This window comes from Halorubrum sp. CBA1229 (genome assembly GCF_003721435.2).
In the GTDB taxonomy this organism is placed as follows: Archaea; Halobacteriota; Halobacteria; order Halobacteriales; family Haloferacaceae; genus Halorubrum.
Window position 1 is genome coordinate 1,390,411 of sequence record NZ_CP054585.1, and the last position, 111,838, is coordinate 1,502,248.

General features: G+C 70.2%; 108 protein-coding genes and 1 tRNA gene (2 of these 109 running past the window's edge). 48 read left to right on the plus strand and 61 right to left on the minus strand.

Features of this window, described 5'->3' with window-relative positions; all coding sequences use genetic code 11:
- Positions 1-152, plus strand: partial view of a magnesium transporter gene (locus Hrr1229_RS06960; RefSeq protein WP_123113574.1) — the 3' end only. 421 nt of this gene lie to the left of the window's left edge; 152 of the gene's 573 nt are visible here — the last part of the coding sequence; its start codon lies beyond the left edge, outside the window; its stop codon occupies positions 150-152.
- 77 nt (positions 153-229) lie between these two features.
- Positions 230-784: a magnesium transporter gene (locus Hrr1229_RS06965; RefSeq protein WP_123114896.1), complete on the plus strand. Its 555-nt coding sequence runs from the start codon at positions 230-232 to the stop codon at positions 782-784.
- Positions 785-812: 28 nt separating this feature from the next.
- On the opposite strand, the gene Hrr1229_RS06970 is transcribed toward Hrr1229_RS06965, so the two are convergent.
- Positions 813-1,256 carry a DUF2391 domain-containing protein gene (locus Hrr1229_RS06970; protein ID WP_123113573.1) on the minus strand — a complete coding sequence of 148 codons (444 nt, stop codon included), beginning with the start codon at positions 1,254-1,256 and terminating at the stop codon, positions 813-815.
- Positions 1,257-1,371: 115 nt separating this feature from the next.
- Between Hrr1229_RS06970 and Hrr1229_RS06975 the strand changes: the two genes are divergently transcribed.
- On the plus strand, positions 1,372-2,049 hold the full coding sequence (locus Hrr1229_RS06975) for a class I SAM-dependent methyltransferase (RefSeq protein WP_123113572.1): 678 nt from the start codon (positions 1,372-1,374) through the stop codon (positions 2,047-2,049).
- Between the two features lie 491 nt (positions 2,050-2,540).
- Complete coding sequence (locus tag Hrr1229_RS06980; protein WP_123113571.1) at positions 2,541-3,428, plus strand: YkgJ family cysteine cluster protein; 888 nt, start codon at positions 2,541-2,543, stop codon at positions 3,426-3,428.
- A 54-nt stretch (positions 3,429-3,482) separates the two neighbouring features.
- Here Hrr1229_RS06980 and Hrr1229_RS06985 read toward each other — a convergent pair whose 3' ends face one another.
- From Hrr1229_RS06985 to serB, 5 genes are all read right to left on the minus strand, one after another.
- Entirely contained in the window at positions 3,483-3,767 is a 285-nt protein-coding gene (locus tag Hrr1229_RS06985; RefSeq protein WP_123113570.1) for a hypothetical protein, read from the minus strand.
- On the minus strand, positions 3,764-4,420 hold the full coding sequence (locus Hrr1229_RS06990; RefSeq protein ID WP_123113569.1) for an N-acetyltransferase: 657 nt from the start codon (positions 4,418-4,420) through the stop codon (positions 3,764-3,766). Before Hrr1229_RS06990 ends, Hrr1229_RS06985 begins: the two co-directional genes overlap by 4 nt.
- 72 nt (positions 4,421-4,492) lie before the next feature.
- The gene (locus Hrr1229_RS06995; RefSeq protein WP_123113568.1) at positions 4,493-5,584 is read right to left on the minus strand and encodes a Brp/Blh family beta-carotene 15,15'-dioxygenase; all 1,092 of its coding nucleotides are present in this window, start codon (positions 5,582-5,584) and stop codon (positions 4,493-4,495) included.
- Positions 5,577-6,407 carry a lycopene cyclase domain-containing protein gene (locus Hrr1229_RS07000; protein ID WP_123113567.1) on the minus strand — a complete coding sequence of 277 codons (831 nt, stop codon included), beginning with the start codon at positions 6,405-6,407 and terminating at the stop codon, positions 5,577-5,579. Before Hrr1229_RS07000 ends, Hrr1229_RS06995 begins: the two co-directional genes overlap by 8 nt.
- 127 nt (positions 6,408-6,534) lie before the next feature.
- A complete protein-coding gene (gene serB, locus Hrr1229_RS07005) occupies positions 6,535-7,182 on the minus strand; it encodes a phosphoserine phosphatase SerB (RefSeq protein ID WP_123113566.1) in 648 nt (215 codons plus the stop codon).
- 97 nt (positions 7,183-7,279) lie between these two features.
- On the opposite strand from serB, the gene Hrr1229_RS07010 reads away from it, so the two are divergent.
- Together Hrr1229_RS07010 and Hrr1229_RS07015 are read left to right on the plus strand one after the other, a co-directional pair.
- A complete protein-coding gene (locus Hrr1229_RS07010; protein ID WP_123113565.1) occupies positions 7,280-7,483 on the plus strand; it encodes a hypothetical protein in 204 nt (67 codons plus the stop codon).
- Between the two features lie 3 nt (positions 7,484-7,486).
- Entirely contained in the window at positions 7,487-8,071 is a 585-nt protein-coding gene (locus Hrr1229_RS07015; protein ID WP_123113564.1) for a 2'-5' RNA ligase family protein, read from the plus strand.
- Between the two features lie 439 nt (positions 8,072-8,510).
- On the opposite strand, the gene Hrr1229_RS07020 is transcribed toward Hrr1229_RS07015, so the two are convergent.
- The 3 genes from Hrr1229_RS07020 to Hrr1229_RS07030 form a co-directional block, all read right to left on the minus strand.
- Positions 8,511-8,723, minus strand: a complete 213-nt coding sequence (locus tag Hrr1229_RS07020) for a hypothetical protein (RefSeq protein ID WP_123113563.1) — start codon at positions 8,721-8,723, stop codon at positions 8,511-8,513.
- Between the two features lie 3 nt (positions 8,724-8,726).
- Positions 8,727-10,154 (minus strand): cytochrome P450, encoded by a 1,428-nt coding sequence (locus Hrr1229_RS07025; RefSeq protein WP_123113562.1) that lies wholly within the window; start codon positions 10,152-10,154, stop codon positions 8,727-8,729.
- 96 nt (positions 10,155-10,250) lie between these two features.
- Entirely contained in the window at positions 10,251-11,870 is a 1,620-nt protein-coding gene (locus tag Hrr1229_RS07030; RefSeq protein ID WP_123113561.1) for a methyl-accepting chemotaxis protein, read from the minus strand.
- Between the two features lie 147 nt (positions 11,871-12,017).
- On the opposite strand from Hrr1229_RS07030, the gene Hrr1229_RS07035 reads away from it, so the two are divergent.
- From Hrr1229_RS07035 to Hrr1229_RS07045, 3 genes are all read left to right on the plus strand, one after another.
- Positions 12,018-13,793 carry an excinuclease ABC subunit C gene (locus Hrr1229_RS07035; protein ID WP_123113560.1) on the plus strand — a complete coding sequence of 592 codons (1,776 nt, stop codon included), beginning with the start codon at positions 12,018-12,020 and terminating at the stop codon, positions 13,791-13,793.
- A gap of 408 nt (positions 13,794-14,201) precedes the next feature.
- Positions 14,202-14,777 carry an RNA 2',3'-cyclic phosphodiesterase gene (thpR, locus tag Hrr1229_RS07040; RefSeq protein WP_123113559.1) on the plus strand — a complete coding sequence of 192 codons (576 nt, stop codon included), beginning with the start codon at positions 14,202-14,204 and terminating at the stop codon, positions 14,775-14,777.
- Positions 14,778-14,939: 162 nt separating this feature from the next.
- Positions 14,940-16,244, plus strand: a complete 1,305-nt coding sequence (locus Hrr1229_RS07045) for a HEAT repeat domain-containing protein (RefSeq protein WP_123113558.1) — start codon at positions 14,940-14,942, stop codon at positions 16,242-16,244.
- Positions 16,245-16,289: 45 nt separating this feature from the next.
- On the opposite strand, the gene Hrr1229_RS07050 is transcribed toward Hrr1229_RS07045, so the two are convergent.
- Both Hrr1229_RS07050 and Hrr1229_RS07055 read right to left on the minus strand, forming a co-directional pair.
- Positions 16,290-17,120, minus strand: coding sequence for a hypothetical protein (locus Hrr1229_RS07050; protein ID WP_123113557.1), 831 nt, complete (start codon positions 17,118-17,120; stop codon positions 16,290-16,292).
- Positions 17,121-17,169: 49 nt separating this feature from the next.
- Complete coding sequence (locus Hrr1229_RS07055) at positions 17,170-18,453, minus strand: hemolysin family protein (protein ID WP_123113556.1); 1,284 nt, start codon at positions 18,451-18,453, stop codon at positions 17,170-17,172.
- A gap of 273 nt (positions 18,454-18,726) precedes the next feature.
- On the opposite strand from Hrr1229_RS07055, the gene serA reads away from it, so the two are divergent.
- Positions 18,727-20,331 carry a phosphoglycerate dehydrogenase gene (gene serA / locus Hrr1229_RS07060; RefSeq protein ID WP_123113555.1) on the plus strand — a complete coding sequence of 535 codons (1,605 nt, stop codon included), beginning with the start codon at positions 18,727-18,729 and terminating at the stop codon, positions 20,329-20,331.
- Between the two features lie 49 nt (positions 20,332-20,380).
- Here the strand turns inward: serA and thrC are convergent, their stop codons facing one another.
- From thrC to Hrr1229_RS07080, 4 genes are all read right to left on the minus strand, one after another.
- Positions 20,381-21,664, minus strand: a complete 1,284-nt coding sequence (thrC, locus tag Hrr1229_RS07065; RefSeq protein WP_123113554.1) for a threonine synthase — start codon at positions 21,662-21,664, stop codon at positions 20,381-20,383.
- Positions 21,665-21,803: 139 nt separating this feature from the next.
- Positions 21,804-22,019 carry a hypothetical protein gene (locus Hrr1229_RS07070; protein ID WP_123113553.1) on the minus strand — a complete coding sequence of 72 codons (216 nt, stop codon included), beginning with the start codon at positions 22,017-22,019 and terminating at the stop codon, positions 21,804-21,806.
- Between the two features lie 101 nt (positions 22,020-22,120).
- Positions 22,121-22,795: a uracil phosphoribosyltransferase gene (gene upp / locus Hrr1229_RS07075; RefSeq protein ID WP_123113552.1), complete on the minus strand. Its 675-nt coding sequence runs from the start codon at positions 22,793-22,795 to the stop codon at positions 22,121-22,123.
- Positions 22,796-22,872: 77 nt separating this feature from the next.
- Positions 22,873-23,088 (minus strand): hypothetical protein, encoded by a 216-nt coding sequence (locus Hrr1229_RS07080; RefSeq protein ID WP_123113551.1) that lies wholly within the window; start codon positions 23,086-23,088, stop codon positions 22,873-22,875.
- A gap of 58 nt (positions 23,089-23,146) precedes the next feature.
- Between Hrr1229_RS07080 and Hrr1229_RS07085 the strand changes: the two genes are divergently transcribed.
- Positions 23,147-23,473, plus strand: a complete 327-nt coding sequence (locus Hrr1229_RS07085; RefSeq protein WP_123113550.1) for a hypothetical protein — start codon at positions 23,147-23,149, stop codon at positions 23,471-23,473.
- Positions 23,474-23,566: 93 nt separating this feature from the next.
- Complete coding sequence (locus Hrr1229_RS07090; protein ID WP_123113549.1) at positions 23,567-23,806, plus strand: hypothetical protein; 240 nt, start codon at positions 23,567-23,569, stop codon at positions 23,804-23,806.
- 37 nt (positions 23,807-23,843) lie between these two features.
- Here Hrr1229_RS07090 and Hrr1229_RS07095 read toward each other — a convergent pair whose 3' ends face one another.
- Positions 23,844-25,094: a GTP-binding protein gene (locus tag Hrr1229_RS07095; protein WP_123113548.1), complete on the minus strand. Its 1,251-nt coding sequence runs from the start codon at positions 25,092-25,094 to the stop codon at positions 23,844-23,846.
- A 272-nt stretch (positions 25,095-25,366) separates the two neighbouring features.
- Here Hrr1229_RS07095 and Hrr1229_RS07100 point away from each other — a divergent pair, with 272 nt between their 5' ends.
- The 4 genes from Hrr1229_RS07100 (at position 25,367) to Hrr1229_RS07115 (ending at position 28,992) form a co-directional block, all read left to right on the plus strand.
- Positions 25,367-25,582, plus strand: coding sequence for a hypothetical protein (locus Hrr1229_RS07100; RefSeq protein ID WP_123113547.1), 216 nt, complete (start codon positions 25,367-25,369; stop codon positions 25,580-25,582).
- A 98-nt stretch (positions 25,583-25,680) separates the two neighbouring features.
- Positions 25,681-25,977: a hypothetical protein gene (locus Hrr1229_RS07105; protein WP_123113546.1), complete on the plus strand. Its 297-nt coding sequence runs from the start codon at positions 25,681-25,683 to the stop codon at positions 25,975-25,977.
- Positions 25,977-26,954, plus strand: a complete 978-nt coding sequence (locus tag Hrr1229_RS07110) for a TRC40/GET3/ArsA family transport-energizing ATPase (RefSeq protein ID WP_123113545.1) — start codon at positions 25,977-25,979, stop codon at positions 26,952-26,954. The genes Hrr1229_RS07105 and Hrr1229_RS07110 overlap by 1 nt, the downstream gene beginning before the upstream one ends.
- 184 nt (positions 26,955-27,138) lie before the next feature.
- Entirely contained in the window at positions 27,139-28,992 is a 1,854-nt protein-coding gene (locus Hrr1229_RS07115) for a carbon starvation CstA family protein (protein ID WP_123113544.1), read from the plus strand.
- 56 nt (positions 28,993-29,048) lie between these two features.
- Here the strand turns inward: Hrr1229_RS07115 and Hrr1229_RS07120 are convergent, their stop codons facing one another.
- Positions 29,049-29,678, minus strand: coding sequence for a hypothetical protein (locus Hrr1229_RS07120; RefSeq protein ID WP_123113543.1), 630 nt, complete (start codon positions 29,676-29,678; stop codon positions 29,049-29,051).
- Complete coding sequence (locus Hrr1229_RS07125) at positions 29,671-30,051, minus strand: cupin domain-containing protein (RefSeq protein WP_123113542.1); 381 nt, start codon at positions 30,049-30,051, stop codon at positions 29,671-29,673. Before Hrr1229_RS07125 ends, Hrr1229_RS07120 begins: the two co-directional genes overlap by 8 nt.
- A gap of 180 nt (positions 30,052-30,231) precedes the next feature.
- Between Hrr1229_RS07125 and Hrr1229_RS07130 the strand changes: the two genes are divergently transcribed.
- From Hrr1229_RS07130 to Hrr1229_RS07145, 4 genes are all read left to right on the plus strand, one after another.
- Positions 30,232-30,465, plus strand: coding sequence for a hypothetical protein (locus Hrr1229_RS07130; protein ID WP_123113541.1), 234 nt, complete (start codon positions 30,232-30,234; stop codon positions 30,463-30,465).
- Between the two features lie 90 nt (positions 30,466-30,555).
- Positions 30,556-31,242, plus strand: coding sequence for a DUF5828 family protein (locus tag Hrr1229_RS07135; protein ID WP_123113540.1), 687 nt, complete (start codon positions 30,556-30,558; stop codon positions 31,240-31,242).
- Positions 31,243-31,292: 50 nt separating this feature from the next.
- Entirely contained in the window at positions 31,293-31,535 is a 243-nt protein-coding gene (locus tag Hrr1229_RS07140; protein ID WP_123113539.1) for a hypothetical protein, read from the plus strand.
- 71 nt (positions 31,536-31,606) lie between these two features.
- Positions 31,607-31,990, plus strand: coding sequence for a helix-turn-helix domain-containing protein (locus Hrr1229_RS07145; protein ID WP_123113538.1), 384 nt, complete (start codon positions 31,607-31,609; stop codon positions 31,988-31,990).
- On the opposite strand, the gene Hrr1229_RS07150 is transcribed toward Hrr1229_RS07145, so the two are convergent.
- The 7 genes from Hrr1229_RS07150 to Hrr1229_RS07180 form a co-directional block, all read right to left on the minus strand.
- On the minus strand, positions 31,987-34,119 hold the full coding sequence (locus Hrr1229_RS07150) for a S9 family peptidase (RefSeq protein WP_123113537.1): 2,133 nt from the start codon (positions 34,117-34,119) through the stop codon (positions 31,987-31,989). The genes Hrr1229_RS07145 and Hrr1229_RS07150 overlap by 4 nt on opposite strands.
- A 91-nt stretch (positions 34,120-34,210) precedes the next feature.
- On the minus strand, positions 34,211-34,819 hold the full coding sequence (locus tag Hrr1229_RS07155; RefSeq protein WP_123113536.1) for an IMP cyclohydrolase: 609 nt from the start codon (positions 34,817-34,819) through the stop codon (positions 34,211-34,213).
- A 472-nt stretch (positions 34,820-35,291) separates the two neighbouring features.
- The gene (gene cgi121, locus Hrr1229_RS07160) at positions 35,292-35,810 is read right to left on the minus strand and encodes a KEOPS complex subunit Cgi121 (RefSeq protein ID WP_255212583.1); all 519 of its coding nucleotides are present in this window, start codon (positions 35,808-35,810) and stop codon (positions 35,292-35,294) included.
- Positions 35,811-35,884: 74 nt separating this feature from the next.
- Complete coding sequence (locus Hrr1229_RS07165; RefSeq protein WP_123113534.1) at positions 35,885-38,377, minus strand: ATP-dependent DNA helicase; 2,493 nt, start codon at positions 38,375-38,377, stop codon at positions 35,885-35,887.
- 94 nt (positions 38,378-38,471) lie between these two features.
- Entirely contained in the window at positions 38,472-39,068 is a 597-nt protein-coding gene (gene hisB / locus Hrr1229_RS07170; protein ID WP_123113533.1) for an imidazoleglycerol-phosphate dehydratase HisB, read from the minus strand.
- Positions 39,069-39,688: 620 nt separating this feature from the next.
- Entirely contained in the window at positions 39,689-40,429 is a 741-nt protein-coding gene (gene hisA / locus Hrr1229_RS07175; protein ID WP_123113532.1) for a 1-(5-phosphoribosyl)-5-[(5-phosphoribosylamino)methylideneamino]imidazole-4-carboxamide isomerase, read from the minus strand.
- 93 nt (positions 40,430-40,522) lie between these two features.
- Positions 40,523-41,344, minus strand: a complete 822-nt coding sequence (locus Hrr1229_RS07180; RefSeq protein WP_123113531.1) for a hypothetical protein — start codon at positions 41,342-41,344, stop codon at positions 40,523-40,525.
- Between the two features lie 145 nt (positions 41,345-41,489).
- Here Hrr1229_RS07180 and Hrr1229_RS07185 point away from each other — a divergent pair, with 145 nt between their 5' ends.
- From Hrr1229_RS07185 to Hrr1229_RS07210, 6 genes are all read left to right on the plus strand, one after another.
- Positions 41,490-42,794 carry a thiamine ABC transporter substrate-binding protein gene (locus Hrr1229_RS07185; protein ID WP_123113530.1) on the plus strand — a complete coding sequence of 435 codons (1,305 nt, stop codon included), beginning with the start codon at positions 41,490-41,492 and terminating at the stop codon, positions 42,792-42,794.
- A 10-nt stretch (positions 42,795-42,804) separates the two neighbouring features.
- A complete protein-coding gene (locus Hrr1229_RS07190; RefSeq protein WP_123113529.1) occupies positions 42,805-44,622 on the plus strand; it encodes an iron ABC transporter permease in 1,818 nt (605 codons plus the stop codon).
- Entirely contained in the window at positions 44,612-45,739 is a 1,128-nt protein-coding gene (locus Hrr1229_RS07195) for an ABC transporter ATP-binding protein (RefSeq protein WP_123113528.1), read from the plus strand. The genes Hrr1229_RS07190 and Hrr1229_RS07195 overlap by 11 nt, the downstream gene beginning before the upstream one ends.
- A 590-nt stretch (positions 45,740-46,329) precedes the next feature.
- Complete coding sequence (locus Hrr1229_RS07200) at positions 46,330-47,223, plus strand: tetratricopeptide repeat protein (RefSeq protein WP_123113526.1); 894 nt, start codon at positions 46,330-46,332, stop codon at positions 47,221-47,223.
- A gap of 21 nt (positions 47,224-47,244) precedes the next feature.
- On the plus strand, positions 47,245-47,544 hold the full coding sequence (locus Hrr1229_RS07205) for a DUF424 domain-containing protein (protein WP_123114895.1): 300 nt from the start codon (positions 47,245-47,247) through the stop codon (positions 47,542-47,544).
- 10 nt (positions 47,545-47,554) lie between these two features.
- Positions 47,555-47,881: a hypothetical protein gene (locus tag Hrr1229_RS07210; RefSeq protein WP_123113525.1), complete on the plus strand. Its 327-nt coding sequence runs from the start codon at positions 47,555-47,557 to the stop codon at positions 47,879-47,881.
- A 22-nt stretch (positions 47,882-47,903) separates the two neighbouring features.
- Here the strand turns inward: Hrr1229_RS07210 and Hrr1229_RS07215 are convergent, their stop codons facing one another.
- Both Hrr1229_RS07215 and Hrr1229_RS07220 read right to left on the minus strand, forming a co-directional pair.
- Entirely contained in the window at positions 47,904-49,013 is a 1,110-nt protein-coding gene (locus Hrr1229_RS07215) for an alanine--glyoxylate aminotransferase family protein (RefSeq protein WP_123114894.1), read from the minus strand.
- A gap of 96 nt (positions 49,014-49,109) precedes the next feature.
- Positions 49,110-49,367, minus strand: a complete 258-nt coding sequence (locus tag Hrr1229_RS07220) for a hypothetical protein (RefSeq protein ID WP_123113524.1) — start codon at positions 49,365-49,367, stop codon at positions 49,110-49,112.
- 551 nt (positions 49,368-49,918) lie between these two features.
- Between Hrr1229_RS07220 and Hrr1229_RS07225 the strand changes: the two genes are divergently transcribed.
- Entirely contained in the window at positions 49,919-50,587 is a 669-nt protein-coding gene (locus tag Hrr1229_RS07225) for a hypothetical protein (RefSeq protein ID WP_123113523.1), read from the plus strand.
- Here the strand turns inward: Hrr1229_RS07225 and Hrr1229_RS07230 are convergent.
- Entirely contained in the window at positions 50,560-51,903 is a 1,344-nt protein-coding gene (locus Hrr1229_RS07230) for a M20/M25/M40 family metallo-hydrolase (protein ID WP_123113522.1), read from the minus strand. The genes Hrr1229_RS07225 and Hrr1229_RS07230 overlap by 28 nt on opposite strands.
- 111 nt (positions 51,904-52,014) lie before the next feature.
- Between Hrr1229_RS07230 and Hrr1229_RS07235 the strand changes: the two genes are divergently transcribed.
- Positions 52,015-52,088 (plus strand) — tRNA-Lys (locus tag Hrr1229_RS07235).
- A gap of 209 nt (positions 52,089-52,297) precedes the next feature.
- On the opposite strand, the gene Hrr1229_RS07240 is transcribed toward Hrr1229_RS07235, so the two are convergent.
- The 7 genes from Hrr1229_RS07240 to Hrr1229_RS07270 form a co-directional block, all read right to left on the minus strand.
- The gene (locus tag Hrr1229_RS07240) at positions 52,298-52,954 is read right to left on the minus strand and encodes a lactate utilization protein (RefSeq protein ID WP_123114893.1); all 657 of its coding nucleotides are present in this window, start codon (positions 52,952-52,954) and stop codon (positions 52,298-52,300) included.
- 362 nt (positions 52,955-53,316) lie between these two features.
- Positions 53,317-54,969, minus strand: coding sequence for a thermosome subunit alpha (gene thsA, locus Hrr1229_RS07245; protein WP_123114892.1), 1,653 nt, complete (start codon positions 54,967-54,969; stop codon positions 53,317-53,319).
- A gap of 392 nt (positions 54,970-55,361) precedes the next feature.
- Positions 55,362-55,904 carry a KH domain-containing protein gene (locus Hrr1229_RS07250; RefSeq protein ID WP_123113521.1) on the minus strand — a complete coding sequence of 181 codons (543 nt, stop codon included), beginning with the start codon at positions 55,902-55,904 and terminating at the stop codon, positions 55,362-55,364.
- 102 nt (positions 55,905-56,006) lie between these two features.
- Positions 56,007-56,939, minus strand: coding sequence for a serine/threonine-protein kinase Rio1 (gene rio1 / locus Hrr1229_RS07255; protein WP_123113520.1), 933 nt, complete (start codon positions 56,937-56,939; stop codon positions 56,007-56,009).
- A 40-nt stretch (positions 56,940-56,979) separates the two neighbouring features.
- On the minus strand, positions 56,980-57,519 hold the full coding sequence (gene hjc, locus Hrr1229_RS07260) for a Holliday junction resolvase Hjc (RefSeq protein ID WP_123113519.1): 540 nt from the start codon (positions 57,517-57,519) through the stop codon (positions 56,980-56,982).
- 88 nt (positions 57,520-57,607) lie between these two features.
- Entirely contained in the window at positions 57,608-57,979 is a 372-nt protein-coding gene (locus tag Hrr1229_RS07265; RefSeq protein ID WP_123113518.1) for a rhodanese-like domain-containing protein, read from the minus strand.
- 105 nt (positions 57,980-58,084) lie between these two features.
- Positions 58,085-58,615 carry an NADPH-dependent FMN reductase gene (locus Hrr1229_RS07270; RefSeq protein WP_123113517.1) on the minus strand — a complete coding sequence of 177 codons (531 nt, stop codon included), beginning with the start codon at positions 58,613-58,615 and terminating at the stop codon, positions 58,085-58,087.
- A gap of 513 nt (positions 58,616-59,128) precedes the next feature.
- Between Hrr1229_RS07270 and Hrr1229_RS07275 the strand changes: the two genes are divergently transcribed.
- From Hrr1229_RS07275 to Hrr1229_RS07285, 3 genes are all read left to right on the plus strand, one after another.
- Entirely contained in the window at positions 59,129-60,508 is a 1,380-nt protein-coding gene (locus Hrr1229_RS07275; RefSeq protein ID WP_123113516.1) for a phosphoglucomutase/phosphomannomutase family protein, read from the plus strand.
- 145 nt (positions 60,509-60,653) lie between these two features.
- Complete coding sequence (locus Hrr1229_RS07280; RefSeq protein WP_123113515.1) at positions 60,654-61,010, plus strand: hypothetical protein; 357 nt, start codon at positions 60,654-60,656, stop codon at positions 61,008-61,010.
- Positions 61,011-61,071: 61 nt separating this feature from the next.
- Positions 61,072-61,815 carry a DNA polymerase sliding clamp gene (locus Hrr1229_RS07285; RefSeq protein WP_123113514.1) on the plus strand — a complete coding sequence of 248 codons (744 nt, stop codon included), beginning with the start codon at positions 61,072-61,074 and terminating at the stop codon, positions 61,813-61,815.
- A 49-nt stretch (positions 61,816-61,864) separates the two neighbouring features.
- On the opposite strand, the gene Hrr1229_RS07290 is transcribed toward Hrr1229_RS07285, so the two are convergent.
- The 3 genes from Hrr1229_RS07290 to Hrr1229_RS07300 all read right to left on the minus strand — a co-directional run bounded on the left by Hrr1229_RS07290 (position 61,865) and on the right by Hrr1229_RS07300 (position 65,810).
- Positions 61,865-63,661, minus strand: coding sequence for a histidine kinase N-terminal 7TM domain-containing protein (locus Hrr1229_RS07290; RefSeq protein ID WP_123113513.1), 1,797 nt, complete (start codon positions 63,659-63,661; stop codon positions 61,865-61,867).
- A 76-nt stretch (positions 63,662-63,737) separates the two neighbouring features.
- Positions 63,738-65,144: an MFS transporter gene (locus tag Hrr1229_RS07295; RefSeq protein ID WP_123113512.1), complete on the minus strand. Its 1,407-nt coding sequence runs from the start codon at positions 65,142-65,144 to the stop codon at positions 63,738-63,740.
- A gap of 72 nt (positions 65,145-65,216) precedes the next feature.
- On the minus strand, positions 65,217-65,810 hold the full coding sequence (locus Hrr1229_RS07300; RefSeq protein WP_123113511.1) for a hypothetical protein: 594 nt from the start codon (positions 65,808-65,810) through the stop codon (positions 65,217-65,219).
- A gap of 151 nt (positions 65,811-65,961) precedes the next feature.
- On the opposite strand from Hrr1229_RS07300, the gene mdh reads away from it, so the two are divergent.
- Positions 65,962-66,876, plus strand: coding sequence for a malate dehydrogenase (gene mdh / locus Hrr1229_RS07305; protein ID WP_123113510.1), 915 nt, complete (start codon positions 65,962-65,964; stop codon positions 66,874-66,876).
- Positions 66,877-67,349: 473 nt separating this feature from the next.
- On the opposite strand, the gene Hrr1229_RS07310 is transcribed toward mdh, so the two are convergent.
- A complete protein-coding gene (locus Hrr1229_RS07310; RefSeq protein ID WP_123113509.1) occupies positions 67,350-67,553 on the minus strand; it encodes a hypothetical protein in 204 nt (67 codons plus the stop codon).
- A gap of 118 nt (positions 67,554-67,671) precedes the next feature.
- Positions 67,672-68,622 (minus strand): ATP-dependent sacrificial sulfur transferase LarE, encoded by a 951-nt coding sequence (gene larE, locus Hrr1229_RS07315; protein WP_123113508.1) that lies wholly within the window; start codon positions 68,620-68,622, stop codon positions 67,672-67,674.
- A gap of 127 nt (positions 68,623-68,749) precedes the next feature.
- Between larE and Hrr1229_RS07320 the strand changes: the two genes are divergently transcribed.
- Entirely contained in the window at positions 68,750-70,759 is a 2,010-nt protein-coding gene (locus Hrr1229_RS07320) for a helix-hairpin-helix domain-containing protein (RefSeq protein ID WP_123113507.1), read from the plus strand.
- 46 nt (positions 70,760-70,805) lie between these two features.
- Here Hrr1229_RS07320 and Hrr1229_RS07325 read toward each other — a convergent pair whose 3' ends face one another.
- The 3 genes from Hrr1229_RS07325 to Hrr1229_RS07335 form a co-directional block, all read right to left on the minus strand.
- Entirely contained in the window at positions 70,806-71,186 is a 381-nt protein-coding gene (locus tag Hrr1229_RS07325; protein ID WP_123113506.1) for a Rid family detoxifying hydrolase, read from the minus strand.
- A 105-nt stretch (positions 71,187-71,291) separates the two neighbouring features.
- The gene (uvrA, locus tag Hrr1229_RS07330) at positions 71,292-74,243 is read right to left on the minus strand and encodes an excinuclease ABC subunit UvrA (protein WP_123113505.1); all 2,952 of its coding nucleotides are present in this window, start codon (positions 74,241-74,243) and stop codon (positions 71,292-71,294) included.
- 110 nt (positions 74,244-74,353) lie between these two features.
- Positions 74,354-76,585 (minus strand): twin-arginine translocase subunit TatC, encoded by a 2,232-nt coding sequence (locus Hrr1229_RS07335; RefSeq protein ID WP_123113504.1) that lies wholly within the window; start codon positions 76,583-76,585, stop codon positions 74,354-74,356.
- A gap of 122 nt (positions 76,586-76,707) precedes the next feature.
- Here Hrr1229_RS07335 and Hrr1229_RS07340 point away from each other — a divergent pair, with 122 nt between their 5' ends.
- Complete coding sequence (locus tag Hrr1229_RS07340) at positions 76,708-77,844, plus strand: twin-arginine translocase subunit TatC (protein ID WP_123113503.1); 1,137 nt, start codon at positions 76,708-76,710, stop codon at positions 77,842-77,844.
- A gap of 464 nt (positions 77,845-78,308) precedes the next feature.
- On the plus strand, positions 78,309-78,464 hold the full coding sequence (locus tag Hrr1229_RS07345) for a hypothetical protein (protein WP_176329375.1): 156 nt from the start codon (positions 78,309-78,311) through the stop codon (positions 78,462-78,464).
- 39 nt (positions 78,465-78,503) lie between these two features.
- On the opposite strand, the gene argF is transcribed toward Hrr1229_RS07345, so the two are convergent.
- The 14 genes from argF to Hrr1229_RS07415 all read right to left on the minus strand — a co-directional run bounded on the left by argF (position 78,504) and on the right by Hrr1229_RS07415 (position 94,283).
- The gene (argF, locus tag Hrr1229_RS07350; protein ID WP_123113501.1) at positions 78,504-79,403 is read right to left on the minus strand and encodes an ornithine carbamoyltransferase; all 900 of its coding nucleotides are present in this window, start codon (positions 79,401-79,403) and stop codon (positions 78,504-78,506) included.
- Positions 79,404-79,479: 76 nt separating this feature from the next.
- A complete protein-coding gene (locus Hrr1229_RS07355) occupies positions 79,480-80,667 on the minus strand; it encodes a [LysW]-lysine hydrolase (RefSeq protein WP_123113500.1) in 1,188 nt (395 codons plus the stop codon).
- A complete protein-coding gene (locus Hrr1229_RS07360) occupies positions 80,667-81,794 on the minus strand; it encodes an aspartate aminotransferase family protein (RefSeq protein WP_123113499.1) in 1,128 nt (375 codons plus the stop codon). Before Hrr1229_RS07360 ends, Hrr1229_RS07355 begins: the two co-directional genes overlap by 1 nt.
- Positions 81,791-82,681: an acetylglutamate/acetylaminoadipate kinase gene (locus Hrr1229_RS07365; RefSeq protein ID WP_123113498.1), complete on the minus strand. Its 891-nt coding sequence runs from the start codon at positions 82,679-82,681 to the stop codon at positions 81,791-81,793. Before Hrr1229_RS07365 ends, Hrr1229_RS07360 begins: the two co-directional genes overlap by 4 nt.
- Positions 82,678-83,757, minus strand: a complete 1,080-nt coding sequence (gene argC / locus Hrr1229_RS07370) for an N-acetyl-gamma-glutamyl-phosphate reductase (RefSeq protein ID WP_123113497.1) — start codon at positions 83,755-83,757, stop codon at positions 82,678-82,680. Before argC ends, Hrr1229_RS07365 begins: the two co-directional genes overlap by 4 nt.
- On the minus strand, positions 83,754-84,641 hold the full coding sequence (gene lysX / locus Hrr1229_RS07375) for a lysine biosynthesis protein LysX (protein ID WP_123114891.1): 888 nt from the start codon (positions 84,639-84,641) through the stop codon (positions 83,754-83,756). Before lysX ends, argC begins: the two co-directional genes overlap by 4 nt.
- A gap of 41 nt (positions 84,642-84,682) precedes the next feature.
- Positions 84,683-84,871, minus strand: coding sequence for a lysine biosynthesis protein LysW (lysW, locus tag Hrr1229_RS07380; protein WP_123113496.1), 189 nt, complete (start codon positions 84,869-84,871; stop codon positions 84,683-84,685).
- A gap of 265 nt (positions 84,872-85,136) precedes the next feature.
- A complete protein-coding gene (argH, locus tag Hrr1229_RS07385) occupies positions 85,137-86,660 on the minus strand; it encodes an argininosuccinate lyase (RefSeq protein WP_176329376.1) in 1,524 nt (507 codons plus the stop codon).
- On the minus strand, positions 86,661-87,896 hold the full coding sequence (locus tag Hrr1229_RS07390) for an argininosuccinate synthase (RefSeq protein WP_123113495.1): 1,236 nt from the start codon (positions 87,894-87,896) through the stop codon (positions 86,661-86,663).
- 377 nt (positions 87,897-88,273) lie between these two features.
- Positions 88,274-89,611 carry a glutamate-1-semialdehyde 2,1-aminomutase gene (locus tag Hrr1229_RS07395; RefSeq protein ID WP_123113494.1) on the minus strand — a complete coding sequence of 446 codons (1,338 nt, stop codon included), beginning with the start codon at positions 89,609-89,611 and terminating at the stop codon, positions 88,274-88,276.
- Positions 89,612-89,803: 192 nt separating this feature from the next.
- The gene (locus tag Hrr1229_RS07400; RefSeq protein WP_176329377.1) at positions 89,804-91,522 is read right to left on the minus strand and encodes an ammonium transporter; all 1,719 of its coding nucleotides are present in this window, start codon (positions 91,520-91,522) and stop codon (positions 89,804-89,806) included.
- Between the two features lie 507 nt (positions 91,523-92,029).
- Complete coding sequence (gene radA / locus Hrr1229_RS07405) at positions 92,030-93,061, minus strand: DNA repair and recombination protein RadA (protein WP_123113493.1); 1,032 nt, start codon at positions 93,059-93,061, stop codon at positions 92,030-92,032.
- A 152-nt stretch (positions 93,062-93,213) separates the two neighbouring features.
- Complete coding sequence (locus tag Hrr1229_RS07410; protein WP_123113492.1) at positions 93,214-93,714, minus strand: ACT domain-containing protein; 501 nt, start codon at positions 93,712-93,714, stop codon at positions 93,214-93,216.
- Positions 93,715-93,803: 89 nt separating this feature from the next.
- A complete protein-coding gene (locus Hrr1229_RS07415; RefSeq protein WP_123113491.1) occupies positions 93,804-94,283 on the minus strand; it encodes a histidine kinase in 480 nt (159 codons plus the stop codon).
- 189 nt (positions 94,284-94,472) lie between these two features.
- Here Hrr1229_RS07415 and Hrr1229_RS07420 point away from each other — a divergent pair, with 189 nt between their 5' ends.
- A complete protein-coding gene (locus tag Hrr1229_RS07420) occupies positions 94,473-96,704 on the plus strand; it encodes an ATP-dependent DNA helicase (RefSeq protein ID WP_123113490.1) in 2,232 nt (743 codons plus the stop codon).
- A gap of 74 nt (positions 96,705-96,778) precedes the next feature.
- Here Hrr1229_RS07420 and Hrr1229_RS07425 read toward each other — a convergent pair whose 3' ends face one another.
- Both Hrr1229_RS07425 and Hrr1229_RS07430 read right to left on the minus strand, forming a co-directional pair.
- Positions 96,779-97,138: a hypothetical protein gene (locus Hrr1229_RS07425; protein ID WP_123113489.1), complete on the minus strand. Its 360-nt coding sequence runs from the start codon at positions 97,136-97,138 to the stop codon at positions 96,779-96,781.
- Positions 97,139-97,234: 96 nt separating this feature from the next.
- A complete protein-coding gene (locus Hrr1229_RS07430) occupies positions 97,235-97,792 on the minus strand; it encodes a TATA-box-binding protein (protein WP_123113488.1) in 558 nt (185 codons plus the stop codon).
- A gap of 87 nt (positions 97,793-97,879) precedes the next feature.
- Here Hrr1229_RS07430 and Hrr1229_RS07435 point away from each other — a divergent pair, with 87 nt between their 5' ends.
- The 3 genes from Hrr1229_RS07435 (at position 97,880) to rpiA (ending at position 101,075) form a co-directional block, all read left to right on the plus strand.
- Positions 97,880-98,974, plus strand: coding sequence for a THUMP domain-containing protein (locus Hrr1229_RS07435; protein ID WP_123113487.1), 1,095 nt, complete (start codon positions 97,880-97,882; stop codon positions 98,972-98,974).
- A gap of 168 nt (positions 98,975-99,142) precedes the next feature.
- On the plus strand, positions 99,143-100,270 hold the full coding sequence (locus Hrr1229_RS07440; RefSeq protein ID WP_123113486.1) for an ORC1-type DNA replication protein: 1,128 nt from the start codon (positions 99,143-99,145) through the stop codon (positions 100,268-100,270).
- A 79-nt stretch (positions 100,271-100,349) separates the two neighbouring features.
- Positions 100,350-101,075, plus strand: coding sequence for a ribose-5-phosphate isomerase RpiA (rpiA, locus tag Hrr1229_RS07445; protein WP_123113485.1), 726 nt, complete (start codon positions 100,350-100,352; stop codon positions 101,073-101,075).
- A 106-nt stretch (positions 101,076-101,181) separates the two neighbouring features.
- Here the strand turns inward: rpiA and Hrr1229_RS07450 are convergent, their stop codons facing one another.
- On the minus strand, positions 101,182-101,349 hold the full coding sequence (locus Hrr1229_RS07450; RefSeq protein WP_004047560.1) for a DUF1931 family protein: 168 nt from the start codon (positions 101,347-101,349) through the stop codon (positions 101,182-101,184).
- Between the two features lie 294 nt (positions 101,350-101,643).
- Between Hrr1229_RS07450 and larB the strand changes: the two genes are divergently transcribed.
- The 3 genes from larB to Hrr1229_RS07465 all read left to right on the plus strand — a co-directional run bounded on the left by larB (position 101,644) and on the right by Hrr1229_RS07465 (position 103,080).
- Positions 101,644-102,429 (plus strand): nickel pincer cofactor biosynthesis protein LarB, encoded by a 786-nt coding sequence (gene larB / locus Hrr1229_RS07455; protein WP_123113484.1) that lies wholly within the window; start codon positions 101,644-101,646, stop codon positions 102,427-102,429.
- Positions 102,430-102,583: 154 nt separating this feature from the next.
- On the plus strand, positions 102,584-102,736 hold the full coding sequence (locus Hrr1229_RS07460) for a hypothetical protein (protein WP_176329378.1): 153 nt from the start codon (positions 102,584-102,586) through the stop codon (positions 102,734-102,736).
- Positions 102,737-102,807: 71 nt separating this feature from the next.
- Positions 102,808-103,080 (plus strand): GIY-YIG nuclease family protein, encoded by a 273-nt coding sequence (locus Hrr1229_RS07465; protein WP_123113483.1) that lies wholly within the window; start codon positions 102,808-102,810, stop codon positions 103,078-103,080.
- A 22-nt stretch (positions 103,081-103,102) separates the two neighbouring features.
- Here the strand turns inward: Hrr1229_RS07465 and hisG are convergent, their stop codons facing one another.
- Positions 103,103-103,993 carry an ATP phosphoribosyltransferase gene (gene hisG / locus Hrr1229_RS07470; protein WP_123113482.1) on the minus strand — a complete coding sequence of 297 codons (891 nt, stop codon included), beginning with the start codon at positions 103,991-103,993 and terminating at the stop codon, positions 103,103-103,105.
- 160 nt (positions 103,994-104,153) lie between these two features.
- On the opposite strand from hisG, the gene Hrr1229_RS07475 reads away from it, so the two are divergent.
- The 6 genes from Hrr1229_RS07475 to Hrr1229_RS07500 form a co-directional block, all read left to right on the plus strand.
- Positions 104,154-106,130, plus strand: a complete 1,977-nt coding sequence (locus Hrr1229_RS07475; RefSeq protein WP_217920704.1) for a hypothetical protein — start codon at positions 104,154-104,156, stop codon at positions 106,128-106,130.
- Between the two features lie 238 nt (positions 106,131-106,368).
- The gene (uvrB, locus tag Hrr1229_RS07480; RefSeq protein WP_123113481.1) at positions 106,369-108,423 is read left to right on the plus strand and encodes an excinuclease ABC subunit UvrB; all 2,055 of its coding nucleotides are present in this window, start codon (positions 106,369-106,371) and stop codon (positions 108,421-108,423) included.
- 192 nt (positions 108,424-108,615) lie between these two features.
- Positions 108,616-109,146, plus strand: coding sequence for a hypothetical protein (locus Hrr1229_RS07485; RefSeq protein WP_123113480.1), 531 nt, complete (start codon positions 108,616-108,618; stop codon positions 109,144-109,146).
- A 65-nt stretch (positions 109,147-109,211) separates the two neighbouring features.
- Positions 109,212-109,811, plus strand: a complete 600-nt coding sequence (locus Hrr1229_RS07490) for a hypothetical protein (protein ID WP_123113479.1) — start codon at positions 109,212-109,214, stop codon at positions 109,809-109,811.
- A 547-nt stretch (positions 109,812-110,358) separates the two neighbouring features.
- Positions 110,359-111,387: a ribonucleotide-diphosphate reductase subunit beta gene (locus Hrr1229_RS07495; protein WP_123113478.1), complete on the plus strand. Its 1,029-nt coding sequence runs from the start codon at positions 110,359-110,361 to the stop codon at positions 111,385-111,387.
- A 2-nt stretch (positions 111,388-111,389) separates the two neighbouring features.
- A protein-coding gene (locus Hrr1229_RS07500; protein ID WP_123113477.1) for a ribonucleoside-diphosphate reductase subunit alpha crosses the window boundary here: on the plus strand, positions 111,390-111,838 show its beginning. 1,240 nt of this gene lie beyond the right edge of the window; 449 of the gene's 1,689 nt are visible here — the first part of the coding sequence; the start codon lies at positions 111,390-111,392; its stop codon lies off the right edge, out of view.

The window sequence follows — 111,838 nt, forward strand, 5'->3', positions numbered from 1 at the left end:
TGATCTCGGTGCTGATCGCCGTCATCTTCGTCGGCTACCGCCGGGGGCTCGACCCCGACAACGTGATCGGGCCGGTCGTGACGACGCTCGGCGACGTGTTCGGAGTCCTCTTCCTCCTCGTTGGGATCTACATCGTGGGGGTCGTGCTGTGAGCGGTTCCGCCAGCGCGGGAGGCGACGGGAGCGCTTCCGACCTCGGGGGCCGCTCGGCGTCCGCCTCGGAGACGACGATGACCGACGAGTGGTCGATCCGCCGGATCGTCCGGACGATGATCCCGCTCCTCGCCGCGCTGTCGGTGCTCCAGCTCGTCTCGGGGACCGTCCTCGAGACGTACGAGGCGGTGCTCGTCAGCAACCCGGCGCTGCTCGTGTTGGTGCCGGTCCAGATCGGCACGGCCGGGAACCTCGCCTCGATCACCTGTTCCCGGCTCACCACCCAGCTCTACCTCGGGACCTACGAGCTGGACCCGTCGAACCCCGACCTCAGGGCGAACGCCGGCGCCGTGTTCGCGCTGGCGGGGACCGTCTTCGGCGTCGTCGGCGTCGCCGCGTGGGCCATCGGCGTCGCGCTCGGCGGCACGCTCGGACTCGGGCGGGTGCTCCTCGTCTCGCTGGTCTCCGGGATGCTCCTCGCCGTCCTCGTCGTCGTCACCAGCGTCGCCGCCGTGGAGATCTCCTACCGGATGGGGTTCAACCCCGACGACACCACAATCCCCGTCGTCACCAACGTCTGCGACATCGCCGGCGTCCTGATCCTCTTCGCGGTCGTCTCCGTGGTCGTGTGAGCTCGGAAGGCGCTGTCATCGTGGGAGTTCAGAACACGCTGTCGGCGGTCGCGGCGCCGACGACGCTGAACACCGCGCTGACGGAGACGGCCTTGGCCGTGGTCACCAACAATTCGGTCCCCGTCACGCCCTGCTGGATGAGGAAGGTGTCCGGCGCGTCGAACAGCACCGCGAGGACGGTCACGGAGCCGAACGCGACGATCATCAGCGAGACGAACCGGGCTGGGATCCCGGCGATCTCCTTTTCTACCTCGGGGTCGCGGCCGGTGTCGGCCCGGTAGAGCGCGGCGTACCCGATCAGCGCGACGAGCCCGGCGGTCAACGCCCCTTGGATCGCGTTCATCCCCGCGGCCAGGTCCCACACCTCTCCGGTGACGACGAACGGGCCCGCGAGGAGGAAGCCGCCGACCGCCTGCTGCGCGGAGTCCGCGATCCGGAACTTCGGCCGACGGAGGCTCTGCGGGCGTTTCATACACTCCAAAGGGACGGCGGCCGATAAAACGGCGACGCTTTGCCGCCGCGCGTCGCGGCGACCGGGAGCCGTTCCCCTCCGAACCGGTTTTCACCCGTCCGCCCGTCGTCCCGCCATGAGCGTTCGCGAGGAGTTCGACCAGTGGGCGACGTCGGGGAAGGACCGCGGGATGGAGGACCGGCACTGGCACACCGCGAAACACGTGCTCGCCCGGATGCCGGTCGAGGCGGGCGACGCCGTCCTCGATTTAGGCACCGGGTCCGGCTACGCGCTCCGCGCGCTTCGCGAGCGGGGCATCGGCCGCGGGTACGGGCTCGACGGCGCGCCGGAGATGGCCCGCAACGCCCGGAGCTACACGGACGACGACGCCGTCGGCTTCCTCGTCGGCGACTTCGACGCGCTCCCCTTCGCCGACGACTCGCTCGACCACGTCTTCTCGATGGAGGCGTTCTACTACGCGGCCGACCCGCGGAACACGCTCCGGGAGATCCGGCGCGTGCTGAAGCCCGGCGGCACCTTCTACTGCGCCGTCAACTACTTCGCGGAGAGCGAATCGACCCACGCGTGGCAGGAGAACATCGCCGTGGAGATGACTCTCTGGAGCCGCGAGGAGTACCGCGAAGCGTTCCGGGACGCCGGGCTGTACGTCGCCGGTCAGGACAACGTCCCCGACCGCGAGATCGAGATCCCGGACGCGGACGCGTTCCCCACCGACGACTGGGACTCCCGCGAGGCGATGGTCGACCGCTACCGGACGTGGGGGACGCTGTTGACGGTCGGCGTCGCACCTTGATCTCGCAGATCGGTTATAAATCACTGCCGTCGACAACTCTGCGATGAACACCGCCAAAGCCCCAGCCGGGAGGCGGGCGCACGCTCGCTGCGGTCCTCGGTCACTCGCTTCGCTCGTTCCCTGTGGTCCTTACGTCGTCATCAGAACGCTCCGCGTTCTGATTGGCTCACGAGAGCTTTGCTCTCGTGAACGCCTGCGCCCGCCTCTCGACTGCCCCTTTGAGTCCCACCCGACCGCACAGCACCGCACCTCACGCCTCCCCAGCCTCGTCGCTGGCACCCTCCGCTTCGCTTCGGGAGCCAGCGACTCCAGCGAGGGACCTTCGGTCCCTCTGGCAGCCGGCGCGTAGCGCCGGCGACCTCGCACGCGCTCCTCGCGCCCGGTGGGCGCTCGGAGGCGCGCGCCACCGCACCACCGTCTATTTATAAGTAAAGACTCGTGATCCGCCGATACCTTTTAATCATGCGAACCGTTCGCACAGTTGATACCATATGGAACTCCGCTGCGAGGGCTGCGCCGGCTGCTGCGTCGACTGGCGGCCGCTCGACCCGGACGCCGCCGGCTCCGACCGCGCCGGCGACCGCCCGCCGCTCGACGACACCTACGACCTCGCCCCGCTCACCCGCGACGAGGTCGCCGGCTTCCTCGACGACGGGCTCGGCGACGCGCTCGTCCCGCGGCTGTTCGAGCCCGCCGAGTCCGACGCGTGCGTCTCCGTCGACGGCGTCGACGTCGCCGCCGCCGGCGACCGCCCCGTGTTCATGATCGGCCTCCGGAAACCGCCCAAGCCGGTCGCGCCGATCGGCACCGAGGGGCCTCGCTGGCTCGACGCCTGCGTCTTCCTCGACCCGACGACGCTCCAGTGCCGGATCCACGGGGCGGAGCGGTACCCCCGGACCTGCGCGACGTACCCGGGACACAACCTCGAACTCGACGCCGAGACCGAGTGCGAGCGCGTCGAGGCCGCGGGCGGGGGCGACCGCCTCCTCGACGACGAGCCGCCTGACGACCTCCCCGCGCCCGCGTTCGGCCCGCAGGCGCTCGGGACGACGATCTTCGCCTACCCCGATCCGGACGACCTCGACGGCGTCCTCGACCGGATCGTGAACGACTCGCTCACCGCCGACGACCGCGCCCGGTTCGCGGGCGCCGCGGTCGGCTCGCGGCCGGGGTCGCTGTCGGTCGATCGCGACCGCATGGCCGAGGCCCGGGCCCGCGCCCGCGAGGCCGACTCGTGGGCGGGGCGCGCCGTTCGCGAGTGGACCGACCGCGCGGGCGGCGACGGGGAGGCCGTCGACCGCGACGCGGCCGCCGTCGATCGACTAGTCAGCGATCTGGAGGACGACGCCGGCGCCCCCGGGACGCCGGGGTGGGACTGACCGGGCGAACGGATCCGGTGCCGTCCCGGCGGTCGCGCTCCCTCTCGCCCGCGCTCACCCGCCTCGCTTGCGATACCACGCGCGCTCGCCGACCGGCGACTCGCCGTCCTCGACGGGGAGCCGCCCCACGAACAGGTCTCTGACGGCGAGCGTGATCACGAGTTCGACGGGGGCGTCGCCGTCGTCTCCGGCTCCACCCCCCTCCTCGCCCTCCGACGCGACCGGGCGGACCGTCACGACGGCGTGCCCGTCGCGTTCGTCGATCGACTCGATCACTCCGACCGACCACCGGTCGACGTGGTGCGACGGCTCCCGGGCGTGGACGCGGTCGTGGTTCACTGCGCTCCCTCCTCGACGCGGCGCACCGCGAGCGCCGCCTCGCAGGTGCACTCGACCTCGCACTTCGGGCACTCCGCGGCGGGTCGGTCGATCGGCTCGCGGTGGACCGTCTCGTAGCCGTGGCGGTCGAACAGCTTCTCCGGGGAGTCGGCGCCGCGGTGATACCACGAGTCCGCGACGAGCACGTCGACCCCGCGTTCGGCGCCGATCCCGTGCAGGCGTCCGAGGAGCCGGCTCCCGATCCCGCGCCCCGTGGCTCCGTCCCGGACGTACCCCATCTCGAGGTGACCGTACCGGTCGGCGGCGGGGATCAGGTCGGAGTCGTCGAAGAAGTACATCTCGTCGGCGACGGCGCCCGAGTCCGCGAACTCGCGGAGCGCCATCACCCCGAGGATCGAGTCGTCGACATCTCCGCCCGCGTCCGGTCCTGCGCCGCCCGCGTCCGGTCCTGCGCCGCCCGCGTCCGGCCCTGCGCCGCCCACGTCCGGTTCCGCCCCGCCCTCGCCCTCCACCGCAACCAGCACGTGGTACGTCGGGTCGCCGATCCCGAGGTCGACGCCGTAGGAGCTCCCTTCGCTGAAGTGCTCGGTGATGAGCGCCTCCAGTTCGTCGGCGTCGCCCGGCCGCGGGTCTCGGATCGCGATCTCGTCCATCCTCCGAAGGTACGCTCTCGGCCGACAAGAGCGGCGCGGTGGGTCGGCGTCTCCGAGGCCAACCGCCGCGGCCTATCCGGCCGCTCCCGGCCGCCAGACGCCCTGTTTCCGGTCGAGCCACGCGACAACGACCACGTGGGGAAGCGTCATGGCCGCGATGGCGACGAGCGACACGCCGAGCAGGTCGCCGGGGGCGGCGACGCCGGCGGGGACCGAGAGCCCGACCGCGCCGACGATGAGGAACCCCCCGAGGGTGAGCGGCGCGGCGTCGCGCGCGAACTGCCGGAGGGCGCCGGGCACGTCGCCGTCGCGGATCGCGGTCGCCGCCCGCTCGTCGACGAGCACGAGCCGGCCGACGTGCCGGAGCGCGTGCCAGAGCGCGAAGTACACGCCCACCGCGAACACGGGCGCGGCGAGCAGGAACCACGCCCACAGCGCCGCGACCTCGCCGACGTCGCGGAGCCACCCGCGTTGCGAGGCCCCGGATCGGACCCGCCAGTACCCCAGCCCGACCGACAGCGCCGTCGCGGCGACCATGAACGCGCCGACGGCCAGCCGGGTTTCCGGGACGAACACGGGGTCGACCGCGGCGGCCGAGTCGACGACGAACAGGCCGACGATCCACTCGGCGACCAGCCGGTACTCGTCCGGGTGCGCGAGCAGCGGGACCCCCATCGGGAGCCCCCCGCGGACGACGAGGCTCAGCCAGCGCTCGGCCGAGGTCGGGAGGTGGTCGACGCCGGCCACGACGAGCGCCGCCACGTCGCCCTGGCCCCAGTGGAGCCACGTGAGCGCGATGAACCCGACGAACGCGGCCACGGGCGCGAGGAAGAACGCCGCGACGACCGCCCCGCCGAGGACCGCGTAGGCGACGGAGACGACCGCGATCGACCGCCGGAGCGACACGTCGGTCGCCGCTCGGAGGGGGACGAGGTGGTCGACCGCGCCGTGGGCCATGCCGACGACGAGGGTCCCGAGCGCGAACGTCGCGACGCCGACCTCGACCGGAAACAGGGGGGTCACGGCGCCGACCGGCAGCAGCGCCGCGAGCGCCAGTGCGGGGTACAGCGCGAACCACCGGTCGACCCCCGACCGGGCGCGGTCGCCGCGGTCGATCGCTCCGGTCTCGCGTCTCGCCGCCGAGCGCGTCGCGGCCTCAGTCATCGACGGGGTCCAGCGACTCCGGCTCCGGTTCGGGCGAGTCGGGCTCCGGCTCCCGTCCGAACGCCCCGGTCGACGACTCGGTCGGCCGCCCGCGGCGGTCGTTCCAGTCGAGCACCCACTCGAACAGGACGAGCCCGTTCACGGTCATCACGCCGGCCGAGGCGAAGAAGAGCATCTCCTCGATCGGGAGCCCGAGGACGGCGATCCCGCTCGTGAGCTCGGGGGAAAGCCGCCACGTCCCCATCGCGATCGCGATCCGGTCGGCCACCCAGAAGTACGCGGCCGGGATCAGCGTCGCGGCGAGCCACATCCGCGGCGTCCGGATCAGGTAGCCGCCCCCGACCGCCCACTGGAGCGCGAAGACGGGGCCGACCCACGCGATCAGCCCGCCGAGGTAGAGGTACGAGGGGTCGAGCGTCACGAGCCAGAGCCCGCCGACAACCATCGCGACGCCGGCGACGACGCCGGCGACCCGGGGCGCTCGGTCGAAGTCGCCCTCGCGGAACGTCGGGTCGAACCCGATCAGGTGGAGCGCGAACCCGGTGACGACGGTCTGAATGGCGAAGAAGAGGTACTCGCCGAGCGGGATCGACAGCGCCCGGACGAGCACCGCGCCGTCGGCGTACGACCACGCCCCCCGCCGGATCATGTAGCTGATCCACGGCGTCGTGTACACGTACGCGATGGCGACGAGGATCGCGATCCCGACCGTCGCGCGTCGCCGGCGGACGGCGCCGTACCGCGGCGCGAGGTACCACAGCGCCGCGACCACGGGGAGGCTGAAGACGAGGTGGAACTGGAGATACGTCAGCGTCGGTAGCATCCGATCACCCCACCGGCGGCGTTCATGGGTTCATGTTCGCTCTCTCGCTTATTAAGGGCCAGTCCAAACAGTGTGGTCGTCCCCGAGGGTCGGCGGGATCGCATCCGGGGATCGGCGGCCGACGAGTCTACTCCTCGCGCGACAGCACGCCGTGACCCTCCAGCACCTTCCCGAGCCGGAACATGGAGGCGACGACGGCGTCGCAGACCGGGCGGACCGCGTCCTTCGGCACGAATCCGACCGCGAGCCCGGCGACCTCCAGCATCGGGAGGTCGTTCGCGCCGTCGCCGACCGCGACCGTCTCGGCCATCGGGTAGCCGAGGTCGTCGGCCAGATCGGCCAGCGCGTCGTCTTTGGTCCCCTCGATGAGCGGCCCCTCGGCGTCGCCGGTGAGCTTCCCCCCCGCCATCGGGAGGCGGTTGGCGACGATCGTGTCGGCCTCGACGCCTTGCTTCGCGAGCGCGCGCTCGACGCCGCGCTCGAACCCGCCCGTGAGCACCGCGACGTGGTGGCCGTCGGCCTGCAGGCGCTCGATCAGTTCGCCGGCGCCCGGCCGGAGCGCCACCTCGTCGAACGCGGCCGCGACGTCGTCCTCGCCGAGCCCGCCGAGCAGCTCCGCCCGCCGGTAGAGGCTCTCGGCGTAGCTGAGCTCGTCGTTCATCGCCCGCTCCGTGATCGCAGCCACCTCGTCGGCGACGCCCGCCCGCTCGGCGAGCAGGACCGTCATCTCGGAGTCGGAGAGCGTGCCGTCGAAGTCGAACGCGATGAGGCTCATGGACTCCGTTCGGCCCGGAGCCGTTTTTAAACACCCGATCGCGCAACGATGACGCGCCCCCGGTGGTCTTTTTGCCCGTCGCGGTCGTCGTCTCCGCATGGACAGACCCGACGCGGACCGCGCCGACGTCGACGTCGACGACCTCCTGAAGCTGATCTTGGGACTCGCTGTCGTGTGGCTTCTCGTGGAGATCCTCGGCGCGGTGCTGGACCTCACGTTCGCGATCGTAGACGCGATTTCCCCGCTGATCGTCATCGTGATCGTCGTCCTGATCGCCTTACGGCTCACCGACCGGATCTGAGACGTGTTCAGCCTGAACGTCCCGCTCCCGCCCGCGGTCGGCGATCTTGCGGCCGATCTCCACCCGAAACTCTCGGGGTTCGACCGCGTGCGCGACCGACACACCCTCGTCTGTAAGCGCCTCGGGGTCGAGGACGTCCCGGACCGCGTCGCTGGCGGCGCTCGCTCCGGCCGCGCGGACCCCGATCCCGGCGGTGAACCGACGCCGCCCAAGCCCGAGGCGCTCGCGGCGCTGCGCGAGGACCTCCGCCCCCTCCTTTCGGGGACCGACCCGTTCGACGTCGCCGTGACCGGGATCGACGTCTTCGACTCGCCCGCCTCCGGCTCGCGGCCGGTGGTGTACCTCGCCGTCGAGAGCGACGTTCTCGTGCGGCTCCATCAGCGCTTGTGTGCGGCCTACGGCGCGATCGAGGGGATCGAGGGCGAGGAGTTCGTTCCGCACGTCACCCTGGCTCGCGGCGGCAATCCGTCGCCGGGCGTCGTCGCCGACCTCGTGGGTGCGGAGATCGACCCGATACGGTGGCGCGTCCACGCGCTCGACCTCTACGACCCCGAGTTCCGCGAGGTCGCCGCGACTATCGATCTATAACTGTCTGTCGGCGGATCGGCGGTGAACGCTTCCAAAGCCTCAGCTGCTCGCTTATAAATAATTGATTGCGGATCGTCGGCGAACAGCTTCAAAGCCCCAGCCGGGAGGCGATACGCGAATGTCTCCGATTAAACGGTGAACACATCCAAAGCCCCAGCCGGCGAGGCGGGCGCACACTCGCTGCGCGCTTCGGTCGTTCGCTTCGCTCACTCCCTCCAGTGCTTGCGTCGTCTGCGCCCGCCTCGCCGGCTGCCCCTTTGAGTCCCGCCCCGCACAGCAACCGCACCTCACGCCTCCCCAGCCTCGTCGCTGGCACCCTCCGCTTCGCTTCGGGCGCCAGCGACTCCCTCGCACGGGCTCCTCGCGGCCGCCGAGGGCGGCCGCTCGGAGGCGTGCGCCACCGCTGATCTACTTATAAATAGCACGTCGCCGTCGGCGGTCACTCCCGCTCGCTGCCGCCATCGCTACCGCCAGTCTCGTTGCTCTCGCTCGGTTCGTCGACCGCGTGGTGCGGCCCGACGGGGCCGTGCGTCGGACAGACGCCGGCGATGGGGGTCGCGTTGAGACAGCAGGCGCGCTGTTGGCTGGCGATGACGCCCCGCGAGAGGGGTTCGCCGCAGCGGCGACAGTACGACCGCTCGTCGGTCGCCATCCCTCACCGCTCGCGGATCCGCATCGGCACCGGGTGGTTCGGGTGCATCGTCAGCGACCCGCGCAGCGAGAGCTCGGGCCCCTCGTAGTCGAGCTCGTACTGCGAGCAGACCTTCGCGAGGATCAGCTTGGCTTCGAGCAGCGAGAACGCCTTCCCGATGCAGTGGCGCGGGCCGCCCCCGAACGGGAAGTACGCGAACCGGGGGCGTTGGCTCCGGCGCTCCGGTTTCCACCGGCTCGGGTCGAACGTCTCCGGGTCGTCGTACCAGCGCGGGGATCGGTGGACTACCCACTGCGAGAGCATGAGGGCGGAGCCCTCCGGGATCCGGTACCCCCCCAGTTTCACGTCGAGCTTCGGCTCGCGAAACAGGGTGTAGACGGGGGGATAGAGGCGCATCGACTCGTTGAGCACGCGCTCGGTGAAGTCCATGTCGCGCACGTCGGCCGCGGTCGGGGCGCCGTCGGCGGCGGTCGCGTCGGCCGCTGCGCGACCACCACCGGTCGCGGCTTCCGCCTCCGCCTCAACGCGCCCCCGCGCCTCGGGGTGGTTCGAGAGCAGGTAGAAGGTGTACGTCAGCGCGAGCGCGGTCGTGTCGTGGCCCGCGAGCAGCATCGTCACCAGCTCGTCGCGGAGGTTCTCGTCGGTCTGCTCGCCGCGGTCGCGGGCGCGGAGCAGGACGGAGAGCAGGTCCATCGGCAGATCGCCGTCGCCGTCCCCGGCGGGGCCGCGCACGGCGACGCCCTCGGGGCCGGCCGGGTCGACGCTCGGGTCGCGCTCGGTCCCCCGCCGGCGCTCGACGATCCCGTCGATCACCGATTCGAGGGTGTCGACGGCGGCGTCGAACTCGCGGTTCTCGCGGGTCGGCACCCAGTTCGGGATCAGGAAGCGGCGGGGGTCGGGCTCGAACCGGGCGCCGAGCGGCTCCAGCTTCTCCTGGACCGTCTTCACCTCCTCGTCGGTGATGTCGGCGCCGAACATCGCCGAGACGATGATCTTGACGGTGAGACGCGCGACCTCCAGCTGGATGTCGACGACGTCGCCGTCGCTCCAGTCGGCGAGCTGCGACTCGGTGTGGTCGACCATCGTCCCCGCAAGCGCCCCGATCCGCCGGTTGTGGAACGAGGGGTTCGCCAGCCTGCGCTGGCGCTGCCACGTCTCCCCCTCGCTCATGAGGAGGCCGTTCCCCAGCAGGGTGTCCATGGCGTCGTCGCCGAACTGCGGCTTCCGGTAGCGGTCGGCGTCGGAGACGAGGACGCGCTCGATGTCGGCGGGGTTCGTCAGGAGGTAGGTCTCGCGCGGGCCGAGGTCGAAGCGAACGACGTCGCCGTAGCTGTCGGCGCAGGCGCGCATGAACGAGAACGGGTCGTCGGCGTACTGGCGACCGTTGCCGAAGACGGGGTCGCCGATGGGTCCGGGCGGCGTGACGGACATACGAGAAACAGGGTCTCGGCGAGGTTAAACGTTCGGCAGCGGGGAGAACGCGCGCCTCGGTTGGCGCCTTGCGGCCACCTACTGCGTCGCGGCCACCTACTGTCTCGCGTCCAGCCGCTTGACGCGCGCGATCAGCTCGTCGACGGCGACCTCCTGGTCGTCGGTCGCCTCGACGATGCGGTCGGTCGCCTCCTCGGTGCGGTCGGAGCGCTCCCGGACCGCTTCCAGCGACGACGTGAGCTCCTCGACGGTCGCGGCCTGGTCGTCCGTCGTCCGGGCGACCTCGGCGACCCCCGCCGCCGCCTCGTCGACCGCGTCGGCGATCTCCGCTAAGGAGTCCAGCACCGTCTCGATCTCGGCCCCGGCGTCCTCGATGCGGTCGTGCGAGCGCTCGACGGCGGTGCTCGTCTCGTCCGACTGCGCCTGGAGCTCGGCCAGGCTCTGCGTGATCTCCTCGGTGTAGCCGCGGGTCTCGTCGGCGAGCTTCTTCACCTCCTCGGCGACGACGGCGAACCCGTCTCCGCCCTCGCCGGCGCGGGCGGCCTCGATGTTGGCGTTCAGCGCGAGCAGGTTCGTCTGCTCGGCGACGTCGGAGATCACCTCGATCACCTCCTCGATGTCGTCCATGCGCTCCGAGAGCGCGCCGACGCTCTCGACGAGCTCGTCGCCGATCTCGACGACGTCCTCGGTCGCCTCGCGGGCGTCCTCGCTGGCGTCGAGCCCCTGATCGGCCGCCTCGCTGGCCGCGACCGCCGCGGAGTCGACCTGATCGGCCGTGGCGGCGACCTCCTCCATGCCGGCCGAGAAGGACTGCATCTCGGAGACGCTCTCCTCTAACAGCTCGTTTTGCTCGTCGACGTTCTCGGCGATGTCGGCGGCGGCCCCGCTCGCCTCCTGGACCGTCTCGTCGATCTGCCGCGCCTGCTCGTGGACGCTCTCCGAGAGGTCCTGGAGGTTCTCGGCCATTCCGTTGACGACGTCGATGGCGGCCAGCAGCTCCTCGTCTAAGATCTCGCACTCCTCGTGGCGGACGGCGCGGGCGTCGAGGTTCCCCTCGCCGATCTCCTCGGCCGTGCCGCGGATCTCCGCGACCAGCTCCCGCGTCGCGTCGCGCTCGTTGACGTTCTCCGTGCGGTCGACGACGACCTCGGTGACGCCGATGACCTCGTCGCCGTCGTACAGCGGCGTCGCCGTGAACTCGATGTGCTTCTCGTCGCCGTGCCGGTCGACCATCGTGCTGGTGTCGCGGTAGCGGTTCCGGGCCGAGCCGCAGCGCTCGACGCCGTACACCTCGTCGGCGTCCTCGGGCGCGTCGAGCACCTTGTCGGCGAGGGTGTCCGCCCGGCGGCCGTCGGGGTAGAACAGCTCCGAGACGTGGTCGTGGCCGATCGCGTCCTCGCGCTCGCTCCCGGTGAGCGCGACGATCGACTCGTTCCACTCGGCGACGTTACCGTCCGCGTCGAGGATGAACGTCGGAACGCTCGTCGCGTCGAACGCCTGTCGGAACCCCGCCGCGGCCAGCGTCTCGGCGCGGGCGACGCCGTCCTCGTCGGTCACCTTGTGCGCTTCGCCCTCCGCTCCGACCGCCGGCCCCGGCGCGCCGGCCGCGCCCGAACCGGCGTCTGATTCGTCGACGACGACGCCCCCGTCAGGGACCGACCGCGAGTTCCGATCCCGTCCGAGCACGCCCCGGAGCAGCCCTCGAAGTCCCGTCATGTCTACGTCGCTCTCTCCAAAGCACCCGAATAAACTGTTCCCTCTGTTATTCAACTATGATAATCAACGGGTTCGACGACTGACAGGACCGGCTCCGCGATCCCCGGCCCGCAGCGTTCAAACGCGTTCGGCGGCTACCTCGATCCGATGGACGCCGACGCCGTGCGCGAGCGGGCCGCGGACCTCCCGACCGAGCCCGGCGTCTACCAGTTCCGGGCGGGGGAGACCACGCTGTACGTCGGCAAGGCGGTCGACCTCCGGGACCGGGTCCGGTCGTACGCCGACCCGCGCTCGGGGCGTATCCGGGGGATGGTCGCGCGCGCCGACCGGATCGAGTTCGCGGTCACCGACACCGAGACGCAGGCTTTGCTCTTGGAGGCGAACCTGATCAAGCGGCTCCAGCCCAGATTCAACGTGCGGCTGAAGGACGACAAGTCGTACCCGCTGATCGCCTTGACCGACCACCCGATCCCGCGGATCGAGGTGACCCGCGACCCGGAGGAGGGCGCGGTGGCGTACGGCCCGTTCACCGACAAGGGCCGCGTCGAGACGGTGGTGAAGGCGATCCGCGACGAGTACCGGCTCCGCGGCTGCTCGGACCACAAGTACGCGAACCGCGACCGGCCCTGCCTCGACTACGAGATGGGGATCTGCTCGGCCCCTTGCACCGGCGAGATCGACCCGGAGAGTTACGCCGAGGACGTGGCCTCTGTCCACCGGTTCCTGGAGGGCGAGACGGGCGTCCTCGCCGACCCGCTGCGCCGCCGAATGGAGGCCGCCGCCGAGGCCGCGGAGTTCGAGCGCGCCGCCAACCTCCGGGACCGGCTCGAAGCGGTCGAGGCGTTCCACGGCGAGGGCGGCGAGGCCGTCAGCGACCGCTCGGACGACCGCACCGTCGACGTGCTCGCGGCCGCCGTCGAGGGCGACGTCGCCCGCGTCGCCCGGCTCCACAGCGAGCGCGGCCAGCTTGTCGATCGGAGCCGTCACCGGCTGGACGCGGCGGCGGTAGGCGATGAATCGTCTGACGGCGACGAGGGTACCGACCCCGACGCCAACACCCCCGCCGCGGTGCTGTCGGCGTTCCTCACGCAGTACTACGCCGAGCGCGAGTTCCCGGACGCGGTCCTCCTGGCCGAGCGCCCCGCCGACCCAGACGTAGTCGACTGGCTGGAGGCCGAAGGCGTCGCGGTGCGGGTGCCCGGCGCGGGCCGCGAGGCGAAGCTCGTCGAGCTCGCGCTGAAGAACGCCCGCAAGCGCGGCGGCCGCGACGACCCCGTCGGCGCGCTCGGCGAGCGGCTCGGGATCGACCGTCCCGCCCGCATCGAGGGGTTCGACGTGAGCCACGCGCAGGGGACCGCGGTGGTCGGCTCCGACGTCTGCTTCGTCGACGGGAGCGCGGAGACGGCCGACTACCGCCGGAAGAAGCTCACCGACCGCAACGACGACTACGCCAACATGCGGGAGCTGATCCGGTGGCGCGCCGAGCGCGCGGTCGCGGGCCGGGACGACCGCCCCGACCCCGACCTCCTGCTCATCGACGGGGGCGAGGGCCAGCTCGGTGCCGCCCGCGACGCGCTCGCCGAGACCGGGTGGGACGTGCCCGTCGTCGCCCTGGCGAAGGCCGAGGAGCTGGTCGTCACCCCGACCGGAACTCGCCGGTGGGACGACGACGCCCCCGAGCTCCACCTGCTCCAGCGCGTGCGCGACGAGGCGCACCGCTTCGCCGTCTCCTACCACCAGACCGTCCGCGACGAGGTCGCGACGGTCCTCGACGACGTGCCCGGGGTCGGCCCCGAGACCCGGCGCCGCCTCCTGCGCCGCTTCGGGTCGGTCGAGAACGTCCGGGACGCCTCCCGCGAGGATCTCACTGACGTCGACGGCGTCGGCGACGCGACCGCCGAGACGCTCCGCGAGCGTTTATAAATAGCCTGGATAGCCAAGTGATTAGTTATATACAACTGGTGCGGTGGCGCGCTGCCAGAGGCGCTTCGCGCCTCGCTGCCGCGAGGGCGAAGCACGCTGCAGCAAGCACCACAGGGAGCGAACGAAGTGAGCGACCGAGGAGCGTGGTTCGAGAGAGCTTCGCTCTCTCGTCATCACGAGACGCCGAAGGCGTCTCGAACGACAGCAAAGCGCGCGAGTCCTCGCGGCTGGGGCTTTGGAGGTTACCACTGTCGATCCAGCAGCAACCATTTATAAGCGAGCGGCTGGGGCTTTGGAGGTCTCTATCGATCCTGCGTCAACCCTTCATAAACGAGCGACTGGCACTTCGCGGATACCCTTCACATCATCAACGATTTATAAGCGCTCTCCACCAAATTCCCCTTCGTCATGCGAGCGTTCTTCGCCGTCGACCTCCCGGACGATCTCGCGAACCCGATCGCGGACGCTCAGGCCGCGTTCGAGGGCGCCGAGGGCCTCCGCTTCGTCGATCCCGAGCAGGCGCACGTGACGCTGAAGTTCCTCGGCGAGGTCGACGAATCGGACACCGACGACTCCGCGCCCTCCCTCGACGACGTGATCGCGGCCGGCGAGCTCGCGGTCGCGGACGCCGACGTCGACCCCTTCGAGTGCGCGATCGCGGGGTTCGGCGTCTTTCCGAGCCTCGACTACGTCTCGGTCGTCTGGGCCGGAATCGACGAGGGGAGCGCCGGACTCACCGCGCTCCACGAAGCCATCGAGACCGAGACGACCGCGCTCGGCGTCGACCCGGAGGAGCACGCGTTCACCCCGCACGTCACGCTCGCCCGGATGAACGACGCCCGCGGGAAGGGATTGGTGCGGGACGTCGTCCAAAACCGCGATCCCGAGATCGGCCGGTTCGAGGCCGAGGAGGTCCGCCTCGTCTCGTCGACGCTGACGGACGACGGCCCGGTGTACGAGACCGTCGCGTCGATCGAGCTCTGAGAAACCGGTGGGCGTAGGAGACGCTCGATCGCGGTGGAGGGCGAGACGAGCTCCGGTGCCGATATCGACGAGTCGAGGGACCGGAACGCTGTCTCGCCGATATTCTCGTCGCTGATACTTACGGGAGTACGTTTAATCGCGGCGCCGACAAGTCGGGGACAGATGGAGCACGACTCGCGTTCGAACCGGGCCGACGATACGCGTCCCCGGGCGTTCGCGCTACTCGACGAGGGCAACGACGCGGCGACCCGCCTGGAGGGCGTCGAGGCGCTCGGGACCCCGTCGAGTTCGATGGTCGCTGACGAGCGTCAGATCGCCGACCGGCTGTTGCGGGTCGTACTCACCGACGAGGACGCCGCCGTTCGTGCGGAAGCCATCGACGCGCTGTACTTCCACGGCGACCGATACGTCGACGAGCTCGTCTCTCGGGTCGCGGCCGCGGTCCGACGGCGCGACGCCGCCGCCGGTCCAGAGACCGTGTTCGCCCGATGGCTGACGAGCGACCACGCCGCCTATCGGATGGTCGGGGCGACCGGGCTGGGCGCGACGGGCTCGCCGGACGCGACGGATCGGCTCCGCGAAGCGTTCGGCGACGGCGACGCCCGGGTGCGGGCCCGGTCGGTACGTGCGTACGCCGAGCTCGGCGGTGACGCGGTCGCTCCGATCAGATCGCTGCTGGGAACGCGGAACGCGCTCGTGTGTCGCGCCGCGGTCGACGCGCTGGTGACGATCGGCACGTCGGAGGCGGTGACGCTCCTCTCGACCGCCGCGGACGCGGGGAGCGAACGGCTCCGCCGGACCGTCGTCACGCGGCTGTACGGGCTGGACCGCCCCGAGTCGGCAGCGGTGCTCCTCCGGGCGACGGCCGACGCGTCTCCCGAAGTCCGGTACGCGGCGACCGTGTCGCTGGTCAGGCTCCTCGCGGAGGGGGAGTCGGTCCGGGGACGCGACGTCCGCGAGCGGGTCGTCTCCGACCGGCCGTCAGGGGACGAAAGGGAGGAGACGACCGGAGCCGACGGGACGCGCGGCCCGCACGACGGGACCGGCGGCGCGGACGACCCCGAGGACCGACCGATCGGTCGACTGCTCCACAGAGTCGTCTCCGGCGACCGCGGGGGCCACGCCACCGACGAGGCGCGGTGTCACGCGGCGTGGCTGCTCGGCGAGCTCGGGACGGCGACCGGCGACCCGGCCGTCATCGAGTGGCTGCTGGACGCGCTCGGTCACGCCGACGACCTCGTCGCCGACCTCGCCGCCGCGTATCTCCGGCGCGTCGAGTCCCCGGATCTCGAACGGCAGCTGAGGGCGCTGGCGGAGGACCCGGGAACGGGCGAGGACGCGAGCGAGCGAGCGCGGCGGGTGCTCCGCCGTCGTAAGCGCCGGACGGCCGACCGCGTGACCGACCGGGCTCTGGAGTACGTCTACGTCAGGTGGCCGGCGGACTACACGGAGAAACACCGGGAGTGACTCGGTACGACGGGACGCGGACTCCCGGACGAACGAGACGCCGGGCTACGTCGTCCGGACGAACCGCTCGTCTTCGGCCGCCAGACGCAGGTCCATCTCGTCGTCGAGGAAGTTCAGCACGGTCGAGACGTTCGCGTCCGCGTCGGCGTCGGAGTACAGCTGGAGGGCGCCGCCGGTGTCGTCCAATCGGGCGGAGAGCATCCTGATGAACGAGCAGGCCGTCTGCACGTCGAACGACCGAACGATCTCACGGAACACGCTCACCTCGACCGAGAGCGTGTCGCCGGCGGCGTGGTTGGCGTCGATGATGCGCGACACCGTCTCACCGAGCTCCTCCGCGCCGAGTCGAGGATCGATCTCGACGATCTCGACGGACCCGTCGTCGGGACCGTCGGGCGCGTCGGTCTCGAACGAGTACGGTTCGCTGCTGACGACGACGGTCCGACCGGGCCAAGCGCCGAGTTCCGCGTCGAGCAGGCGAACGAATCGGTCCGGGTCGGCGGTGACCGCGATCACCAAGTCCGCGTGGTCGTGGAAATGCACTCGGAGCGCGTCGGCGCCCGGACCGTCGACCGGCGCGGCGACGTGGACGGTGCCGTCCCACGAGAAGCGGTCCGCGACGTGGACGCCGTCGACGACCCCGTCCGCGGCGTGCTCGTAGAGGTGGGTCTTGAACCCCTCCACGACGCTGTCACCGTCGTAGCCCGTCTTCTCGGTCGAGCAGTACGGACAGTCCCAGCTCGTCCGGAAGTCCGACCGGGAGACGGCGTCCGGCGCGTGCGCGAGGAGGTGCGAACCGACGACGTCGCGCATCTCGGAGCGGTCCGCGGTCCACGCGACGAACCCGCACCGACCGCACCCCCATCGAGTCATCATTATCGGAAGCGTGTGTATCACCTGCCTATCGGGGGATATGTATGTTGTGTTACAGGCGACCGTCGCTGTCAGTCGACCCGTCGTCGGGACCGGGATGCTCGACCCGGACCCGCGTCACCCGCGTCGGGGTCGCGCCCGTGACGGTGAGCGTCACCTCGCCGATCTCGACTCGGTCGCCCTCGGCCGCGATCCGCCCGACGCGCCGGGTGATCAGCCCCGCCACCGTCTCGACGCCCCCGTCGATCGGGAGCTCCAGCCCGAGCGTCTCGTTGAGGTGCGCGACGGTGGTCCACCCGCGGACGACCGCGGCGTCGGGCGCCACCACGTCGACGTGGTCGGTCTCCCACCGCCCCACCAGCTCGCCGACGACCTCCTCGACGACGTCCTCCAGCGTGACGATCCCGACGACCGCGCCGAACTCGTCGACGACGACCGACAGTCGTTGCCCGCTCGACCGCAGCTCGTCGAACAGCTCGTCGACGGGCTGGGTCTCCGGCACGAACGTCGGCTCGTGGAGGGCGCTCGCCAGGGGCTCGCCCCGCTCGTGGGCGCCGATGGCGTCGCGCACGTCGACGGTCCCGATGATATCGTCGCGGTTCTCGCCGTAGACGGGCATCCGCGTGACGCCCTCGCGCCCGGCGGTCGAGAGGACGTCGGCCGGGGTCGCGGTGTCTGGGACCGCCACCATGTCGGTCCGGGGAACCATCACCGCGGAGACGCGGGTCGACCCGAAGTCGAGCACGCCGCGGATCATCGCCCCCTCGTCGGCGTCGATCGCGCCCGCGGCCTCTCCCGAGAGCACGAGCGTCGCGATCTCCTCGCGGGTGAGGTACGACTCGATGGCGGACTCGCCGCCCGTGAAGCGGTTGACGACGCCGGAGAGCGCCTCGAAGACGTACAGCACCGGGCGGATGACGCGCTGGATCCCGACGACCGGCCGCGAGACGCGGAGCGCGTGCCTCTCGGCGTTCGCAACCGCGTACGACTTCGGCGCGATCTCGCCGAAGACGATGACGAAGACCGAGGTGACGATCGTCGACCCGGTCGCGGCCTGGCCCCCGGAGAAGCCGAACCGGACGAACACCGCGGTCGCGACCGAGGCGGCCGCGATGTTGGCGACGTTGTTGCTCACGAGCGCCGTGACGAGGAAGCGGTGCGAGTCCTCTCGAAGCGCCGAGAGCGCCCGCGCGCCGGGGACGTCGGCCGCGAGCAGCGAGTCGATCCGGTGCGTCGGGACCGAGAAGACCGCCAGCTCCGAGCTGGAAAAGAAGGCGCTGATCCCCGTCAACACGAGGATGGCGGCCACGCCGACGAACGCGATCGTGATGTCCATGTGGGCACGTGCGCCCCGATATAAAAGGCAGTACCGCCGCGGGCCGAGCGCGCTCGGGGCCGCTGGACGAGCACTCTCGGCGCCCGGACGACCAGCGGCCGGCGCCCCGAGGCGAGCGGAGGGGGGCGCTCCGCGACCGCGATCCGGGTAGACACGAACGAGGTGTTTCCACCGGAAACGAAGGGGGTGCATACGCACGATCAAGGATCATATCGCCCGGCAAAACGGCGCGATTCGGAAAGCGTTAACCTCGCCCCGCCGGAGGATACGGGTATGAAGGTACTCGTGACCGACCCCATCGCGGACGCGGGGTTGGACCGACTCCGAGACGCCGGCCACGAGGTCGAAACGGACTACGACGTCGAGGGGGAGGCCCTCCTCGACGCCGTGAGCGACGCCAACGCGCTCATCGTCCGCTCCGGGACGGAGGTCACCGAGGCCGTCTTCGAGGCCGCCCCCGAGCTCGTCATCGTCGGTCGCGCCGGTATCGGCGTCGACAACATCGACATCGAGGCCGCGACTGACAACGGGGTCATCGTCGCCAACGCGCCCGAGGGGAACGTCCGGGCCGCCGCCGAGCACACGGTCGCGATGACGTTCGCCGTCGCCCGCTCGATCCCGCAGGCGCACGGCCGCCTCATCGGCGGCGAGTGGGCCAAAGGCGAGTTCCTCGGCACCGAGGTGAACAACAAGACGCTCACCATCGTCGGGCTCGGCCGCGTCGGGCAGGAGGTCGCCAAGCGGCTCGACTCGCTCGGGATGGACCTGGTCGTCTACGACCCGTACATCTCCGAGGAGCGCGCCGACCGGCTCGGCGCCGAACTCGTGGAGGACCTCCACGAGGCGCTCGCGCGCGGCGACTTCGCGACGGTCCACACCCCGCTCCTCCCCGAGACCGAGGGGATGATCGGCGAGGACGAGCTGGCCCAGCTGGAGGGAGGCTACCTCATCAACTGCGCCCGCGGCGGCATCGTCGACGAGGCCGCGCTCGCCGAGGCGGTCGACGACGGCGTCCTCGCGGGCGCCGCGCTCGACTCCTTCGCCGAGGAGCCGCTCCCCGAGGACTCGCCGCTGCTCGACGTCGAGGAGATCGTCTTAACGCCGCACCTCGGCGCCTCGACCGAGGCGGCACAGGAGAACGTCGCGGTCGACACCGCGGAGGCCGTGCTCTCGGCGTTCGACGACGAGCCCGTTCTGACGGCGCTCAACGCGCCCTCGGTCGACGAGACCGCGTTCCCGCGGATCAAGCCGTACATCGCCGTCGCGGAGACCGCCGGGAAGGTCGCCGCGCAGCTGCTCGACGGGCGGATCACGAGCGTGGAGACGGCCTACGAGGGCGACATCGCCGACGAGGACGTCGAGCTCGTCACCGCGAGCGCGCTGAAGGGCGTCTTCGAGCCGCTCGAGTGGCAGGTGAACGCGGTGAACGCGCCGCGGCTCGCCGAGGAGCGCGGCATCGACGTGACCGAGTCGAAGACCCGCCAGACGGAGGACTTCCAGAGCCTCGTGCGCGTCACCGTCCATAACGGCGAGGACTCCATCGCCGTCGAGGGGACCCTGTTCGCCGGCGAGGACCCGCGCATCGTCCGGATCGACGGCTTCCGCGTCGACGCGGTCCCGTACGGCAACATGCTGGTCGCGCGCAACACGGACGAACCCGGCGTCATCGGGCTCATCGGCACCGTGCTCGGCGACCACGACGTCAACATCGCCGGGATGTACAACGCCCGCGAGACGCAGGGCGGCGAGGCGCTCACCGTCTACAACCTCGACCACGACGTCCCCGACGCCGCGATCGAGGCGCTGCTCGACGACGACCGGATCGTCGAGGTCACCGAGATCACGCTCGACGAGGCCGACGAGCGACAGGCGGAGTAGCGGCTCGGTTCGACTTCTTTTCAAACCCAAAAATCGGTTTCGCGGCGTTCTACCCGTGCAGGTGGTCGAGCACCGCGTCCACGTCGTTCGGCACGGGCTCGGGGTCGCCGCCGGCCTCGTAAGCGGCCTCGGGGTCCTTCAGGAGGTGCCCCGTCGTCAGACAGACCACGCGCTCGTCGTCGTCGACGACGCCGGAGCGCCGGAGCTTCTTGAGCCCCGCGAGGCTCGCCGCGGAGGCGGGCTCGACGCCGACGCCCTCGGCGGCGAGGTGGCGCTGCGCGGCGGTGATCTCGTCGTCGCTGACGGCGACGGCAGTGCCGCCGGTGTTGCGGATCCCGGGGATCGCCTTCGGCGCGTTGACCGGGTTGCCGATGCGGATCGCGGTCGCGCGCGTCTCGACCTCCTCCCACCGCCGGATCTCGTCGTTCCCCGCCTCGATCGCCTCGACCATCGGCGCGGCGCCATCGGCCTGCACGCCGGTCAGCTTGGGGACCTCGTCGACGTCGAGCGCGCCCGCCTGGACGAGCTCGCGGAACGCCTTATAAAGCGCGGAGGTGTTGCCGGCGTTGCCGACGGGGAGGACGATCCGGTCCGGGAAGACCCCGTAGTCGGCGTAGAACTCCTCTAAGATCTCGAAGCCGATCGTCTTCTGGCCCTCCAGGCGGAACGGGTTCAGCGAGTTGAGCAGGTACGCCTCGCCGCGGGCGGCCAGCTCCTGGACGATGTCGAGACAGGCGTCGAAGTTGCCGTCGACCTCCAGGATGCGGGCGCCGTGGAGGCTCGCCTGCGCGACCTTCCCCGCCGCGACCTTCCCCGCGGGGAGGAGCACGAGCGTCTGCATGTCGCCGCGCCCGCCGTAGGCGGCGAGCGCGGCCGAGGTGTTCCCGGTGGAGGCGCACGCGAGCGCGCCGACGCCAAGCTCCTTGGCGACCCGGACGCCGACGGTCATCCCGCGGTCCTTGAACGAGCCGGTGGGGTTCATCCCCTCGTGTTTGACTCGGAGCGTGTCGACGCCGACCGCCTCCTCGATCCGCGGGACGCGGTGGAGCGGAGTGTCGCCCTCGGGGAGCGTGACGCCCAGATCGAAGGGGAGCGCCTCGCGGTAGCGCCAGACGCCGCGGTCGGGGCCGTCGGAGGACGCGCCCGAGCCGAACTCGTCGAACGTCGGCGGGTCGGCGTAGCGCACCTCCAGTAGGCCGTCGCACTCGTCGCAGGTGTACCGGACGTCCTCGAAGGGGGCGAACGTCTCGTCGCACTCGATGCAGGCGAGCCACGTCCCGTCGTCGGCGCAGTCGGGCGCCGCCGGGGCCGGGGCGTCGATGGCGAGATCCATTACGTCGTCGTCCGTTCCGCCGCGGCTTAAGACGGGCGGTCCGGACGGACGTTGCCGTTTGCCCGCTCCGGGGCGAACCGGTTCGGGGCGGGGACGGCGTCGGGATGAAGTGTGATAGGACCGACCGACTCGGGCGCTCTTAGTCGACGATGATCTCGGAGCTCCCGTCGGACTCGTCGGGGCCGGAGCCGAGCCGGTTCTGATAGCGCTCGATCCAGTCGGCGAAGCAGTCGGGACAGAGCCGCTGGGTGTCGATGTTCGCCCGATCGACGCTCAGCCGGACGGTCCGTGCGAGCGCGTCCGTCGTCGGCTCGCCGCAGGCGTCGCAGGGATCGGTCGTCGGCGCGTCGCTCATACCGATCGGTCGCGGGGACGGCTCTTAAAAGTACGTCGGCGGACTGGCGCGCTCGACGAGACGGGCGGGTCCGGACCGGCGGCGGCGACGCGCTAACGGCCTCAGACCGTCCGGAACGCGCGGTCGCCGGCGTCGCCGAGCCCGGGGACGATGAACCCGTCGTCGTCGAGCCGGTCGTCGATGGCGACCGTCAGCAGGTCCGCCTCGGGCACCTGCTCGCTCACGCGGACGAGCCCGTCGGGCGCGGAGACCGCCGAGAGGACGAACAGGTCCTCGAAGTCGCCGGCCTCGTCGAGGACGTGGTCGAGCACCGCGCACATCGTCGAGCCGGTCGCGAGCATCGGGTCGGCGACGATGACGGTGTCGTCGGGGCCGATCTCGGGGAGCTTCACGTAGTCGATGGTGATCGGGAACTCCCCGTCGGTCATCCCGGCCTCCTCGTCGCGGCCGGCGGAGATGACGCCCTGCTTCGCGCGCGGGAACGCCTTCAGGAGCCCCTCGACGAACGGCGTCGCGGCCCGGAGGACGTTGATGATCACCACGTCGTCGAGCCCCTTCACGCGCTCGCCGGTGGTCTCCTGTAACGGGGTCTCGACCGGGACGTACTCCGTCTCCATCGCCCCGTCGATGATCTCGTAGCCGCAGATGCGGCCGAGCTTCACCAGCCCCTTCCGGAAGGCGACCTGCTCGGTCTCGACGTCCCGGAGCCGCGAGAGGGTGTCCTTCGCCAGCGCGTGCGTGATGAGGTGCGCGTCGTCGCGGTCTTCGATCGTCATTATCGAGAGAGTGGCCGCGCCCGGCCTAAATTGTGGCGAACCCCGACGGCTCGCCCCCGGGTCGTCGCTCCCCGGACTCACCGCAGCACCGCGACGTACGTCACCCCGAAGATGATCAGCGCGAGCGCCCCGACGTTCACCGCGTTCAGCGCCGTCACGCCGAGCCGGTCGAGCCCCCAGACGACGGTCCATCCGAACCACGCGGACAGGACCGCGTTCAACAGGAGGATCAGCCGCGGGTCGCCCTTCGACTCCTCGACCCCCTCGCGGATCCCCTTCGGCTCCTCGCTCATACGAAACCCCGCGGGAGACCGGCACTTAGCTCTTGTCCGTGCGGCTCGTACGGCCGGCATGCGCATCGAGGTCCCCGTTCACAACCGCCACGGTGATCGGGTGGACCCGGTTCCCTTCCTCGTCACCGTCGGGATCGCGTTCACGTTCGCGCTCTCGTTCGGACCGATCTACGGCCTCTCGTACGGGCTCGCGCTCTCCACGTCGCTGGCGGTCTCGACGCTGGCGTTCGCGGTCGCGGCCGCGATCGCCTATCAGCAGCTCGTCCGCTGCGCCCCGCCGCTCGACGCCGGCCCGCTCCCGCCGGGGCCGCGGGTCGAACGCCTGCTGTACGCCGGGATGGCGCTCGGCGTCCTGATCGTCGCGCTGACCGTTCCGCTGCTGTGACCCGGCTCTCTCCGACACTTACCGCCACTTCGACTGTGCGTACGGTTCGCACAGCACCGGGAGACTAAGATGACGGAACTCGCATGATCGTTCATGGGGATTTTTGACACGGTAACGGACGTGATGGAGGGGTCGACACAGCGCGCGCCCGGCAACGCCGGCGACGACGGCTCTGAGGGCTCGTACTGGTGCGACGACTGCGGGGTGCGGGTCCGGGACGTCGACGTCGACGCGGAGGGGCTCGACCGCGACGCCGACGGGACGCCCGAATGCCCGGACTGCGGCGAGTCGATGCGGTTCGAGCGCGCGAGCGGGACCGGCTGCGCCTGCTGAGGTCGCCGCCCGCAGTTCGCCGGGTCGACGCTCCTTTTTAAGGCTCGCGGAGCGCCAGCTCCTCGCCCTGCTCGGTCGGGAAGGGGAGCTCCCCGTCGATCTCGCTTTCGTCCTCTCCGACCGCCGCCCACTCCTCGTCGGTGACGAGGGCGTCGTCCAGGCGCTCCCGGATCGCCGACTCGTCGACAGCCGTGCCGATGACGACGTACTCCGTCAGCCGGTCGCCGTGTTCGTCGTCCCAGTCGAGCTCCGGCCGGTTCGAGCGCAGCATGTCGCGCTCGACCGACGGGAGGCTCGCGATCCAGGGCCCCAGGGCCGTGACCCGGACCGACGCGCCGGCCTGCCCGACCTGCTGGCGCTGGTCCGTGCCCGCGACCCACAGCGTCCCCTTCGAGCGGACGACCTCGGGAGGCAGATCGCGGAGGACGGCGGCGATCCGGTCCGGATGGAACGGCCGCCGGCGGCGGTAGGTGAAGGAGGTGATCCCGTACACCTCGTCCGGGTGGCGATGCGCGTGGTCGCCGTGGGCGTGGCCCTCACCGTCGTGATCGGCGTGGTCTTCGGCGGCCTCCGCCAGCGCCCGCTTCCATCCCGGCAGGTCGCCGAGTTCGCCCGCGTCGAACAGCCCGACGTCGAGGATCCGGTCGGGGTCGACCGCGGAGAACTCCGCGACGATCGTCTCCGCGTCGGGCTGGAGGGCGCCCACGAGGTCGATCGCCTCGTCCATCTCCGCGTCGGTGCAGAGGTCAGCCTTGTTACACACGACGAGGTTCGACACCTCGACCTGCTCGACGAGGAGGTCGGAGAGCGGGCGGGCCTCCTCCTCGTCGTCCGCGGCGACGCGGCGCTCGGGGGTCTCCTCGCCGCCGAAGGCGTCGAGGAACCGCCGCGTGTCGATCACGGTCACCAGCGCGTCGACCCGGTAGCGGGCCGCCGCGCGCGACTCGGTCGTGAACAGCCGCGCGACCGGCGCCGGCTCGGAGATGCCGGACGATTCGACGACCAGGTTGTCGAAGGAGCGCTCGTTCGCGAGCCGCACCACGGCGGTCTCCAAGTCGTCCTGGAGCTCGCAGCAGATACAGCCGTTCGACAGCTCCGTGACGCCCTCGACGTCGACCTCGGACTCCTCGGCGATCAGCTCGGCGTCCACGTTGACGTCGCCCATGTCGTTGACCAGCACCGCGATGTCGCGCTCGCCGGCGTTTCGCAGGAGGTGGTTCAGCAGCGTCGTCTTGCCCGCCCCGAGGCTCCCCGAGAGCACGGTCACCGGAATCCGATCGTCGTCCATGACGATCGGTCGGTGTGCGGGCCCCTTCAACGTCGCGACGGCGGAACGGAGGGGACTCGCCGCCGGTCCCCCGTACCCTCTCGCCGGACGCCGGTACGTTGCTTCCGCCGGACGCCGATACGTTGCTTCCGCCGGACGCCGATACGTTGCTTCCGCCGGACGCCGATACGTTGCTTCCGCCGGACGCCGATACGTTGCTTTCACCGGAAGCCGATACGTTGCTTTCACCGGAAGCCGATACGTTGATACGTCGCGCCCGCGCACCGCAGACCATGTTCCAGTACGTATCGGCGGTAGGGATCGTGGCGATCGCGATGACCATCCTGATGGTCGCCTCGATGCTGTACCTCGTCTGGGGCGCGCTCGACGGGGACGCACACACGCCGTCTCCCGACCAGAGCGACCAGCCGGAGCTCGACGAGGGCGAGGAGTCGGGCGACTCGGACGCGCCGCAGGCCGAGCTGACCGCCGACGGCAACTCCGCCTGAGCGGCTCGGTTCCTCCGAGCGACCGACGCGAACCGCCGACGAGCGCCGGACGCCCGACCGCGACAGCTTTTAACACGCCCCGACCGTCACGACCGATAATGACAGTTGAAGACCGGATCGAGGCGTTCCGAGCCGCGCTCGAGGAGTGGCTCCGCGGCCTGTACCACGGGATGTTCACCCACCCGGCCTACGAGAAGATCGAGAAGGAGGCCGAGGACGTGGAAGACGAGTTCATGCTCGCGTGCTTCCCCGACGCTTTCGGCATCCCCTCGCCGGTCTCGTACTACACCGCCGAGCTGCTCCCCTACCTCGAAGACGAGTTCGAGGCGTGGGAGCGGCGGCTGTGGGACCGCGAGAGCCTCATGGAACGGAAGGGCCAGCAGTACCACTTCTGATGGAGCAGTTCGTCTTCTTCGGCGGAAAAGGTGGCGTCGGTAAGACGACCGTCTCGTGCGCCTACGCGCACCGCTGCGCGGACGCGGGGCTGCGGACGCTCGTCGTCTCGACCGACCCGGCGCACTCGGTGTCCGACGTGTTCGATCAGGGGTTCGGCGACGACCCCGAGCCGGTCGACGGGGTCGACGGGCTCGACGCGATGGAGATCGACCCCGAAGACGAGATGCAGCGACACCTCCAGGAGATCCGCGAGGCGCTCTCCGAGCAGGTGTCGGCGGCGATGGTCTCGGAGATCAACCGCCAGCTGGAGATGTCGCACGGGACGCCGGGCGCGTACGAGTCCGCCCTCTTCGACGCGTTCGTGGACGTGATGCGCGAGGAGAGCGAACCGTACGACCGCGTCGTCTTCGACACCGCGCCGACCGGGTCGACGCTGCGGCTGCTCGGCCTCCCGGAGTTCCTCGGCGACTGGATCGACCGCCTGCTGTACAAGCGCAAGCAGTCGATCGACCTGTTCGAGAAGGCCGCGATCGGCGACATGGAGCCGCGGCGGCTGATGGACGGCGACCCCGTCTTAGAGCGGCTCCAGCGCCGCAAGGAGTTCTTCGAGTTCGCGGGCGACACGATGCGGAACGACGCCGCCTTCTTCCTCGTGTTGAACCCCGACCAGCTGTCGGTCAACGAGACGGGTCGGGCGATCGAGGGGTTCACCGAGCGCGACCTCCGGGTCCGCGGGCTCGTGGCGAACAAGCTCACCCCGTCGCCGGACGACGACGAGGAGGGGCGCGGGGCCAGTTACCTCCGGGACAAGGTCGCGACCGAGCGCGAGCGGCTCGATCAGGTCCGCGAGGAGTTCGACCCGCCGCTGGTCGCCGAGATCGAGTCGCGGACCAGCGAGGTCCGCGGGGACGTGCTCGCGGAGGTCGCGGCCGCGCTCGACGTCGAAACAGGACACCCCGTGGGCGCGCGCGAGTAGTTCTCTGAGCGCGCGCGAGTAAGAACCGACGTTCGAGTCGCGAAATCAAAGTTCATTTCGGAGAAACGAATCGCCGTACGGCTTCGAGTCGGGGGATCCGCTCGGGTCTCCCGCGTAACTATCACGGTCGAAGCCAATATTTAATACGCTCTTTCCGAACCGATTTCGTGAGGCAGGGGAACTCATGACAAACGTAATATGGATAATGGTCGCGGTCCTCGGAACGTTCACTGTCGGATACATGGGGTATTCGCGGTACCTCTCGCGGTTCGTCGAACTCGACGACGAGCGGGAGACGCCGGCACACAAGTACGAGGACGGCCAAGAGTACGTACCGTCGAAGAAGCCGGTACTACTGGGGCATCACTTCTCGAGCATCGCGGGCGGCGCGCCGATCGTCGGCCCGATCACGGCGGGGGCCATCTGGGGATGGGTCCCCGCGATGCTGTGGATCGCGATCGGCAACCCGCTGATGGGCGCGGTCCACGACTTCATCTCGCTGTCGAGTTCGATCCGTCACGAGGGGCGCTCGATCGGGTACATCGTGGGCCAGTACGTCGGGGAACGGGGGAAGAACCTGCTGCTGTGGTTCGCGTTCCTCACTATCATCCTCGTCGTCGCCGTGTTCGCGCTGGTCGTGGGGATTGTGTTCAACGCGTTCCCGCAGGTAACGACCGCGAGCTTCGTGTACGTGGCGCTCGCGCTCGCGTTCGGCGTCTACCTCTACCAGCTCAACGGACCGTTCGTCCCGGGGACGATCCTGTTCGTCGCCGGCGTCTTCGCCGGCGTCTGGGTCGGCATCCAGTACCCGTTCGCGCTGTTCGCGCTCGCCGAGGGGAGCCACCCCGCGGGGACGTTCGTCCTGTTCAGCGGGAGCACGGGCAGCTGGGTCCCGGGCGCGGCGGCGCTCGGCGGCAACACCGCCGCCTGGATCCCGGTCGTGATGGTGTACGCCGGCATCGCGAGCGCCCTCCCCGTCTGGGTGCTCCTGCAGCCGCGTGACTACCTCTCGTCGTTCCTGCTGTACGCGGGGGTCGGCGGGGGCGTGCTGGCGATCATCGTCGGCACGATCTTCGGCACGTCGAGCCAGGCGCTCACGATCGACTCCTCGATCGGCGTCTTCGAGGGCTTCTGGGGGATCGAGGCGGCCGGCCTGTTCCCGCTGTTCCCGTTGCTTTTCATCACCATCGCCTGCGGGACGATCAGCGGGTTCCACTCGCTCGTCTCCTCGGGGACAACCTCGAAGCAGCTCAACAAGGAGAGCGACGCCCGCCTGATCGGCTACGGCGGGATGCTCGGCGAGGGGCTGCTCGGCGCCCTCGCGCTGTCGACGCTCGCGGTCGCCGGCTTCGCCGGTGACGCGGCCGCCGGCGGCATCGGCGGCGCGCTGCCGAACTTCGCGACCGGCGGCGGGATCATCCTCACCAGCTTCGGGATCCCGCAGGCGATCGGGAGCGTGTTCATGGCGCTCGTCCTGGTGAGCTTCCTGCTCACCTCCACCGACACCGCCGTGCGCCTGGGTCGGTACATGATGGAGGAGATCGTCGGCATGGACGACGGCATGACCGTCTCCGGGCTCTCCGGCGGTATCGGAGCGGCCGCTCGCGGTCGATACACGAATCCGGTCATCCAGATCGGCATCGCGTACGTGCTCGTCATCTCGGGCCAGTGGCAGACGCTCTGGGGACTGTTCGGCGGCGCGAACCAGCTGCTGGCGGCGCTCGCGCTGCTGACGGCGACCGTGTGGCTCGCCAACTGGGATGAGTCCAAGCAGCTCGTCTCCACCGGCGTCCCGATGGCGGTGATGGTGACGATCACCGTCCTCGGGCTGACGTGGGTCGCGCTGTACAACAACCTCTACGTCAACCTCATTCAGGGCGGCGCCGGGACGCTCGGCGCGCAGCTGTCGTCCGCGGCGCAGATGATCCTCGGGATCGTGTTGATCTACATCGCGCTGTCCCTCGTCCGGATCGGGGTCGGTAATCTCCGGTCCGTGCGCGGCAGCGACGCGCCCGCGGCCGAGCCGAGCGACGACTGACGGCGACGCCGCTCCGCGGTGCTGTTTCTTTTTAAAAGTGCACTTTCGCGCCCCAGCTATCGCCAGAACCGCTTGGCGAACCGCGAGAAGATCCCGTCGTCCGGCTTCTCGACCGGCTCCCACAGCCGGAGCGCCTCGGCGCTGCTCGCGGCCTCGCTGGCGACGAGCCGCTCCTCGTCGGGCGCGACGACGACGAGGTTCACCTCGTAGTGGCCGTAGTAGCCCAGCTTCAGCAGCGTCCGGTCCCGGAACCCGTCGACGAACTCGGCGACGTCCTCAGGGATCCGGTCTGCGACGAGCACGACCGTGATATCGGTCCCGTAGTGCTGCTCGTTCCCGTCGACGCGCTCGTCGGCGACGCCGTGGGCGAACTCGACGAGCCGCTCCAGTTCCCCGACCGTCGGGGCGGCGACGCGCCGGGCGAACAGGTGCTCCATCACGTCGTGGTCCGCGTAGCTCAGGGCGGGGTGGAGGAACTGCTTCTGGTTGCGCATCCGCATCTCGGCGGTCAGCTCGAAGCGCTCGCCGTCGACGACGACGTCGGCGTCGAGGTCGTAGCTGTACATCAGCCGGTCGGAGACGCGATCGAGGTACTCGTCGTCGTAGTCGGGGACCGCCTCCCGGATCTCGGCCGGCAGCTCCTCGGGCGCGCGCCGGTCGCCGTCCCCGCCGGCCGCGTCACTCATCGTCCGGATCGTAGGCGACCGCGTCGTCCGCGGCGGGCGGCGCGCCGATCGCCAGCACGGTCACGGGGCCGTCGGCGTCGGCCGGGTTGTACGCGCGCTGCGGGCTCTCGGGGTCGACGACGAACAGGTCGTCCGCGGGCACCTCGTAGATCCCCTCCGGCGTCTCCACCGAGAGCGTCCCGTCGAGGACGTAGAACGCCTCCTGTTGGGTCTCGTGGTAGTGGTACGCAAGCGGGAGCTGCTCGCCCGGATCGGCGCGGAACCGGTTGATCGCCGCGGAGTCGAACCCCCCCGGCCCGGCGAGCTTCCGGCACTCACAGGGGCGGTCGGGCTTCGGCTCCACCGAGTCCGTGTCGACGACGCGGTATCCCATGTGAACTCATTCCACGGAGCGATTGAAAAGGTCGTCGGGCCGGCGTCGGGTCGACAGCGGACCGGCATCGGGCCGGCGTCGGTCGGTTCCGAGGTCGACGGTGACGACAGAGAACGTCCCGTAGCGGGGCCGACGAGGGGATTTAAGGCCGTCGAACACGATCGTTCGGTAGAGATACACATGTCCGACGACGAGATCCAAGCGGAGGCGTGCGGACGGTGCTCCATGTCGACCGTCGTGGGCGCGGTGAACGGGGACAAAGACCCGGACGAACGCACCGAGCACGACCCGTTCGCCGGCGAGCGCATCGAGGTCGACGAGTCCTCGATCCGGCGCGTGTCGCCCGCCGGGTTCCTCAGCGACCTCAAGGACCGGGTCGACGAACTCGGGCGTCGGCTCTCGTACGGGAAGTAGGCGGTCGCGCTCATCGACCGGGGTACCGGCGCACGCTCGCGCCGCGTCGGAGAGACTTATACGCGTTCGTTTCCTACGGGGGCCCACGCGATGGAAGAGAGCATCTCCGGCTTCAAGGTGCGCGGGGACTGGGGCGACGTCGTCGAGCACGGCGAGCGGATCGCCTTAGCGCTCCGCGAGACGGGTGCCGACGGCGACGCCTTCTACGAGTTCGACGACTGGCGCCCGAAGTCCCACGAGCGCATCGACGAGGACGTGTCGGCGAAGACCGCCGAGCAGGCGTCCGTCGGCGAGGGCGAGGGCGAACAGGCCGGCAAGACGCCGGGCGACGACCTCCAGACGGCCGGCGAGAAGCTCACCGAGTCCTACGAGAAGGTGGAGGAGAACGACACCGAGAGCGCCATGGAGCGGTGGGGCGAGTCGATCGGCCACGTCGCCCGCGCGGCCGACTCGGCGAGCCGCAAGGCGCTCCGGAAGGTGGAAGACACCGTCTACCAAAATGTGATGACCCAGATGGCGCCGTACTACTTCGACAACGAGCTCGTCAGCGCCAACATCCAGGAGGTCGGGCGCGGCGAGGACGGCGAGACGTTCGAGTTCGAGGTGAACGTCAACGACGACGAGCTGAAAGCGGAGGTGAGCGACATCCTCGCCGAGTACGAGTCCGAGATCGACCGCTGGCACGTCGAGACCGAGAAGCGCACCGACGACGTCGCCGCCGCCGAGGGCGTCGAACCGCCCGAGGAGGAGGGCGGCCCGGACTCGACGATGACGTAGCCCCGTCGACACACGCACGGTTTTAATCCGACGACCCGCGAAGGGGACCTATGACCGAGGTACTCCGGATCGAGGCCGGCGAGCTGTCGTCCGACGAGATCATCGACGCGCTCAACGACGGGAGCCGGGTCCTCGTCGACGTCGAGGTCGCCGGCGGGCGCCACGAGGTCGTGCTCCGCTACGACGGGGAAACGTACCACTGTGACACGCCGACGAACCTCCACCGCCACGCGGACGAAGCGGAGATGCGCGGCTGTATCGACCGCATGGGGTACGCCGCCTCCGAGCAGTAGCCGCTCGTCCGCGGACGCCGACCCCCGTCGGCGATGACGGCTTTTAACCCGGCCGCAGTCGAACGACCCCCATGAGCGACCCCGAGATCGAGGACCTCGTCGGCGACGTCTCCCCCTCGTTCGAACACGTGCTTTCCTGCGTGTTCGGGATTCGGGACCACGAGAGCCGCACGTACCTGACGCTACTCGATCACCCGGGGAGCACCGTCGCCGAGCTCGCCGAGACCCTCGACCGAGACCGGTCGAACGTGAACCGCTCGCTGTCGACGCTGCGGGACAAGGGACTCGTCGAGCGCCGCCGCCGCCTGCTCGACTCGGGCGGCTACGTCTACCAGTACACCGCGATCCCGGTCCCGGAGGCGAAAGAGCGCCTCCACGACGCGCTCGACGAGTGGGTCGAGGGCGTCCACGCGGCGATCGAGGGCTTCGACCCGGACGACCAAGAGAGCGGTTAGCTCTCGTCCGCCTCGCCCTCCTCGTCTCCGTCTTCCGCGGCGCTCAGTCCCTCCTCGTCGGGGCGGTCGAGCGCCCGCGGCGCGTCGTGGTGCTCGGAGTAGCCGTCGAACCAGCGGACGATCCGCTCGATGCGGTCGACGACGTGCCCGGGCTCGCCCGAGCGGGAGAGCTCGTGGCCCTCGCGCGGGTAGCGCACGAACCGCGTGTCGACGCCGTTCTTCCGGAGGATCCGGTGGTACAGCTCCGCCGTGCAGATCGGCGTCCGGGTGTCGTCCTCGCTGTGGACCAGCAGCGTCGGCGTCTCGACCTCGTCGGCGTGGCCGGTCGGGGACTGCTCCCAGAGCCACCCGGGCTCCTCGGAGGGGACGGTGTCGAAGTCGCCCTCCAGCAGCTTGTACGCCCCGTCGGTCGACCCGTAGAAGCCGGTCAGGTCGTAGACGCCGCGCTGGGAGACGGCCGCGCGGAAGTAGTCGGTCTGGCCCACCGCCCACGCGGTCATGAACCCGCCGAAGGAGCCGCCGGTGACGAAGGCGTTCGTCTCGTCGACGTACGGGCGCTCCGCGACCGCCTCCACGCCGGCCATCACGTCCGAGAGGGTCACGTCGCCCCAGTCGCGCTCGATCGCCTGCATGAACGCCTCGCCGTAGCCGGTCGAGCCGCGTGGGTTCGACCAGAAGACGACGTAGCCGCGGGCCGCGAGCGTCTGGAACTCGTGCCACATCGTCCCCGCGGTCGACCACATCGCGTGGGGGCCGCCGTGGATCTCGACTGCGAGGGGGAACTCCTCGCCTTCCTCGTCCTCCTCGCCCCCCTCGCCGTCCGGGTCGAACTCCGGCGGCGTCAGCACCCACCCCTGGATCTCCGTCCCGTCCGACTCGAACCGGATCTCCTCGGGCTTCGGAATCTCGCGCTCGGCGAGGTAGTCGGCGTTCAGCTCCGTGAGACGGGTCGTCTCGCCGCTCCACGCGTCGTGCGCGAAGACGTCGCCCGGGTGGTCCGGCTCGCTGGCGGCGAACGCGACGGTCACCTCGCCCGGCCCGGCGCCGTCGTCGCCGCCGACGGTCGCGCCGGAGACGGTCCCCGGCCGGAGGAAGCGCTCGGGCGCCGCGCCCCCGTCGGCCGGAACGCGCCACAGCGCCGTCTTCCCCTCGTCGGGGGTCGCGAAGTACAGCGTCGCGTCGTCCGGGCCCCACTGCGGCGCGGCCTCGTAGCCGAGCCCGCGGTCGATCTCGCCCGTGAGGTCGGTCACCGCGCCCGTCTCGCGGTCGACGACGCGGAGGTCGACCGGCTGCATCGACACCTGCTCCGGCTCGGCGTGGGTGAACGCGACCCGCCCGTCGGCGGTCGCCGCGATCGCGGCGCCCCAGCCGGTCGTCGTGTGGACGTGCTCGGTCTCGCCCGACTCGACGTCGTGCGCGCGGATCGCGATCTCCGCGGAGTCGTCGGGGTCGTCGCCGACCTCCTCGGCGAAATAGAGCGTGTCGGCGTCCCCCCAGTCCGGCGCGGCGAAGTCGGCGTCGCGGTCGGTCACCCGTTCGACGCCCTCGGCGGGGTCCGTCGCGGTCGCGCCGCCGACCGCCGCGTCCGCGTCGACGACGTACACGCCCGACCGCCGGCCGTCGAAGAACTGCTGGTCGGAGCGGTAGACGGTGCGGTCGATCACGCGCGGGTCGGGGTGCTCGTCGGGCTCGTACTCCGCCGGCACCGACAGATCGCGGTCTTCCTCGCGGTCCTCGGCGGTCACCGACTGGACGAAGGCGATCCGCTCCCCGTCGGGCGACCACGCGATCTCCGAGACGCCGCCGACGACGTCGGTGACCCGCCGGGCCTCGCCGCCGTCGACCGGGAGCACCCACAGCTGCTGGCGGTCGTCGTCGGCACCCCGCGTCGACGTGAACGCGATCCGGTCGCCGGACGGGCTCCAGCGCGGCTCCGCGTCGGAGCCCTCGGCCAGAGTGAGCCGGCGGGGGTCGCCGCCCGCGACGTCGGCGAGGTACACCGTCGCCTCGTACTCCTCGTCGTCGGTCGGCTGGCGTCGCAGGAAGGCGACCCGGTCCCCGTCGGGCGAGATCCGCGGGTCGGCGGGCGTCGCGATGTCTTGGTAGTCGGCCGCGGTGACGCGCTCCATGGAGTCGGGTCGACCGCCGCGGGCAAAAGGCGTCGGGAGCCGGAAAAGGGGTCGGTCGGGACGTCGCGGACGCCCCCGCCTCGGGCGCCCGCTACGCGTCGCCGTTCTCGAACGCGAGCGTCACGCCGTCGTCGTCGACGGTCGCGCCCGCGGCGCACACCGGGTGCTCGAAGTCGGCGCCGAGGACCTCGCTCGCGGCCGCACTCGCGTCCTGACGCTCGCCGTCCGCCGCCGCGAGGGCGTACGGCTCCGGGCTGTCGGTCTCGTAGGTGGCGACGATCGTCGGCTCGTCGACGGCCTCGACGAGCAGCGCGTCGCGGCGGACGACGCCGACCGTCGCCGTCTCGCTCCCGACGACGCCGGCGATCCGCGGCGTGTCGTAGTCGTCCTTCTCGAAGTCGAGCGCGAGCAGCGGCGTCGCCAGCGCGTCGCGCGCCGGGTACCCCAGCTCGAGCTTCTCCGCGATCGGGTCGACGTGCGAGCCGTTGCCGACGACCGCCAGCGGCTCGTCCGCCGGCGTCCGGACCCGCCGCGCGCAGTTGTACGAGACGTACGGGTTGTCCGTCTCGGGCGCGTCCGGCGTCGGTCCGACCGTGAGGGTCCCGTCGCGGTCGAGCACGCGTCGGTTCGGGAACGAGCGGGAGGAGACGCGGTAGGCGCCGATTCCAGGGGCGACGACGACGAATCGTCCGACGTACATACAGCTTCGTGGTTATTCGGGCGAGTAAAACGCATCGATATACGCACGTTCGTCGATCAGACTCGGTGCCGGTCGAGCCCTGTGTTCGCAGCGGCGGCGGGGCCCGCGACTCCGCCTCGCCGTCCCGATCCGCCGCTCTCTGTGAACGCGTGACAGAGGGCCGGCGACGCGCAACGCTTACAAACACGCACTGGCTATCGATGGTTGCGCACAGTCCATTGGGGTAGTGGCCAATCCTGTTGCCTTCTGGGGGCAACGACCCTGGTTCGAATCCAGGATGGACTATTCTCGCGGTTCGCCTGTCTCCGACCCCGAACTGGCGCCCCGCTTCGGTTCATCTGCGGGGGTTCGTTTCGCGTGGATCGCCTCGTTCGCCTCGACGTCTTCTTTCACTTGGAATCAAAAACCGCTCACGTACTGCGGTTTCCAGTAGAAACCAAGGGGTATGGGAACCGTTCGCCCGCCATCCCGCTCACTTCTCGACGTCGAGCAGCGCGACCCGCTCGCGGACGACGTCGGTCAGGTCGCCGGCCGTCGCCGCGAGCTCGCGGTCGGAGACGCCGTAGAACTCCCTGACGCGCTCGGCGTCGAAGTCGCCGTCGCCCGCGCCGTCCGCCTCGGTCGTCAGCTCTTCGACCGCCGCGGCGGCCGCGTCGAGGTCCGCGGCGGGGCGGTCCGCGCCGGGGACGCCGCCGAAGTCGGCGACGAGCACGGCCGCGCGCTGTTCGCCCTCGGAGACGCCCAGCGCCAGCGCGCGGTCGATCTGCCGTCGGCCGGCCGCGTACAGCATGATCTCGACGCCCGGGTCGCGCGCGACGGCCTCGCCGCGGGCGACCGCCCGCGCGGCGAGGCGGGTCGCCTCGCGGAGGTGCGCGTCGGAGACGACGAGGTCGGCGTCGAACGCCTGCACGACCGCGCCGGTCTCGGCGCCGATCTCGTCGAGCCGGGAGAGGAAGCCGTCGAGGTCGTCGATCGCGACCGTTCCGCGCACGAGTCGGTGGGGCGGGGTCGGGGGGTCTGGGAGGGCGTCGTCGCTTCCGCCGGTGCCGAGAGCGTCCTCGCCGCTCACTCGAAATCACCCAGGCTCGCCTGCCCGTCGCCGCTCTCGTCGCTCGCGGAGCCGGCGGTCGCCGCGGCCGACGCCGACTTGTCCGGCCGCACGTCGTCCATCGACGGGTCCTCGCGGCCGGCGTGCTCGAGGATGCGCTCGGCGGTGCGCTCCCGGCCGCGGAGCGCGCCGAGCACGACTGCCTTGTCGGCCTCGCGGAGGTCCGCGCGGGTCTCGACGCCGGCCTCGTACAGCCGGCGGGCGCGCTTCCGACCGACGTTGCGGACGCCGGCCAGGTCGAGCAGCTCCTCGCGGACGCCGTACTCGATCCGCTTGCGGGCCTCGCGGACCGCGACGACGACGTCGCCGTCGACGCCCTCCACGTCGCGTGCGAGGGTCTCGGCCGCGCGCAGCAGCCACTCCGCCGTGTCGACTTTCCCGCGGATGTCGCCGGGGCCGACGCCGTACCGCTCCGTGATGCGGTCCTCGTCGACCTCGTTCGCCCAGTCCTCCAGGAGGCGCGCCGTCTTCAGCGACGCGAGCCAGTCCTCGAAGCGCACGTCCTCGTACTCGGAGGGCACGTCGCCGAGGAACTCGCCCTCGCGCTCGTAGCAGAGCTCGGTGTACTCCTCGCGGTCCCCGGACTTCAGGTAGAGCTCGTACATGTCGGGGGTGCGGCTGACGAGGTGGTAGAGGCCGAGCGGGGTGACCTCGGGAGCGGCGGCGTCTCCGCCGCCGTCGGAATCGCTCGCGGCGTCGGCGTCGCCCTCGGAGTTTGGACCCTCGCTCTCCTCGCCGTCCTCGCCGGCCCGCGTGTACGTCCCGAACCCTGGCTCGTCGCCGTCGTCGTCGGCGGTCATGACGAATTCGCCGGTGTCGGCCCCGCCCGTCGCCGCGTCGGCGTCCCCGACGGCGCCGCCCCCGACCGACCGGAGCCCGTCGATCATCTCCGCGGCGCTCATCGGGTCGAGGTAGAGCCGCGAGACGGTGTGGCCGATACCGGTCGCGGTCAGGCTCTCGCTCCCGCCGTCGCGGTCGCGGTCGACGAAGTCGTTGACGGCGAGGTAGTCGAGGACCGTGTCGGTGACGGCTGCGAGCCGCCCCTCGTCGTCCGTCTGGGTCGCGTAGAGGGTGTTGTCGAGGAAGGAGAGGAGGCCGTCGCGGGTGGAGGCGAAGCCGGAGGCGACGGTGGCGAGCACGTGGGTCCGGAGCGCGGGCTCGGCGGCGAGCTTCGAGCGGACCGGCTCGGGGTCGGCCCAGAGGTACCGCTCGAACAGCTCCTCCTTCGTGTCCGCGTCGTTCGCGAGCAGGACCGCCTCGCCGTAGGGGTCGAGCCCGGGCCGCCCGGCGCGCCCGCACATCTGGTGGACCTCCAGCACGTCGAGGGGTTTCATGCCGCCGAACTCCCCGTCGTAGCGGCGCCAGTCGCGGACGATCACCCGACGCGCGGGGGTGTTGACGCCGGCGGCGAGGGTTGGTGTCGCCGAGATGCACTTGATGAGGCGGTCGCGGAACGCGTCCTCGACGAGCGACCGGTGCTCGCTCGCGAGCCCCGCGTGGTGGAACGCCGACCCCTGCGCGACCGCGTCGGCGAGGTCCTCCGAGGTGTCCGTGTCGGAGACGCCGCGGATCTCCTCGGCGAGCTCGCGGAGGCGGTCGCGCTCGTCGTCGGTGAGCCGCGGGCCGGTGACGTCCGTGAGCTTCCGGGCCGACGACTCGGCGTTGCGGCGGGAGTTGACGAAGACGAGCGAGGAGCCGCCCTGCCCGTCCTCCTCGGTGTCGAGCGCGTCGGCGACGAGCCGGGCGGTCTGGTCCTCGCCGCGCTCGACGGGCACCTCCCGCTTGCTCCCGTCGGCGAAGTCGATCGCGTTGCCGAAGTGGACGCCCATCCGGAGGTCGATCGGCCGCCAGTCGGACTCGACCAGCCCGGCGTCGAGCCAGTCGGCGATGACGTCGGCGTTGCCGACGGTCGCCGAGAGCGCGACCGTCTGGAGCCCGGGGTTCACCTTCCGGAGCTTCGCGAGGGTGACCTCGAGGGTCGGGCCGCGGTTCGGGTCGTCGACCAGGTGGACCTCGTCGCTCACGACGCAGGTGAGGTCGTCGATCCACGGCGCGCCGTTGCGGATCAGCGAGTCGACCTTCTCCGAGGTGGCGACGATGATGTCTCGGGTCGCCAGCCACTCGCCGTCGGACTCGTAGTTGCCGGTGGAGACGCCGACCGTGACGCCGTGGTCCTCCCAGCGCTCGAACTCGGTCTTCTTCTCGCTGGCGAGCGCGCGCAGCGGGACGATGTACAGCGCCTTGCCGCCGCGCTCGATCGCCGACAGCATGGCGAGCTCGGCGATCAGGGTCTTCCCGGAGGCGGTCGGGACCGCGGCGACGAGGCTGTCGCCGTCGACGACGCCGGCCTCGACGGCGGCCGCTTGGGGCGGGTACAGCTCGGCGACGCCCTCCGCTTCGAGCGCCTCGCCGACGCCCGCGGGGAGCCCGGAGAGCGAACTCGGTTGCATTACCGGAGGGTGGGCCCCGACCCGATTTAAACCGTCGGAACGGGGCGGTGGCGGGGAGCGGGCTCGTCCCATCGCGGCCGACCCGCCGCTTCCGCTATAGCTCGCCCTTCGTGCTCGGCGTGTCGCTGCGGCGCTCGTCGAGCCGCGTCGCGTCGTCGAGCGCCCGCGCGAGCGCCTTAAAAAGGGCCTCCACCTCGTGGTGCGCGTTGTCGCCCGTCTCGACCGCGGCGTGGAGCGTCAGGCCGGCGTTGTGCGCTAACGACAGCGCGAAGTGGTCGGCCATGACGCTGGTGAACTCCCCGACCGACTCCTGGGAGAACTCGCCCGAGAAGTCGTAGTACGGGCGCCCGGCCACGTCGACGACGACGCTCGCGACCGCCTCGTCGAGGGGGACCCGTCGGTCGGCGTACCGCCGGATACCGCGCTTGTCGCCGAGCGCCTCGTCGAACGCCTCGCCGAGGCAGATCGCGACGTCCTCGACCGTGTGGTGGTCGTCGATCTCGGTGTCGCCGTCGCACCTGACGGTGAGGTCGAAGAGGCCGTGCTTGGCGAACGACGCCAGCATGTGGTCGTAGAAGCCGATCCCCGTGTCGACCTCGCTGTCGCCGTCGCCGTCGATCGCGAGGGTGAGCTCGATCGTCGTCTCGCTCGTCTCGCGGGTGACCGCGGCCGTCCGGTCGTGATCGCTCATACCGGCCCGTCGCGGCGGATTCGTAAGTCGGTTGCGGGTGTGGGAGAGAGAGTTCAGTATAAAGGAGAGTTCAGTATAAAGGGATGTTGCGGTGGCGCGCGCCTCCGAGCGCCCGCAGGGCGCGAGGAGCGCGTGCGAGGGAGCCCGCGGCTGCCAAAGGCAGCCGCGACGAGGCTGGGGAGGCGTGAGGCTGCGGTGACGGTGCGGTCGGGCGGGGCTCAAAGGGGCAGCCGCGAGGGCGAAGCCCGGCGCAGCAAGCACCGCAGCGAGCAACGCGAGCGAGGAGCACAGCAAGCCGCGCGAGTCGTCGCGGCTGGGGCTTTGGAGTTGTTCTCCGCCGATTTGGTGTCACTTGCTTATAAGTGAGCGGCTGGTGCTTTGGAGTTGTTCTCCGCCGATTTGGTGTCACTTGCTTATAAGTGAGCGGCTGGTGCTTTTGAGGTATCCACTGACGATCCGCCGTCAACCACGTATATCCGAGCGGCTGGGGCTTTGGACGTGTTCGCCATCGATCCGCAGTCAGCCGTTTACGGGCAAACGGTCGGTGATTTGGCAGTGTTCACCACCGACCCGATCACGACCGATTATAAACGAACGACGCCGACACCACGTCACGATATTTAAATCTCGTCCGCTGCGTCCTGCGCCTCTCGCAGCGTGAACTCGCCCTCGTACAGCGCGGTGCCGACGACGACGGCGGCCGCGCCGGCCTCCTTCAGCGCGACTACGTCGTCGACGCTCGCCACGCCGCCGGACGCGATAACCGGAATATCCACGGCCTCGACGACGCCTTGGACCGCCTCCCGATCGATCCCCTCCAGCTGCCCCTCGACGTCGACGTTGGTGAAGAGGATCGCGCCCGCGCCCAGTTCCTCGTACCGAACCGCCGCCTCAGCGGGGTCCAGCCCAGTTCCCTCGGTCCAGCCCGACACGACGACCTCGCCGTCCTTCGCGTCGAGGCTGACGACGACGCTGCCGGGGTGCGTCTCGTCGATTGCGGCGACGATCTCGGGCGTCTCGACCGCCGCGGTGCCCAGAATGACGCGGTCGAGCCCCAGATCGAGGAGGTCGCGCGCACCCTCGGCCGTGCGGATGCCGCCCCCCAGTTGGAGGCCGATTTCGTCGGGAACGCTCTCGACCACCGCCTCGATCGCGTCGGCGTTGACGCGCTCGCCCTCGAACGCGCCGTCGAGGTCGACGAGGTGGAGCGTCCGCGCGCCCGCGTCGATCCAGCGCTCGGCGGCCTCGACGGGGTCGCCGTACCGCTTGCCCGTGCCCCGCTCGCCGCCGACCAGCTGGACGACCTCGCCGTCCTGTACGTCGACCGCCGGGACCACCTCGAAGTCGGAAACGCCGCTCATACCCGTCGAGAGTCGCGGGCGGGGATTAAACGGGTCGATTCGCGGGGGCGGCGACCGCGCCGCGCGAGTCGCCGCGTCGACTCGCCGGACGCCTCACTCCACCGAGACGATCAGCGCGGATATCTCCTCGTCGAACGCGGCCGGGTCGGTGGCGAGCGCCTCGGCGGTCTCCGCGTCGGCGATCGACTCGACGACCGTCTCGCCGTCGACCGCGACCGAGAGGGCGTCGCCGATGACCTCGGTGACCGCCTCCGACGGGAACGCCCCGCCGGCCATGAGCACGTCAGTGCCGTCGTGCCAGACGGCGAGCCGCGCGGTGACGCCCACGGTCTCGTCGACCGCGGTCGTCGAGCCGTCCGGGAGCGGGACCTCCCCGTCGAGCGCGAACTCGCCCTCGAAGCGCCACGCCGTCGCGGTGTGGCCGCCGGTCACGGTCGTGATCCCCTCGTCGACCTCCTCGAGGTTCTCTATCCCGGCGTTCCGGAGCTGCGCGCGGAACGCGTCGACCGCGGCCGTCTCCACCTCCGTCATCAGCCGATCTCGACCGATCCCGGCCGGGAGCCCGTCGAGGGCGGGGCGGAGATCGATCCGGGTCGCGAAGAAGGCCACCGGCGACCCGCTCGCGCCGAACGTCTCGTCGAGCGCCTCGGCGACGGAGACGTACTCGTAAATCAGCGAGCGTTCGAGCGCACGCACTGTCACCGGGCCGTACGCCTGCTCGAAGACCGTGCTCTCCGACTCGTCGAGGAGCCGCCAGCCGTCGTCGATCCGCTCGCTCGTCACGGTCGGCTCCGGCACCGGCCCGTCGCGGGTACCGAGACAGCCCGCGAGGCCGACGGCCGCGGCGCTCGCGCCCGCGGCGAGCAGCCGTCGGCGCGTCGTTCCGGCCGCGTCCTCCGTCGACAGTCCGTTCATACCACACGGAGCGCGCCCCGCGGTAAATCGGTGTCGCCGCGGCTATCGGGACCGATATCGCCGGTGTCGGACGGCGGAAGACCGACGGACCGGAGACCGCCACCGACACGGATCGCTTATAACCACCCAGTGTGACAACCGAGTAATGGCAGACGACACGGACGCGACTACTGACGCGGACGCGACTGCGACCGTCGACGACGAATCGGACGTGCCCGGGGCCCGGCGGCGACCCCGCCCGTCGACCCGCCGCCGGTTCCTAGCGCTCGGCGGCGCCGCGGGCGCCCTCGCGCTCGCGGGGTGTAGCGCGGAGCAGACCGGCGACGACGGGAGCGACGGCGGCTCCGAGGACGGGTCGGACGGGTCCGACGGCGACGATGACGGCTCCGCCGGCGAAGACGGGGAAGACGGCGACGACGCGGAGACGCCCACGCTGACGGTCGCGACGTACACCAGCTTCATCGACGCGCCGTCGGTGAGCCCGGGCGAGTGGCTCAAAGAGGAGTTCGAGTCGCGCGTCGACGCCGAGCTGGAGTGGGCGACGCCCGACAACGAGCTGAACTACTACGTCGAGCGGGCCGCCTCGGGCGTCTCCATCGACGCCGACCTCTACGTCGGCCTCACCACCGAGGACCTCGTGCGCGTCGACGACCAGCTCGACGACGACCTGTTCGCCGAGCGGGGCGAGGTGGGCGGGTTCGACAACGTCCGTGACGGGCTCCTGTTCGACCCGTTCGACCGGGCGGTCCCCTTCGACACCGGCTACGTGAGCCTCGTCTACGACGGCACGGCGATCGAGGCGCCGGCGACGTTCGACGGGCTGCTCGCCGACGAGCACAGCGGCGCGCTCATCGCGCAGAACCCCGGCGGCTCCTCGACGGGGCGCTCGTTCCTGCTGCACACGATCCACCGCTTCGGCGACGGCGGCGTCGCGAGCGACGGGGACGGCGAGGCGGTCGAGGGCGGCGACGGCGACCCCGACTACGACTACCTCGACTACTGGGCGGACCTCCAGGCCAACGACGTGCGGGTGCTCGGCTCGTGGGACGACGCCTACACCGCCTGGAGCAACGGGGAGGCGCCGATCGTCGTCTCCTACTCGACCGACCAGGTGTTTGCGGCCGACGCGGGCGAGGACCTCGGACAGCACCAGATCCGCTTCCTGAACGATCAGGCGTACGCGAACCCGGAGGGGATGGCGGTCTTCGCCGACGCCGACGAGCCGGAGCTCGCCCGCGAGTTCATGTCGTTCATGCTGGAGCCGGACGTGCAGGGCGAGATCGCCCAGCGCAACGTCGCCTTCCCCGCGACCGACACCGCGACGCTCCCCGACGACTACGCCGAGCTCGCGAAGGAGCCGGCAGAACCGGTGACGTTCACGTACGACGAGCTCCAAGGCTCGGTCAGTGAGTGGATCGACGCCTGGGAGCGGCAGTACGCCGGGAACTGAGGGCGACCGCGTGACGGACCGTCGCAGCGACGGCGACGCGAGTCGCGGCCGCGCCCGCTCGCTCCGCGACCGGCTCGAAGGGCGCCTGCTGACCGCGCTCGCGGTCCTCACGAGCGTCGTCCTCGTCGTCGTCTTTTATTATCCGGTCGGCACAGTCTTGGTCGAGGCGGTCGTCGTCGACGGCGCCGCCACGCTCTCCGTGTTCGCCGCGCTGCTGCGCGACCCGTTCTACTTCGGGGAGCTGGCCCGGCTGTTCGCGGGCGAGTCGCCGCTCGCGGTCGCGAACGCGTATCTCGGCCCCGACCGCCGGCTCGGGATCGTCGGCTTCACCGCGTATCAGGCCGCGCTCTCGACCGTCGCCAGCGTGGCGATCGGACTGCCCGCCGCGTACCTGCTCGCGCGCTTCGAGTTCCCCGGGCGACGGTCGCTGCGGTCGCTGACGATCGTCCCGTTCGTGCTCCCGTCGATCATGGTCGCGGTCGGCTTCGTCGCCACGTTCGGCACCAACGGGACCCTGAACGCCGTCCTGTCGGCGCTCGGGCTCCCACGCGTCGACCTGATGTTCACCCTCCAAGCGGTCGTGATCGCGCACGCCTTCTACAACGCGCCGCTCGTCGCCCGGGTGACGACCGCGGCGTGGGAATCGGTCGACGCGCGCGCGGTCGAGACCGCCCGGAGCCTCGGTGCGGGGCCGGTCCGGGCGTTCTTCGACGTGGTCGCGCCGCAGGTGTACCCCGCCGTGCTGACGGGGGCGGCGCTGACGTTCGTCTTCACCTTCGGCACCTTCCCCATCGTCCTCGCGCTCGGCGGGTTCGAGCTCGCGACGGTCGAGGTGTTCGTCTACCGGCTCGTCCGCGACCTGAGCTACGCCGAGGCGGCCGCGCTGGCCATCGTCGAGCTCGTCATCTCCCTCGGAGTGCTGCTGGCGTACCTGCGCTACGAGGCGCGCAACACCGTCAGCGCGCGGGGCGCTCGCCCCCTCCCGCGCAGGCGCCTGCTCCCCTCGGCGCCGACCGCTCGTGACCTCCTGCCGCGCGTCGGGCTCGCCGCCTACAGCGTCGCCGTGGCGGTCCTCTTCCTCGCGCCGATCGCCTCGATGATCCTCGCGAGCGTCACGGGGGGCGACGGCGCGCTCACGCTGGAGCACTATCGGTTCCTCCTCGACCGCCAGCGCACGGGGGCGGCGTTTCAGGTGCGTCCGTGGCCCGCGATCCGCAACTCGCTGGCGTTCGCGTCGGCGTCGACGCTGCTCGCCCTGCCGATGGGGGTCGTCGTCGCGGTGCTGACGACCCGGCGGTACCGCGGCCGGAAGCTGGTCGACGCGGCCGCGATGGCGCCGCTGGCGGTCTCGGGGATCATCGTCGGGCTCGGCCTGCTGCGCGGGCTCGTCTTCGGCGTCGAGGTGGCGGGCTGGCGGATCGCGGCGACCGGCGCGGTCGCCATCGTGGTCGCGCACGCGGTCGCGGGCTACCCGTTCGTCGTCCGGACTGTCGCGCCCGGGCTGGAGGGGCTCGACCGCTCGCTGGTCGAGTCGGCTCGGGCGCTCGGCGCGTCGCGGGCGCGGGTGATCCGCGACGTGGAGCTCCCCCTCGTGTGGCCCGGGGTCGTCGCCGGCGCGGCGTTCGCGTTCGCCATCTCGATCGGCGAGTTCACGGCGACGGTGGTGCTCGCCACCGGCGCCGACGCGTACACGATGCCGGTCGCCATCGAACGGTTCATCGGGCGTCGGCTCGGACCGGCGACCGCCATGGGCGTCGTCCTCCTCGTCGTTACCGGGCTCAGCTTCGTCGTCATCGAGCGCCTCGGAGGTGAGACCAGTGGGCTCTGATCCGGAGCGCCGTCCCGCCGGCGGCGAGGCGCCCGCCCCCGACCCGGACCGCCCCCCGGCGGTCGAGCTCGACGGCGTGACGAAGCGGTACGGCGACACCGCCGCCGTCGACGACGTGAGCCTCCGAGTGCGCGAGGGCGAGTTCTTCACGCTGGTCGGTCCCTCGGGCTGCGGCAAGACGACGACGCTCCGGCTGATCGCGGGGTTCGAGGAGCCGACCGCGGGGACCGTCCGCTTCTCCGGCGAGTCGGTCGCGGGCGTGCCGCCCGAGGACCGCGACGTGGGCGTCGTCTTCCAGAACTACGCGCTGTTCCCGCACATGACCGTCGGCGAGAACGTCGGGTACGGGCTCAACTTCGCGGACCCGCCCGAGGGAATGAGTCGCGACGAGCGCGTCGCGGAGCTGCTGGAGCTGGTCGACCTCCCCGACGCCGCCGACCGCGAGCCCGAGAGCCTCTCCGGCGGGCAGCAGCAGCGCGTCGCGATGGCTCGCGCGCTCGCGCCCGGTCCCGACCTCCTCCTCTTAGACGAGCCGATGAGCGCGCTCGACGCGCAGCTCCGCGAGCGCCTCCGGGTGCAGGTCAGGGAGATCCAGTCGGAGCTCTCGATTACGACCGTCTACGTCACCCACGACCAGGAGGAGGCGCTGGCGATCTCCGACCGCGTGGCGGTGATGCGCGACGGAACACCGGAGCAGATCGCGCCCCCGCGGACCGTCTACCGCGAGCCGGCGACCCGGTTCGTCGCTGAGTTCGTCGGCGACAACAACGTGTTCGCGGGCCGGGTCACGGCGATCGAGGGCACCTCCGGGGGATCCACCGCCGCCGTCGACGCCGGCGGCGAGACGCTCCGCGTCAGGGTCGGCGGGGCCACCGACGTCGCCGTCGGCGACCGCCTCACCTTCTCGGTCCGGCCCGAGTACCTGCGGATCGACGAGGGGGAGAGCCGGCTCGCGGCGACCGTCGCGAGCGCGGAGTTCCTCGGCGAGACGACGCGCGTGACCCTCGACTGGGGCGGTCGCGACCTCGTCGTCCGGACGCGCGACCCGCTCTCCGGGGAGGTCGTCGTCGGCTTCGACCCCGAAGACGCGCACGTGATCGACGTCGACGCGGCGTGATTGACAACGGTTTATAAATAGCACATGCAGTTGGCGCGCGCCTCCGAGTGGCCGGTAGGCCACGAGGAGCGCCGCGCGAGGGAGTCGCTGGCGGCGCCTGCCGCCAGCGACGAGGCTTGGGGAGGCGTGAGGCTGCGGTGCGGTTGCGGGCGGGTGGGACTCAAAGGGGCAGCCGGGAGGCGGGCGCAGGCGACGCAAGCACTGGAGGGAGCGAACGAAGTGAGCGACCGAAGCGCGCAGCGAGCGTGCGCCCGCCTCCCGGCTGGGGCTTTGGAGGTGTTTTCCGTCACCGCGGCTGCAACGACGTACAGCCGAGCGGCTGGGGCTTTGGAGGTGTTTTCCGTCACCGCGGCTGCAACGACGTACAGCCGAGCGGCTGGGACTTTGGAGGTGTTTTCTGTCACCGCGTCAGCAACGACGTACAGCCGAGCGGCTGGGGCTTTGGCGGTGGTCACTGTCGATCCGGTCTCACTCAGTTATAAACAAACGCCCAGGACTGTAGAGGAGTTCACCGTGCCGTCAACAACCATGACGCAGTCGTTCGGTCGGCGACGCAACCCTTACGCGTCGTGACCGTCAAAACCGGGTATATGACCGACGAACGCGACGGCGACCGCCACGAGTTCTCCGCGGGGCAGGGCGTCGACGCCGACTACGAGGAGTTCACCCTCGACCCCGAGGAGATCGACGCCGACCCGAACACGGTCGACCCCGTCGACTCCCGCGTGCTCACCGATATCCTCGACAAGCGGAACGTCGAGAGCGACGCCATCGACGTGGAGCGCCTGATCGACGTCGGGCTCTCGTATATGGGGATCAACCGCTTCGAGGAGGCGACGGAGACGTTCGAGCGCGCCGCCCAGTTCGCCGAGGAGGACTCGCTGGAGGCCCAGGAGGCGTGGGTGAACAAGGGCGCGGCGCACGCCGAACTCGAAGAGTACGACCAGGCGATCGGCGCCTACGAGGAGGCGCTGCGGATCGACGACTCCTCGGAGCACGCCGCGACCGCCGAGACCAACCTCGCGTACGCGCTCTGGGAGTTCGGCCGCACCGAGCAGGCGCTCGAACACGCCGAGCGCGCCGTCGAGACCGACCCGCGCTTCGCCGAGGCGTGGTACAACCGCGGGTTCATGCTGGTCGAGCGCGGGCTCGCCGAGGACGCCGTCACCTGCTTCGACAACGCGATCCGCCTCGGCTACCGGAGCGCGGGCGTCCTCGAGGAGAAGGCGCGCGCCCTCGAGGAGGCGGGCGAACACGAGCAGGCCGAGGAGGTCGCCGACCGGGCCGAAGAGATCCGCCGCGAGGCGGAAGGGCAGATGGTCGAGGAACAGACCGGACAGGCGCCCGGACCGGGCGGTCGCGGCGGGCGGGGCGGCGCCGGAAACCGCGGCGGTCGCGGCGGTCAGCCGGGCGCCGGCGAGCGCGGCGAGCCGGCCGAGTCCCCGGAGCGCGAGCTGCAGGGCGAGGGGCCCGAGGGCTTCTAGATGGGCTCGCCGGCTCCCGTGATGCTCCTGCGCGAGCGCGAGACCGCGGAGGGGACGCTCGTCTCCGTCTGCGACGCGGACTGTCTCGGCGAGACGTACGAGGACGGCCCCGTGAGGCTAGCCGTCACTGAGGAGTTCTACGGCGGCGACGACGCCGTCGAGGCGAGCGCCGAGGAGGTCGTCGCCGGACTCCGCCGCGCGCAGGTCGCGAACATCGTCGGGCGCGAGGCCGTCGGCGTCGCGGTCGAGGCCGGGCTCGTCGACGAGGAGACGGTGCTGGAGGTCGAGGAGACCCGACACGCACAACTGCTCTGGCTGTGAGGACGGGGGTATGAAGCGACTCGGGAGGGCGGAGCTCGCGGAGCTGTTGGGACCGCACCCGCCGTCGGACGCGTTCTGGAGCCGCGCGATCGACGCCAAACGCGCCGTCATCGGCGTCGCGCCGGAGGTCGTGGGGGAGGAACTGGACGCCGAGAACCCGGAGCGCGCCCGCCGGAACCGACGCCGACGCGGCGAGCGCGGCCCGGACGGCCCGCTCTCGACGGGCGACATCGTCGACGTCGGCGACCACTCGTTCGTCGTCGTCGCGGTCGAGGAGACGAAGGCGGGGGGGCGCCGGTACCGGCTCGATCTGGTGGAGCCGCGGTCGGACGAGTGATCGTTTAAAAGTAGGGACCGCGCTACAGGTCCGCGACGTCCTCGATCGCGTCGGTGAGCTCCTTCACGCTCTCGACCGTGTGCTCGCCCATGTGACCGATGCGGAACGTCTCCTCGGCGATGTCGCCGTACCCGTTCGAGAAGGCCATGTCGTACTCCTCGCTCACTTCCTCGATCGTCGCGGCGACGTCGATCCCCTGCGTGTTCTCGATACAGGCGACCGTCTGCGACTCGTACCCCTCCTCGGGGAACATCGCGAAGTGCTCGTCCGCCCAGTCGTGGACGTACTCCATCATCTCCCGGTGGCGCTCGTCGCGGGCGCGGTGCCCCTCGTCGAGCATGTGTTTCATCTGCTTGCGGTACGCCAGCATGATCGGGATGGCGGGCGTCGAGTGGGTCTGGCCCTTCCGGTCGTAGTAGTCGATCGCACGCCGGAAGCCGCCGTACCACGAGGAGTCGCCCTTCTCGACCTCGCGGTCGTAGGCGTCGTCGCTGACGACGCAGACCGCGAGCCCCGGGGGCATCGCGAACGCCTTCTGCGTGGACGCGAAGATGACGTCGATGTCGTGTTCCTCGATATCGACGTAGTCGCCGCCGAGCGACGAGACGGCGTCGACGGCGAAGTAGGTGTCCGGGAACTCTGCGATCACGTCGCCCATCTCCTCGATCGGGTTCCGGACGCCGGTCGACGACTCGTTCATCACGCCCGCGACCATGTCGTACCCCTCGTCGCTGGCTTCGAGCGCCTCGCGGACGTCCTCGGGTTTGACCGCCTCGCCCCACTCGTACTCCAGCCGGGTGACGTCCTTGCCGAGCCGCTCGGCGACGTTGGCGAACCGCTCGCTGAAGCTCCCGCAGGTCGGCACCAGGACGCGGTCGTCGACGAGGTTGAGCGTCGACGCCTCCCAGAACTCCGTGCCGGAGGCCGTGAGGATGATCACGTCGTTGTCGGTGCCGAGGAACTCCTTCGTGTCCTCGACGATGGTCGTGTACAGGTCGGTCATCCGGTCCATCCGGTGCCCGAACGTCGACTCCGTCATCGCCTCGATGACGTCGTCGCGGACCTCGGTCGGCCCGGGGATGTACAGCGTCTTGTCGTCGTAGTCGTCGCGGTATTCGCGTTTCTCTGTCACGGGATCCACCTGATGGATCGTATCGGGTCGCGAGACAGTATGTTCCTTGTGATATCCGCGAAAGGGAGAGCGGCGTTCGGGCGTGGAGGCCGCGCCCTAGCGCCAGTGCCAGAAGTCGTTGCCGTCGTCCTCGACGGGGTCGGTGCGCTCCCGGAGGTCGACGACGTCCGCTTCGGTGGGCTCGCGGTCGTCCGGGAGCCGCTCCATGCAGTCGAAACAGAGGAAGAACTCGGAGCCGTCGGCGAGCTCCAGGGTCATCCCCTGCGTCGACTCGAACGCGAAGTTCCACAGGTCGCCGATCCCGCCGGCGATCCTGACGGACCGCTCGCAGACGTGGCACGACTCCGAGGCCATACGCGAGGTAGGGGTTCGGGGCGGTAATGCGTGTCGGCGAATACGTTGTCGACGGCAGATGGACTTCGAGTAGCTTCGGGTCTCCGACCGCTTGTTTATAAACGGCCGACTGTGGATCGACGGTGAACACCTCCAAAGCCCCAGCCGGGAGGACTCGGGGGCCTCGTTGCGGTCCTCGGTCGCTCGCGCTGCTCGCTCCCTGCGGTCCTTACTTCGGCCGCCGTCGTCCTCCCGGCTGCCCCTTTGAGTCCCGCCCCGCACAGCACCGCAGCCTCACGCCTCCCCAGCCTCGTCGCTGGCGGCTGGCGCCGCCAGCGACTCCCTCGCGCGGCGCTCCTCGTGGCCTACCGGCCACTCGGAGGCGCGCGCCACCGCTCGTTTATAAATGGCTGTGACGCCCTTCCGCGACCTCTTTATAAACCACGTCGCCGTCGTCGGGGCTTTGCCGTCCGTTCCGAGTCGCTGTCGGCGGTTCCTGTGGCCCGTCACGGTCGTGAGCGAATCCTGCCCCGGTGCCGGTCGCTTATATGTGTACAACGGAAGGTGAAGGTATGAACGAGGACTCTCGCGCGGACCGGCGCTCCCCCGTCGGCGAGCCCGTCGTCCGGGCCGACCCCGAGGTGACGGGCGAGCGGGCCGCGGAGGCGGTCGGCTTCGACCCCGACGACCCCGAGAGCGTGGCCGAGGCGGCCGAGACGGTGGCCCGCTTCGCGGCCGGCGACGTCGGCGACGAGGACAACGTCCTAATGTTGCGCGGGGCGGCCGCCTGCGCGGCCTTGGTCCGCGGCGTCGGCTCGTACAAGGCGGCCGCCGAGCGAGCGGGCGACGACGTCTCCGTGGCGTTCATCCGCAAGTGGGCCCGCGTCCACGACCTCCCGCAAGCGATCCGCCGGCAGGTCGCGAGCGGCCGGATCGCGCCGAGCGCGGCGAAACACGTCGCGCGCCTCGGCGGCACCGACCGCTACCTGCTCGCGTGGGCGACCATCGACGGCGACCTCACCGTCCGCGAGGTGCGCTCCATCGCCTCCGCGGTCAACGACGGGGCCGACGTCGAGAGCGCGGTCCGCGAGGCGGGCGTCGAACTCGGGTTCCTCGGCGTCCGGCTCCCCCTCGACACGTACGTGGAGCTCCGGCGACGCGCCTCGAACCGGAACGTCGAGCCCGGCGCCCTCGTCACCGAGGCGCTCGACGACTACTTCGCCGCCGACGGCTCCGAGTAGCGCTCGGCGAACCGACCGACCGCGGCCGCGATCGCCGCCCGCCCCTTCTCGACCTCGTTCCACGCGATCGTCTCGTCCGGGTAGTGCGCCTCCGTGACGGTCCCCGGCCCCAGCAGCACGGTCGGGATCCCCGCCGCGACGTAGTGCCTGGAGTCGGCGCCGTACGTCGCGCCGGTCGGCTCCGGGTTCGGGAGTCCGGCCTCGACCAGCCCCGCCCGCGCCGCCTCGACGATCGGCTCGTCGACGGCGACCTCGCTCGCCTCGAACTGCACGGAGAACCGCTCGAACGTCGGCGGGTGCTCGCGCAGCCACGGGTCCTCGGCGACGACCGCGTCGAGCCGCTCGCGGAACGCCGCCGCCACCTCGTCGACCGTCTCGCCCGGTGCGACGCCGATCCGGAACTCCGCCGTCAGCGATGCCGGCACGGTCGACGCCCACGACCCGGCGTCGACCGTCCCGCAGACCACCGGCCACGGCACCGGGAACTCGGTGTACAGGGGGTGCGTCACCGACTCGCCGCGCTCGGTTTCTAGGTCCATGAACGCCTCCCGGATCGCCTCGAACCGCGGGAGGACGTCCTCGCCGCGCCACGGCGTGGCGGCGTGCGCGCTCCGCCCGGTCAGCTCCAGCCGCGCCATCAGCGACCCCTCGGTGGCGACCACGGGGCGCAGCTCGGTCGGCTCCGCCACGATCGCCGCGTCGCGCTCGAACGGATACGGGTTCGCGAGCGCCGCGGTCGCCGCGCCGTACCCGCCGTCCTCCTCGCCCGCGACCGCCTCGACGACGACGCGGAGCCCGCCGGCCGGGAGGTCGAGTTCGCCGGCCGCGACCGACTCCCGGACGTCGAGTGCCGCGCCCGCGCAGGCCGCCACCCCCGACTTCATGTCCGCCGCGCCGCGGGCGGTGAGGGTGTCGCTTTCGGCGTCGCCGTCGTCGCCCTCGGCGTCGCCGTCCTCGGTTCCCCACGCCGGTTCGAAGGGGTCGCTCGACCACTCCGCGGGCTCGGCCGGCACCACGTCGATGTGGCCGTTGAGGACGACCGCGGGCGTGGCGTCGCTGACGACGTCGTCCTCGCTCGCCCCGCCGAGTTCGAGCACGCCGCCGACGCTCCGGCGACCCGCCACGTCCGCTTCGTCGAGATCGTCCGGGAAGGAGGGGTGGTCGGCGAGCAGGTCGGGGTCGGCGTCCCACGCGTACGTCTCGAAGCCGAGGTCGTCGAGGCGGTCCTCGACGAAGTCGGCCGCGGCCGCCTCCCTCCCGGCGGTGGAGGGGAACCGACAGAGGTCGGCGGCGAACGCGCGCATGTCGAAGTCCATGCTCGCGGCGACGCGGGCGGTCCCGAAATCGTTTCGGATCGGCGGAGAATCCCCTCGCCGCACGCGGTTTCTAAACGTTTATCCGTGGTCTCGCCCTACCGATTCGTGTCTGGGCCGGTAGCTCAGTTAGGGAGAGCGTCCGGCTTTTAACCGGACGGTCGGGGGTTCGAATCCCTCCCGGCCCGTTTTCCTGCGACCAACGGGAGCAGTGAAAACGCCAGCGGGATTCGAACCAGGGAGCACGCAGCGCCGAGAGAAGCGAGGCAACCGTGCGAGTGGGGTTCGAATCCCTCCCGGCCCGCTGTACCGCCGCGAGCAACACCGAGAGCGACGCGGCCGCTCCAAGCCGTCGAAATCGAGGGAAAAAGCGCGTGACGTGTCGCCGAAACCGAACTCAGTACCCGAGCTGCTCGCGCACGAGGACGACCGTCGTCCGGCCCTCCTCCGTCTCCTGTCGGTAGATGAGCTGCTTGGCGATCGACGACTCGACGCCGTACGCCTCCTGGGCGCGCTCGTTCTCCAGCGGGTACGCGACCGACTCCAGTCGGTCGAGGGCGTCGTCGAGGGTCGGGACGATCTTGTTCGCGCCGCTGACGATGACCACGTTGCCGGCGGCGAACGGGTACGCCCCGATCCGGCTGCCGGAGAGGTCGGCGGCGACGAGCTCGCCCGTCTCCGCGATCGCGTTGATCCCGCCGAGGAAGTAGTCCGCGGTCTGGGCCTTCCGGCGCGCCGCCTGTCGCTCGGCGTCGTCGTCGATGCTCCAGATCTCGTCCGGGAGGCTCTCCCACTCGTGGTCGCCCTCGCTCAGGAGCTCGTCGAACCCGATCTCCTCGAGCGTCGTCGAGTGACCGTTCATCACGGACGCGCCCGCGGGGATCTGCGCTTCGACCGCCGCCAGCGCCTCGTCGGCGGAGTCGACGACGACGACCTCGAACCCGTTGGCTTCGAGGCCCTCGACCGCCGATTCGACGGTCTCGTCGTCGGGGAGCTGGTCGAGCGCGTCGTCGATCTCGGTGTCGTCCGCGTAGTCCGCTTTCTGTTGTGGCATGGTGAAGTGACCGCGAATCGGGACCGCGGTGCGCCGCTCCGTGGATGAGTCCACGCCGAGAGACGCCGGGTCCGTCTCGTGTACGAACCGAGGAGCGGACGACACTTAACGACTCGCGAACACTCGTGTCGGGTGGTGACACCGGTGTTATCGTCGTGTCGGCGGGGCGACCGCTCGGTTCGTGACGGGTAAGACGAGCTGGTCGATACCGCGATCGACGAGCCGCCGGCTACGCGAGCGGTCGTCTCGATAAAAATCGCGTGTCGTCGAGGCCCGTGAGGGCGCGCGACGGTCGGTCGGCGGGTCGGTTCGGCGAAGCGACTGCGGTCGGCGTGGAGTGTGTGGTGTGGCCTACGCGAAGCTCACATCGCGCCGCCCATACCGCCCATGCCGCCCATGCCGCCGCCCATGCCGCCGGGCGCGCCGCCGGGGCCGCCCTCGTCGCCGCCGTCGTCGGTGCCGCCGCCCTTGAGGTCGCCGGCCGCGATGACGTCGTCGATGCGGAGGATCATGACGGCCGCCTCGGTGGCGGACTCGATGGCCTGGGTCTTGACGCGGAGCGGCTCCACGACGCCCTCGGCCTCCATGTCGATCACGTCGCCCGTGTAGGCGTCGAGACCGGCGCCGAACTCGCCGCCGTCGTGGCGGGAGCGGAGGTCGACCAGCGAGTCGATGGGGTCGAGGCCCGCGTTCTCGGCGAGGGTGCGCGGGACGACTTCCAGCGCGTCGGCGAACGCCTCGACGGCGAGCTGCTCGCGGCCGCCGACGGAGTCGGCGAAGTCGCGGAGCTGCAGCGCGAGCTCGGCCTCGGGGGCGCCGCCGCCGGGCAGGACCTGCCCGTCGAGCAGCGTCGTGCGGACGACGCCGAGCGAGTCCTCGATGGCGCGCTCGACCTCGTCGACGACGTGTTCGGTGCCGCCGCGGAGGATGAGGGTGACGGACTTCGCCTGCTCGACGTCCTCGACGAAGATGCGCTCGTCGCCGCCGATGTCCTTCTGGGCCACGGAGCCGGCGAAGCCGAGGTCGTCCGACTCGATGTCCTCGAGGTTGGAGACGACGCGGCCGCCGGTCGCGCGGGCGAGACGATTCAGGTCACCGGACTTCGCGCGGCGGACGGCGAGGATGCCCTCCTGCGCGAGGTAGTGCTGGGCCATGTCGTCGATGCCGTCGCCGACGAAGACGACGTCGGCGCCGATGTTGACGAGGTGGTCGACCATCTCGCGGAGCTGCTCCTCCTCCTGGTCGAGGAACTGCTGGAGCTGGTCGGGGTCGGTGACGTTGACCTCGGCGTCGATCTCCGTCTCCTTGACCTCGATGGCGCCGTCGAACAGCGCCACGTCCGCGTCCTCGACGGCGAAGGGCATGTTCTCGTCGACGCGCTCCTTGTCGACGATGACGCCCTCGACGAGCTCGGACTGGTCGATCGAGCTGCCGACGACCTTCTCGACGGAGACGTTCTCCGTATCGATGTCGTCGTCGTCAGCGACTGCGAGCACGGAGTCGACGACGAGCTCGGCGAGGAGGTCCTTGGAGTTCTCGGCGCCCTTGCCCGTCATCGCCGTCTCGGCGATCTCGACGAGCGTGTCGTAGTCGTCCTCGGAGACCTCGATGGCCTCCTCTTCGAGGATCTCCTTGGCCTTCTCGGAGGCCTGACGGTACCCCTGCGCGAGGGTCGTCGCGTGGATGTCCTGATCGAGGAGCTCCTCGGCCTGATCGAGGAGCTCACCGGCGACCACGACCGCGGAGGTGGTGCCGTCGCCGACCTCCTCCTCCTGCGTCTCGGAGACCTCGACGATCATGTTGGCCGCCGGGTGGTCGATGTCCATCTCCTTCAGGATGGTGACGCCGTCGTTCGTGACGACGACGGACCCGCCGGAGTCGACGAGCATCTTGTCCATCCCTTTCGGGCCGAGCGTGGTGCGGACGGACTCCGCGACCGCCTTGCCGGCCGTGATATTCATGTTCTGAGCGTCCTTTCCGGAGGTTCGCTGCGACTCCTCAGAAAGTACGATCATGGGCTGATTGCCCATCCGCTGGCGCTGTGACATTACAACCTTTGATTGTTTGTGATTCTATATAAACCCTTCGTTCGGGTCGTGCGAAACCGCAACACGGTGGGGGAGTACCGGCCGGTATGGGTTATGTTCACACGGGTGTTTATATAGAACGACAGATTGGGCGATGAGGCGTGGATCGTTTATAAATGGATCTGCGGTCGGCGCGTGCCTACGAGCGGGCCGTCGGCCCGCGAGGAGCACGCGCGACGAGGCTGGGCTTTGGCGGTGTTCACCGTCGATCCAGTATGAGCCGTTTATAAACGAGCGGTTGGGGGTTTGGAGCGGTCCACCGCCACCACGCTGAACTATAACTGAGTGACGACGTCGACAACCGGGACGCCCTAGTCTGATTACTTCGGTGCGTTGAAGCTCACGTCGTCGTCGAGCTCGTTCGACATCCGTTCTAAGTACGAGTACACCGCGCCGTGGGGCGCGCCGTCCAGCAGCATCCCGACCGCTCGACGGACCACTTCGAGCTCCTCGGGCTGGCCGACGGCGCCCACCGTCGAGCCGTAGACGACGACGTTCGCGCCCGACAGCTCCTCTAACAGCTCCCGAGTCCGACCGTTCTCGCCGATGATCCGGCCCTTCTTGCGCTGGAGGTCGTTGTCGTTGCGGGTGTGCTCGGACAGATCGATCAGGTCGAGCGTCCGGAGGTCGTGGTCGAGGATCGACATGGCCGTCTCCGGCGTGAACCCCCGCCCGATCGCCTTGATCACGTCCGGCGCGACCATCGCGGCGACGGGGTCGTCGCGCTCCTCGATGGCGACGCTGCCCGACTCCGAGTCCACGTCCAGCCGCACGTTCGCCCGCTCCTCGATCTCCCGCATCGTCTCGCCGCCGGCGCCGATGACGACGCCGATACGGTCCTGCGGAACCGTCACGTGTTGCATGCGTCGGAATACCCGGCGAAGCCTTTTAAGCGTGTCCGCCGGCCCCGGGTGTGCGGTCGCGTGACGGGGTCTTCGGCCGCTTGAGACCGATATCGTCGCGATTCACTCGTCCGGCTCCCCGCTCGGGTCGGCCTCCGGTTCCGTCACGTACGACCGGAGGTTGTCCGGGTCGACGTCGATCCCCTGCCGGGTGAAGAATGTCGCCACGTTCTCGCAGTCCCGCTGGAGGAACTCGCCGGCGTTCGGGTGGTGGACCGTCACCGCCTGCCCCAGATCGATGATCACCAGCTCGCCGTCGTGGATGATCATGTTGTACTCCGAGAGGTCGCCGTGGATCAGGCCGGCGCGGTAGAGCCGGCGCATGTACTCGCGGACGACCTCGTAGGCGGTCTCCGGGTTCTCCACGTCGACCTCGTTCAGCCGCCGGGCGCGGTCCTCGGCGTGCCCGACGAGCTCCATCACGAGGACGTTCCGCTGGACCGCGATCGGCTCGGGGACGCGCACGCCGGCCTTGCGCGCGCGTTCGAGGTTCGCGAACTCCTTGCGGGTCCACGCCAGCACGACCGCCTTCTTGTCGCTCGCGATCCCCTCGAAGCGCGGGTCGCCCTCGAGGTAGTCACGCATCTGCCGGAAGTTCGAGGAGTTGATCCGGTACACCTTAACGGCGACCTCGCGCTCAGAGTGGGCGCCCTCGGGGCCGCCCCTCGCGGCCTCGGAGCCGGGCTCCGGGCGCTCGCCCGCCTGCCCGCCGAGCGCCTCGAAGACGCTCGCCTCCTTCCCCGTCGACACCGGGCCGCCGAAGGCGTCGACGTAGCCGTCCTGCACGAGCTTGTACACCGCCGCCAGCGTCGCGTCGTCGAACACCGACTCCTGGAGCTTGAACTGCTCGGTGTCCTTGATCCGCTTGCGGAACTCGTCGAACTCGCGGTCCTGCCGCCGGGCGATCCGGTCGGCCTCCGTGTCGGAGACGTCCAACTGTTCCCACTCGTCGCCGGGCTGGTCGTCGGGCTCTAGCAGGACGAACTCCTCGCTCATTCGCCTCGGCGTTCGTCGCCGCGAGGGATAAGCGAGGGGGTCACAGCACGTCGAGTGCGTCCTCCACCGGCATGTGGCCGTCCCGGACCGCCTCCAGCACCTCGCGGCGCTCCTCCGCCTCGGGGTCGACCGCGTCCTCGCCGCCGCCGATCTCGTCGAGCGTCACCTTCTCCGTCTCGCCGACGAACTCGGGGAAGTCGGTGCCGTCGGCGAGCGCCTTCTCCTTCTTCACCCGATACGACCCGGCGTCCGTCGTGTACAGATCGCCCGGGTGGAAGAAGTACCAGTCCTCGCGGTCGAACCGCACCGCGATCCGCGCCTTCGCGCCGAAGTTCCGCGCGAAGAACGTCAGCGCCTCCACCTCCTCGCCGGTGAGGTAGATCGGGTCGCCCGCGCTCGACTTCGCCTCGATGGCGTAGAACGTGTCGCCGTCGCCGGCGAGCACGTCGGGGAGCTCTCGCTCCGTCGCGGCGCCGCTGGCCGGCGCGCGCATCACGGCGAAGCCGGCCTCGTCCAGCGCGTTCACCAACTCGCGCTCGCGGCGGTCGCCCTTCCGGTTAGCGGACACGGTCGTCGTCACCCGGTTCGGTCATGCGCGCCGTAGGCGCGAGGCGGTCAAAAGGGCGGCGGGTCGGCGCGGCCCGCTCTCTGACTCCGCCCGTCCCGCGTCACCCGCGCAGCCGCCACCACAGCGATCGGACCCGATACCCCAGCGAGTTCCGCTCGTACCCGTTCCACCCGCTCATGCCCCCCGCGAGCGTCGACGCCTCGTAGCCGGCCGCATCGAGCACGCTCGTCGCGCGCTTGGCGACGATACCCATCTTGCAGACGGTCACGACCTCCCGGTCGTCGGGGAGCTCGTCGAGTCGGCGTCGGAGCGTCGACTCGTCGCCGCCTCGCAGGTCGTCGTACACGGGCACGTTTCGGCTCGCGTCGATTGCGCCGCGCTCGTAGTCGGACGCGGGCCGGATGTCGAGCAGGAGCGGCTCGTCGTCGGTTCCCAGGCGCTCGTCCAACTCGGCGGGGAGGATGCGACCCATCGGCGGACGATCGGGTTCGCGGGAGAAATCACTGCCGCTCGCGGGCGTCGTCGCCGCGTCGAGGCACCTCCCGTCGCGCTTACTCTCCCAGTCGCTTCCGCGTACTCACTCCCGAAGCCGCTCCGCGTGCTCCGCGACGACTCGGCCGAGCCGCTCCGTGCGCTCCCGGACGTCGTCGTCGGTGATCCCCGTCTCGCCGACGATGCCCGAGGCCCCGCGGATCCCGACCTCGTGGGGGGCGGTCCACGCGTGGACGTTCCGGAACGTCGACCGGAGGTGTTCTAAGGTTCCGCCGTAGGAGCCGCCGCCGGCGGTCGCCAGCAGTCCGACCGCGGTGTCCTCGTACTCCGTCGAGCCGCAGAAGTCGTGGAAGTTCTTGAACGTCGAGGAGAAGGAGCCGCGGTAGACGGGGGTGCCGGCCAGCACGCCGTCGGCCTCGCGCACCCGCCGCAGCAGCGCCTCGCTGTCGCCCTGCGCGTCCTCGTCCGGGTGGTACAGCGGGAGGTCGACCGCGCCCAGATCGATCATTCCGGTCTCGGCGCCGGCGTCCGCCGCGGCGCCGAGCGCGACCTCCAGCGCGGTCCGCGTGGTGCTGTTCGTCCGCCGGCTGCCGGAGACGGCGACGATTCGGGTCATACGTCAGGCTCGGCGCCGAACGGCAAAAAACGAGGGCCATCGTCGGTGACCGACCGCGCTGTCTTGTCGTCGTTTATAAATAATTGACTAGAGACCGTTGGTGACCACCGCCAAAGCCCCAGCCGCTCGGCGATACGTCGTTGATGACGGATCGACAGCGAACACTTACGTCGCCTGCGCCCGCTTCGCGGCTGCCCCTTTGAGTCCCGCCCAACAGCACCACTGGAAGACGGTCCTGCTCGCTCACTGGGTTCGCTGCGCGGGCTGCGACTTCCATGCTCCCGCTCGTTCCACTCGCGGGACCGCAACCGCACCTCACACCTCCCCAGCCTCGTCGGTGGTCCTTCGCTTCGCTCCGGACCACCGACTCCCTCGCGCGTGCACCTCGCGCCCTGCGGGCGCTCGGCGGCGCGCGCCACCACAGTCCATTTATAAATCATCACTCTCGGCTCGCCCCCGCAAGGCTCGCGCGCGGCACCGGGCATTATTGTCCCGGCCGCCGACGGGGTGGACATGGACAAGATTGCCTTCGGCACGGACGGGTGGCGGGCGACGCTCGACGTCTTCACCGACGAGCGCGTGCGGATCGTGGGGCAGGCCATCGCCGACCACCTCGACGCGGCGGGCCACGACGAACCGGTCGCGGTCGGCTACGACGCCCGAGAGACCTCGGAGGGGTTCGCCGAGAGCCTCGCCGAGGTGTTCGCCGGCAACGGCTTCGACGTGGTTCTCCCCGAGCGCGACGCGCCGACGCCCGTGATCGCGTACGCCATCGTCGACCGCGGGCTCGCCGGCGCCTGCATGGTCACGGCCTCGCACAACCCGCCCGAGTACAACGGCGTGAAGTTCATTCCGAGCGACGGCGCGCCCGCGCTCCCGGACGTCACGGAGGACGTGGTCGACCGACTCGCCGAGCCCGACCTCCTCCCCGAAGACGAGCGCGGCGAGATCTCCCGCGTCGACCTCGTGAGCGCGCACGCCGACGCGGCCCACGACCTCGTGGGCGCGGATCTGGAGGGGCTCACGGTCGCGTACGACGCGATGCACGGGAGCGGGCGCGGCGTCACCGACGCGCTGCTGGAGTCCGCCGGCGCGGAGGTCCGCCGCCTGCGCTGCGAGCGCGACGTGACGTTCGGCGGCGACTCCCCCGAGCCGTCGGCCGAGCACCTCGAGGAACTGGCCGCCCGCGTCACCGACCCCGACAGCGACGTCGACCTGGGGATCGCCAACGACGGCGACGCCGACCGGATCGCGGTCGTCACGCCCGAGCGCGGCGTGCTCGACGCGAACCTCTTCTACGCCGCCTGCTACGACCGGCTGCTGGAGGAGGACTCCGGCCCCGCGGTCCGCACCGTCTCGACGACGTTCCTCGTCGACCGAATCGCCGAGGCGCACGGCGAGGAGGTGTACGAGACCCCGGTCGGCTTCAAGTGGGTCGCCGAGGCGATGGGCGAGCACGACGCGCTGTTCGGCGGCGAGGAGTCGGGCGGGTTCACCCTCCGCGGGCACGTCCGCGAGAAGGACGGCGTGTTGATGTCGCTGCTCGCCGCGGGCACCCACGCCGCGGAGCCGTTCGACGAGCGGGTGGACCGCCTGCTCGACGAGCACGGGCAGATCGCGGCCGGGAAGGTGTCGCTCGACTGCCCGGACGACCGCAAGGCGGGCGTCCTCGACGAGCTGGAGGACCACATCCCCGAGTCGGTCCGCGGCTCCCCCGTCGCGAAGGTCGTCACGCTCGACGGGTTCAAGCTCCTCTTGGAGAACGGCTCGTGGCTGCTCGTGCGCCCGTCCGGCACGGAGCCGAAGCTCCGAGTGTACGCCGAGGCCGACAGCGACGACGCGGTCGACGAGCTGCTCGCCGCGGGCCGGGAGATCGTCGAGCCGCTGATCTGAGCGCACCGCCGAGGACGCCCGACCCGGCGCGTCGAATCCCCGCGGCGCCCGGCGAACGACTTTCAGTTCCGCCTTGCATTCGGCTCGAATATTTATAAATTAACTTCGTATCGTCGCGTGCGGCCGCCCTCCGGCCGCAAGTCCCATGCACGACGAGCCGCCCGCGCCACGGACGACGGAGGTACCGATCGCCGACTCGACGGCCGAACCGACCGACGACCGCCGCGAGCGCGACGACCGACCGGAACGCGGCGGGGAGGCGCCCGCGACCGAACCTCCCTCGCCTCGCCCCCGAGACGGAGTGGACCCGCCCGACGGGGAGGCGCCGATCGCGTCGGACGACGATCCCGACCGCGACGGCGACAACCCCGACCGCGACGGCGACAACCCCGACCGCGACGGCGACGAGGCACCCCTCGCGTACCGGCTCGAACGGCTCCGGCTGTGGCGGACGCTGGCGACGCTCGCGGTCGTCGTCGCCCGCCTCATCCGGTCGCTTTGAGCGTTTCCGTGCCGGCCCGATTGGGTGCCTTTTTAGGTGATACCGCCCTAGCCGAACGTATATGTTCAAGGCCATCGTGGGCGCGTCGACGTTTCAGGACGCGCTCGATTCGGTGAGCGTGCTGGTCGACGAGTGTAAGATCCGCCTGAACGAGGAGGAGCTCTCGATCCGCGCCGTCGACCCCGCCAACGTTGGCATGGTCGACCTCACCCTCGAAGCCGCGGCGTTCGAGTCGTACGAGGCCGACGGCGGCGTCATCGGCGTCAACCTCGCGCGCTTGGAGGACATCGCCGGCATGGCCAACTCCGGCGACCTGATCCACCTCGAACTCGACGAGGAGACCCGCAAGCTCCACATCGAGATCGACGGCCTCTCGTACACCCTCGCGCTCATCGACCCCGACTCTATCCGCCAGGAGCCGGACATCCCGGACCTCGACTTGGCCGCCGAGATCGTCGTCGAGGGCGCCCAGATCGACCGCGGGATCAAGGCCGCCGACATGGTCTCGGACCACATCCGCCTGCGCGTCGACGAGACCGACGAGGCGTTCTTCATCGAGGCCGAGGGCGACACCGACGACGTCGACCTCGAACTCACGCGCGAGGACCTCATCGCGCTCACCGCCGGCCCCGCCGACTCGTTGTTCAGCCTCGACTACCTGAAGGACATGAACAAGGCGATCCCCGGCGACGCCGAGGTCACCATCGAGCTCGGCGAGGAGTTCCCGGTCAAGCTCCACTACGGGTTCGCAGAAGGGCTCGGAAATGTGACATTCATGCTAGCCCCCCGCATTCAGAGCGACTGAAGCGCCCGAAAACGACCTTTCCAGTGTAGCTGTCTGACGGCTCTATTCCTCACTCTCCGTTCACGATCGGGATCGACACCGTCACCGTCGTCCCCCGCGGCTCGCGCTCGGCGTAGTCGACGTCGGCGCCGACCGCCGCGGCGCCCCACGCGACGACCCACAGCCCGAGCCCGGAGCCGTGTTCGAGCGCCGTCTCCCGCCCGGCCTCGACGGTCTCGATCTCGTGGTCGGGGATCCCCGGACCGTCGTCGGCGACGGTGAGGACGAACCGGTCGGGCTCCTCCTCGTCGCCCTCGCCGCGCTCCCGTTCGAGCGACACCCGGACCCACGGCCCGCCGTCGTCGCGCTCGACGCCCTCCCCGTCGTGGTGGACCACGGCGTTCTCGACGGTGTTCTCGACGACCGCGCGGAGCGCGTCGGCCCTGACGCGGGTGGTCCACTCTTCGGTGTCCCTCTCTGTGCCCCGCCCCACGTCCAGTTCGACGGTCGCGTCGCCGTCGCGCTCCCGCCCGTCGGCGACGGCGCTCTCGACGAGCTCGTCGACGGCGACCGCGTTCGCCTCCCCGTCGGAGAGGAGCCGCTCGACGGTGCCCGCCTTCTCGCCGAGCGCGGCCAGCGCGCCCGCCCGGCGCTCGATCGCGTCGGCCATCCGCGCCAGCTCGGGGTCCTCCAATCGGTCGGCGAGCAGCTCGCCGTAGCCGTGGACGACGCCGGCGTCGTTCCGCAGGTTGTGCCGGAGCACGCGGTTCAACACCTCCAGCTGCTGCCGCCGGCGCTCCCGCTCCGTCACGTCCGAGAAGACGACCGTGTAGCCCACGCGGGTCCCGCTGGGGTCGGTCAGCGGCGAGGTCGACACCGCGTACGTGCGGCGCCCCGCGCCGAGTCCGGTGTCGACCTCGACCGTCTCGCGGGTGGTGCCCCCCTCGTCGTCGCCGCTCTCGTTGTCCTTCCCGTCCGCTCCGACCGGGACGTCGAGGAACGCGTCGAGGGGGCGGTCGCGGGCGGTCTCGGCGTCCGCGCCCAGCAGCGTCTCGGCGGCGGGGTTGAGCCGGACCACGCGTCGGTCCGGTGCGAGCGCGACGATCGGGTCGGCGAGGTCGTCGATCGCGGTTCGCTCGGCGGCGCGGCTCGTCGTCGGGTTGCGGTCGAACATCTCCGCGCGGTTGAACGCGTACGCGTCGAGCAGCACGTGGGGGACGAACATGATCGGCGCGAGCTGGAGCCGCGGCACCGGCCCGATCTGCAGCGTCCACGCGACCAGGGCGAACCCCGGCGGCAGCGAGCTCAGCGCGACCGCGGCGCTCTCCCGGCGGTACAGCGGGCCGTAGCTGAGCAGGGTGTCGACCAGCAGGAAGACCGCGCTGGCGACGAGCACGGTCTCGACGGCGACGACGAGGTACGCCCAGAGGCCGAACGCGTACGAGGCCGTCGCGACGCCGAACGCGGGGTCGATCCCGAACCCGGTCCAGAACGCCCCGTGGAACGGGTTCGTCGCCAAGAGGGCCGTCGAGAGCAGCCCGAAGCCGACGACGGAGGCGAACAGCCGGCCGCGGACCACGTCGCTCCGGCCCGTGTACTCCAGCGCGAAGCCGAGGAAGGCGACGCCGGTCCAGACGATCCCGAGCCACGCCGTCGTCTCCAGCGCGGCCCGGAGCGTCGGGTCCGAGACGAGCAGCCCGACCCCGTAGGAGAGACACCACGTCGCCTGCGCGGCGAACACGCCGAGAAACCAGTCGACGCCGGGGCGTCCCCGGTGTTCGCGGATCGCCAGCGCGAGACCGATCGCCCCCGCCCCGCCGGCGAGCGAGCCGCCGGCGGGCCACGCGGGGACGAGGTCGAGGACCATGCGTGGGGGACGACGGCGACGGCCGGCGTAAAACTGTCGTGCGGCCGCGGTCCGAGTCGCCCCCGCCTCGGCGCGGTCATCCGGTCCGGCGCCCGAACGCCGCCGCGACGGGGACGAGGAGCAGCGCGCCGACGAGGAACGGCGACGCGACGGCGACCGTGTAGAGGACGGCCATCAGCGGCGGCCCCACCGTTCGACCGAGGCTCGACGCGCCCTGCGTGACGCCGAAGGCGGCCCCCTGTTCCGCGTCGTCGGCCGACGTCGAGACGAGCGTCGCCAGCGAGACGTTGACGAGGGCGTTCCCCAGCGAGAGCGCCGCGAGCGCGACGAGCAGCGCGACCAGCGGGAGCGTGAGCCACGCCGGCCCGCCGAGCGCGACGTCGCCGGCCGCCCGGTCGACGAGTCCGGTGGCGGGGATCGCGACGAGCGCGGCCGCGAGAACGACCGATCCGACGGCGACGAGCGTTCGCGAGGGGACGATCCGCGAGAGCCGTCCGACGAGCACCCCCTGGTTCACCGCCCCGAGGACGCCGACGTAGGTGAGCAGGAACGCGGCGGCCGTCGCGTCGTAGCCGAACGCGTCGGCGACGTACGGGATGAACATCACCTGCACGCCCGCGAACGCGACGGCGACGACGAAGTACGCGACCGTCAGCGGTCGGAGCGCGACCGAGGAGAGCGCGTCGCGGAACTGGCCGATCGCGGTGGTGCGGCGGCGGCCCTCCGCGCCTGCCGCGCCCGCCGCCGGCCGCGTCCGGTTCGGTTCCTCGAGGAAGACGAACCCGACGCCCACCGCGAGGAAGCTCATCCCCGCCGCCGCGAAGCTCGGCAGCGAGTACGCCGTCGCCGGGATGAACGCCGGGAAGAGAGCGCCTGCGCGGGCCACGACGGGATCGGCCGCGAGCAGGCCACCGATCGCCGGGCCGAAGACGAAGCCCAGCGCGAAGGAGGCGCCGACGAGCCCGAGCGCGCCCGCGCGTCGGTCTCGGGGCGTGATGTCGGCGACGTACGCCTGCGCCGCGGCGATGTTGCCGCCCATCGCCCCGGCGAGCGTCCGGGAGCCGAACAGCGTCGCCAGCGCGGCGACGGTGCCGAAGCGCGCCCCCGACTCCCCGGCGTAGCCGAACGTCACCCACGCGACGCCGGCGGTCGCGAGCGACGCGAGCAGGACGGGCCGGCGCCCGATCCGGTCCGAGAGCCGGCCGAGCGTGGGCGCCGCGAGGAACTGCGCGAGCGAGTACGACGCCGCGAGCAGGCCGATGAAGGCGTCGCTGACGCCGAACGACCGCACGTAGAAGGGGAGGATGGGGATCACGATCCCGAAGCCGACCAGGTCGATGAACACGACGCCGATCACGACCGCGAGCGCGCGCCGCGGGTTGGCGACGGCGGGTGGTCGCTGCCCCTCGTCGTCGCCGCGGTCGGCGACGAGCGTCTCCACCTCGTCCCCGCTCGCCGCCGCGCCGGCCTCCGGGTGTGTCACGGTCGAGAGAGGCCGCGCGCGAACTTAAGAAGGCGGCCGCGGTACGTCGCCGCGGCCGGCGGCGACTCTGACTTATAAATGCCGCTCGATGACGCGCTTCGCGGCCTGCCCCTTCTCCTTCCAGCCGTACCCCTCGTCGTACACGTGGCGCTTCGCGTCGACGAGCTCCTCGGGCGTCGACTCCTCGAAGCCGCCGCGGTCCCACGCGCCGGACTCGCGCAGCCACTCGACGACGTTCTCGCGGGTCTCGGGCCACGAGAGCCCGACCATCTCGTACCACGCGACCATCGCGAAGACGGCGTTGTCGTGGCAGCCGGGGACGGAGCCGTGCTCGTAGACGGTCCGCATGGGGTCGCGGGTCGGCTCCGAGACGAGCTCCTTGAACTCCGCGGCGGTGAGCAGCCGGAGCCGACCGTTCTCCTCGACGACGCGCTGCTCGCGCTCCAAGGCGTCGAGCGCGGCCTTACGGAGCCCGCCCCACTCGCCGTGGACCGCCTCGCGGAGCGTGGACTCGGCCATCCCGTCGGGCTCGGCGGTGAGGACCGTCAGGAGGTCCGTGTACGCCTTCTCGATGGTCGGCCAGCTCACGCCCTCGAAGTCGCAGTCGGCGTCGTGGAGGCTGTTGGTCGTCCGACAGCCGGGACACGGGTAGCGGAACGTCGGCACTGGGTGGGAGTGTGCGGCCGCGGGAGTTAGGGTTTTCGCGACGCCCGGCGGGGGCGGAGCGCCGGGCGACCCCGGAGCCGCTCGGAATAGCCACGATCGATCACCCGCTTCCGAAACGTTTACTCGCCGGCCGGACGCGATTTCAGACGGTATGACAAAAGTCAGCGTCATCGGTGCGGCGGGGACCGTCGGGGCCGCGGCCGGCTACAACCTCGCGTTGCGCGACGTGGTCGACGAGCTCGTCTTCGTCGACATCCCGGACCAGCGCGAGACGACGATCGGGCAGGCGGCCGACACCAACCACGGCATCGCCTACGACTCGAACACGACCGTCCGGCAGGGCGAGTACGCGGACACCGCCGGCTCGGACGTCGTCGTGATCACGGCCGGGATCCCGCGGAAGGAGGGCCAGACCCGGATCGATCTGGCGGGCGACAACGCGCCCATCATGGAGGACATCGGCTCGTCGCTGGCCGAGCACAACGACGACTTCGTCACCGTCACCACCTCGAACCCGGTCGACCTGCTGAACCGCCACCTGTACGAGGCGGGCGACCGCGACCGCGGTCAGGTGGTCGGCTTCGGCGGGCGGCTCGACTCCGCGCGCTTCCGCTACGTCCTCTCCGAGCGCTTCGACGCGCCCGTGCAGAACGTCGAGGCGACGATCCTCGGCGAGCACGGCGACGCGCAGGCGCCCGTCTTCTCGAAGGTGCGCGTGGACGGCCGCGACCCCGAGTTCGACGCCGACGAGAAAGAGCAGATCCTGGCGGACCTCCAGGAGTCCGCGATGGACGTGATCAGCCGCAAGGGCGCCACGCAGTGGGGCCCGGCCACCGGCGTCGCGCACACGGTCGAGGCGATCCTGAACGACACCGGCGAGGTGCTCCCCTGTTCGGTCGTGCTCGACGGCGAGTTCGGCTACGACGACACCGCGCTCGGCGTGCCCGCGAAGCTCGGTTCGAACGGCGTCGAGGAGGTCGTCGAGTGGGACCTCGACGAGTACGAGGCCGAGCTGCTCGACGAGGCCGCCGAGAAGCTCTCCGAGCAGTACGAGAAGATCGCGTAACAGCCGAGTCGACCCCCTCGGTTGCCGAGGCCGACGCGATCTCGATACTCCGTTTTTTGCGTGATGCTGGCCGGAGCTTGCGACAGCGCCGAACGCTTATTTATAAGTAAAGCTGTGCGGTGGCGCGTGCCACCGAGCGCCCACCGGGCGCGAGGTGCACGCGCGAGGGACGCGGTGAGCGCTCGAAGAGCGCGAACCGCGAGGCTGGGGAGGTGTGAGGCTGCGGTCGCGGTGGGGGCGGGACTCAAAGGGGCGGTCGCGAGGGCGAAGCACGCCGCAGCAAGCACCGCAGCGAGCGATAGCGAGCGAGGAGCGCAGCAAGGCGCGCGAGACGTCGCGGCCGGGGCTTTGGAGGTGTTCGTCCTCGCTCCGTCAGCGGCTGCGTATACCCGAGCGGCCGGGGCTTTGGAGGTGTTTACCGGCGATCCGCAGCTGTCCGCCTATAAACAACCGACTCGGAGTTCTCACTCCGCTTATTCGCCGTCGGCGTTCGCGAAGAACTCCACGTCGCCGGCGATGACCGCGCTCGCGACCACGCCGCCGCCGACCAGCAGCGCGACGACGAGCGTCGTCAGCGTCACCGAGAGTGCGTCACCGCCGACCGCGACGCCGACGAACGCGCCGACGGAGCCGCCGACGCCGCCGGCGATGACCGCGAGCGTCTGTGCCTCGCTCATAGGTGTCGGTTTCCCAACACGGATAATAAGCGTTCGCGTCGGGCTCTCACGGGTGATAACGGGACGAGCGGTCGTCGACGCGCCTCTCAACCGTCGGCGGCGCACCTCTCGACCGCCGTCAGCGCGGATAGCGTCGGCCGAGGTCGACGCCGTGGCCGCCGTCCTCCGCTTCGGTTGCGTCGTCGCTCTCCGCGCTCTCGTCTCCGGTGTCCTCCGCCGTCTCCTCGCCCGGACTCACGCTCCCGGTCCGGTAGCCGGCCATGTCGAGGGTGACGTAGTCGAAGCCGAGGTCGGTGAGGTGTTCGTGGACGGCGTCGGCGAACGCCGGGTCGAGCGCGCGCTCCAGCTCGTCAGGGGCGATCTCGACGCGCGCGAGCCCGTCGTGGTCGCGGACGCGGAACCCCTCGAACCCCCACTCGCGGAGCACCCGCTCGGCTTTCTCCACGCGTGTCAGCCGCTCCTCCGTCACCTCTAGGCCGGTCGGGATCCGCGAGGAGAGACACGCCATCGACGGCTTGTCGGCGACCGAGAGGTCGTACGCCTCGGCGATCTCGCGGACCTCGCCCTTCGAGATCCCGGCGTCCAGCAGCGGCGAGGACACGTCCAGCTCCTCGACCGCGCGCAGGCCGGGGCGGTGCCCCTCGCCGGGGTCGTCGGCGTTCGTCCCGTCGCAGACGGTGCCGATGCCGAGCTCTTGGGCGGTCTCGTACATCCGGCCGAGCCGCATGGTCCGGCAGTGGTAACACCGGTCGCCGTCGTTGGCGACGAAGTTCGGGTCGTCGAGCTCGGAGAACGTCACGGTCTCGTGGCGGATCCCGATCTCGCCGGCGACCCGCTTCGCGTCGTCGAGCTCCGCGGCCGGTAGCGTCTCGCTCCGCGCCGTGCACGCGACCGCGTCGTCGCCGAGGGCGTCGCGCGCGATCGCGGCGACGACCGCGGAGTCGACGCCGCCGGAGAAGGCGACGAGGACGCCGTCGCGCTCGCCGAGGGCGTCGCGGGCGGCCGCCGCCTTCGCCGCCGTCTCCGGGTCGAGGGCGTCCCGGTCGGCGGCGAGGGTGTGGTGACTCATGCCCCCGCGTTCGCGGGCGGCGGGAAAAAGCGCGTCGGCCGCGGCGAGCGCGAGGAATCCGGCGTCGCACCTCATTTCGACCGCGACCCCCCATCCTTTTGCGCGTTGCCGCGATAGCGCCGAGTAGATGGAGCTGGAGGCGATCCCCGGCGTCGGAGCGAAGACGGCCGCCGCGTTGCGCGAGCTCGACGACCCGGCCGCGACCGTCGAGTCCGGCGACGTCGCCGCGATCGCCCGCGCGCCCGGTGTCAACGAGGCCCGCGCGGCCCGCATCGCCCGCGGCGCGATCCGCCGCCGACATGGCGACGACGGCCGCGTGCTGGCGACCGACCGCGCCCGCGAGGTGTACCGGGAGGCGATCGACCTGCTGCGCGAGCGCACGGTCACCGACTACGCCGCCAAGCGGCTGGAGACCTTCTATCCGAGCGCCTCCGCCTCTCGGATCGCGGAGGCACAGTCGTTCGTCGAGTCGGCGATCGAGCGCGACCCCGACCCCGCGGTCCGCGAGGCGCTCGCGGGCGTCGAACCCCTCACCGATCCGCCGACGGTCCGCGTGCGCGACCGCTGTCTCGCGACCGCCGACGCCGAGACGCTCGCGCGGGCCGAGGCCGCCGTCCCGGAGCTCTCGGTCGAGACGGTCGAGGACGCCCGCGACGTCTCCGAGCTCGCCCGCTCGTACGCGACCGTGATCGTCTTAGACGAGGAGTTCGCCGGGCTCGACGTCGAGGGCGACGTCCACGTCCGACCGGACGCCCTCGACGAGCCCGCCGAGACCGTCCCGGAGCGCCTGCTCGCGTTCTTCGCCGCGAACCGCGAGCGGCTGGAGGCGGCCGCGGCGGTCCACGAGGCGGCCGCGGCGGCGGGCGACCCCGTCGCCGACGGCGACCCCGCCGCGGACCCCGACCGCCTCCGCGACGCGCTCGCGCGGCTCGACGACGACGGGACGATCGTCGGCGACGAGGAGCTGACCCGCCTGACCGCCGCCGTCGACGACCTCGACGCCGCGGTGTCGACCGCGGAGTCGGTCGCCGACGACCGCCTCCGGGAGGCGATCCGCGAGCGCGACGTGACCATCGAGGGGACCGACTTCCTCTCCTTAGTCGAGCAGGGCGCCCGCGTCGACTCCCTCTTAGACCGCGAGCTCGCCGACGAGTACGACGAGGCGATGGCCCGCGCCCGCGAGCACCTCGCCGACGCACTTCGCTTGGAGCCCGAGGAGGCGGAGCTCGCCGACCGCGTCTTCGGCGGCGACCCCTCGTTCCCGGTCGACCACGACGAGGGCGCCGTCTCGCGGCTCAAGACCGAGATCTCGGCCGCGCGCGACCGGCGGGCCGCCCGGCTGAAGGCCGAGCTCGCGAGCGACCTCGGCGACCTCCGCGAGCCGGTGGAGACGCTCGTCCGGGACGCCCTCGAACTCGACGTGGAGCTCGCGATCGCGCGGTTCGCCGACGACTTCGACTGCGTCATGCCCGAGGTGGTCGACCCCGGATCGCCCGACTCGGGCTTCCGCATCGAGGGCGGGCGCTCTCCCCTCCTCGACGTCGACTTCGCCGACGCCGAGCCGGTCGACTACGCCGTCTCCGGCGCGACGCTGCTCTCCGGCGTCAACTCCGGCGGGAAGACCTCGACGCTCGATCTGGTCGCCTTGGTCGTCGTGCTCGCGCAGATGGGGATGCCCGTCCCCGCCGCGTCGGCGACGGTCGAACGCTTCGAGGAGGTCCACTACTACGCCAAATCGCAGGGCACCCTCGACGCGGGCGCGTTCGAGGCGACCCTCCGCGACTTCGGCGACCTCGTCGAGGGCGCGGACGGTCGGCTCGTGTTGGTCGACGAGCTGGAGTCTATCACCGAGCCCGGCGCCTCCGCGAAGATCATCGCGGGCATCCTCGAGGCGCTCGACGGGCAGGACGCGACGGCAGTCTTCGTCTCCCACCTCGCCCGCGAGATCCGCGACGCGGCCGACTTCGACGTCGCCGTCGACGGCATCGAGGCCGAGGGGCTCGTCGACGGCGAGCTGCGGGTGAACCGGTCGCCGCGGAAGGGTCACCTCGCGCGGTCGACGCCGGAGCTCATCGTCGAGAAGCTCGCCGGCGACCGCGACACGGAGTTCTACGGGGACTTACTGGAGAAGTTCTGAGACGGGGGCGCCCCGTCGGCGGCTCTCCCGGTCCCAGCCGCCGCCCTCAGTCGGCGTCGCGCTCGGCCGTGACCGTGATCTCGACGTCGAGCGGCGCGGGGAGCCGCGACACCTCCACGCAGGTCCGCGCCGGGTACGGCTCCGAGAGGAACGCCCGGTACGCCTCGTTGACCGCGTCGTAGTCGTCCATGTCGGTGAGGTAGACGGTCGCCGACACGATCGCGTCCGGGCTCGTCCCGGCCGCCTCCAGTATCGCGGCGACGTTTTCGAGCGTCTGCGTCGTCTGTGCGGCCACGGAGTCGGGCGCCTCGCCGGTGTCGGGGTCTACGCCCGTCTTCCCCGAGACGTGGACCGTGTCACCCGAGACGATCCCCTGCGAGTACGGTCCGAGGGCCTCCGGCACGTCGTCTGTCGTTATCTCTCGCATCGCTCGGAGCGACGGCGTGCCGGGGTATCAAGGTGCGGGTCGCTCACGGGCGCGGGTCGCCTCGACACGTACCACGAGCAGGACGCCCCGCGCGGCCGACGCCCCTCAGTCGTCGTCCGCGGCCGCGGGCTTCCGGCGGTCGTCGCGCGGCCCCGTGATGTCGACGTCGGGGAGCAGGTCGCGCAGGTACCGCCCGGTGTGCGAATCCTCCTCGCGGGCGACTTCCTCCGGCGTCCCGCTGGCGACGAGCTCGCCGCCGCCCTCGCCGCCCTCGGGGCCGAGGTCGACGATGCGGTCGGCGTTCTTCACCAAGTCGAGCTCGTGCTCGATGACGACCACGGTGTTGCCGCCGTCGACGAGGCGGTGGAGCACGTCGATCAGCTTGCGCTCGTCCTCCTTGTGGAGCCCCGTCGTCGGCTCGTCGAGCAGGTAGAGGGTGTCGCCCGTCGCCTTCTTCCCGAGCTCCTCGGCGAGCTTCACGCGCTGGGCCTCGCCGCCGGAGAGCGTGGTGGAAGGCTGGCCGAGCTCCATGTAGCCGAGCCCCACATCCTTTAAGAGCTTCAGGCGGCGCTGGAGCCCCTGGTGGCTCTCGAAGAAGTCGTACGCCTCGTCGACGCTCATGTCGAGCACGTCCGAGATGGTCGCGCCCTTATAAGTGACGTCGAGCGTCTCGTCGTTGTACCGGGCCCCGCCGCACTGCTCGCAGGGGACGTACACGTCCGAGAGGAAGTTCATCTCGATCTTCACGGTCCCCTGCCCGCCGCACTCCTCGCAGCGCCCGCCCTTCACGTTGAACGAGAAGCGGCCCTTCTCGTAGCCGCGGCGCTTCGCGAGCTTGGTCTCCGCGAACAGCTCGCGGACGTAGTCGAACACGTCCGTGTACGTCGCGGGGTTCGACCGGGGCGTCCGGCCGATCGGCGACTGGTCGATGAGTCGCACCGTCTCGATCCCCTCGGTCCCCTCGATCGCGTCGTGCTCGCCGGGGTCGACCGAGGTGTTGTCGTTCATCTTCCGGGCGAGGCCCTTATAAAGAACGTCGTGGACCAGCGTCGACTTCCCGGAGCCGGAGACGCCCGTGACGGTCGTCAGCGTGCCGAGGGGGATCGACACGTCGAGGTCCGTGAGGTTGTGCTGGCGGGCGCCCCGCACCGTCAGCTCGCCGTCCGGCTCGCGGCGCTCCTCGGGGACCGGGATCTCCCTGCGGCCCGCGAGGTAGTCGGCGGTTACCGACTCGTCGGCCGCGACGATGTCGTCGAAGTCGCCCTGCGCGACCACCTCGCCGCCGCGCTTGCCGGGGCCGGGTCCCATGTCGATGATCTCGTCGGCCCGGCGCATCGTCTCCTCGTCGTGCTCGACGACGACGAGGGTGTTGCCGAGGTCCCGAAGTCCGGTGAGCGTGTCGAGCAGACGGTCGTTGTCGCGCTGGTGGAGCCCGATCGACGGCTCGTCGAGCACGTACAGCACGCCGACGAGCCCGGAGCCGACCTGGGTCGCGAGCCGGATGCGCTGGCTCTCGCCGCCCGAGAGCGTCGACGCCTCGCGGTCGAGCGTGAGGTACTCTAAGCCGACCTCCTCCATGAAGCCGAGCCGCGCGCGGATCTCTTTTAAAATCTCCTCGGCGATCGTCGTGTCGCGCTCACCGAGCCGCGCCTCCATCCCCTCGAAGTGCGCGCGGGCGTCGGCGATCGACATCCGGTTCACCTCGGTGATCGGCGTGCCGTCGACGAGGACGTGCCGCGACTGCTCTTTGAGGCGGGTGCCCTCGCACTCCGGGCACGTGGTGACGGCCATGAACTCCTCGATGTGGTCGCGGGCGCGCTCGGAGTCGGTCTCGACGTGACGGCGCTCCAGGTTCGGGATGACGCCCTCGAACCGCTCCGTCTTCTCGCGGGTGCCGTTCTTGGTGGTCCACTCGAAGTGGACGAGGTCGTCGGTGCCGTAGAGGAACTGCCGCCGAATCGCCTCGTCGAGCTCCTCGAAGGGCGTCTCCAGCGAGACGCCGAAGTGGTCGGCGACGTTGTCGAGCTGGCGGGAGTAGTAGGTGCGGTCGTAGCTCCACGGCTCGAACACGTGCTTGAGCGGTTTGGAGGGGTCAGAGATTACGAGGTCCTCGTCGACCTCCTTGGTGGAGCCGATCCCCTCGCACTCGGAACAGGCGCCGTACGGGCTGTTGAAGGAGAACGAGCGCGTCTCGATCTCGGAGAACTGGAAGTCGGAGTTGGGGTTGCCGAGCTCCTCGGAGAACTCCACTATCAGTCGGTCGTCGCCGTCGGCGTCCTCAGCGAGCGACCCGGTCGATCGGGTGTTGGAGGCGAACGGGACGTCTTCGGGCGGGTCCGGGACGATCAGCTTGAGCGCGCCGCCGGCCTCCTCCAAGGCGGTCTCGACGGAGTCGGTGATCCGCGAGCGGGCGTCGGGCGAGACGGTCACGCGGTCGACGATCACGTCGATCGTGTGGTCGTAGTTCTGGTCGAGCTCGGGGTCGTCGAGCGTCAGGTCGACGGGCTCGCCGTCGACCTCGACGCGGGCGTACCCGTCCGAGACCAGCTCCTCGAACAGCTCCTCGAAGGCGCCCTTCTGGTCGCGCACGACCGGCGCGGCGATCTTCGCGCGGGTCCCCTCGGGCAGTTCGAGGATCTGTTTCACCATGTCCTGGGCGGACTGCTCGCCCACCTCCTCGCCGGTGACGGGGTCGTACTGGGTACCGATCCGGGCGTACAGCAGCCGGAGGTAGTCGTGTAGCTCGGTGACGGTTCCCACGGTCGAGCGGGGGTTGTTCGCGGCGTTCTTCTGGTCGATGGAGATCGCGGGCGAGAGCCCCTCGACGGCCTCCACCTGCGGCTTGTCCATCTGCCCGAGGAAGTTACGGGCGTACGCCGACAGCGACTCGATGTACCGGCGCTGCCCCTCGGCGTACACCGTGTCGAACGCGAGCGACGACTTCCCCGACCCGGAGAGCCCGGTGACGACGGTGAACTCCTCGCGCGGGATCCGGACGTCGAGGTCCTTGAGGTTGTGTTCCTCGGCGCCGCGGACCTCGATGTAGTCCTTGCTCATTTCGTCCGCTCATAGCGTGCGCGCGCGGGAATACTCGTCGGTCCCCCGGGGGAATCACCGCCGCCGGTCGTCCGATCCCCTCAGCGCCGTTCCCTCAGCGCCCGATCCCTTCAGCGCCCGATGACCTTCGAGGGCGGTGAGAGGTTCCGACGCCCGCCGAACGTGACGAGGAACAGGAGGCCGACGCCGACCCCGTACGCCGCCATCAGCGGGAGCGTCGCGAGGAGCATCGTGATCACGTCCGCGGGGGTGAACACGGCGGCGAACAGCATGATCCCGACGGTGACTTCGCGCCAGCGGGTCCGGAACACGTCGTACGGGACGCCGGCGTTGTTCAGGAGGACCATGGCGATCGGGATGTCCGCGAGGAACCCGAGCCCGATCGTCGTGTAGATGACGAGCCAGAGGAAGTCGCTCACCTGGTAGGTGATGATCATGTCCGCGAGCCGCGCGTCGGTCACGAGCCAGCCGATGAGCCCCGGCGCGACGTAGGCGTAGCCGAGCGCGAAGCCGCCGATCAGCCCGCCGAACAGCGCGCCCGTCCAGAGGTACACCTGGGTGACCCGCCCGGCGACGAAGCCGCGCTCGCGCAGGGCCGGCCACGCGTAGTAGAGCACGACCGGGAACACCGCGACGATCCCGAGCAGGATCGAGAACTTCACCATGAAGATCAGCGCCTCGACGGGGTGGAGCGTGATGATGTTAATCCCGCCCTCGATCTCCGCCGGGACGCGCCGTTCGAGGTCGTTTCGCACCGTCGCCAGCCCCCCGAGGTACAGCCACGTGAACGCGGCCGCCATCACGGCGCCGAAGACGGCGACGAGCCGGAACGACCGCGACCGCAGCGAGTCGAAGATGAACTTGACGTCCGTGTAGTAGCCGCCGATGTCGTCCTCGGCCGCCTCCTCCTCGCCGTCGGTGAGCTCGGAGAGGAACGTCGAGCTCGCGCGGGAGGTCCGGTCCTGCATCGTGCCCATCAGTCCGCCCTGGTCGCCCGCGCCGCCGGACCCGCTCGCGCCCGCGTCACCGGTTCCGTCGCCGTCCTCGCTTCCGTCCGCTCCGCCGCCGCCCTCGTTCACCTCGTCGAAGCGGTCGAGGATCGCCTGCGCCCGTTCCGGATCGTCGTCGTCGATCGCGGCCTGCGCGAGCGCGAGCGACTCCTCCTCGCCCATCTCCGCGAAGGCGTCGTCGGGGGCGGCCCGCACGCCGGCGGCGTCGAGCTCGCTCACGTCGATGGCCGCCGGGTCGCCGTACTGGTACCCCGCGCTCGTCGTGTCGAGGTCGGCGTAAACGGCCCACAGCGTCGCGACGGCGACGAACGCCAGCGCCCACACGGCGGCGTATATCCCGGCGGCGGTCGCGGGGTCGACGCCCAGGCCGGCGCCCGGCTCGAGGAACCGCCAGTCGCTGTTGGCCAGCCGGAGGAGGTCGTTGAACGCGGTCCGGCCGCCGTACTCGTAGAAGGCGTACACGAGCCCGCCGCCGAGGACGGCCGCGCCGCCGACGACGTTCCAGTGGTTCCGGACCGCGCCGAGCACGTCGATGCGGTCGGAGCTCCGCTGGGCCGTCACGACGAGCTTCGCGAGGTAGAGGCTGAAGCCGTACAAGGCGATCAGCGGGAACGCCCACATCAGCTGTGTGAACGGGTCCGGCGGCGAGAACACCGCGCCGAAGACGAAGATGGCGACGACCGCGTAGCGCCACTTGTCGCGGAACGTCTCGTACTGAACGATTCCCGAGTACGAGAGCCCGGTGATGAGGAGGGGCATCTGCCCGGCGAGCCCGAAGGAAAGCGAGAGGAAGACGATGAACTCCGTCCACATGACGATGGAGTAGGTGGGCTGGATCCCGGCCTCCAGCCCGAAGCCGGCCAGGAAGGAGAACATGATCGGGAAGAACGCGTAGATCCCGTAGCCGACGCCGACGGTGAACAGGCCGCCGCCGAGGAGTCCGACCCCCGCGAGCTTCCAGCGCGGGATCGGCGACTGCGGCCACGCGCCGCGGGCGCGGAGCTCGTCGCGCGAGACGTAGATCAGGGGCGGAATCGCGACGATCGCGCCGACGATCAGCCCGATCTTCGCCTGCAGGAGGATCACCTCGAACGGGGTGGTCGCGATGACGTCGGCCTCGGCGGCGACCGCGGGAGACATGTTCGACTTCGTGACGGTGTAGAGGAACTCCCAGACGTACATACGGAGCGCCCAGAACGTCGCGAGGAATCCCAGCAGGAAGACGACGAACACCTTTTGGAGGTCTTTCTGGATCGACCGGAGGAACGCCTTCGCCGACTCGCGTCCCTCCGCGAGCGACTGCTGGGTATCCTCGTCGAGGGCACTCGCCATAGGGGAGTGGAAGTCCGTCCCCGTTATCAACCTTTTCTACCCGTCGCGTGCGGTGTGGCACCCGGTTCCTCTCGGCTCTATCCGAAAAGGCCTATAGTCGCCCGGTTGCGAACGTGAAGTGAATGGACGACTCGGACCGGTCCCGCGACGAGCCATCGGCCCCCGAGGACGACTCGGTCGCCGACGACGCCGCCAGCGACGGCGGCGGCACCGACGCGGATGGGGACGAGCCGGACTCCGTCGGCACCGACTCCGTCGACTCCGAGGTGTCGCCGGAGGTCACGCCCGAAGTCGGCGACGTCGCCGACGACGAGGCCGCCGAGGCTTCTTCCGCGGACGACGGCGGGGACGGCGACGCGGACGACGATCCGAGGGTACCGGACGACAGCGACCCGAGCGCACCGGCCGAGGGCGAGTCGACCGAGAGCCTCGGCGACGGCGGGACGCCGGCGACGGCCGAGGACGCGGCCGCCGGAACCGTCGAGGACGCGACGATCGCGGACGACGGCACGACCGACGACTCCTTCGAGGGGTTAGAGGCGCCCGAGTCGGACGAGGAGATGCCGCTCGCGGCCCACATCGAGGAGATGATGCGGCGGCTCGCGGTCGTCTTCCTCTTCGGCGGGCTCGCGACGCTCGTCGTGGTGACGGAGTCGACGGAGCTGATCAACTACTTCTGGAGCTACCACATCCCCGAGCCGACGATGAATCGCCCGCGGCTGTACGGGCCCCTCGAGCTCCCGCTCACCCGGCTGAAGGTCGCCGGGCTCGCGGGCGTCGTCGTGGGACTCCCGGCGTTCGTCTACCAGACCTACCGGTTCATGAAGCCCGGGCTCTACGAGAACGAGCGGCGCTACTACCTCGCGGCGGTCCCGACGAGCCTCGTGCTCGGCGGCATCGGCATCGCGTTCGCCCACTTCCTCGTGTTGCCCGCGATCTTCTCGTACTTCACCACCTACACCTCCGACGCCGCGACGATCGCCTTCGGGCTCGCGGAGACGTTCAACCTGATCGTCATCATGCTCGCGTTCATGGCGATCGTCTTCCAGATCCCGCTGTTCATCATGCTCGCGATCATGATGAACCTCGTCACCCGCCAGTGGCTGGAGGCGAAGCGCCTGCTGTTCTGGGGGGCGTTCCTCGGGATCGCGTTCCTCTTCAGCCCCGACCCGACCGGGATGGCGCCCATCATCGTGACGCTCACGATGATCGTCCTGTACGAGGGGACGCTGGCGATCCTGCGCTGGACCGGGAACTAGATCCGGTCTCCGTCGGTTGTTTATAAGTGGTCGACCGCGGAGTGCCGGTGAACGCTTCCGAAGCCCCAGCCGCTCGTTTATAAACCGTTGCCGGTGGATCCGCGACGGACTCCGCCAAATCCCCAGCCGCTCGTTTATAAATAGTTGACCGCGGATCGGCGACGAACCCCTCCAAAGCCCCAGTCGCGAGGGCGACGTACGCTCGCTGTGCTCCTCGGTCGCTCACTGCGTTCGCTCCCTGCGGTGCTTGCGTCGCCTACGTCGCCCTCGCGACTGCCCCTTTGAGTCCCACCCGGACCGCACCGCAACCGCACCTCACACCTCCCCAGCCTCGTCGGCCTCCCTTCGGTCGGCCGACTCCCTCGCGCGTGCGACTCGCGGCCTCCGCTTCGCTCCGGCCGCTCGCAGGCACGCGCCGCCGCGCCGCCGATACGCATTAGTCCGGAGGGAGCGATCGGCTCGGGATGGTCCTCGGTCTCGTCGTTCCGGCCGCGATCTCGTTCGTGTTCGCCGCGATCGCGGCGTACGTGGGTGCCCTCCGCGCGCTGGAGGTGTATTTCGACCCGAATCAGGACAGCGTCTTTCTTATGGACGACCGCGAGCCGCCGAACCGTCGGTGAGGTCGCGGCGGTTCCGGATCGGTCCCGCCCGCGGCGCCCTCACGCCCCGCCGAGCAGTTCGACGAGCAGCGCGTTCTGCGCGTGCATCCGGTTTTCGGCCTGGTCCCAGACGAGGGCGCGGTCGGATTCGAGTACGTCGTCGGTGACCTCCTCGCCGCGGTGCGCGGGCAGGCAGTGCATCACCTTCGCGTCGGTGCCGGCGAGCAGGTCCGCGTTCACCTGAAACCCGTCGAAGGCGGCGAGCTTCTCCTCGCGCTGGTCTTCCTGCCCCATCGAGATCCACACGTCGGTGTAGACGACGTCGGCGCCCTCGATCGCGGTCTCCGGGTCCGTGGTCGGCGCCACGTCCGCGCCGAACTCGGCGGCGCGGTCGAAGACGGCGGGGTCCATCCCGTAGTCGGCGGGGGTGGCGACCTGCACGTCGACGCCGGCCATCGCCGCGCCGACGACGAACGACTGCCCGACGTTGTTGCCGTCGCCGACCCACGCGACCGTGGCGTCCTCGCCGACCGTCTCGCGGATGGTGAGCAGGTCGGCGAGCGTCTGACAGGGGTGCGCCTCGTCGGTGAGCCCGTTGATGACGGGGCAGTCGGCGTACTCGGCGAGCGTCTCGACGTCGGCGTGGTCGAACAGGCGAGCCATCACCCCGTCGACGTATCGGCCGAGCACGCGCGCGGTGTCCTTCAGCGGCTCGCCGTGCCCGAGCTGGATGTCGTCCGGCCCGAGGAACATCGCGTGGCCGCCGAGCCGCGTCATCCCCGTCTCGAAGGAGACCCGGGTGCGCGTCGAGGGCTTCTCGAAGATCATCCCGAGCGTCGCGTCGCTCAGTCGGGGGTCGGTCTCGCCCGCCTTCATCGCGGCGGCGCGGTCGAGCAGCGCGTCCAGTTCGGCGGGCGTCACGTCGTCGATGTCGAGGAAGTCGTCGGTGGCGAGTGGCATCGTGTGTGGTGTGTTGGTGTGGTTCGTGGTGTCGTTCGAAAACAGATGCGTTGCGGGTCGGTGACGGGACGGGACGCTACAGTCGCTCGCGACAGACGTCGGTCAGGACGCTCACGGCGCGGTCCAGCTCGGAGAGCGGGAGCCGCTCGTCGGGCGCGTGGTCCAGATCGGAGTTCCCGGGGCCGTAGGTGACCATCGGGCAGTCCCACGCGGCCGCGAAGAGGTTCATGTCGCTCGTTCCGGTCTTCCGGAGCAGGCGCACGTCGCCGCCGGCGCCGCGGATCGCGACGCGGAACGCCCGCGCCAGGCCGGTCCGGGGGCTCTCCATCACGGGGGGCATCGGGTCGCCCCAGTGCACCGACCCGGTCGAGAGCTCCGCCTCCGCGAGCTCGTGGATCTCGTCGACCGGGCGAGACGGCGGGACCCGCAGCTGGACGTCCATCGTCGTCTCCACGGCGAGCCCGTCGTCGCTCAGCCCGCCGTCGATCGAGATGGGCTTCGTCGTCACCTGGTCGAACACCGCGGTCTCCGGGTCCTCGGGGGTGAACGCCTCCTCGACGCCGTGCCACCAGTCGATCGCGTGCTGGATCGCGTTCGGCTCCGGCCGCGAGGAGTGGCCCGACTCGCTCGTGTTCACGTACGTCCCCTCCAGCAGGCCGCGGTAGCCGAGGGTGATCCCGGTCCAGCCGGAGGGCTCGCCGTTGATCACCGCGTCCGGCGCGTCGCGGTCGCCGATGAGGTGGCGCGCGCCGCCGGAGTCGACCTCCTCGCGGACGACGCCCGCGAAGGAGACGCCCGTCTTCACCGCCGCGACCGCCATCGAGACCAGCGGTCCCGTCGCGTCGACCGCCCCGCGACCCCACAGCACGGGCTCGCCGGGCTCGCCGACGCGGACGTCGGACGGTTCGGGCAGCTCTCCCTCGGGGGGCGCCGACCGCACCTCGACCGGGATGTCGCCCGGGACCGTGTCGACGTGCGAGGTCAGGAGGACGGCGTCGTCGGCCGGCGCGCGGACGTTCCCGACCTCGTCGACCCACGCCTCCCGGCCGTTCGCCTCGAAGAAGTCGACGAGCCGCTCGGCCGCCCGCTCCTCCTCGCCCGACGGCGAGGGGATCGACACCATGTCGTACAGCAGCTTCCGGGCGGGCGTGTCGCAGGCCGCGGGGTAGCCGCCGCCGGCGACGACATCGCCAGCGGACTGCTCGGCCGCCGCGTCCTCGGCCTCCGGCTCCGCGTCGCTCTCGCGTCCCTTCCCGGTCGCCATCACCCGATCACCTCCGCGAGGGCGTCGACGACCCTATCGGCGTGCTCGCGCTCTATCGTCAGCGGCGGGAGCAGGCGCAGCACGGTCCGACCCGCCGGCAGCGCGAGGATCTGGTGGTCGATCGCGAGGTCGCGCAGCAGGCGGTTCGAGCCGCGCTTCACCTCGACCCCGATCATCAGGCCGTCGCCGCGCACGTCGCGGACGTCGTCGCCGAGGCGCTCCTCGATCTGCCCGCGGAGGTACGCGCCGACCTCGGCGGCGTGGCTCGGGAGCCCCTCGCGCTCGATGACGTCGAGCGTGGCGCCCGCGGCAGCCGACACCACGGGACCCCCCGAGAACGTCGAGCCGTGATTGCCGGCGTCCTCGGCGATCCAGTCGCGACACAGCGTCGCGCCGATCGGGAGCCCGCTGCCGAGCCCCTTCGCGGTCGTGAGGACGTCCGGGACCACGTCGTGCTTGTCGGCCGCCCACAGCGACCCCGTGCGGCCGAGCCCGGTCTGGATCTCGTCCAGTATCATCGCCGCGCCCGACGTCGCCGTCGCGACGCGAACCGCCTGCAGGTACTCGGTGTCGACGGGGTTGATCCCGCCCTCGCCCTGCAAGGGTTCGAGGATCACCGCCGCGGTCTCGTCGTCGACGGCCTCGCGCATCGCGTCGGCGTCGCCGTACTCGACGAACTCCACGCCGCCCGCGAGCGGCTCGAACCCCTCCTTGTACTTCTGCTTCCAAGTGGTCGCGAGCGCGCCCATCGTCCGGCCGTGGAACCCCTGCGTCGTCGCGACGATCTTCTCGCGGCCCGTCGCGTGCCGGGCGAACTTCAGCGCGGCCTCGTTGGCCTCCGTGCCGGAGTTACAGAGCCAGACGTTGTCGACGTCGACCGGGCCGGCCTCGGAGAGCCGCTCGTACAGCGCCGTCCGCGCCGCGTGCGGGTACGACGCCTGCACGTACATGAGCTCCTCCAGCTGGCTCGTCGCGGCGTCGACGACCTCGGGGTGACAGTGGCCGACGGGCGTGCAGGCGTAGCTCGCGCCGAAGTCGAGGTATCCGGTCCCGTTGGTGTCCGTGACGTGGACGCCGTCACCGGAGGCGATCTCGATCGGCTTCTCGGAGAAGACGAAGCCGCTCACGCCGTCTCACCTCCGGTCTCGGCCTGTTCTGCAACTGCAGAGCGCATCATGGTCGTCCCCTCGCCGCCGAGCGCGGCGACGATGGGGTCGCCGACGTTGGCGTCGGCGACGACGACGCGCCCGGAGCCGCCCGAGAGCGCCTCTTTCGCGGCCATCACCTTCTTGCCCATGAACCCCTCGGCGGCGTCCTCGACCGCCGCGAGCCCGTCGGGCGTCGCCGCCGACTCGATGCGCGTGTCGGGGTCGTCCGGGTCGGCGTAGACGCCCGCCACGTCCGTGAGGAGGACGAGGTCGGCGCCGAGCGCGCCGGCGACCGCGGCGGCCGCCCGGTCGGCGTCCGCGTTGACCGGCGTGACGCCGCCGTCGCTCTCCTTCCCCTCCATGGGGGGCGAGACGACGGGCGTGTAGCCGTCGTCGAGCAGCCCGGAGAGGAGGTCGGCGTTCACCGATTCGATCCGCCCGGAGTGCTCGCCGCGGCGGATCTTCTTCTTCCCGTCCTCGACCACGCGGACCGCCGACTTGCGGGGCCCCGAGAGGAGCCCGCCGTCGACGCCCGAGAGGCCGACCGCGTCGACGCCGGCCTCGCGGAACAGCGCCGTCAGCTCGGTGTTGAGCTTGCCGGCCATCGCCATCGTGAACGCCTCCATCGCCTCGGCGTCGGTGAACCGCCCCGTGACGCCGGAGGCGGACTCGACGTACTCCGGCTCCATGCCGAGCCGCTCGATCGTCTCGTCGACGACAGTCGAGCCGCCGTGGACGACGACGACCTCGCGCCCATCGGCGACGAGGCGAGCGACGTCGCCGACCGCGCCGGCCGGGTCGACCGCCTTCGCGCCGCCGATCTTGACGACGACCGGGGGCTCGTCGGCGGGCTCGTCTCCGCTCATGGCGATCCCACCGGGTGGAGTCCCTGGAATTCGAGCCCGGCGGTCTCGGGCAGCCCGAGCGCGACGTTCGCCGCGTGGACCGCCTGTCCGGCCGATCCCTTGGTCATGTTGTCGATGGCCGAGAAGACGACCACCCGGCGGTTGCCGGGGTCGAGCTCGAAGCCGACCTCGCCGTGGTTCGTGCCGGCGACCGACTTCGGCTCGGGGTAGCGGTAGACGCCGCCCCCGCCGGAGACGATCCGCATGAACGGCTCGTCGGCGTACGCGCCGCGGTACGCTTTCCACAGGTCCCCCTTCGAGACGGGCTCGTCGGGGAAGACGTGGCAGGTCGCGCTCGCGCCGCGCACCATGTCGACCGCGTGCACCGTGAAGGAGACGTCGAGCCCGAGGTACGCCTCGATCTCCGCCTCGTGGCGGTGCCCGGTCGGGGCGTACGGGCGCACGACGCCGGAGCGCTCCGGGTGCGAGGAGGCCGCGCCGCCGCCGGCGCCGCCCTCCGAGGAGCCGACCTTCACGTCGACGACGACCTCGCCCGCGTCGGGGCCGAGCGCGCCGGCGTCGACCAGGGGTTTCAGCCCGAGGATCGTCGCCGTCGCGTTGCAGCCGCCGCCGGCGATCAGGTCGGCGCCGGGGAGGTTCTCGCGGTTGATCTCGGGGAGCGCGTACTCCGCGCGCTCCAAGTACTCCGGCGACTCGTGGCCGTCGTACCACTCGTCGTAGGCGTCGGCCTCGGGCAGCCGGAAGTCCGCCGAGAGGTCGACGACCGTGTCGGCGACCTCGAAGTACTCGTCGACCCGCCCCATCGAGACGCCGTGCGGCGTCGCCGAGAAGAGGACGTCGACAGACTCCAGGTCGTCGGGGTCGGAGAAGCGCAGGTCGAGCCCGCGCAGGTTCGGGTGCGACCGGCCGACCGTCATGTTGTCGGCCGACCGCGACGTGGCCTGCACCACGTCGAACGCGGGGTGACCGGCGAGGATCCGCAACAGTTCGCCGCCGGTGAAGCCGGTGCCGCCGACGACGCTGGCGGTGTACGTCTCCGCGGGCGTCGCGTCGTCGCCCGTGTCGTCGGCGCTCATGTGTGCGCCTCCGCGGCGTCGTCAGCGTTCTCCACCTTCGCCTCCAGCCAGTCGACGACCCTCGCCGGAACGTCGACATCGGTGGCCGAGTCGAGCGCCTTGAACTCGACCGTGTGGTTCACCTCGTGGACGGTGTACTCGCCGGAGTCGGTGCCGCCCACCTCCATCAGGTCGACGCCGAGCATGCCGCCGCCGACCGCGTCGGAGGCGCGCTCGACCAGCTCTCTCGCCCGGTCGTCGAGCTCGAACGACTCCGTCTCGCCGCCCTTCGCGGCGTTCGTGAGCCAGTGGTCGGACGAGCGCGTCATCGCGGCGATCGGCTCGCCGTCGACCGCCAGCGCGCGGATGTCGCGGCCGGGCTTGTCGACGAACTCCTGCACGTAGAACACCTTGTGCTCGTAGTGGCCGAGCGTCTCCTTGTGCTCTAAGATCGCCTCGGCTGCGTCCCGGGTGTCGATCTTCGCCATCAGCCGACCCCACGAGCCGACGACCGGCTTGAGCACGCAGGGGTAGCCGAACGACTCGATCGCCTCCAGCGCGGCCTCCTTGGTGAACGAGACCTCGGTCGCCGGGGTCGGAATGTCGGCGTTCGCGAGCGCGAGCGAGTTCTTCGCCTTGTCGGCGCAGACGTCGCCCGTCTCCGGGGCGTTCACCACCGGAACGCCGTAGCTGTCGAGGAACCGCGTCGCGTACAGCGACCGGCTCGTCGACAGGCAGCGGTCGACGACGAGATCGAGGTCCTCGACGTCCGCCGTCGTCGACTCCAGGCCGAACCGCTCCTTGCGGACGTCGATCTTCTCGACCTCGTGGCCGCGGTCGCGGAGCTCGTTGAGCAGGAGCTTCTCGTCTTTCCGGATCCGGGAGTAGAGGATCCCTACGTGCATGTCGACCACTCGCGAGTCGCGGTCGTGGCGGTGGTCGCCATCTACTCGCCCCAGTCCTCCTCGAGCTCGGGCGCCTCCTCCAGCGTGACGGGGTCCAGCGAGATGACCTCCAGCTCGGTCCCGGTGACCGGGCTGTCGATGATCTCGCCGACCTCGACGTCGGCCGGAAGCTCGATCTCCTCGCCCGTGATCGGGTCCTCTGCCAGCAGCGTGTCGGTGTCGCTCGTCATCGTACCAAGCACTCGGCCACGAACGGTCATAAAGGCTTCGAACTTGTTGGGTAGTTTACATAAAACGGATCGGCCGCTAACGGAAGCAGTTCGACGAAATCGCGCCGTATCGAGATCGGATGTCAGATCCCGGTAGTAATTGTGTCCCCCTTACGGGGACGGTCGTCGACGTCGGTCGGGCCGACGTCGATCGGGTCGACATCGACCGGACCGACGTCGGTTCGACCGGTGCCGATCGAGCGGGCGACCGCCGCGCGGTCGCGGCTCAGACATAGCTCTCGACCTCCGCGTCCAGCGCCTCGCTCGCGGCGGCGAGCGCGTCGCGCGCCGCCGTCAGCGCCTCGTCGTCCTCGCCGATCCGGGCCTCGACGGCGTCGAGCTCGCCGGCGACCGCCTCGGGGGCCGGTCCCCCGGCGGAGTCGCGGCTCGCCACGCTGGCGGCCGGATCGAGCGCCGACTCTACGTCTCCGCGGCTCACGTACGCGGAGAGGGGCTCGCCCGTCACGTTCCGAGCGGCCTCGTCAACTTTTGCGGCCGCCGCGGCCGGCGAATCGTCGTCCTCGACCGCCTCCGCGGCCGTCGCGACGATCTCGTGGGCCGTCCGGAAGGGCATCCCGCCCATCGCGAGCAGGTCGGCGACGCCCGTCGCCGTCGAGAACCCGTCGCCCGCGGCGGCCGCAAGCGTCGCCTCGTCCCAGTCGGCGGTCGCGACCGCGCCGGCGGCGACCTCGGTCGCCTCCCGCACGTCGCCCGCGATCTCGAACACGCCCGCGTGGGCGCGCTGGAGGTCGCGGTTGTACGCGCGGGGGAGCCCCTTGAGCAGACTCAGCGTGCCCGTCGCCTCGCCGATCGCGTCGCCGGCGACGCCGCGGGTCAGCTCCAGCGTGTCCGGGTTCTTCTTCTGGGGCATGATCGAGGAGGTGGAGGCGTACGCGTCCGACAGCTCCACGAACCCCTTGTTCGAGAAGAGGATGAGGTCCTCCGCGAGCCCCGACAGCGTCGTCGCGAGCGTGGCGCACGCGGTCGCGCCCTCCGCGAGGAAGTCGCGCGCCGACGCCGCGTCCGTCGAGTTCCGGACCGTCCCGTCGAACCCGAGCAGCGCCGCGGTGCGGTCGCGGTCGATGTCGAACGGCGTCCCCGCGAACGCGGCCGCGCCGAGCGGCGACCGGTTGACCCGGTCGTACGCGTCGAGCAGGCGCTCCGTGTCGCGGGCGACTCCGCCCTCGTACGACAGCAGGTAGTGCGCGACCGTCGTCGGCTGAGCCGGCTGGAGGTGCGTGTAGCCGGGCATCACGGTCTCCGTGTGCTCGCTTGCGACCTCCACGAGCGCCTCGCGGAGTGCAACCGTGGCCTCGGCGGCCGCGAGCAGGTCCTCGCGCAGCCGGTACCGGATGCAGGTCGCCACCTCGTCGTTGCGCGAGCGGGCGGTGTGCATCCGCCCGCCGTCCGGACCGATCCGGTCGATGACGGCCGTCTCGATCGCCTCGTGGACGTCCTCGCCGTCGGACAGGTCGCCGTGGCCGGCGGCCTCCACGTCGTCGAGCGCCGCGAGGATCTCGCCCGCGACCGCGCCGTCGACGATCCCCCGTTCGGCGAGCATCACCGTGTGCGCGCGGTCGACCGCGAGGTCGGCCTCGAAGATGGCCGCGTCGGCCGCGAGGCTCGACAGGAACTCGCGGGCGGGGCCCCCGCTGAAGCGATCGCGGCGCACGGCGGTGCCGCTCTCAGCGGGCTCGTCGCCCGCGCTCGCATCGGCGTCCGCCCCCGTACCGGGGTCGTCGTCGGTCATCTACTCCTCGTCGGTCTCGTCGTCGGTTCCGCTCCCGTCCGTGGCCAGTTCGGGCTTCGACACCGCCGCCTTCACGTCGTTGGCGAGGCGCTCCTGGAGCCCGTGGTACTTCGCGACGCCCGTGGCGTCCTCCTGCGCGATGCCGGCGACGTCCTCGGTGTTGAACGAGGCCATCTCCTCGGAGTAGACGGCGTACTCGGAGTCGCGGGCGACGACGCGGCAGTTCCCGCCGGAGACCTTCACGGTCGCCGTGCCGGTCACCACGTCCTGCGTCTCGTCGACGAACGCGTTCAGCGCGTCGACGACGGGGGCGAACACGAGCCCCTGGTACGCCTTCTCGGACCACTCCTGCTCGATCCCCTTCTTGAACGAGCGCTCGTTCTTGGTCAAGACGAGGTCCTCGAGCGCCTGGTGGGCCGTCAGCAGGACGGTCGCGGCCGGGTGCTCGTAGTTCTCGCGGACCTTCAGCCCGAGCATGCGGTCCTCCATCACGTCCGTGCGACCGATGCCGTAGCCGCCGGCGTACTCGTTGAGGTGCTGGATGAGCGGGACGGGGTCCATCGCCTCGCCGTCGACGGCGACCGGGACGCCCTCCTCGAAGGTCACCTCGATGGTGGTCTCGCCCTCGGGCTCGGCGGTCCACTCGTAGATGTCCTCCGGCGGCTCGTAGTTCGGGTCCTCCAGCTTGCCGCCCTCGACCGCGCGCGACCAGATGTTCTCGTCGATGGACCAGACGCCGCCGTCGCCGGCCTCGACGGGCAGGTCCTTCTCGGCGGCGTAGTCGATCTCCCACTCGCGGGTGAGCCCGAGCTCGCGGACGGGCGCGATGACTTCGAGGTCGGAGCCGCGCCAGACGGCCTCGAACCGGAGCTGGTCGTTCCCCTTCCCCGTGCAGCCGTGCGCGATGGCGTCACAGCCCTGCTCCTCGGCGACGCCGAGGATCGCCTCGGCGATGACGGGGCGCGCGAGCGCGGTCCCGAGCGGGTAGCCCTGGTACGTCGCGTTCGTCTTCACCGCGTCGAAACACAGCTCCGCGAACTCCGCTTTCGCGTCGACGACGTGGAGGTCGAGCCCGAGGGCGTCGGCGGTCTCCTCCGCCTCGTCGAACTCCTCGGTCGGCTGCCCGACGTCGACGTTGACGCCGATGACCTCGTCGTAGCCGTACTCCTCTTTCAACAGCGGCACGCAGACTGTGGTGTCGAGTCCCCCACTGAACGCGAGTGCAACGGTTGCCATTACCGGTGTAAAATGGACTCTACCCCTTAAATTCACCGCTTTAGATATTGCATAAAAACGGCGGCGGCGACGCTCGCGGAGGACGTAGCTGTCACTCTACGAGACGAAACGGCGCGAACGCGACGAGGGAATGAAGATTACTGGCCCGAGGGGGCCCGTCGTCGCGCCGCGCCGGAAGCCGGTCGCGGCGGTCGGACGCCTCGTCGCGGTCGCGGGGCTCGTCGGCCTCGGAAAAGGGCGGCGTCGAGACGAGCCTCCGCGTTCATCACCTGTACCTACCCGAGTTTCGGTATAAAAACATTCCGCAACGGCGCTGTGACCCCCTCTCGATTCCGCGTTTTACCGGATGATCGGTTATAAGCGATCGTCGGCGTCGCTCAGATCGCTTCCCGATACGCCTCCAGCGTCCGCTCAACGTCCTCCTCCGTGTGCGCGTACGAGGTGAACTGGCACTCGAACTGGTTCGCGGTGAGGAACACGCCCCGCTCTTTCATCTCCTGCCAGAACACCCGCTCCCAGCGGTCGGTGGCGGCGTCGGCGACGTCGGCGCCCGTCTTCGGACAGCTGTCGTACCGGGCGCAGTCGGGGTCCTGCCGACAGCCGCCGGCGCAGCAGGCGTCCGAGTCGTCGGGCGCGTCACGCGTGAAGACCGTCTTGAACATCGAGTCGGTGCCGACGACGGTGTACTCCGGCGCGCGCTCCGCGCAGATCTCGGCCATCCCCTCGCGGAGCTTCCGCCCGAGACGGTTGACGTGCTCGTACACGTCGTTCTCGGCGGCGTACTCCAGTCCGGCCTTCCCGGCCGCCATCGTCACCGGGTGTCCCGAGAAGGTGCCGGACTGGAACACGTCGCCGGCGGGCGTGAACTCCTCGATGATATCCGCCCGCCCGCCGATCGCGCCGACCGGGAACCCGCCGCCGATGATCTTCCCGAAGGTGGTGACGTCGGGCGTGACGCCGAACTTCGACTGCGCGCAGCCGAGGCCGCCGACGCGGAACCCGGTGATCACCTCGTCGAAGACCAGGAGGGCGCCGTGGTCGTCACACAGCTCCCGGAGCGTCTCGTGGTAGCCGTCCACGGGCATCACGATCCCCATGTTGGCGAGGATCGGCTCGACGAGGACGGCGGCGATCTCGTCGCCGTGCTCCTCGAACACCGCTTTTGCGGCCTCCGGGTCGTTGAACGGGATCGGGAGGGTGTGCTCGGCGAACTCCTCGGGGATCCCGGCCGTCGACGGGTGCGCGTCCCCCGGCGACCCCTCGACGAGCGTCGACTCCTGCGCGCCGTGGTAACCCCCCTGCATGACGACGATCTTGTCGCGGTCGGTGTGACCGCGCGCCAGCCGCACCGCGGACACAGTCGCCTCCGTCCCCGAGTTGACGAACCGGATCGACTCGACGCTCGGGACGTGGCGCGCCACGAACTCGGCGTACTCGACCTCGATCTCGGTCGGCGCGCCGTACATCGGCCCCTCCGCGACGTGCGACTGGACCGCCGCCTCGACCGGGTCGGGCAGGTCGTGGCCGTACAGCAGCGGGCCGTACCCCATCACCCAGTCGACGTACCGGTTGCCGTCGGCGTCGATGACGTGGCCGCCGTCCCCGCGCTCGACGAAGAAGGGGTGCGGCATCGTCGCCCGGACGGAGGAGTTGACCCCGCCGGGCATCACCGACAGCGCGCGGTCGTACAGCCCGCGGGAGCGCTCGTGGTTCATGCCCAGCGGTTGGGCCGGAGGGGTGAAAGTAGTTGCCGACCGGCGGCGAGACCGTCGTCTGATCGCCGGGGTTCGCTCCGGGTCCTGTGCCGACGAGCACTGCGGCTCGGCGCCGCGGCGTCACGGAAAAATCTCGCGTCGAGATCGGTCGTCCGGTGCTCCGAGAGCTCGGTCGTCGGTGCCCGCGCCGACTTACACGGCCTCCGGGCCGGTCGTGCCGGTGCGGACCTGCAGCGCGTCCTCGACCGGCATGATGAACACCTTGCCGTCGCCGGGCTCGCCGGTCTTCGCGGCGTCGGCGATCGCGTCCGCGACCTCGTCGGCCGGGATGTCGGCGACGACGACCTCGACTTTCACCTTCTGGTGGAGGTCGACCGTGAACTCCTCGCCGCGCCACTGGCCCTTCTTCGCGGGCTGGCTCCCGCGGCCGGAGACGTTCGTCACGGTGAGCGAGGGCGCGTTGATCTCCGCGAGCGACTGCTTGATGGCCCCGAGCTTGTCGGGGCGGACGACCGCGGTGACCATCTTGATCTGCGAGCCCGCCTCCTCGCCGCCGTCGGCGCGCGGGGAGCCCTCGGTGGTGTCGACGACGGACGGACCGCCGTCGGTCGCGACGCGGTCGCCGCCGAACTCGGGGTAGGTCTCGACGCCGTGCTCGGAGATGTCGAGGCCCTCCTGTTCGTGCTCCGCGGTGACGCGCGCCTCGCCGCTCACCTTGAGGACGTACCAGACGGCCGCGGTCGCGGTGAGCGTCCAGCCGCCGATGATGACGACGCCGGTCAGCTGGGCGATGAAGTGGGCACCGATACTGCTACTCAGAGCGCCCGGGGCGGCGACGAACGGGAACAGCAGCGTCCCCAGCACGCCGGCACTGCCGTGGACCGGGAACACCGCGCAGACGTCGTCGATCTTGAGCGTGTCCGAGACGAACTCGAAGACGATCGGGAGCTGCGCGCCGGCGAGGCCGCCGACGACTAAGGCGCCCCACCACGCCGTGGTGTCCGGAATCGCGGTGATGCCGACCAGTCCGGCGAGCAGGCCGTTGGCGACGTAGAGCGTGTCGACCTTGCCGGTCTTCAGCCACACGACGAGGGCGGCGCCGATCCCGCCGGCCGCCATCGCGATCGTCGTCCCCATCGCGACGAGGTTGACGGTCAGCGTGTTGAACATCCCGCCGCTGACCACGGAGGCCGTCCCGACGTTGAAGCCGTACCAGCCGAACGCCAGGATGAGCGTCCCGAGGACGGCGAAGGTCAGCGAGTGGCCGGGGATGACGTTCGTCGAGCCGTCCTCCGCGTAGCGGTCCATCCGCGGACCGAGGACGGCGGCCGCGGTGAGCCCCGCGATGCCGCCCATGCCGTGGACGATCATCCCGCCGGCGAAGTCGTGGAACGCGGTGCCGGTCAGCTGCGCGACGAGCCCGTCGCCCGAGGCCGACCAGGTGAACGCGATGACCATCGGGTAGATCACGGCGGCCAGCAGGAACGTGTAGGTGACGTACGCGCGGAGCTTCGCGCGGCCGGCGACAGCGCCGGACACGATGGTCGCGGCCGTCATGGCGAACACTGCGCCGTAGAGCCAGTTGACGTACGGGCCGACCGCGCCGGACTCGACGGCGAGCTCGCCGCCGGAGAACAGCGTCCCGGCCGCGGAGACGGGGCCGCCGGAGCCGCTCATCACGCTGGTGAACGCCGTCCCGATCAGGAAGAACACCGTCACTCCGACGCTCCACGTCAGGAGGTTCTTCGTCAGCTGGTTGGCGACGTTCTTCGAGCGCACCTGCCCGGCTTCGAGCATGGCGAAGCCCGCGTGCATGAAGAAAATCAGGAACGTCACCATGAGGATCCACGTCCCGTTCATCGCGGACGCGAACGTGCTCGGATCGACCGTCGCGACGAGGCCGGTCGTCACGCTCCGACCACCTCAACTAAACATACGTCCTTCGAATCGCGCATTTCGTTCGTGTTCATGTGCTGAATCACGTTTCGACAGCGGGGAACAAGAATATATAAACGTTAGAGTTGAGTTTCACAAAAAGTAGATTTGATAATACCGCGGATGTCCGATATAAGGACGGATACATGGTGTATAAGGACATATTTCTGAGGAAGATTCCGCAATCCTTGCGATCAAACCGGACGGACGTTTTGTAAGTAAGCTGTCAGTATCTCCCGGATCGACCGATCTCGGGTCGCGCGGCGCCGGGCGCGGTGGCTGCTGGCGAATTTTGCCACGCCTGTTAGCGGCCGGATCCCGCGTTGCGGCGGTATACGGCCGAGATCGGCCGTTCTCGGCTTTCCGGGAGAAAATTTACGTTCGTCAACCGGATCTGCGGTCCCGGACGCGATCCGGGCGTCGAGCCGCTCGTTCGCGTTCGGATCGGAAGTCGACGGCGTCGATTACGGGGGCCCGACCCGGCTACTCCGGCTTCAGTCCCTCGCCCTGCACGCGCATCACGGCCTCGCCGTCGGCGAGGTTCGGTGCGTCGACGAGCCGGACGATCCGCTTGTCGCCCTTCGACTTCCGGAGGTACATCCGGAAGGTGGAGGCGTGACCGAGGATGTTGCCGCCGATCGCCTGGGTCGGGTCGCCGAAGTAGGAGTCGGGGTTCGACGCGACCTGGTTGGTGACGAGGATGGCGGTGTTGAACAGGTCGCCGATCCGCATCAGGTCGTGGAGGTGCTTGTTGAGCTTCTGTTGCCGGTCAGCGAGTTCGCCCCGGCCGACGTACTCGGCGCGGAAGTGGGCGGTCAGCGAGTCCACGCAGACGATCCGGATGGGCCACTCGCTCTCCTCGTGTTCGCCCGCCAGCTCCTTCGCCTTCTCCGCGAGCAGGATCTGGTGGTTGGAGTTAAACGCCTTCGCGACGTGGATCTGGTCTAAGAACGCCGCAACGAGCTCCTCCATCGCCTCCTCGTCGCTCGGAGTGCCCTCGATCTCGCGCCGCTCCATCTCGTCGGCGAGGATCTCGTCGTCCAGCCCGCGGACCATGTCGTCGATCCGCTCCGGGCGGAACGTGTCCTCGGAGTCGACGAAGATGCAGCCGCCCTCCAGCCCGCCGTTCTCCTCCGAGAGCTGGACGTTGACGGCCATCTGGTGGGTCACCTGCGACTTCCCGGACCCGAACTCGCCGTACACCTCGGTGATCGACTGCGTCTCGATGCCGCCGCCGAGCAGGTCGTCGACCTCGTCGATCTGCCAGGAGAGCTTCCCGATCTCCTCGCGGCGCTCGAGCACGGTCGCGCCCGTCTCGAAGCCGCCGACGTCGGCGGCCTCGCGGGCGGCGTTGATGATGTCGCTGGCGGACGACTCGCCGATGTCCGCGGTGTTCGACATCTCGCCGGGACTGGCGACGGCGATCGACTGGTAGCTCTCGAACCCGTTCTCGACGAGCTTGTCCGCGGTCGCTGGGCCGACTCCGGGGAGGTCCTCGAGTTCGTCTTCAGGCATGTACACGACCCTTGTTCGCCATCCGGTATAAAGACTGGTTTACACCCGAGTGAAAGTGAAACGGGGCCCGCGACGCGCTCAGCAGTGCGTCGGCTCCGTATATAAGCGTCCGCGTCGAAACGCCCCGCCGTTCCGCCGGCGAAACTGGTCCGTCAGAACCCCACGCGACGGACGTACTCCAGGTCGCGGATCTCGACGAGCAGCTCCCCCGCCAGCTCCGCGTCGGTGATCACGTACAGCTTCGGGTCGTCGGTGAACTCGGGGTCCTCGCTCAGCACCTGCCGGATCGAGACCCCGTGATCGGCCAAGATCCCGGTCACCTCGGCGACGATCCCGGCCTCGTCGGCGGCGGCGACCTCGATAGTGAGGACCGTGAGATCGAGGACCGGCGCCAGGTCCATGAGGCTCGGCACCGACGAGATGTTGGTGAAGATGCGCTTCAGCTCGGGGTCCTCCAGGATGGCGTCCGTCGTCGAGTCGACCACCCGCCGGTCGACGTCGAGCTCGCGCGCGATTCCGGTGTAGGGGATCTCGATCCCGCCGGAGACGACGCGGCCCTCCTCGTTGACGGAGAAGCCGCGCTCTAAGAACAGCCGGATGACGGCCTGCTGGCTCGGTGACCCCTCGAACTTCTCGAGGATCTCGTCGAACATTCGTTACTACTGGCGGTGACGGCCTGTCGGTATAAATGACGGTGCGTCGCGCCGGGGGACGAGGCGAACTCGCGCGCGGCCGAGCGGCCTCAGTCCGCCAGCCCGACGTACGCCCCGCCGAGCACGGCTCCGTACGCGAGGTGGCCGATGGCGCTCAGCGCGCTGACGTTGGGAAGCGGCGGGTTCGCGGGGGAACCGACCGCGGAGAGCCAGATCGGCATCACGATCACGGCGAGCCCGACCCAGACGGCCAGCCCGTAGGCCGCGCCGGCGCCGAGGGCCGCGCCCGTGTTCTCGCCGATCGAGGGCTTCAGTCCGACGAGCGCGGCGAAGCCGACGCCGAGGACCGCCCCGTGGGCCATGTGGATCACCCAGCCGACGAACGGCGCCGCCGGCGGCGCGAGCCCGTACATCGACGGGATCACGACCCCCAAAAGCGGGGCGGGGATCACGTACGTCATCACGAGTCCGAAGACGACGCCGCCGGCGAGCCCGCCGGCCACGCCCGCCTTCCAGTCGCCCGTCTCGGTCGATACCTCGTTCGCCGCGGTCGCGGTTTCGGTCGCCATGACGCTTCGTTCATCGCGCAAAAACAGGTAATATATGCTGGTATAATGCACCGGCGACGCACGAACCCCGTGCTTATATATGCGTATTGAAACGAGTTAGACGGCCCGAACCGTCGGCTCGCCGCCTCACCGAACCACTTCCGCCGCGGCACCCCACCCCTTTTAGCCGATGGCGACGAACCACGGCCCGTGTCAGAGTCGCCGCATCTGCGGTTCTTCCCGTACGAGGAGCCGTATCCGAACCAGCGCGAGGCGATGGACAGGATCGCCAACGCGCTGGACCGCGGGCAGGACGTGCTGTTCGAGGGCGCGCCCGGGACCGGGAAGACCCTCTCCGCGCTCGTGCCCGCCCTGGAGCACGCCCGCGAGCACGACCGCACGGTCGTGATCACGACCAACGTCCACCAGCAGATGCGGCAGTTCGTCGAGGACGCCCGCGCGATCACCCGCGAAGAGCCCATCCGCGCGGTCGTCTTCAAAGGCAAATCGTCGATGTGCCACATCGACGTCGACTACCAGGAGTGTCAGACCCTCCGGGACACCACCCGCGAGCTGGTCGAGACGGAGAGCGAGGTCCGCGAGCTGGAGGCCCGCCAGCGCGAGCTGCTCGCCGAGAGCCGCGAGGGCGACGCCGGGGCAGCCGAGGCCCGCGAGGCGATCATGGACGAGCTCGACGAGCTGGAGGCGGAGATCGACGAGTACGAGGCCGCGAACGTCTGCGCCCACTACCGGAACAACCTCGTTGAGGACACCGACGAGTTCTTCGGGTGGCTGTTCGAGGACGTCCGCACCCCCGAGGACGTGTACGCGTACGCGGACGAGCGCGAGCTCTGCGGCTACGAGCTGCTCAAGGAGGGGATGGAAGGGGTCGACCTGGTCGTCTGCAACTACCACCACCTCCTCGATCCGAACATCCGCGAGCAGTTCTTCCGGTGGATCGACCGCGACCCCGCCGAGATAATCACCGTCTTCGACGAGGCGCACAACGTCGAGGACGCCGCCCGCGACCACGCCACCCGCACCCTCACGGAGACCACGCTCGACGCCGCCGTCGAGGAGCTCGCGGACAGCGACGACTCCCGCGCCGAGGCGGCCGGGAACGTCGTCCGCGCGTTCCGCGACGCCCTGGTCGAGACGTACGACGACGCGCTCGGGTTCGGCGAGCGCGAGTCGATCGGCGAGAACTGGGAGGACGTCTCGATCGCCAACGACGACCGGCGGGACGACCTCACGCTCGCGTTCCTCCGCAACTACGAGGGAAAGGGGATCGACACGGAGACGGAGTTGGCGGTCCAGCTCGGACAGGCGTTGGACGAGGAGTACGAGCGCCGCTACCGCGACGGCGAGACGACCACCCGGACCGAGTGTCAGACCCTGCAGGTCGCCCGGTTCGTCTCGACGTGGATGGACGAGGGCACCGAGCTCGGCCAGTACCCGGTGGTCTCCGTGCGCCGCGACGGCGCGACCGACGAGGTGTACGGCCGCGCGGAGCTGTACACCTGCATCCCCCGTCGGGTGACCGAGGAGCTGTTCGGCGAGGTCGCCGCCTCGGTGCTGATGAGCGCCACGCTCCGCCCCTTCGACGTCACGAAGGACGTGCTCGGGCTGGAGGACGTGGCGGCGCTCGCGTACGAGATGGCCTACCCCGAGGAGAACCGCCGGACGTTCGCGGTCGACACGCCGCCGCTGTTCGCCTCCGAGCGCAACGACCCGGAGACCCAGGAGACGGTGGCGTCGCTGCTGCGCGACGCGATCCGCTTCACCCCGGGCAACACGCTCGCCTTCTTCCCCTCGTACGCCGAGGCCGAGCGCTACCACGAGCGGCTCGGCGGAGCGGCGGGCGGCGGCGCCGGCGCGAGCGGCCACACCGGCGCGGGCGGCGGGCTCGCGGCCGCCGACCTCGGCTCCCTCTACCTCGACGGCCCCGGCCAGGACGAGGAGGACCTGCGCCGGACGTTCGTCGAGAGCGATGACGCCACGCTGTTCACCTCGCTGTGGGGCACGCTCGCGGAGGGCGTGAGCTTCGACGCCGACGACGCCCGGACGGTGGTGGTCGTCGGCGTCCCCTACCCGCACCTCTCCGACCGGATGGAAGCGGTCCAGGACGCGTACGACCGGGCGTTCGCCGACCGCGACCGCGCCCGCGACCCCGGGTGGGCGTACGCCGTCGAGATCCCGACGATCCGCAAAACGCGGCAGGCGCTCGGGCGCGTGGTCCGCGGCCCGGACGATTTCGGCGTCCGGATCCTCGCGGACCGCCGGTACACGACGGCCGACATGGGGAAGTACTCGGTCCGCGGCGCGTTCCCGCCGGAGGAGCGCGAGGAGCTGCTCGACGTCGACCCCGAGAAGCTGAAGTTCGCGATGCTGAACTTCTACGGCGACCACGACGCGTACGACGGAGCGCCGCCGGAGCCGTGAAGCGGGGCGATTGCCGGCCGTCGGCCGGCGTCGCTAGCGTCGGCGGCGTCGCCGGCGTCGTCGACTCGCCGGCCCTACCCCGGCATCGTCGAGAGCAGCACCGTGACCCCAACTAGCACGATCCCGAGCAGCATCGTGATCACGGCGTGGATCACGGTCATCCCGACCACGAGCCGCCGGGGCTGGTCGTAGCTCCACGCGAACATCGCGCCGTCGACGAGGAGCGCGGCCGGGACGAGCAGTGCCTCGGAGACGGCGAACGCACCGCCGACGACGCCGATCACCGCGGGGAGCGGCCCGACGTAGAGGGCGCGGCGCGGGTCGACGTCGCCGAGGACGTTCCGGGCGGCGAGGTGTGCGGTCACGGAGAGGAACAGCGCGAACAGGACCGTCGTCCCCAGCACCGTGATCGGCGTCACCGTCTGTAGGAGCATACCCGGGCTACGGGACGGCGGGTAAAAGTGATCGCGGGATCGGTCCGCGCGAGCGGTCCGAAACCGAGATACGTCGGCCCGGGAGGCGTCGCCCGCCTACGCGAGCAGCCCGAGGCCGTCCAGTTCCTCGACGATCACGTCGACGGCGGCCGCCGCGTCGTCCGGGCTCGTCCCGCCCGTGACGACGAGCTTCCCGCTGCCGAACAAAAGCGCCACCACGTCCGGCTCGTCGAGCCGGTAGACGAGCCCGGGGAACTGCTCCGGCTCGTACTCGATGTGTTCGAGCCCGAGCCCGATCGCGATCGCGTTGAGGTTGAGGCTCTCGCCGAGGTCGGCGGACGTGACGATGTTCTGGACCGTTACCTCGGGCTCGTCGATCGGGATGTCGAGCGCGCGGAGCTCGTCGAACACGATGGCGAGGCTCTCGTGGACGGCGTCGATCGAGTTCGCGCCCGTGCACACGATCTTTCCGGACCGGAAGATCAGCGCGGCCGATTTCGGGTCCGTGGTGCGGTAGACGAGCCCGGGGAACTGCTCGGGGTCGTAGTCGGCGCCCTCCAGATCCATCGCGACGCTCTGGAGATCGAGCTCTTGCCCGATCCCCGTGGAGGCAACGACGTTCTCTATTGTGATCGTCTCCTTCGGATCGGCCATTACTACTAACACGATCGGTTGAATCATTTAAAAAGGTGCGTGGTCGGAACCGCTATCCTCTTGCGAGCGGCCGCCCGACTCCGGGGCGTGTACTGGCTCGAACTCGCCGGGGAGACGGACGCGTTCGCCGCCCGCGAGGCCGCGACTGCGGCGACCGGCGTGGAGCTGCTCGCGCCCGGAATCGCGAGCGCCGGCAGCGTCGGACTCGGTCGTGACGGAGAGTCGGGACCCGACCGCGCCGCGGTCCGCCGACTCGCCTACACGCGCGCCGCCCACGAGGCGCTCGCCCGCACGGACGCCGACGTTGACGCCGCCGTCGCCGCGCTCGACGCCGCCCCGCTCGACCGCTCGGGCACGGTCGCGGTGCGGGCCCGCAACGTCCGGAACACCGCGGCCGTCTCGACGACCGACGCCGAGCGCGCCCTCGGGGGCGTCCTCGTCGACCGCGGCTTCGACGTCGACCTCGACGACCCCGACCACGTGCTGCGCGCGCTGTTCGCCGCGGGCGAGCGCGCCGCCCACGACGCCGTCCCCGGCGCCGACGGCGAGGACGCGTCGGTCTGCGCGCTCGGTTGGGTCGCCGCCGAGGCCGCCCGCGACTTCGCCCCGAAGCCGACCGACCGGCCATTCTTCCAGCCGGGGAGCATGGCTCCCGCCGACGCCCGCGCGTACGCCAACCTCGCGGGCGCCGCCCCGGGACGCACCCTGCTCGACCCGATGTGCGGCACCGGCGGGCTCCCCCTCGAGGCCGGGCTCGTCGGCGCTGACGTCGTCGCCTGCGACGCCCAGCGGAAGATGGTCCGCGGGACGCGGGAGAACCTCGGTGAGTACCTTGGCCGCGCTTCCGACGGGCCCGAGGCCCCCGAGAACGACGGGAGCGCCCCCGACTGGCACGTCGCCCGCGGCGACGCCACGGCGCTCCCGCTGCGCGACGACGCGGTCGACGGCGTCGCCTTCGACGCCCCGTACGGCCGCCAGTCGAAGATCGCCACCCACGAGCTCGCCGACCTCGTCTCGGGCGCGCTCGCCGAGGCCGCCCGGGTCGCGCCACGCACCGTCGTCGTCGCCGACCGCGACTGGCGCGGGCCGGCGCGCGAGGCGGGCTGGGCGGTCGACGCCGCCTTCGAGCGCCGGGTCCACCGGTCGCTCACCCGACACGTGCTGGTGCTCGACCGCGAGTGAGCGCGTCCGACCCCGACCTGTGACCGCCGCGATAACGCCGCGTTCGCACCGTCCCGAGAGTGAACGACCGGTCGGTGATACTCGGCATCTGAGCGTCGCAACCGACAAGTTTCAGTTTCACCGCCCTTGCGGGCAACGGTTAAGTGGACGGCCTGTCGTGATGTGTGCATGACCGGGGACGCCGGCGACGACATGCTCTCGTGGGACGAGTCGGTGTTCCGCGACGAGTCGGTGTTCGAGATCGACCACGTCCCCGAGACGTTCCGCCACCGCGAGAGCCAACTGGAGAGCTTGAAGTACGCGCTCCGGCCCGCGGTGCGGGGTTCACGCCCGCTCAACACGATGGTGCGCGGCCCGCCCGGGACCGGGAAGACCACCGCGGTCCAGAAGCTGTTCGCCGAACTCGGCGCCCGCACCGACGTCCGGACGGTCCGGGTCAACTGCCAGGTGGACTCGACGCGGTACGCCGTCTTCTCGCGGCTGTTCGAGGGTATCTTCGACTACGAGCCGCCCTCCTCCGGGATCTCCTTCAAGAAGCTGTTCGGCCAGATCACCGACCGGCTCGTCGAGGAGGACGACGTGCTCGTCGTCGCCTTAGACGACGTGAACTACCTCTTCTACGAGAACGAGGCGTCCGACACCCTCTACTCGCTGTTGCGCGCCCACGAGGCGCACTCGGGGGCGAAGATCGGCGTCATCGTCGTCTCCTCCGACTTGGGGCTCGACGTGATCGACGACCTCGACACCCGCGTGCAGTCGGTGTTCCGCCCGGAGGAGGTGTACTTCCCCGTCTACGACGCCACCGAGATCTACGACATCCTCTTCGAGCGCGCGAAGCGCGGGTTCCACGACGGCGTTATCGGCGATACCGAGTTGGAGCGCGTCGCCGACCTCACCGCCGAGAGCGGTGACCTCCGGGTCGGGATCGACCTGCTCCGCCGTGCCGGGCTCAACGCCGAGATGCGCGCCTCCAAGACGATCGCGGAGGAGGACGTGGAGTCGGCGTACGAGAAGTCCAAGCACGTCCACCTCTCGCGGTCGCTCCGCGGGCTCTCCGACTCCGAGCGCGCCCTCGTCCGCGTGCTCGCCGAGAACGACGGCGAGCGCGCCGGGACGGTGTACGAGGCGTTCCACGACGAGACCGACCTCGGCTACACCCGCTACTCCGAGATCATCAACAAGCTCGACCAGCTCGGCGTGATCGAGGCCGAGTACGCCGAGGTGGAGGGGCGCGGCCGCTCCCGCGAGCTCTCCTTGGCCTACGACGCGGAGGCGGTGCTGGACCGGCTTGAGTGAGCGCCCGCGGTCGGCCGATCGCCGCGGTCGGCCGGCCCGCCGCCGACGCCTTTTCAGTCTCCCCCGCCGAGTCGGGGGTATGAAGACGAGCGGCGGCAGCGACGCGGCGAAGCGACGCGCCGGCGAGTCGGCGGCGGCGGCGGTCGACGACGGCGACGTCGTCGGGCTCGGGACGGGCTCGACCGCGGCGCACGCGATCCGGCGGCTGGGCGAGCGGGTCGACGCCGGGCTGGAGATACGCGGCGTCCCGACCTCGTTCGCGAGCCGCGAGCTCGCCGCCGACCGCGGGATCCCCCTGCTCGACCTCGACGAGGCGGTGGGGCCCGACGCGCCGGGGATCGACGTCGCGATCGACGGCGCGGACCAGGTCGCGGTCGCCGACGGCGTCGAGCCGACCGCGGGCGCTCTTATAAAGGGCGGCGGCGCAGCGCACGCCCGCGAGAAACTGGTCGACGCCGCGGCCGACCGCTTCCTCGTCGTCGCCGACCCCTCGAAGGAGGCCCCCGTCCTCGACCGGTCCGTCCCCGTCGAGGCCTTGCCGGCCGGTCGGTCGGTCGTCGCCGAGGCGGTGCGCGGGGCCGGCGGCGAGCCGACGCTCCGCCGCGCGGAGCGGAAGGACGGGCCGGTCGTCACCGACAACGGGAACCTCGTGCTCGACTGCGCGTTCGGCGCGATCGCGGACCCGTCGGGGCTCGCCGCGACCCTCTCGGCGACGCCGGGCGTCGTCGAGCACGGCCTCTTCGTCGACCTCGCCGACGAGGTCCACGTCGGCACGGAGTCGGGGGTCCGGGTGCTTACGCGCTGAGTCGGGGCTAGACGGTCTCTCACGACGGATACGGTCGACGGTACGGTCGACGCGCCGCTCGACGGACGGCGGTCGTCAAAAAATCGGATCGAAGGTCGCGTCCGCCTTAGAGGTCGCGCGGCTGGACCGTCTTCCGGTCGTTAGCCTCGGCGCGGCGCGCGGCGTCTTCGAGCAGCTCGTCCACTTCGTCGTCCAGCGCGTCGTAGAAGTCCGAAGCGACGTTCTTGTCGTCCAGGGCTTCCTTGACGGCCGCTTTGACAATAAGGTCTGCCATGCGATCGGTGGTATCCGTCGACAGTTAATAAGAGTTCCTGAATTCGCCCGCGAGGGGCTCCCTGCGGCCCGTTCGCGCGGGGTTGCCGAAACGCTCCCTTATAAACTTTGTGAGAACGGTCGGCGAGTTGGAACGATCTCGACGGGATCGCCCCGGAATCTCCCCGGGATCGACCCGGAGTCGCCCCGGAAGCGCTCCGCTTTCTCCCCTCCGCCGGGCTCGACCGCCCGCGGCGGGCCCGCTCGGCCACCGCGGACCGATAGGTTCGACCCCTTCCGACTCCGACGGGGACGCATGCGCGACACGCTCGAGGCGCTCGACGCCGGGGAGATCGGCGTCGCGGAGGCGGAATCGCGACTCGCGGGCTACGCGACGACGGCGGCCGGCCGGTTCGACGCCGCCCGCGAAGGCCGGCGGGGGATCCCAGAGGCGGTCCTCGCGGAGGGGAAGACGCCCGCCGAGGTCGCGGCGCTGGCGACGACCGCGGTCGAGACGACCGGCCGCGCGCTCGTCACCCGGGCCGACGCCGAGGACGCGGCCGCGATCCGGACGGCGATGGCGGACCTCGACCTCGACACCGCGGCGTCGCTCGACCCGACCGTCGACCGCGACGAGCGGGCCGGAACGGTCGTCGTCCACGCCGCCGACTTCGACCCCCCCGAGCTCGACGCGACGGTCGCGGTCGTCGCGGCCGGCACCGCGGACGCGGCGGTCGCGGGCGAGGCGGCGGTCGTCGCCGGCGAGATCGGGGCGGCGATCGACCGCGTCGACGACGTCGGCGTCGCGAACCTCGACCGGATCTTGGACCAGCGCGACCGGATCCGCGAGGCCGACGTCGTCGTGGTCGCGGCGGGCCGCGAGGGGGCGCTCCCGACGGTCGTCGCGGGGCTCGTCCCGGCGCCGGTGATCGCGCTCCCGGTGTCGACGGGGTACGGCGCCGGCGGCGAGGGTGTCGCCGCGCTCCACGGCGCGCTCCAGTCCTGCTCGGCGCTCACGACCGTGAACGTCGACGCCGGCTTCGTCGCCGGCGCGCAGGCGGGCCTTATCGCCCGCGCGATCGACGCGGCGCGGCGCGACTGACCGGCGCGGCGCGACTGTCCGGCGGGTTCGACGTGGTCAGACACCCTCCCTATGACGGGGGTTTATACGCGGTTTTCCGGAAGCTGGGTGGGGTGAGAAAGGGTATTTGTTCGTCGAACCCCTACGATCGTCCGCCGGTGAACACCGGTATCGAATGCCACGTTGTGACCACTGCGGGTCGCACGTCTCGGACCGTTTCGCACGCGTCTTCACGGACGAGTACGGCGACCTGAACGCCTGTCCGGACTGTTCCGCGAACGCCGGGATCGCCGAGGTCTCCCGGGAGCGCGCTCGAACCGGAGACTGACCGGGGCGATCCCGCCGCGAGGCCGGGCCGGGACCGGCACCTATTCGTCGCGACCCCACCGATCCGGTCACGTGTCGACGCCCAGCGAGGACTCTGGTCACCACGTGTACGTGATCGAGTGCGCGGACGGGACGCTGTACACCGGCTACACCACCGACGTCGAGCGGCGCGTCGCCGAGCACGACGCCGGCGAGGGCGCGAAGTACACCCGCGGGCGGACGCCGGTGACGCTCCGGCACGTCGAGTCGTTCGACTCGCGGTCGGCGGCGATGTCGCGCGAGCACGCGATCAAGTCGCTCACCCGCGCGGAGAAGGAGGCGCTGATCGAGGGCGACGGCGACTGAGTCGGCGAGGCCGCCGTCCCCGCTACTCGACCAACCGCTCGATCTCGGTGACGAGGATGCCGCTCGCGCCGACCTCCTTCAGCTCCGAGATGGTCGCGAACACGTCGCGCTCCTCGACGACGGCGTGGACCGCCACCATGCCGTTGCCGTTCTCGTCGGCCTCGACGTCCATCACCGTCGGGCCGCCGAGTCCGGGGATCACGTCTTTCACCGCGTCGAGCCGGTCTTTCGGCGCGTTCATCATCAGGTAGCGCCGGCCGTCGGCCGCGAGCACGGACTCGAAGGCGGTCAGCACCTGCTCGACCTTCGGGTCGGCGACCACGTCCGGGCGCGCGAACAGCCGCACCGAGGAGGCGAGCACGTCGTCGATCACGGCCAAGCGATTCACCTTCAGGGTGGTCCCCGTCGAGGTGATGTCCACGATGGCGTCGGCCATGTCGACGTGGGGGGTGAGCTCCGTCGCGCCCGTCACGGTGACCACGTCGGCGTCGACGCCGACTCGGTCGAGGTAGTCGCGGGTGACCGCCGGGAACTCGGTAGCGATCGTTCCGCCGACCAGATCCGCGACGGTCGAGACGTCGCCGTCCTCCGGCGCCGCGAGGACGAGCTTGCAGGAGCCGTACCCCAGGTCGAACAGGTCGACGAGGTCGTCGTCGGCCGCGGACGCGGCGTCGTCCGCCACGCCGCCGGACTCCGCGGCCTGGTCGAGCCCCGTGATCCCGAGGTCGGCCGCCCCGTCGCGGACGTACTCGGGGATGTCGGCCGCGCGCGCGAACAGCACGGTCACGTCGGGGTCGACGGTGTCGGCGTACAGCTGGCGGTCGGCGGTCTCCTCGACGTGGAGCCCCGCGCGTTCCAAAAGCGAGAGCGTCGGGTCGTGCAGGCGGCCCTTGTTGGGGACGGCGATGCGCATACGGCAAGCGTCGCGGGGGGAGGGGGAAACGTTTTCGTCCGATGGCTCGGTCGCTGCGAACCCGGTACCGACGGTGGATCCGGGTACCGGACGAACCGCGTGCGAGTCAGCGCGATAATATACGCTATCTTATATACTTATAAAACATTATGAATATGGCATGAGTACAAAACCCACCGACGCGAGACGCCGAACCGGAGGCCGTACCGACGGGCTCGGACCGACGAGACGGGCGGTTCTCGCCGCCGGCGGGGTAGTCGCGCTCGGCGGGCTCGCGGGGTGTTCCGGCCTCGACGGACTGGTGGACCGCGCCGGCGAGCAGGTGCTCGGGACGACGGTCTCCACGCCGGCGGCGTTTTACGCCGGGCGGCCGCTGTCGGACGACTCGGCGGGCGACGGCGGCGACGACGGAAGCAGCGGCCAGACGCAGGTCCTCCGCACCGGCTCGGTCGGGGTCACGTACGTGCCGGCGACGGCTCGGGCCGACTCCCGGGAAATCGAGCTCGAAGGATTTTCGGTCAGCGGGGCGACGAAAGCCCAGGACTACAACGCCACGCGGTCGAATAAACCAACCAGCGAGTGGTGGGGCGGCCCGGACGACGACATCGTCGACGACGACGATGACGCGGACGGTATTCTGGAGGTCGAACTCGGGCTGCTGGGTCACGTCGTGACCGCACGGGACGCCGTGGAGCGACGCGCCCCGGACGAAGCGAAACGCGCCCTCGACGGGTTCATCGACGACACCGAGACCGCCCTCAGACCGAAACTCGACAAGTGCGGGACCGGCGTCTGTGAGACCGTCCGTGAGAACTCCGAGATCCGAGAGCAGGGAATTCGGAACGCACGCCGGGCCGTCGACAACGTGGACTGGATCGTGGCGGTGCGAGAGCTCGCGGGCGTCGAGGAGATCGTCCTCGGCGACATCGAGCGGCTCGACGACGTACTCGTCGAACGCCGCCCCGGGCGACCGCGGTTCATCGACATCATCGAGTACATGCGAAACGAGCCGACGATCGGCGAGCGCTTCGCCGTCTGCCTGCCCGACGCCAGTCTGCCGGGCGATCTCGGCTCGCTCGCCGAGGAACTCACGCCGGGACGCGTGCTCAGCTACTTCGCCGCGTCGCACGAGGAGGACGGACGACACACGCCGTTCCACAATAAATACCGTCCGCAGTTTGCGGTCGAGTACGACGACGACGGCTGTATCCAGATCGACGGCCCCGTGTCGCTCCACCGCGACCTCGCCTGTCAGACGATTCTCTCGGCCGAACTCGACACGTACCGCACCGAGAATCGGGGTATCGTCGGCTACAGCACCGAGGGCGGCGCCGTCGTGAGCGGCGCGCCGGCGTCGGCCGACGCCGACGGGAAGTGCGTCTTCGTCGCGGCCGACGGCACCCTCCGCGAGCCCGAGACGCTCGACTCGTGGGGCGAGATCATCTTGGGCGAGGACAGGGATATGGTGATGCCGGACGACAACGTCGAACACGATAACGGCGGATCAGGCTCGCAGACGCTGGTCTGTCCCGTGGCCGTGACGCCGGCAGACTGCCCGTGTCCGCTGCCCGGGCTGTTCTACGTCCGGCGGATCGTCCGCGACGATCAGATCGTCTTCGCCGGCGGGTGGATCCTCGATGAGGGCGCGCTGTACGAGGATTCGGTGACGCTCCTGTTCGACGAGGGACCGACCGAGATCGCGAGCGTAACCCCCGACGACATCGCGAGCGACGACTTCGACGACCGCATCGTCGAGGGGTTCTCCCGCGACCGGAGCCGATACGGCTCGGCGATCGGTAGCGCTCGGGTACAGGGAACCGAAATGAACAAGGCGGAACTGATCGAGGCGATGGCGTCGCACGCGCTGACACAGACCGATAAGGGGCGGAAGGGACTCAACGCCGTGAACGTCAAGGTACTCGGCAGACAGGGAGACGATGACGGCGACGAGGGGCCGACCTACGCGAGCGCGACCGCCGTAGACGCCCCGCTCGTCCATCTGGCCGGAGCCGGAGAGCTATCGGTGGAAGAGAAACTCGCATCAACGGGCAGGATCGAGACGGGAGTGATAAACTCGGGCGAGGAAGTCGATATCTTGGGTATGGGTGACGAGAAACTGAGCCTCATTCGCAAATAGCACGCGAGGAAGCCCCGACGACGGCGAGAATCGAGCCCATGCGAGTGCAACCACCGTAGACGCCCCGCTCGTCCATCTGGCCGGAGCCCGAGAGCGATCGCCGAACGAGGATATCGGGTTGTTGTCGCGAGGGATCGATAAGAAAGAGATTCGCAGAGGGATGTGACCGCTCGCACGGGACCGCGCCGCCGTCGATCCCCGCGCCGCTCAAGTGCCTCCGCCGCCAACGACCGGTATCGTGAGCGACGCCGACTCCCCCCTCTCGGAGGACCGCCCGACCGTCGACCGCCCCCTCCGCGTCGACGCCCCGTTCGAGCCCGCGGGCGACCAGCCGGCGGCGATCGAGGAGCTCGTCGAGGGGTTCGAGTCGGGCGCCGACAAGCAGACGCTGCTCGGCGTCACCGGCTCCGGGAAGACGAACACCGTCTCGTGGGTCGCCGAGGAGCTCGATCAGCCGACCCTCGTGTTAGCGCACAACAAGACGCTCGCGGCCCAGCTGTACGAGGAGTTCCGCGAGCTGTTCCCGGACAACGCCGTCGAGTACTTCGTCTCCTACTACGACTACTACCAGCCCGAGGCGTACGTCGAGCAGACGGACACGTTCATCGACAAGGAGATGTCGATAAACGAGGAGATCGACCGCCTCCGCCACTCCGCGACGCGCTCGCTGCTCACCCGCGACGACGTGATCGTGGTCGCCTCGGTCTCGGCCATCTACGGGCTCGGCGATCCGCAGAACTACCGCGACATGGCGCTCCGTCTGGAGGTCGGCGAGGAGGTGGGGCGCGAGGAGCTGCTCGCCCGCCTCGTCGACCTGAACTACGAGCGCAACGACGTGGACTTCACGCAGGGGACGTTCAGGGTGCGGGGCGACACCGTCGAGATATACCCGATGTACGGGCGGTACGCGGTGCGTGTCGAGCTGTGGGGCGACGAGATCGACCGCATGATCAAGGTCGACCCGATGAAAGGCGAGGTCGTGAGCGAGGAGCCGGCCGTCATGCTCCACCCCGCCGAGCACTACTCGATCCCCGACGACAAGCTGGAGCAGGCGATCGCGGAGATCGAGGAGCTGATGGAGAAACGGGTCAGCTACTTCGAGCGGCAGGGCGATCTGGTCGCCGCCCAGCGCATCGAGGAGCGCACCACGTTCGACGTCGAGATGCTCCGGGAGGCGGGCTACTGCTCCGGGATCGAGAACTACTCGGTCCACATGGACGACCGCGAGTCGGGCGACGCCCCCTACACCCTACTCGACTACTTTCCGGACGACTTCCTCACCGTCGTCGACGAGTCCCACCAGACGATCCCCCAGATCAAAGGGCAGTACGAGGGGGACAAGTCGCGGAAGGACTCGCTCGTCGAGAACGGGTTCCGGCTCCCGACCGCCTACGACAACCGCCCGCTCACCTTCGAGGAATTCGAGGAGAAGACGGACCGCACGCTGTACGTCTCCGCGACGCCCGGCGACTACGAGCGCGAGACTTCCGACCGCATCGTCGAGCAGATCGTCCGGCCGACCCACCTCGTCGACCCCAAAGTGGAGGTGACGGAGGCGACGGGGCAGGTCGAGGATCTCCTCGATCGGGTCGACGAGCGGATCGAGCGCGACGAGCGGGTTCTCGTCACCACCCTCACTAAGCGGATGGCCGAGGACCTCACGGAGTACTTCGAGGAGGCCGGGATCGACGTGGCGTACATGCACGACGAGACGGACACCCTCGAGCGCCACGAGATCATCCGCGACCTCAGATTAGGCAACATCGACGTGCTCGTCGGGATCAACCTGCTCCGCGAGGGGCTCGACATCCCTGAGGTGAGCCTCGTCGCCATCCTCGACGCCGACCAGGAGGGGTTCCTCCGCTCGACGACGACCCTCGTCCAGACGATGGGGCGCGCCGCTCGGAACGTCAACGGCGAGGTCGTCCTCTACGCCGACCGGGTGACCGACTCGATGGAAGAGGCCATCGAGGAGACCCAGCGGCGCCGCGAGATCCAGCTGGAGTACAACGAGGAACACGGCTACGAGGCGACGACCATCGACAAGCCGGTCGGCGAGACGAACCTCCCGGGATCGAAGACGGACACCTCGTCGGTCAGCGTCGGCGACGTGGAGAGCAAAGACGAGGCCGAAGCGCAGATCGAGGCGCTCGAAGACCGGATGGACGAGGCCGCGAGCAACCTGGAGTTCGAGCTGGCGGCGGACATCCGCGACCGGATCGCCGAGCTCCGCCGCGCCTTCGAGCTGGATACCGACGACGGCGGCGTGCCCGCGCCCATGATCGACGAGTAGCGGTCGCTCCCGCTCTCTCCGACCGTCTCGTTCCGATCTCTCGACCGTCCCGTTCCGATCCCTCGACCGTCCCGTTCCGATCCCTCGGCCGTCTCCGCTCAGCCCTCGCGCGCTCCCCCGAGCCGGCTCCGATTCTCACTCGCCGAGACGCGCGACGATGGGGTTTTCACTCCGACCGTCGGAGCCCGTCGCATGCACCGCCGCGCGGTCGTCGTCGGCGCCCTCGCCGTCGCCACCGCGGGCTGCGTCGACCGCCTCCACGACCTCGCGGCGTCGACGCCGCGGGACCTCGCGGTCCGGAGCCGCTACGTCGACGGCAACCCCCTCGTCGACGGGCAGAGCGTCCTCGACCGCCCGGCGGAGATCGTCACCCACGCCGCCTCCTTCCGGTCGAGCGCGGCGGCGATGGGCGCTCTCCGTCCCGACGCCGCGGAGACGCGGGCGTTCGTCGACGCGACCGCGTTCGTCGACGACGGCGGGGAGGCCGTGCTGCTCGTCGCCCAGCGGCTCACCGCCCCCGAGGTCGAACTCCGTCTCGGCGCGATCAGCCGCACCGGCGACGGCTCGCTCCGGATCGCGGTCGACCGGACCGGCGTCCGGGGCGACGTCGAAACCGACGACCCGGTCGTGAAGACGCTCCTGATCCGGCTGACGGACGAGCAGGGACCGCCGGAACGGGTCGTCGTCTCGATCGACGGCGACCGCGCCGGCGTGACCGTGTAGGTTCACGCTCGCGATCCCGCCTCGGTCCCGCGATCGTTTTGTGTCTCGGCGACCTCCCCGCCGATATGACAGCGCTCCGCCGACGCCTCCTCGGACTCGCTCTCCTCGCGCTCGCCGCCGTCGCGTTCGCTGGCGCGGCCGCCGTCGCGCCCGTGATCGTCCCGGGAACTGGGACCGCCTCCGGCGGCCCCGACCTCGTCGTGCCGTCTCCGGTCTCGCTGCTGGCCGCGCCCGCGCTCCTCGCGGTCGGATCGGTACTGCTGGTCTCCGGCGTCGCCGCGCTCGCCGCCGTCGACCTCTCTGCGCGCGCGGCGCTCTTCGCTCCCGCGCTCGGCGCTGTCGGCGCGCTGGCGCTCGGGGCGGGGATCGGCACTGACGTCGGGGCCCCCCTCGCTGCGTTCGCCGCGTCGGAGGCGCTCGCGACGCTGCGCACCGGTCCGCCCGCCGCGGTCGCGGCCGGCGCCGTCGTCGGGGGCGCGGTGGCGCCCGTCGTGCGCGCGTCGACCACGGAGGACACGGTCGCGCTGCTCGTCGCCGCGGTCCTGCTGCTCGCCTCGGTCGTCGCCGTCCCCGACTCGGTGGTCACGCTCGTCGCCGGGGGCGTCGCCGGCGTCCTCACGGTCGGCGCGCTCTGGGCGGTCGATCCGGTGAACTGGCGCCCCTGACCGGCCGGGGTCGGTCCCGACCGACCCCGTCCCTAGTTCCCCGGGCGCTCGCTCTCGGCCTCCAGCTCGATGTCCCGTTTGGCCTCGCGGGTCTCCGCCTCCTGTCGGGCGAGGTCGGCGTTGTCCGAATCTCACGTCTCGTGGGCTCTCGATCGCGTCCGGCTCCGGGCTTGTGCTTCTCGCCGAACTGCTCGGCGGAGTCATCGCGATTGGACGAGCGTGGGTGTTTGACGCTGCCATTTGGGCACTGTAGCGACCACCCGTAACCGGAGATTACCGCTCAGTCCCCGTCTCGGTACCGTCCACTCGCGGATCGGAGGAACGCTCCGGCCCCCTAGTATGAAAGTGAAGTTGTTATACTACAACTTTGTTAGTAATACTTATCACAGTGGAGTCTGTGTGGTCCGATACGGTTCACACGGCTACACTCACGTTACGCTGTAAGACCGTCTCCCGAGCGACACGACTGCGGTCGGACCCACCAGACTGATGCTAGACAGCGGCAGAGGCAATCCAACGCAATCGGTCATGTTTGAGATGACCAACGATGAGTGAAAGCGAAAACGCAAACACGAACGCGAGTACAGGCGCAGATATAGAGACGGACATCTTCTCGGAGAGAACACAGCTGAAGCCCTACGAGTACGGCGAATTCCTCGACTACGTCGAGGCGATCCGGAACAGCTACTGGGTACACACGGAGTTTAATTTCGACGGAGATGTCCAAGACTTCAAGGTCAACACGACTCCTGCTGAGCAGACCGTTATCAAGCGGACGATGCTGGCTATCGCACAGATAGAGGTGCAAGTGAAGACGTTTTGGTCGGATATCTACGAGGAGATGCCCAAAGCCGAGGTCGGGAACGTGGGTATGACCTTCGCGGAAAGCGAGGTGCGACACATGGACGCCTACAGTCACCTACTTGACGTCTTGGGAATCACGGACGATTTTGAGCAGGTAACTGAGGAGCCAGCGATCAAAGCGCGGATCGAGTATCTCGATGAGTATCTGGAGAAGAGCGAGAGCGACGACGAACGGGAGTACGTGATGAGCATCCTGCTGTTCAGTACGTTCGTCGAACACGTCTCGCTGTTCAGCCAGTTCCTCATAATGACGAGCTTCGACAAGCACGAAAAGAAGTTCAAGGGGATAGCGAACGCCGTCGAAGCAACCAGCAAAGAGGAGCAGATTCACGGTCTGTTCGGGGTCGAGCTGGTGGAGACGATCAGAGAGGAGAATCCGGATCTCTTCGACGATGATTTCGAGGAGGACGTCCAAGAAGCCTGTCAGCAGGCCTACGAGGCAGAGCTGGAGATTCTGGATTGGATATTCGATGACGGCGAGCTGGAGTTCCTTCCGAGGGCGCACGTCGACGCGTTTCTGCGAGACCGGTTCAATCAGAGCCTGGAAAACGTCGGCGTGGAACCGATATTCGAGACTGACGATGACCTGCTTGAAGAGACGCGCTGGTTCGACGAGGACATTATGATGACGAAGGATAACGACTTCTTCAGCAAGCGGTCGACCACGTACAACAAACACACGCAGAGCGTTACCGCTGAGGACATGTTCTAATAATGGCACACACAGAACTCGACAGCGTTGCAGAACAACATAACGAACCGTTCTACTGGCTGAACGAGGACAGTAGGGAGTTTCTCAGAGAGGGATACCTGCTTGAGGGCGTCGACGCGGAAGAGAGAGTCAGACAGATAGCGGAGCGCGCCGAAGAGATCTTGGGTGAGGAGGGCTTCGCGGACAAGTTCTACGAGTACATGAGCCGCGGCTTCTACAGTCTCGCCAGCCCGGTGTGGTCCAACTTCGGACTGGATAGAGGCCTTCCTATCAGTTGCTTCGGCAGCTACATGGAGGATAACATAGAGAGTATTCTCTACACCCAAGCCGAGGTGGGTGAGATGACCAAGCAGGGCGGAGGCACGAGCGGGTACTTCGGTGAACTGCGGCCGCGGGGAAGTCAGATAACGAACAACGGCAAGAGCAACGGGAGTTACAGTTTCACAGAGCT

Coding starts and splice junctions, on each gene's coding strand:
- Hrr1229_RS06965 (WP_123114896.1), top strand. CDS start 230: ATGACCGACGAGTGGTCGATCCGCCGGATCGTCCGGACGATGATCCCG.
- Hrr1229_RS06970 (WP_123113573.1), bottom strand. CDS start 1,256: ATGAAACGCCCGCAGAGCCTCCGTCGGCCGAAGTTCCGGATCGCGGAC.
- Hrr1229_RS06975 (WP_123113572.1), top strand. CDS start 1,372: ATGAGCGTTCGCGAGGAGTTCGACCAGTGGGCGACGTCGGGGAAGGAC.
- Hrr1229_RS06980 (WP_123113571.1), top strand. CDS start 2,541: ATGGAACTCCGCTGCGAGGGCTGCGCCGGCTGCTGCGTCGACTGGCGG.
- Hrr1229_RS06990 (WP_123113569.1), bottom strand. CDS start 4,420: ATGGACGAGATCGCGATCCGAGACCCGCGGCCGGGCGACGCCGACGAA.
- Hrr1229_RS06995 (WP_123113568.1), bottom strand. CDS start 5,584: ATGACTGAGGCCGCGACGCGCTCGGCGGCGAGACGCGAGACCGGAGCG.
- Hrr1229_RS07000 (WP_123113567.1), bottom strand. CDS start 6,407: ATGCTACCGACGCTGACGTATCTCCAGTTCCACCTCGTCTTCAGCCTC.
- serB (WP_123113566.1), bottom strand. CDS start 7,182: ATGAGCCTCATCGCGTTCGACTTCGACGGCACGCTCTCCGACTCCGAG.
- Hrr1229_RS07010 (WP_123113565.1), top strand. CDS start 7,280: ATGGACAGACCCGACGCGGACCGCGCCGACGTCGACGTCGACGACCTC.
- Hrr1229_RS07020 (WP_123113563.1), bottom strand. CDS start 8,723: ATGGCGACCGACGAGCGGTCGTACTGTCGCCGCTGCGGCGAACCCCTC.
- Hrr1229_RS07025 (WP_123113562.1), bottom strand. CDS start 10,154: ATGTCCGTCACGCCGCCCGGACCCATCGGCGACCCCGTCTTCGGCAAC.
- Hrr1229_RS07030 (WP_123113561.1), bottom strand. CDS start 11,870: ATGACGGGACTTCGAGGGCTGCTCCGGGGCGTGCTCGGACGGGATCGG.
- Hrr1229_RS07035 (WP_123113560.1), top strand. CDS start 12,018: ATGGACGCCGACGCCGTGCGCGAGCGGGCCGCGGACCTCCCGACCGAG.
- thpR (WP_123113559.1), top strand. CDS start 14,202: ATGCGAGCGTTCTTCGCCGTCGACCTCCCGGACGATCTCGCGAACCCG.
- Hrr1229_RS07045 (WP_123113558.1), top strand. CDS start 14,940: ATGGAGCACGACTCGCGTTCGAACCGGGCCGACGATACGCGTCCCCGG.
- Hrr1229_RS07050 (WP_123113557.1), bottom strand. CDS start 17,120: ATGATGACTCGATGGGGGTGCGGTCGGTGCGGGTTCGTCGCGTGGACC.
- Hrr1229_RS07055 (WP_123113556.1), bottom strand. CDS start 18,453: ATGGACATCACGATCGCGTTCGTCGGCGTGGCCGCCATCCTCGTGTTG.
- serA (WP_123113555.1), top strand. CDS start 18,727: ATGAAGGTACTCGTGACCGACCCCATCGCGGACGCGGGGTTGGACCGA.
- thrC (WP_123113554.1), bottom strand. CDS start 21,664: ATGGATCTCGCCATCGACGCCCCGGCCCCGGCGGCGCCCGACTGCGCC.
- Hrr1229_RS07070 (WP_123113553.1), bottom strand. CDS start 22,019: ATGAGCGACGCGCCGACGACCGATCCCTGCGACGCCTGCGGCGAGCCG.
- upp (WP_123113552.1), bottom strand. CDS start 22,795: ATGACGATCGAAGACCGCGACGACGCGCACCTCATCACGCACGCGCTG.
- Hrr1229_RS07080 (WP_123113551.1), bottom strand. CDS start 23,088: ATGAGCGAGGAGCCGAAGGGGATCCGCGAGGGGGTCGAGGAGTCGAAG.
- Hrr1229_RS07085 (WP_123113550.1), top strand. CDS start 23,147: ATGCGCATCGAGGTCCCCGTTCACAACCGCCACGGTGATCGGGTGGAC.
- Hrr1229_RS07090 (WP_123113549.1), top strand. CDS start 23,567: ATGGGGATTTTTGACACGGTAACGGACGTGATGGAGGGGTCGACACAG.
- Hrr1229_RS07095 (WP_123113548.1), bottom strand. CDS start 25,094: ATGGACGACGATCGGATTCCGGTGACCGTGCTCTCGGGGAGCCTCGGG.
- Hrr1229_RS07100 (WP_123113547.1), top strand. CDS start 25,367: ATGTTCCAGTACGTATCGGCGGTAGGGATCGTGGCGATCGCGATGACC.
- Hrr1229_RS07105 (WP_123113546.1), top strand. CDS start 25,681: ATGACAGTTGAAGACCGGATCGAGGCGTTCCGAGCCGCGCTCGAGGAG.
- Hrr1229_RS07110 (WP_123113545.1), top strand. CDS start 25,977: ATGGAGCAGTTCGTCTTCTTCGGCGGAAAAGGTGGCGTCGGTAAGACG.
- Hrr1229_RS07115 (WP_123113544.1), top strand. CDS start 27,139: ATGACAAACGTAATATGGATAATGGTCGCGGTCCTCGGAACGTTCACT.
- Hrr1229_RS07120 (WP_123113543.1), bottom strand. CDS start 29,678: ATGAGTGACGCGGCCGGCGGGGACGGCGACCGGCGCGCGCCCGAGGAG.
- Hrr1229_RS07125 (WP_123113542.1), bottom strand. CDS start 30,051: ATGGGATACCGCGTCGTCGACACGGACTCGGTGGAGCCGAAGCCCGAC.
- Hrr1229_RS07130 (WP_123113541.1), top strand. CDS start 30,232: ATGTCCGACGACGAGATCCAAGCGGAGGCGTGCGGACGGTGCTCCATG.
- Hrr1229_RS07135 (WP_123113540.1), top strand. CDS start 30,556: ATGGAAGAGAGCATCTCCGGCTTCAAGGTGCGCGGGGACTGGGGCGAC.
- Hrr1229_RS07140 (WP_123113539.1), top strand. CDS start 31,293: ATGACCGAGGTACTCCGGATCGAGGCCGGCGAGCTGTCGTCCGACGAG.
- Hrr1229_RS07145 (WP_123113538.1), top strand. CDS start 31,607: ATGAGCGACCCCGAGATCGAGGACCTCGTCGGCGACGTCTCCCCCTCG.
- Hrr1229_RS07150 (WP_123113537.1), bottom strand. CDS start 34,119: ATGGAGCGCGTCACCGCGGCCGACTACCAAGACATCGCGACGCCCGCC.
- Hrr1229_RS07155 (WP_123113536.1), bottom strand. CDS start 34,819: ATGTACGTCGGACGATTCGTCGTCGTCGCCCCTGGAATCGGCGCCTAC.
- Hrr1229_RS07165 (WP_123113534.1), bottom strand. CDS start 38,377: ATGCAACCGAGTTCGCTCTCCGGGCTCCCCGCGGGCGTCGGCGAGGCG.
- hisB (WP_123113533.1), bottom strand. CDS start 39,068: ATGAGCGATCACGACCGGACGGCCGCGGTCACCCGCGAGACGAGCGAG.
- hisA (WP_123113532.1), bottom strand. CDS start 40,429: ATGAGCGGCGTTTCCGACTTCGAGGTGGTCCCGGCGGTCGACGTACAG.
- Hrr1229_RS07180 (WP_123113531.1), bottom strand. CDS start 41,344: ATGAACGGACTGTCGACGGAGGACGCGGCCGGAACGACGCGCCGACGG.
- Hrr1229_RS07185 (WP_123113530.1), top strand. CDS start 41,490: ATGGCAGACGACACGGACGCGACTACTGACGCGGACGCGACTGCGACC.
- Hrr1229_RS07200 (WP_123113526.1), top strand. CDS start 46,330: ATGACCGACGAACGCGACGGCGACCGCCACGAGTTCTCCGCGGGGCAG.
- Hrr1229_RS07205 (WP_123114895.1), top strand. CDS start 47,245: ATGCTCCTGCGCGAGCGCGAGACCGCGGAGGGGACGCTCGTCTCCGTC.
- Hrr1229_RS07210 (WP_123113525.1), top strand. CDS start 47,555: ATGAAGCGACTCGGGAGGGCGGAGCTCGCGGAGCTGTTGGGACCGCAC.
- Hrr1229_RS07220 (WP_123113524.1), bottom strand. CDS start 49,367: ATGGCCTCGGAGTCGTGCCACGTCTGCGAGCGGTCCGTCAGGATCGCC.
- Hrr1229_RS07225 (WP_123113523.1), top strand. CDS start 49,919: ATGAACGAGGACTCTCGCGCGGACCGGCGCTCCCCCGTCGGCGAGCCC.
- Hrr1229_RS07230 (WP_123113522.1), bottom strand. CDS start 51,903: ATGGACTTCGACATGCGCGCGTTCGCCGCCGACCTCTGTCGGTTCCCC.
- Hrr1229_RS07240 (WP_123114893.1), bottom strand. CDS start 52,954: ATGCCACAACAGAAAGCGGACTACGCGGACGACACCGAGATCGACGAC.
- thsA (WP_123114892.1), bottom strand. CDS start 54,969: ATGATCGTACTTTCTGAGGAGTCGCAGCGAACCTCCGGAAAGGACGCT.
- Hrr1229_RS07250 (WP_123113521.1), bottom strand. CDS start 55,904: ATGCAACACGTGACGGTTCCGCAGGACCGTATCGGCGTCGTCATCGGC.
- rio1 (WP_123113520.1), bottom strand. CDS start 56,939: ATGAGCGAGGAGTTCGTCCTGCTAGAGCCCGACGACCAGCCCGGCGAC.
- Hrr1229_RS07265 (WP_123113518.1), bottom strand. CDS start 57,979: ATGGGTCGCATCCTCCCCGCCGAGTTGGACGAGCGCCTGGGAACCGAC.
- Hrr1229_RS07270 (WP_123113517.1), bottom strand. CDS start 58,615: ATGACCCGAATCGTCGCCGTCTCCGGCAGCCGGCGGACGAACAGCACC.
- Hrr1229_RS07275 (WP_123113516.1), top strand. CDS start 59,129: ATGGACAAGATTGCCTTCGGCACGGACGGGTGGCGGGCGACGCTCGAC.
- Hrr1229_RS07280 (WP_123113515.1), top strand. CDS start 60,654: ATGCACGACGAGCCGCCCGCGCCACGGACGACGGAGGTACCGATCGCC.
- Hrr1229_RS07285 (WP_123113514.1), top strand. CDS start 61,072: ATGTTCAAGGCCATCGTGGGCGCGTCGACGTTTCAGGACGCGCTCGAT.
- Hrr1229_RS07290 (WP_123113513.1), bottom strand. CDS start 63,661: ATGGTCCTCGACCTCGTCCCCGCGTGGCCCGCCGGCGGCTCGCTCGCC.
- mdh (WP_123113510.1), top strand. CDS start 65,962: ATGACAAAAGTCAGCGTCATCGGTGCGGCGGGGACCGTCGGGGCCGCG.
- Hrr1229_RS07310 (WP_123113509.1), bottom strand. CDS start 67,553: ATGAGCGAGGCACAGACGCTCGCGGTCATCGCCGGCGGCGTCGGCGGC.
- larE (WP_123113508.1), bottom strand. CDS start 68,622: ATGAGTCACCACACCCTCGCCGCCGACCGGGACGCCCTCGACCCGGAG.
- Hrr1229_RS07320 (WP_123113507.1), top strand. CDS start 68,750: ATGGAGCTGGAGGCGATCCCCGGCGTCGGAGCGAAGACGGCCGCCGCG.
- Hrr1229_RS07325 (WP_123113506.1), bottom strand. CDS start 71,186: ATGCGAGAGATAACGACAGACGACGTGCCGGAGGCCCTCGGACCGTAC.
- uvrA (WP_123113505.1), bottom strand. CDS start 74,243: ATGAGCAAGGACTACATCGAGGTCCGCGGCGCCGAGGAACACAACCTC.
- Hrr1229_RS07335 (WP_123113504.1), bottom strand. CDS start 76,585: ATGGCGAGTGCCCTCGACGAGGATACCCAGCAGTCGCTCGCGGAGGGA.
- Hrr1229_RS07340 (WP_123113503.1), top strand. CDS start 76,708: ATGGACGACTCGGACCGGTCCCGCGACGAGCCATCGGCCCCCGAGGAC.
- Hrr1229_RS07345 (WP_176329375.1), top strand. CDS start 78,309: ATGGTCCTCGGTCTCGTCGTTCCGGCCGCGATCTCGTTCGTGTTCGCC.
- argF (WP_123113501.1), bottom strand. CDS start 79,403: ATGCCACTCGCCACCGACGACTTCCTCGACATCGACGACGTGACGCCC.
- Hrr1229_RS07355 (WP_123113500.1), bottom strand. CDS start 80,667: ATGGCGACCGGGAAGGGACGCGAGAGCGACGCGGAGCCGGAGGCCGAG.
- Hrr1229_RS07365 (WP_123113498.1), bottom strand. CDS start 82,681: ATGAGCGGAGACGAGCCCGCCGACGAGCCCCCGGTCGTCGTCAAGATC.
- argC (WP_123113497.1), bottom strand. CDS start 83,757: ATGAGCGCCGACGACACGGGCGACGACGCGACGCCCGCGGAGACGTAC.
- lysX (WP_123114891.1), bottom strand. CDS start 84,641: ATGCACGTAGGGATCCTCTACTCCCGGATCCGGAAAGACGAGAAGCTC.
- lysW (WP_123113496.1), bottom strand. CDS start 84,871: ATGACGAGCGACACCGACACGCTGCTGGCAGAGGACCCGATCACGGGC.
- argH (WP_176329376.1), bottom strand. CDS start 86,660: ATGACCGACGACGACCCCGGTACGGGGGCGGACGCCGATGCGAGCGCG.
- Hrr1229_RS07390 (WP_123113495.1), bottom strand. CDS start 87,896: ATGGCAACCGTTGCACTCGCGTTCAGTGGGGGACTCGACACCACAGTC.
- Hrr1229_RS07395 (WP_123113494.1), bottom strand. CDS start 89,611: ATGAACCACGAGCGCTCCCGCGGGCTGTACGACCGCGCGCTGTCGGTG.
- radA (WP_123113493.1), bottom strand. CDS start 93,061: ATGCCTGAAGACGAACTCGAGGACCTCCCCGGAGTCGGCCCAGCGACC.
- Hrr1229_RS07410 (WP_123113492.1), bottom strand. CDS start 93,714: ATGTTCGACGAGATCCTCGAGAAGTTCGAGGGGTCACCGAGCCAGCAG.
- Hrr1229_RS07415 (WP_123113491.1), bottom strand. CDS start 94,283: ATGGCGACCGAAACCGCGACCGCGGCGAACGAGGTATCGACCGAGACG.
- Hrr1229_RS07425 (WP_123113489.1), bottom strand. CDS start 97,138: ATGCTCCTACAGACGGTGACGCCGATCACGGTGCTGGGGACGACGGTC.
- Hrr1229_RS07430 (WP_123113488.1), bottom strand. CDS start 97,792: ATGGCCGATCCGAAGGAGACGATCACAATAGAGAACGTCGTTGCCTCC.
- Hrr1229_RS07440 (WP_123113486.1), top strand. CDS start 99,143: ATGACCGGGGACGCCGGCGACGACATGCTCTCGTGGGACGAGTCGGTG.
- rpiA (WP_123113485.1), top strand. CDS start 100,350: ATGAAGACGAGCGGCGGCAGCGACGCGGCGAAGCGACGCGCCGGCGAG.
- Hrr1229_RS07450 (WP_004047560.1), bottom strand. CDS start 101,349: ATGGCAGACCTTATTGTCAAAGCGGCCGTCAAGGAAGCCCTGGACGAC.
- larB (WP_123113484.1), top strand. CDS start 101,644: ATGCGCGACACGCTCGAGGCGCTCGACGCCGGGGAGATCGGCGTCGCG.
- Hrr1229_RS07460 (WP_176329378.1), top strand. CDS start 102,584: ATGCCACGTTGTGACCACTGCGGGTCGCACGTCTCGGACCGTTTCGCA.
- hisG (WP_123113482.1), bottom strand. CDS start 103,993: ATGCGCATCGCCGTCCCCAACAAGGGCCGCCTGCACGACCCGACGCTC.
- Hrr1229_RS07475 (WP_217920704.1), top strand. CDS start 104,154: ATGAGTACAAAACCCACCGACGCGAGACGCCGAACCGGAGGCCGTACC.
- Hrr1229_RS07485 (WP_123113480.1), top strand. CDS start 108,616: ATGCACCGCCGCGCGGTCGTCGTCGGCGCCCTCGCCGTCGCCACCGCG.
- Hrr1229_RS07490 (WP_123113479.1), top strand. CDS start 109,212: ATGACAGCGCTCCGCCGACGCCTCCTCGGACTCGCTCTCCTCGCGCTC.
- Hrr1229_RS07495 (WP_123113478.1), top strand. CDS start 110,359: ATGAGTGAAAGCGAAAACGCAAACACGAACGCGAGTACAGGCGCAGAT.